Annotated in this window: 83 protein-coding genes (1 of these 83 only partly in view); 65 read left to right on the plus strand and 18 right to left on the minus strand. The window is 48.5% G+C overall.

Going from position 1 to position 115,343, the window contains the following annotated elements:
• From IC230_RS01610 to IC230_RS01625, 4 genes are all read left to right on the plus strand, one after another.
• Positions 1-2,375 carry the 3' portion of an ABC transporter permease gene (locus IC230_RS01610; protein WP_191037212.1) on the plus strand. The gene continues 31 nt to the left of window position 1, outside the view, so the window shows 2,375 of its 2,406 coding nt (coding positions 32-2,406); the start codon falls outside the window, past its left edge; it ends in the stop codon at positions 2,373-2,375.
• A gap of 82 nt (positions 2,376-2,457) precedes the next feature.
• Positions 2,458-4,854 (plus strand): ABC transporter permease, encoded by a 2,397-nt coding sequence (locus IC230_RS01615; protein WP_191037213.1) that lies wholly within the window; start codon positions 2,458-2,460, stop codon positions 4,852-4,854.
• A gap of 86 nt (positions 4,855-4,940) precedes the next feature.
• Positions 4,941-7,406 carry an ABC transporter permease gene (locus IC230_RS01620; RefSeq protein ID WP_191037214.1) on the plus strand — a complete coding sequence of 822 codons (2,466 nt, stop codon included), beginning with the start codon at positions 4,941-4,943 and terminating at the stop codon, positions 7,404-7,406.
• 92 nt (positions 7,407-7,498) lie between these two features.
• Positions 7,499-8,071 (plus strand): hypothetical protein, encoded by a 573-nt coding sequence (locus IC230_RS01625; RefSeq protein ID WP_191037215.1) that lies wholly within the window; start codon positions 7,499-7,501, stop codon positions 8,069-8,071.
• A 40-nt stretch (positions 8,072-8,111) separates the two neighbouring features.
• Here the strand turns inward: IC230_RS01625 and IC230_RS01630 are convergent, their stop codons facing one another.
• Positions 8,112-8,582 (minus strand): Uma2 family endonuclease, encoded by a 471-nt coding sequence (locus tag IC230_RS01630; protein ID WP_191037216.1) that lies wholly within the window; start codon positions 8,580-8,582, stop codon positions 8,112-8,114.
• 59 nt (positions 8,583-8,641) lie between these two features.
• Here IC230_RS01630 and IC230_RS01635 point away from each other — a divergent pair, with 59 nt between their 5' ends.
• The 6 genes from IC230_RS01635 (at position 8,642) to IC230_RS01660 (ending at position 23,718) form a co-directional block, all read left to right on the plus strand.
• Positions 8,642-11,044: an ABC transporter permease gene (locus IC230_RS01635; RefSeq protein ID WP_191037217.1), complete on the plus strand. Its 2,403-nt coding sequence runs from the start codon at positions 8,642-8,644 to the stop codon at positions 11,042-11,044.
• A gap of 82 nt (positions 11,045-11,126) precedes the next feature.
• A complete protein-coding gene (locus tag IC230_RS01640; RefSeq protein WP_191037218.1) occupies positions 11,127-13,523 on the plus strand; it encodes an ABC transporter permease in 2,397 nt (798 codons plus the stop codon).
• 290 nt (positions 13,524-13,813) lie between these two features.
• Positions 13,814-16,237: an ABC transporter permease gene (locus tag IC230_RS01645; RefSeq protein ID WP_191037219.1), complete on the plus strand. Its 2,424-nt coding sequence runs from the start codon at positions 13,814-13,816 to the stop codon at positions 16,235-16,237.
• An 80-nt stretch (positions 16,238-16,317) separates the two neighbouring features.
• A complete protein-coding gene (locus IC230_RS01650) occupies positions 16,318-18,720 on the plus strand; it encodes an ABC transporter permease (RefSeq protein WP_191037220.1) in 2,403 nt (800 codons plus the stop codon).
• Between the two features lie 82 nt (positions 18,721-18,802).
• On the plus strand, positions 18,803-21,226 hold the full coding sequence (locus IC230_RS01655; RefSeq protein WP_191037221.1) for an ABC transporter permease: 2,424 nt from the start codon (positions 18,803-18,805) through the stop codon (positions 21,224-21,226).
• 101 nt (positions 21,227-21,327) lie between these two features.
• A complete protein-coding gene (locus IC230_RS01660; protein WP_191037222.1) occupies positions 21,328-23,718 on the plus strand; it encodes an ABC transporter permease in 2,391 nt (796 codons plus the stop codon).
• Here the strand turns inward: IC230_RS01660 and IC230_RS01665 are convergent, their stop codons facing one another.
• Positions 23,719-24,177 (minus strand): hypothetical protein, encoded by a 459-nt coding sequence (locus IC230_RS01665; RefSeq protein WP_191037223.1) that lies wholly within the window; start codon positions 24,175-24,177, stop codon positions 23,719-23,721.
• Positions 24,178-24,227: 50 nt separating this feature from the next.
• Here IC230_RS01665 and IC230_RS01670 point away from each other — a divergent pair, with 50 nt between their 5' ends.
• From IC230_RS01670 to IC230_RS01705, 8 genes are all read left to right on the plus strand, one after another.
• Positions 24,228-26,687, plus strand: coding sequence for an ABC transporter permease (locus IC230_RS01670; protein ID WP_191037224.1), 2,460 nt, complete (start codon positions 24,228-24,230; stop codon positions 26,685-26,687).
• Between the two features lie 99 nt (positions 26,688-26,786).
• Positions 26,787-29,195: an ABC transporter permease gene (locus IC230_RS01675; protein ID WP_191037225.1), complete on the plus strand. Its 2,409-nt coding sequence runs from the start codon at positions 26,787-26,789 to the stop codon at positions 29,193-29,195.
• 199 nt (positions 29,196-29,394) lie between these two features.
• Positions 29,395-31,776, plus strand: a complete 2,382-nt coding sequence (locus tag IC230_RS01680; protein ID WP_191037226.1) for an ABC transporter permease — start codon at positions 29,395-29,397, stop codon at positions 31,774-31,776.
• A gap of 78 nt (positions 31,777-31,854) precedes the next feature.
• Positions 31,855-34,281 carry an ABC transporter permease gene (locus IC230_RS01685; protein ID WP_191037227.1) on the plus strand — a complete coding sequence of 809 codons (2,427 nt, stop codon included), beginning with the start codon at positions 31,855-31,857 and terminating at the stop codon, positions 34,279-34,281.
• Positions 34,282-34,433: 152 nt separating this feature from the next.
• Positions 34,434-35,375, plus strand: coding sequence for a GIN domain-containing protein (locus IC230_RS01690; RefSeq protein WP_191037228.1), 942 nt, complete (start codon positions 34,434-34,436; stop codon positions 35,373-35,375).
• Between the two features lie 62 nt (positions 35,376-35,437).
• Positions 35,438-35,800, plus strand: a complete 363-nt coding sequence (locus IC230_RS01695; RefSeq protein WP_191037229.1) for a hypothetical protein — start codon at positions 35,438-35,440, stop codon at positions 35,798-35,800.
• A gap of 7 nt (positions 35,801-35,807) precedes the next feature.
• Complete coding sequence (locus IC230_RS01700; protein WP_191037230.1) at positions 35,808-38,267, plus strand: ABC transporter permease; 2,460 nt, start codon at positions 35,808-35,810, stop codon at positions 38,265-38,267.
• A gap of 96 nt (positions 38,268-38,363) precedes the next feature.
• On the plus strand, positions 38,364-40,838 hold the full coding sequence (locus IC230_RS01705) for an ABC transporter permease (protein WP_191037231.1): 2,475 nt from the start codon (positions 38,364-38,366) through the stop codon (positions 40,836-40,838).
• Between the two features lie 262 nt (positions 40,839-41,100).
• Here the strand turns inward: IC230_RS01705 and IC230_RS01710 are convergent, their stop codons facing one another.
• Both IC230_RS01710 and IC230_RS01715 read right to left on the minus strand, forming a co-directional pair.
• Positions 41,101-41,379, minus strand: coding sequence for a hypothetical protein (locus IC230_RS01710; protein WP_191037232.1), 279 nt, complete (start codon positions 41,377-41,379; stop codon positions 41,101-41,103).
• Positions 41,380-41,438: 59 nt separating this feature from the next.
• Positions 41,439-41,864: a hypothetical protein gene (locus tag IC230_RS01715; RefSeq protein WP_191037233.1), complete on the minus strand. Its 426-nt coding sequence runs from the start codon at positions 41,862-41,864 to the stop codon at positions 41,439-41,441.
• A gap of 301 nt (positions 41,865-42,165) precedes the next feature.
• On the opposite strand from IC230_RS01715, the gene IC230_RS01720 reads away from it, so the two are divergent.
• The 15 genes from IC230_RS01720 (at position 42,166) to IC230_RS01790 (ending at position 62,625) form a co-directional block, all read left to right on the plus strand.
• A complete protein-coding gene (locus IC230_RS01720; protein WP_191037234.1) occupies positions 42,166-42,750 on the plus strand; it encodes a hypothetical protein in 585 nt (194 codons plus the stop codon).
• Between the two features lie 284 nt (positions 42,751-43,034).
• Positions 43,035-43,580: an RNA polymerase sigma factor gene (locus IC230_RS01725; protein ID WP_191037838.1), complete on the plus strand. Its 546-nt coding sequence runs from the start codon at positions 43,035-43,037 to the stop codon at positions 43,578-43,580.
• On the plus strand, positions 43,555-44,391 hold the full coding sequence (locus IC230_RS01730; protein ID WP_191037235.1) for a zf-HC2 domain-containing protein: 837 nt from the start codon (positions 43,555-43,557) through the stop codon (positions 44,389-44,391). Before IC230_RS01725 ends, IC230_RS01730 begins: the two co-directional genes overlap by 26 nt.
• Before the next feature lie 132 nt (positions 44,392-44,523).
• Entirely contained in the window at positions 44,524-45,384 is an 861-nt protein-coding gene (locus tag IC230_RS01735) for a DUF4097 family beta strand repeat-containing protein (RefSeq protein ID WP_191037236.1), read from the plus strand.
• Positions 45,384-46,223, plus strand: a complete 840-nt coding sequence (locus IC230_RS01740; RefSeq protein ID WP_191037237.1) for a DUF4097 family beta strand repeat-containing protein — start codon at positions 45,384-45,386, stop codon at positions 46,221-46,223. The genes IC230_RS01735 and IC230_RS01740 overlap by 1 nt, the downstream gene beginning before the upstream one ends.
• 42 nt (positions 46,224-46,265) lie before the next feature.
• The gene (locus IC230_RS01745) at positions 46,266-47,756 is read left to right on the plus strand and encodes a serine hydrolase (protein ID WP_191037238.1); all 1,491 of its coding nucleotides are present in this window, start codon (positions 46,266-46,268) and stop codon (positions 47,754-47,756) included.
• Positions 47,757-47,875: 119 nt separating this feature from the next.
• Entirely contained in the window at positions 47,876-49,054 is a 1,179-nt protein-coding gene (locus IC230_RS01750; protein WP_191037239.1) for a serine hydrolase domain-containing protein, read from the plus strand.
• A 416-nt stretch (positions 49,055-49,470) separates the two neighbouring features.
• Positions 49,471-51,804: a T9SS type A sorting domain-containing protein gene (locus IC230_RS01755; protein WP_191037240.1), complete on the plus strand. Its 2,334-nt coding sequence runs from the start codon at positions 49,471-49,473 to the stop codon at positions 51,802-51,804.
• Positions 51,805-52,065: 261 nt separating this feature from the next.
• Positions 52,066-54,417, plus strand: a complete 2,352-nt coding sequence (locus IC230_RS01760; RefSeq protein ID WP_191037241.1) for an ABC transporter permease — start codon at positions 52,066-52,068, stop codon at positions 54,415-54,417.
• Positions 54,418-54,480: 63 nt separating this feature from the next.
• On the plus strand, positions 54,481-56,856 hold the full coding sequence (locus IC230_RS01765) for an ABC transporter permease (RefSeq protein WP_191037242.1): 2,376 nt from the start codon (positions 54,481-54,483) through the stop codon (positions 56,854-56,856).
• A gap of 48 nt (positions 56,857-56,904) precedes the next feature.
• A complete protein-coding gene (locus tag IC230_RS01770) occupies positions 56,905-57,198 on the plus strand; it encodes a hypothetical protein (protein WP_191037243.1) in 294 nt (97 codons plus the stop codon).
• 172 nt (positions 57,199-57,370) lie between these two features.
• Complete coding sequence (locus IC230_RS01775; RefSeq protein WP_191037244.1) at positions 57,371-59,785, plus strand: ABC transporter permease; 2,415 nt, start codon at positions 57,371-57,373, stop codon at positions 59,783-59,785.
• Positions 59,786-59,798: 13 nt separating this feature from the next.
• Positions 59,799-60,899 carry an OmpA family protein gene (locus tag IC230_RS01780; protein WP_191037245.1) on the plus strand — a complete coding sequence of 367 codons (1,101 nt, stop codon included), beginning with the start codon at positions 59,799-59,801 and terminating at the stop codon, positions 60,897-60,899.
• A gap of 209 nt (positions 60,900-61,108) precedes the next feature.
• On the plus strand, positions 61,109-62,161 hold the full coding sequence (locus tag IC230_RS01785) for a DUF4097 family beta strand repeat-containing protein (RefSeq protein ID WP_191037246.1): 1,053 nt from the start codon (positions 61,109-61,111) through the stop codon (positions 62,159-62,161).
• Positions 62,162-62,277: 116 nt separating this feature from the next.
• A complete protein-coding gene (locus IC230_RS01790) occupies positions 62,278-62,625 on the plus strand; it encodes a hypothetical protein (protein WP_191037247.1) in 348 nt (115 codons plus the stop codon).
• A 7-nt stretch (positions 62,626-62,632) separates the two neighbouring features.
• On the opposite strand, the gene IC230_RS01795 is transcribed toward IC230_RS01790, so the two are convergent.
• The gene (locus tag IC230_RS01795) at positions 62,633-63,172 is read right to left on the minus strand and encodes a biopolymer transporter ExbD (protein WP_191037248.1); all 540 of its coding nucleotides are present in this window, start codon (positions 63,170-63,172) and stop codon (positions 62,633-62,635) included.
• Between the two features lie 198 nt (positions 63,173-63,370).
• Here IC230_RS01795 and IC230_RS01800 point away from each other — a divergent pair, with 198 nt between their 5' ends.
• From IC230_RS01800 to IC230_RS01835, 8 genes are all read left to right on the plus strand, one after another.
• The gene (locus tag IC230_RS01800; protein WP_223860173.1) at positions 63,371-63,763 is read left to right on the plus strand and encodes a DUF1648 domain-containing protein; all 393 of its coding nucleotides are present in this window, start codon (positions 63,371-63,373) and stop codon (positions 63,761-63,763) included.
• Positions 63,764-63,789: 26 nt separating this feature from the next.
• Positions 63,790-66,825, plus strand: a complete 3,036-nt coding sequence (locus IC230_RS01805; protein ID WP_191037250.1) for an FAD-binding and (Fe-S)-binding domain-containing protein — start codon at positions 63,790-63,792, stop codon at positions 66,823-66,825.
• A gap of 128 nt (positions 66,826-66,953) precedes the next feature.
• On the plus strand, positions 66,954-67,988 hold the full coding sequence (locus IC230_RS01810) for a hypothetical protein (RefSeq protein ID WP_191037251.1): 1,035 nt from the start codon (positions 66,954-66,956) through the stop codon (positions 67,986-67,988).
• 102 nt (positions 67,989-68,090) lie between these two features.
• A complete protein-coding gene (locus IC230_RS01815) occupies positions 68,091-68,771 on the plus strand; it encodes a 3-keto-disaccharide hydrolase (protein ID WP_191037252.1) in 681 nt (226 codons plus the stop codon).
• A 426-nt stretch (positions 68,772-69,197) separates the two neighbouring features.
• A complete protein-coding gene (locus tag IC230_RS01820) occupies positions 69,198-72,287 on the plus strand; it encodes a SusC/RagA family TonB-linked outer membrane protein (RefSeq protein WP_191037253.1) in 3,090 nt (1,029 codons plus the stop codon).
• A gap of 75 nt (positions 72,288-72,362) precedes the next feature.
• Positions 72,363-73,823: a SusD/RagB family nutrient-binding outer membrane lipoprotein gene (locus tag IC230_RS01825; protein ID WP_191037254.1), complete on the plus strand. Its 1,461-nt coding sequence runs from the start codon at positions 72,363-72,365 to the stop codon at positions 73,821-73,823.
• 111 nt (positions 73,824-73,934) lie between these two features.
• Entirely contained in the window at positions 73,935-75,209 is a 1,275-nt protein-coding gene (locus IC230_RS01830; RefSeq protein ID WP_191037255.1) for a dipeptidase, read from the plus strand.
• A gap of 106 nt (positions 75,210-75,315) precedes the next feature.
• Positions 75,316-76,176: a DUF2306 domain-containing protein gene (locus IC230_RS01835; RefSeq protein WP_191037256.1), complete on the plus strand. Its 861-nt coding sequence runs from the start codon at positions 75,316-75,318 to the stop codon at positions 76,174-76,176.
• Between the two features lie 481 nt (positions 76,177-76,657).
• On the opposite strand, the gene arfB is transcribed toward IC230_RS01835, so the two are convergent.
• On the minus strand, positions 76,658-77,059 hold the full coding sequence (arfB, locus tag IC230_RS01840) for an alternative ribosome rescue aminoacyl-tRNA hydrolase ArfB (RefSeq protein ID WP_191037839.1): 402 nt from the start codon (positions 77,057-77,059) through the stop codon (positions 76,658-76,660).
• Positions 77,060-77,146: 87 nt separating this feature from the next.
• Between arfB and IC230_RS01845 the strand changes: the two genes are divergently transcribed.
• The 7 genes from IC230_RS01845 (at position 77,147) to IC230_RS01875 (ending at position 80,349) form a co-directional block, all read left to right on the plus strand.
• Complete coding sequence (locus IC230_RS01845) at positions 77,147-77,500, plus strand: hypothetical protein (protein ID WP_191037257.1); 354 nt, start codon at positions 77,147-77,149, stop codon at positions 77,498-77,500.
• Between the two features lie 24 nt (positions 77,501-77,524).
• Positions 77,525-77,899: a hypothetical protein gene (locus tag IC230_RS01850; protein ID WP_191037258.1), complete on the plus strand. Its 375-nt coding sequence runs from the start codon at positions 77,525-77,527 to the stop codon at positions 77,897-77,899.
• 19 nt (positions 77,900-77,918) lie between these two features.
• Positions 77,919-78,620 carry a hypothetical protein gene (locus IC230_RS01855; RefSeq protein ID WP_191037259.1) on the plus strand — a complete coding sequence of 234 codons (702 nt, stop codon included), beginning with the start codon at positions 77,919-77,921 and terminating at the stop codon, positions 78,618-78,620.
• Between the two features lie 219 nt (positions 78,621-78,839).
• A complete protein-coding gene (locus IC230_RS01860; RefSeq protein ID WP_191037260.1) occupies positions 78,840-79,199 on the plus strand; it encodes a hypothetical protein in 360 nt (119 codons plus the stop codon).
• Positions 79,200-79,241: 42 nt separating this feature from the next.
• Positions 79,242-79,589, plus strand: coding sequence for a hypothetical protein (locus IC230_RS01865; protein WP_191037261.1), 348 nt, complete (start codon positions 79,242-79,244; stop codon positions 79,587-79,589).
• A gap of 59 nt (positions 79,590-79,648) precedes the next feature.
• Entirely contained in the window at positions 79,649-80,005 is a 357-nt protein-coding gene (locus IC230_RS01870) for a hypothetical protein (RefSeq protein ID WP_191037262.1), read from the plus strand.
• On the plus strand, positions 80,002-80,349 hold the full coding sequence (locus IC230_RS01875; RefSeq protein WP_191037263.1) for a hypothetical protein: 348 nt from the start codon (positions 80,002-80,004) through the stop codon (positions 80,347-80,349). The genes IC230_RS01870 and IC230_RS01875 overlap by 4 nt, the downstream gene beginning before the upstream one ends.
• Before the next feature lie 45 nt (positions 80,350-80,394).
• Here the strand turns inward: IC230_RS01875 and IC230_RS01880 are convergent, their stop codons facing one another.
• The 3 genes from IC230_RS01880 to IC230_RS01890 form a co-directional block, all read right to left on the minus strand.
• Positions 80,395-81,624 (minus strand): FG-GAP repeat domain-containing protein, encoded by a 1,230-nt coding sequence (locus IC230_RS01880; RefSeq protein WP_191037264.1) that lies wholly within the window; start codon positions 81,622-81,624, stop codon positions 80,395-80,397.
• A gap of 62 nt (positions 81,625-81,686) precedes the next feature.
• The gene (locus IC230_RS01885; protein WP_191037265.1) at positions 81,687-82,538 is read right to left on the minus strand and encodes an MBL fold metallo-hydrolase; all 852 of its coding nucleotides are present in this window, start codon (positions 82,536-82,538) and stop codon (positions 81,687-81,689) included.
• Positions 82,539-82,628: 90 nt separating this feature from the next.
• Positions 82,629-83,489 (minus strand): SDR family NAD(P)-dependent oxidoreductase, encoded by an 861-nt coding sequence (locus IC230_RS01890; protein ID WP_191037266.1) that lies wholly within the window; start codon positions 83,487-83,489, stop codon positions 82,629-82,631.
• 154 nt (positions 83,490-83,643) lie between these two features.
• Here IC230_RS01890 and IC230_RS01895 point away from each other — a divergent pair, with 154 nt between their 5' ends.
• Both IC230_RS01895 and IC230_RS01900 read left to right on the plus strand, forming a co-directional pair.
• Positions 83,644-84,210, plus strand: coding sequence for a hypothetical protein (locus tag IC230_RS01895; RefSeq protein WP_191037267.1), 567 nt, complete (start codon positions 83,644-83,646; stop codon positions 84,208-84,210).
• A gap of 131 nt (positions 84,211-84,341) precedes the next feature.
• On the plus strand, positions 84,342-84,821 hold the full coding sequence (locus IC230_RS01900; protein ID WP_191037268.1) for a hypothetical protein: 480 nt from the start codon (positions 84,342-84,344) through the stop codon (positions 84,819-84,821).
• 66 nt (positions 84,822-84,887) lie between these two features.
• Here IC230_RS01900 and IC230_RS01905 read toward each other — a convergent pair whose 3' ends face one another.
• Complete coding sequence (locus IC230_RS01905) at positions 84,888-85,256, minus strand: hypothetical protein (RefSeq protein WP_191037269.1); 369 nt, start codon at positions 85,254-85,256, stop codon at positions 84,888-84,890.
• A gap of 454 nt (positions 85,257-85,710) precedes the next feature.
• Here IC230_RS01905 and IC230_RS01910 point away from each other — a divergent pair, with 454 nt between their 5' ends.
• From IC230_RS01910 to IC230_RS01930, 5 genes are all read left to right on the plus strand, one after another.
• Complete coding sequence (locus tag IC230_RS01910; RefSeq protein ID WP_191037270.1) at positions 85,711-86,661, plus strand: homoserine kinase; 951 nt, start codon at positions 85,711-85,713, stop codon at positions 86,659-86,661.
• 110 nt (positions 86,662-86,771) lie between these two features.
• Positions 86,772-87,488, plus strand: a complete 717-nt coding sequence (locus IC230_RS01915) for a hypothetical protein (protein WP_191037271.1) — start codon at positions 86,772-86,774, stop codon at positions 87,486-87,488.
• Between the two features lie 72 nt (positions 87,489-87,560).
• Complete coding sequence (locus tag IC230_RS01920) at positions 87,561-89,999, plus strand: glycoside hydrolase family 20 protein (protein ID WP_191037272.1); 2,439 nt, start codon at positions 87,561-87,563, stop codon at positions 89,997-89,999.
• Positions 90,000-90,229: 230 nt separating this feature from the next.
• A complete protein-coding gene (gene lepB / locus IC230_RS01925) occupies positions 90,230-91,399 on the plus strand; it encodes a signal peptidase I (protein WP_191037273.1) in 1,170 nt (389 codons plus the stop codon).
• 250 nt (positions 91,400-91,649) lie between these two features.
• Positions 91,650-93,134 (plus strand): APC family permease, encoded by a 1,485-nt coding sequence (locus IC230_RS01930; protein WP_191037274.1) that lies wholly within the window; start codon positions 91,650-91,652, stop codon positions 93,132-93,134.
• A 115-nt stretch (positions 93,135-93,249) separates the two neighbouring features.
• Here the strand turns inward: IC230_RS01930 and IC230_RS01935 are convergent, their stop codons facing one another.
• Positions 93,250-95,988, minus strand: coding sequence for an ExeM/NucH family extracellular endonuclease (locus IC230_RS01935; protein ID WP_223860183.1), 2,739 nt, complete (start codon positions 95,986-95,988; stop codon positions 93,250-93,252).
• Positions 95,989-97,325: 1,337 nt separating this feature from the next.
• Here IC230_RS01935 and IC230_RS01940 point away from each other — a divergent pair.
• The 4 genes from IC230_RS01940 (at position 97,326) to IC230_RS01955 (ending at position 100,907) form a co-directional block, all read left to right on the plus strand.
• On the plus strand, positions 97,326-98,696 hold the full coding sequence (locus tag IC230_RS01940) for a peptidoglycan DD-metalloendopeptidase family protein (protein ID WP_191037276.1): 1,371 nt from the start codon (positions 97,326-97,328) through the stop codon (positions 98,694-98,696).
• A gap of 78 nt (positions 98,697-98,774) precedes the next feature.
• Positions 98,775-99,131: a hypothetical protein gene (locus IC230_RS01945; RefSeq protein WP_191037277.1), complete on the plus strand. Its 357-nt coding sequence runs from the start codon at positions 98,775-98,777 to the stop codon at positions 99,129-99,131.
• 112 nt (positions 99,132-99,243) lie between these two features.
• Positions 99,244-99,774, plus strand: coding sequence for a ferritin (locus IC230_RS01950; RefSeq protein ID WP_191037278.1), 531 nt, complete (start codon positions 99,244-99,246; stop codon positions 99,772-99,774).
• 203 nt (positions 99,775-99,977) lie between these two features.
• On the plus strand, positions 99,978-100,907 hold the full coding sequence (locus IC230_RS01955; protein WP_191037279.1) for a DUF6607 family protein: 930 nt from the start codon (positions 99,978-99,980) through the stop codon (positions 100,905-100,907).
• A gap of 70 nt (positions 100,908-100,977) precedes the next feature.
• Here the strand turns inward: IC230_RS01955 and IC230_RS01960 are convergent, their stop codons facing one another.
• The 3 genes from IC230_RS01960 to atpA form a co-directional block, all read right to left on the minus strand.
• Entirely contained in the window at positions 100,978-101,547 is a 570-nt protein-coding gene (locus tag IC230_RS01960; RefSeq protein ID WP_191037280.1) for a DUF4136 domain-containing protein, read from the minus strand.
• Positions 101,548-102,003: 456 nt separating this feature from the next.
• The gene (atpG, locus tag IC230_RS01965; protein ID WP_191037281.1) at positions 102,004-102,888 is read right to left on the minus strand and encodes an ATP synthase F1 subunit gamma; all 885 of its coding nucleotides are present in this window, start codon (positions 102,886-102,888) and stop codon (positions 102,004-102,006) included.
• A gap of 95 nt (positions 102,889-102,983) precedes the next feature.
• Positions 102,984-104,558 carry a F0F1 ATP synthase subunit alpha gene (gene atpA, locus IC230_RS01970; protein ID WP_191037282.1) on the minus strand — a complete coding sequence of 525 codons (1,575 nt, stop codon included), beginning with the start codon at positions 104,556-104,558 and terminating at the stop codon, positions 102,984-102,986.
• 351 nt (positions 104,559-104,909) lie between these two features.
• On the opposite strand from atpA, the gene IC230_RS01975 reads away from it, so the two are divergent.
• Both IC230_RS01975 and IC230_RS01980 read left to right on the plus strand, forming a co-directional pair.
• On the plus strand, positions 104,910-105,686 hold the full coding sequence (locus IC230_RS01975) for an FKBP-type peptidyl-prolyl cis-trans isomerase (protein ID WP_223860184.1): 777 nt from the start codon (positions 104,910-104,912) through the stop codon (positions 105,684-105,686).
• A gap of 97 nt (positions 105,687-105,783) precedes the next feature.
• Complete coding sequence (locus tag IC230_RS01980; RefSeq protein WP_191037283.1) at positions 105,784-107,874, plus strand: carboxy terminal-processing peptidase; 2,091 nt, start codon at positions 105,784-105,786, stop codon at positions 107,872-107,874.
• A gap of 216 nt (positions 107,875-108,090) precedes the next feature.
• Here the strand turns inward: IC230_RS01980 and IC230_RS01985 are convergent, their stop codons facing one another.
• The 4 genes from IC230_RS01985 to IC230_RS02000 form a co-directional block, all read right to left on the minus strand.
• A complete protein-coding gene (locus tag IC230_RS01985) occupies positions 108,091-108,657 on the minus strand; it encodes a YceI family protein (protein WP_191037284.1) in 567 nt (188 codons plus the stop codon).
• A gap of 47 nt (positions 108,658-108,704) precedes the next feature.
• A complete protein-coding gene (locus IC230_RS01990) occupies positions 108,705-109,160 on the minus strand; it encodes a MarR family winged helix-turn-helix transcriptional regulator (RefSeq protein WP_191037285.1) in 456 nt (151 codons plus the stop codon).
• Positions 109,161-109,239: 79 nt separating this feature from the next.
• Positions 109,240-111,273 (minus strand): BamA/TamA family outer membrane protein, encoded by a 2,034-nt coding sequence (locus IC230_RS01995; protein ID WP_191037286.1) that lies wholly within the window; start codon positions 111,271-111,273, stop codon positions 109,240-109,242.
• Between the two features lie 71 nt (positions 111,274-111,344).
• Complete coding sequence (locus IC230_RS02000) at positions 111,345-111,881, minus strand: GNAT family N-acetyltransferase (protein WP_191037287.1); 537 nt, start codon at positions 111,879-111,881, stop codon at positions 111,345-111,347.
• Positions 111,882-111,960: 79 nt separating this feature from the next.
• Between IC230_RS02000 and IC230_RS02005 the strand changes: the two genes are divergently transcribed.
• The 4 genes from IC230_RS02005 to IC230_RS02020 all read left to right on the plus strand — a co-directional run bounded on the left by IC230_RS02005 (position 111,961) and on the right by IC230_RS02020 (position 115,304).
• Entirely contained in the window at positions 111,961-112,557 is a 597-nt protein-coding gene (locus tag IC230_RS02005; protein WP_191037288.1) for a Maf family protein, read from the plus strand.
• Positions 112,558-112,629: 72 nt separating this feature from the next.
• A complete protein-coding gene (locus tag IC230_RS02010) occupies positions 112,630-114,162 on the plus strand; it encodes an alpha-amylase family glycosyl hydrolase (protein WP_191037841.1) in 1,533 nt (510 codons plus the stop codon).
• 319 nt (positions 114,163-114,481) lie between these two features.
• On the plus strand, positions 114,482-114,646 hold the full coding sequence (locus IC230_RS02015; RefSeq protein WP_191037289.1) for a hypothetical protein: 165 nt from the start codon (positions 114,482-114,484) through the stop codon (positions 114,644-114,646).
• Between the two features lie 88 nt (positions 114,647-114,734).
• The gene (locus tag IC230_RS02020) at positions 114,735-115,304 is read left to right on the plus strand and encodes a hypothetical protein (protein ID WP_191037290.1); all 570 of its coding nucleotides are present in this window, start codon (positions 114,735-114,737) and stop codon (positions 115,302-115,304) included.
• The last annotated feature ends 39 nt before the right edge of the window (positions 115,305-115,343 follow it).

Genomic DNA, 115,343 nt, shown 5'->3' on the forward strand with positions numbered 1-115,343 from the left:
GCAATCTTCGAAAATATAAGGCGTTCAGTTTCATCAATATTACGGGCGTGGCCGCTGGTCTGGCGTGTTTCCTGCTCATTGCTCTCTACGTGAAAGATGAACTGAGCTACGATCGCTATAATACAAACGCAGACCGCACTTACCGCGTTACCCGAACCTTTCTGTCATCGGAAGGAAGCGCTTCGTTAAAGCTGGCGCAGTTGGCACCGCCGTTTGGACCGTTGATCAAGCAGGATTTCCCGGAAGCTGAACAGGTTGTCCGAACCATTGATAACGGCGGATTGATAAAGTACGGCGAACATTCCTTCAACGAGGACGATATATACTTTGCCGAAGCCAATCTATTCAAGGTATTTGATTTTGACCTCGTCAGCGGCAACCCGGATCAGGCGCTGGCCAATCCGTTTTCCATTATGTTTTCCCGGCCGATGGCGGAGAAATACTTTGGCCACGAAAACCCAGTTGGCAAGACGGTGCGGCTTAATAACCAGTTCGATATGACGGTAACGGGCGTCTATGAGCCGCTGCCCGCTCAGGCGCATTTTCACCCCAAGTTTCTGGCCTCATTCTCGACGTTTAACGACCCCCGCGTATACGGGGCGGAAGCGTTACGAAAAAACTGGAGTAACAACGCCTTCAATACGTATGTGTTACTACCACCCAATGTCGATCCCAAACGTATTGAAGCGGCATTCCCGGCTTTTCAGAACAAGAATATTCCACCGGAAGAAGGGCGGAATCCGTCAAAATGGTCGGTGTTGAATCTGCAACCCCTGACGAGTATTCACTTACGGTCGCACACCGATTCAGAGGTAGAGCCAACGGGCGACATCAGTTATATCTATTTATTCTCGGCCATTGGTTTATTCATTCTATTGATCGCCTGCATCAATTACATGAATCTGGCAACAGCCCGTTCGGCGGGGCGGGCCAAAGAGGTTGGGATGCGCAAGGTTGTAGGGGCTTTGCGCACCCAGCTCATTGGTCAGTTTTTGAGCGAATCCATTTTATTGGTAACTCTGTCTTTGGGCATCGCCATTCTGCTGGTTATGCTCTGTCTACCCGCGCTCAATCAGTTCACGCAGAAACAACTGGTTTTCAGCCAACTTCTCGATCCTGTTTTTCTTATTATTCTGGTTAGCATTACGTTGCTGACGGGCCTGGTAGCGGGCAGTTATCCAGCTTTTTTCCTGACGTCGTTCCGGCCACTTGGCGTACTGAAAGGCCAGATTGCCTCAACCATGCGTACCGGTAAACTTCGACAGGTACTGGTTATCACCCAATTCGCGATAGCGATTGCCCTGATGATCAGCACAGCTGTAGTGTATAACCAGATGAAGTACATTCAGGATTACCGGCTGGGGTATGCGAAAGACCAGGTTTTACTGATGCCCGATTTTAGCGATTCGACCCGGAATTTCGAAACACTCAAAGAACAATTCATTCAAACCGGTGCGGTGCGCGGTCTGGGTCGTTCATCACGAATTCCGTCCATGCGGTTGCTCGACTCCTGGGATGCCTCGGCGGCAAAAGGCGATAGTATGGCTCCGGTCAAAATCAATCTGCGGGGCCTGCGCGTTGACTACGATTTCATTCCGGCCTATCAGATTGGAATGGCTGCCGGACGCAATTTTTCCCGATCCTACTCCACTGATACGTCGATGATCGTCCTGAATGAAACGGCTGTGCGTCAGTTAGGCTGGACACCCGAACAAGCCATTGGCAAAGCTTTCCGATACGGTCAGGTGAAAGGCCAGGTTATTGGTGTTACGAAAGATTTTCACTTCGAATCCTTACACCAGGAGATGGCCGCACTGGCGATGGTTATGTCGACAGAAAACTTCCGATGGCTATCCATTCCGCTGAAAGGCGATGTACCGACGGCAATTCAGCGCGTTGAAACGGTCTGGAAGCGATTCTTCCCGGAGCATCCGTTCGATTATCAGTTTCTGGATAGTCGTTTTGACCGGCTCTACGCTCGTGAACAAACGCAACAAACCCTGTTCAGCATTTTTGCGGGCATCGCCATTCTGATTTCGTGTCTGGGTCTGTTTGGCTTGTCGATGTTTATGGCCGAGCAACGTACCAAGGAAATTGGCATCCGCAAAGTACTTGGCGCGTCGGAGATAAGTTTAGTGACGCTATTCTCCAAAGACTTTATGAAGTTGGTGATTGTGGCGCTGATTATTGCCTCGCCCATTGCCTGGTATGCCATGCACACCTGGCTGAACGATTTCGCCTACCGGACGAGCATCCATTGGTGGGTGTTTCTGCTGGCCGGTGGCCTAACGGTATTGATTGCGCTGTTAACGGTCAGTTTCCAGAGCGTGAAAGCCGCGTTGATGAATCCGGTAAAATCATTAAAAACGGAGTAAAGGGAGGAGAGGGACAAAGGGGAGGATGGTAAATCCCACTTGTCCCTTTCGTCCCGCTCCTCCTTTTACTCCCCCCTGTCCTATGCTGCTAAACTATCTTAAAATCGCCTGGCGGAATTTGATTAAAAATCGGTCGTATGCGCTGATCAACATAACGGGGCTTGCGCTCGGCATCGGCAGCGCCATGCTGATTTTTGCGTTGGTCCGCTACCATTACAACATTGATCGGCACCATCAGAAATACGACCGCATTTACCGAATAACCACAAAATTCCTCTCACCCGCGGGAGAATTCCATACGCCCGGCGTACCCTACGTCTTTGGGAAATCACTACGTAACGATCATCCGGAGATTGAAAACCTGGCGATGATTGATCAGGAAGAGGAGCCGACCGTAGTGGTTCCGATGGCAAAAAGTCCCGACAAAAAATTCAAGGAAACGGACGGAATAGGCGCCTTTGTTGAGCCGACGTATTTCCGCATCTTCGATTACGACTGGCTTGAGGGTGGCCCGGCCGATTTAAAACAACCGAATACGGTTGTCCTCAGTGCCAAAAGCGCCCAAAAATACTTTGGTACGACCGCAAACGTGATCGGCAAAACCGTCAAACTGGATGGCCGTCTGAATCTGCGCATTGTCGGCATTTTTGCTGACTACAAAGACAATACCGATTTCCCGTATTCGATCATGCCGTCGTGGGCCAGTCTGAAGGAATACCGGGGAAGCGATGACGATGGATTCGATAATACGAATAGCAGCACCCAGTGCTACGTAACGCTGAATGACCGGTTTACTCAGGCCGATTGGGACCGGCAGATGACGACTTTCATCAAAAAATATAAGCCCAACGGTGTTAAAGACACTCGGTTTCCAATGCAACCCCTGAGTGCCATTCACTTCTCAACGGATCATGGCGGAGTTAGTGAAGGGCTTATATTATCGCTGCTGATCATCGGTATTTTTCTGATCGTTACGGCCAGCATCAACTTCGTCAATCTGGCAACCGCCCAGGCGCTCACCCGATCACGGGAAGTAGGTGTACGGAAAGTGATGGGCAGCACACGTCCGCAGTTGTTCTGGCAGTTCATGGGCGAAACCGCGCTGATTACCCTTGTGGCAACGGCCATTGCCATTGGGCTTTTTCAGGCCGGACAGACCCTCATTCAGCAGAATTTATCGGGCGCGTTTAAGTTTACCTTCTATTTCTCTCCATCCGTTATTGGCTGGCTGGCTCTATTGATTGTTGGCGTCATTGCTCTGTCCGGGGTTTATCCGGCCCTGGTGCTGGCGGGTTTTCGGCCGGTTATGGCGCTGGCGGGAAAAATAACCTCGCAACAAGTGGGCGGCTTTTCGGTACGTCGGGGCTTAGTGATCATGCAATTCGCGATCTCGCAAATGCTGATCATCGGCATGATCGTCGTCACTAGTCAATTGACGTTTGTGCAGAATAAAGATCTAGGATTCCGAAAAAACGCCATCCTAACCGTTCAATTACCCAATGTACCCGTTCAGGACGTACCAAAGCTGAGTACGTTCCGCAACCTGGCTACCAGCATTCCCGACGTCGAGAAGTTCAGCTATTCCATGAGCGGTGCGCCCCAGTCCGGCTGGACGAGTTCAACCGGACTGAAATATGACAATCGACCGAAAAATGAAGATTTTAGTATTCAGCGAAAATACATCGACGTCAATTACCTCGATGTATACGGTATCAAGGTTGTGGCTGGCCGAAATCTGTACCCGTCCGATACGTCCCGCGAAACGCTGGTCAACGAAACATTCGTCCGCAAAATCGGACTGAGCAATCCGGCTCAGGTGTTAGGCAAGCCTCTATTCGTCGATGGAAAGAACTTGGAGATTATAGGCGTTGTCAAAGACTTCAATCAGGAAGCACTCAAAACAGCGATCAGCCCCCTCTTTATGACAACGAGGGCGAACCGCTATTACGCGGCTAATCTACAGCTTCATTCTGGCAATTTTCAGCGGGCAATCAGCCAGTTAGAGACGTTCTACAACCAGGTTTATCCGGATAGCTATTTCACGCATCAGTTTGTCGACGTCCAGATCGAACGCAACTATCGTCAGGAGCAGACGATGTCGAAACTGGTCAACTTCTTTGCCGGTATTGCTGTGCTGATCGGTTGCCTGGGTCTGTATGGCCTGGTCTTGTTTATGGCCACGCAAAAGACCAAAGAAATTGGCGTTCGCAAAGTGCTGGGCGCCAGTATCGGCAGTATTTTGTGGCTCTTCGGGAAAGAGTTCGCTCAGCTGATTGTGGTCGCTTTTGTCGTGGCAGCTCCCGTAGCCTGGTGGATTATGACCAAATGGTTACAGGGATTCGAATACAAAATCGACTTCGGCCCCGGCATTTTCGCGATTGCGATTCTGGCAACCGTACTCGTAGCGGCTATAACGGTGAGTTTCCAGAGTGTGAAAGCCGCTCTGATGAATCCAGTCAAATCACTTAGATCGGAGTAAGGAGGAGCGGGACGAAAGGGACGAGTGGGATTTTCCATTCTCCCTTTCGTCCCGCTCCTCCCTTTCTTCCTTTACTTCTTATAACCATGCTAACCAACTATCTCAAAATCGCCGTTCGTAATCTGCTACGTAGCAAGTCGTTCTCGGCGATCAACATCTTCGGGCTGTCGGTTGGGATGACCTGCTGCATGTTGCTCTTGCTGTACATACGTAGCGAATTGTCGTTCGACAAACATCAGCAACACGCCAGTGACCTGTATGTGATGGCGCAGGAAACCATTATTGGGAAAGCCAACAAAGATGCGGGGAGCGAGATGCAGGCCAGCGCATCGGCTCCGTATGCGTTTGCGCTGAAATCCGAATTTCCGGAAATTGAACAGGTCGCTCGATTATGGGTCAATCTGATCGACGATAAATCAATGCTACAGATTCGGGAGGGTGGCAAAGCCGTTAAATCGTTCTATGAAACGAAAGGCTACCAGGTCGATTCGACATTTTTTGAGTTGTTATCCTATCAGTTTACGGAGGGCAACCCACGCACTGCACTAGCCGATCAGCATTCAGTGGTTCTGTCGGAGGAAATTGCCCACAAACTGTTTGGTACTGCCTCTGCGCTTAATAAACTGATTCGCATTGGCGGTACAGCGGGTAATGGCGAAGACTTCAAGGTAACGGGTATTTACCGGGATGAAAGTGCCCGTTCACACATCGATGCTAAATTCTTTCTCCCCATCTCGGCGGGCTGGATCGGCGGTTTTCTCCGCACCGCTAAACTGGATTTCTGCTGCAACAATATGTTCGTTACGTACCTGAAGTTACGTCCCGGTACCAATCCGGCTCAGTTGCAACAGAAATTCCCGGCGTTCATGGATAAATACGCCAGTAATGATTTAAAGAATGTGGGCTTCGACAAAAAGCTGTTTCTCGTTTCGGTACCGGATCTGCATCTTTCCGATCAGCTGAAAAACGTCGTTACGCCAACCACCAGCACTACGTACCTGTACATTCTGGCCTCTATCGCCCTATTTACCCTGTTGATTGCCTGCATCAATTTCATGAATCTCTCCACCGCCCGTTCCGTCAAACGAGCGGCTGAAGTGGGGGTCCGGAAAGTAATGGGGGCCGAGCGTAGTTCGTTGATCGGGCAATTTCTGGGCGAGTCGATGGTTTTATCACTGCTGGCGCTTTTTATCGCTCTCGGGTTAGTTATGCTGCTCATGCCGGTGTTCAACCAACTGACAGCAAAATCCTTGCAGGTATCGGAGCTGCTTGAACCGGGCATTATGCTGGCGTTTGTTGGTCTGGCTTTGCTGACGGGTTTGCTGGCAGGCAGCTACCCCGCTTTCTATCTGTCGCTGTTCAATCCGGCGCAGGTGCTGAAGGGAAAATTTGCCAATACGTTATCGGCGGTGGCGCTACGTCGCGGATTGGTCGTGTTTCAGTTTGTGATTTCGGTTGGACTGGTCCTCGCTACGTTCGTGATTCAGGAACAAATGCGTTTTTTACGGAATACGTCGCTTGGCTTTACGCAGGATCAGCAAATTGCCATTCCGTTGAGTAGTAAGGAAGACAATGCTTCATACGCTACCTATCGAACCGAAATTCTGCGAAACAATCAGGTATTAGGAGCTTCGGGAACCCAATATTATCCCGGCATCAACAACGCCAGCGATTTTCTGCTGTATCGTCCGGAGCGGGGTGTCATGACGGCTCAACAGGTTAAAACGAACTGGGTCGATTATGATTTCATGCAAAATATGGGATTTAAACTGCTCACTGGGCGGCTGTTTTCCCGGCAGTTTCCGGGCGATACGACGAACCGGATTGTGGTCAATGAAGCGACGTTACGAGCGTTTCAGATTCCACTGGCAAAAGCCGTTGGCCAAAAGCTGAATTTCGACTGGCAGGGCGAAACCCATCCGTATGAAATTGTGGGTGTACTGAAAGACTTTCACTTCGAAAATCTGCATCAGACCATTGAACCATACAGTTTCCTATTGAGTGGCCGCCCCAATTTCAATTACATCGTTGCGCATGTCAACACGGCCAACATGGAAAACGTACTGGGCTTTCTGGAGCAAAAATGGAAGGTACTCCATCCCGACGAACCATTTTCCTACACGTTCCTGAACGAAGATTTCCAGAAGAATTACGTAGCAGAGGCCCGCACCTCGCGGATTGTGAGCTATTTCACGGCTATTTCTATCCTGATTTCGTGCCTGGGGCTGTTTGGGCTGGCAGCTTTTGCCGCCCAGCAACGGACCAAAGAGATTGGCGTCCGGAAAGTGCTCGGTGCGTCGACCACGAACATCGTCCTGCTGCTTTCCAAGGATTTCCTGACGCTGGTCGTCGTTGCGATTCTGATTGCCTCACCGATTGGCTGGTGGGTCATGAACAAATGGTTGCAGAACTTTGCCTACAAAATTGACATCCCGTGGTGGATCTTCGTCGTAGCCGGAGCGCTGGCACTATCGATTGCCTTCATCACCGTCAGTTTCCAGAGCATCAAAGCTGCCCTGATGAATCCGGTCAAATCACTCAAAACGGAGTAAAGGGAGGGGTGGGAAGAAAGGGACCAAAGGGAAATAGATGACGTAAAATCCCTTTCGTCCTTTTACTCCCCCTCTACTCCATTCTAAAAACCATGAAAATAATCTTAACAACATTCTTAGCCCTAACCGGCTCGCTGGCTCTTGCCCAGCAACACAACTCAATTAGTCAGAGCATTAGTGACGACGAGAAAAACCTGTCAATTCGCGTAAACGGCACGGTTGACGGTAAACCGATTGACTATGACCGTACGTTCGACGTATCGAGCCTGAACAAATCGGAACGAGACGCTCTGCGCGAACGTATCCTGGATTCGCTGAACATTCGGATGCCTGAGCCGCCTATACCGCCCACGGCACCAAAGGCACCTGAGCCACCGACCTTTCACAGCAAATCCGTGACAGTCATCCAGGGTAATGGACCCACAATTTCAGCCAGTGGAAGCGGTTCGCAGGTACTAGCCGTTGGTGGGAAGAATCCGTATACCAAAGAGGTGAATTACGATCCGGAATCAGGTCAGTTATTTTTACGCTACCGGTTTCAGAAAGATGGCGAAGATTTTACCTATGACCGTACCGTTAACGCCCGCGATAAGTCGCAGCAAGAGCGGCAACGTATCATTGATGGTGTTGAGAAAGAAATTGGTTTGCCTGCTAATAGTAAATGACGAACATAGAATCAACCACTTGGGCGATTCTTTTAAGCATCTAACCTTCGAAAATTTCGCTCAATTTGAGTTGAATCCCGGTCACCGGATCGGCGACTACACCTTCGGCAAAATTAACCTGACGACGGTCGGGCAGAAGGATAGAAACGGTTTGGACAGTTGGCACCACCAACCAGACCGATTTAACACCAGCGGGGAAATGTTTTTTATAGATGCGATCGGTCAGACTGTTCAGGCTTTGTTCAGGAGAGAGGATTTCGATAGTAGTCAACGGTATGTCCTGCACGACAATTTCATCGGCTAACCAGTCGGCCTTGCGTTTTGGCAGAATAGCCAGGTCAGGGCGGGTTTTGCCGGATGCAAAATCGAAATCAAGTTCGGTCAGGATACTGTATTGAGTACGATAGGATAATTTGAGCAGAAAAGCCAGATGACTCTGCAATTCAGAATGGTTGTAACTCGACATTTTTTCGTCGTCAAAGTCGGTGAGTTGTTCGATAACGGTCTCCATAGCGTAAGGACGTTTTTAACAGACGAAGTTTTTAATAAAGGTAACAGAAACTGTGCAACATGCTAACGAACTATCTCAAGATTGCCTGGCGAAATCTGGTCAACCAACGGGTCTATAGTCTAATCAATTTATCGGGGTTAAGTCTGGGACTTACTTGTGTGTTGGTTATTGTTTTATATCTCAAAAATGAACTGAGCTTTGATAGCTTTCACGACAAAGCCGACCGCATCTACCGGCTCACGAATACAACGACGAATGCGAGTGGTACCGACATAAAAAATCGAACCGGGAACACGGGAGCTGTTCAGGGCCCTGCCTTTGCAGCCAGTATTCCCGAAATTGAATCGGTGACGCGGATGATGGGCGTTTCGTTTAACGTTCGTAGTGGCAACGAAGGGTTTAACCAGAACGCGCACTACGTTGACACGAATTTCTTCCAGACCTTTTCATTGCCTTTGCTGGAAGGTACGCCCCGCTCCGTATTCAGTACGCTCAGGTCAGTTGTATTGACGGAGAAAACAGCGCAAACGTATTTCGGAACGACGCATGCTTTGGGGCAGACATTAAGCCTGGAAATGGACGGTACGTTTGAACCGTTCGTGGTGACAGGCGTTGCGAAAAATCCACTGCCCAATTCTTCGCTGCAATTCGAGATGTTGCTGTCGTTTGACTTTCTCGAAAGCAAGTACAAGAATGACCAATGGTTTAGTCAATATTTGGCCACCTTCTTCGTGCTACGTCCTGATGCGTCCCCGCTCAACGTTGAGCAAAAACTTGATCGTGTGTTTGCCGTTCTAGGACGTGATCAGGTTGCCAAAGCCGCTAAGGAGCGCGGCTATCAGGAACAGCGGCAATTCGGTCTTCAGCCTCTCACGGATGTTCACCTGACGCTGGAGTACGGGGGTGGCAATGAACTGGCCATGCCCACCAGCCCAATGATTCTTTATTTGCTGGGCGGAATCGCGCTGTTTATTCTGGCCATTGCCTGCATCAATTTTGTTAATCTGACCGTTGCCCGCTCGTTACGTCGGGCGCGGGAAGTTGGCGTTCGCAAAGTGATTGGCGGGAAACGTAGTCAGTTGATCAGGCAATTCCTGGGTGAATCTTTATTACTGAGTGCTATAGCTTTCGGGTTAGCGCTGGGCTTCGCGCAGTTGGTTCTGCCCTTCTTCAATGCCCTTTCGGGCCAAAATCTCAGCTTATCGTATTTGTTCGATACGCGGTTAGTCCTGCTCTACATTGGTTTGCTGATTATCACAGCGCTGCTGGCGGGGTCGTATCCGGCTTTTGTGTTATCAAAATTCAATCCGTCGCGGGTGCTGTATGGACGCGCTGGACTTCAGGGAAAAAATTACCTCAGTCAGGGATTGGTGGTCGTGCAGTTTGCCTTGTCGGTTTTTCTGATCATGGCTACGCTAGCCGTTTTTTCACAATTCAATTTTCTGACGACAAAAGATCTCGGCTATAATCCAGAACATCTGGTTCGGATTGACCTGCCAACGTTACGTACCGGTAATGACAACGTAACGCAACTGTTCCGGCAAAAGCTTGCCAACCAGCCTGATCTTGTCAGCGTAACGGCAAAAAATCGGCTGGATGAGTACACCAGCGTGCGAACCAACGATAAAGATATAGACGTCAATTACCTGCGCATTGATGAAAATTACTTACCAACGCTGGGCATTAAACTCGCTCAGGGCCGTAATTTCTCAACTGCTTACGCTTCTGATACGCTCGATAATGCCTTAGTTAATGAGAGCTTCGTTCGCGAAGCGGGCTGGAAAAACCCAATCGGCCAGCGAGTCATTTTTCCGGAGCGTGATAACAAAGCGTATCGTGTAGTAGGCGTTGTTCGGGACTATCATTATTCATCGCTACACGAATCGATCCAACCGCAGGTTTTTGTCGGCGATGCGGATTTGGCATTTGGCGAAATCTGGGTTCGGATACAGGCTGGCAACGTAACGCGAACGCTGGCCTTGCTTGATCGCACGTATCATCAACTAATACCACAGCATTTCTACAGTTATCAATTTCTGGATACGATTCTTGCTGAGCAATACGATCTGGAAGTTCGTCTACGGCAGATCATTACCTGGGCGGCCGGGCTTTGCCTGTTTATTTCGTGTCTGGGTTTGTTTGGCATTGCTACGTTCTCCGCCGAGCGACGGACCAAAGAAATTGGCGTTCGCAAAGTACTCGGAGCCTCGGTGGCCGAAGTGACTGCTCTACTTTCCCGCGACGTGCTTTGGTTGCTGGTGATAGCCCTACTGATTGCGATACCAATTGCCTGGTTGTCGCTCAACCGCTGGCTCGATACGTACCCGTTTCACGTAACACTAAGTGTATGGCTGTTCGTGGGAGCGGCTTGTTTTACGGTCGTTCTTGCCCTGTTAACGGTGAGTTTCCAGAGTATCAAAGCTGCCCTGATGAATCCGGTGAAATCGCTACGCAGTGACTAGCATAGGGCAAAGGGTTCGGGGCATGGGAAACAGTTGCTTCGCACCCCAAACCCTACGCCATATGCCCAAACCCCTATGCCCTATGCAACTCAACACCTTTAAATTCGCCATTCGTAGTTTACTGAAGACCAGACTTTTTGGTATTCTCAACGTAACGGGCCTCGCCATCGGCATGGCGGCTGCCGTGCTGATTTTACTGTGGGTGCAGAATGAGCTTAGTTTTGATACGTATCATACTAACGCATCGCGGACGAACCTGATCATTTCGCACAATCGAGTGAATAAGGAAGAAGTCTGGCACTGGTCAACAACACCTCTTCCGCTGGCTGAACAAGCCAGAAAACTACCGGAAGTCGAGCAGGTAGCCCGTATCGCCAGGCCTTTCTGGAATGGGGTGCCAATCCGGGTAAGGAATCAACTGGTTAGCGAAGATAAAGCCGCCTGCGTCGACGGAAGCTGGTTTTCTATTTTTGATTATAAACTCGTTGAGGGCAGTCTGACCGATTTTACGAAGAACATACGTAGCGTGGCGTTGACGGAGTCGAGAGCGAATCAGTGGTTTGGCTCAGTAAAAGCGGTGGGGCAAGTCATTCGGATTGATACGCTTGATTACGTAGTTCAGGCAGTTTTTGCAGACAATCCCACCAATTCAAGTTTTCAGTACGACTGCTTTCTGCCGATGGCCGCTTATCTGGCAAATCCCAAAACGTATGAAAACGACAACAACTGGGGAAACTTCAACTACGAAACCTACGTATTGCTCCGGCCAGATGCCGATCTAAAAAAGGTCAGCCAGAAGTTGACCCAAATTACTCAGATCGCGAAAAAAGACACTAAAACCGGCAAGATCGATACCAGTATTACGCTCGAAGCAGAACCGCTGGCCGATATGCACTTTGATACGCTTGACCGCTACGGTAGTGAGCAGGGCGACCGAAAAACCATTTTTATTTTTCTGGGATTAGCGCTGGCTATTCTGCTTACGGCCTGTATCAACTACGTTAACCTGACAACGGCTCGGGCGAGTATCCGGGCAAAAGAAGTAAGCGTCAAAAAAATAATTGGTGCCGGCCATGCCCAACTTTTTGGCCAGTTTATTCTGGAATCAGTAGTTATGTGTGTGGCTGCTTTGGGCCTAGCCTTGCTGCTGGTTTACAACTTCCTGCCGGCTTTCAACAACCTCACCAACAAAACCTTCCACCTTGCCTTTGACGATTGGTCGCTTTGGTCGGTACTGGCCGGCACTACGTTGTTAACCATTGTTCTGACGGGCGTTTATCCCTCAATCCTGCTGTCTTCGTTTCAGCCAATTCGGGCGTTACGTGGCCTCAATGTACCGGGTACAACCAACAGCACGTTCCGCAAAAGTTTAGTGGTTGTTCAGTTTACGGTTTCCATCATTTTTCTGATTGCCACCCTGGTAGTTTATCAGCAGATTCGGTTCATCCGCACCACCAAACTGGGTTACGACCGCGACCATGTGATTACCGTTCAGATGCCGTGGAATCTTCAGCCCAGGGTTGACCCGCAGACCTTAAAGGATAAATTGCTCACCGAATCGAGTATTGTAGACGCCACCATCGCCAGTCAGAACATCGTTGAGATTAAGAGTTCGCACAGCGGTAGCCTGGATTGGGACGGGCGCCCCGCCGATTTCCAACCGACTGTCAACCAGCTATCTGTAGAGCCCAATTTCCAGACGCTCTTCAACCTGAAGATGGCCCAGGGGCGCTGGTTCGCGGCAAACAGCACAGCCGACGAACAGAACGTAGTGTTGAACGAAACGGCGGTCAGGAAGTTCAATTTACGCAAACCGGTCGTTGGGCAACGGTTTCATTTTCAGAGCAGGAAGGGCGTCGTGATCGGCGTCGTAAAGGATTTTCACTTCAAGAGTCTGCGCGAAAAAATTGAGCCGCTGGTGCTATTCAATAACCCAGCCTGGCGAAACGGTCTGTACGTAAAGGTGGCAGCGGGTAAAGAATCGGACGCCCTCAAAGCAATCCAGAAAGCCTGGGCAGAGCTGATTCCCAGCCGTCCGCTGGACTATAAATTCCTGGATGAAACCTTCGACCGACTTTACCGAGCCGAAGAACGTACCGCTACGTTGTTCAACGCCTTTGCTGCCATAGCCGTACTGATTTCGTGCCTGGGTTTATTTGGATTAGCGACGTTCACGGCCGAAATGCGCACGAAGGAAATCGGGATTCGCAAAGTGCTGGGTGCGTCGGTCAGCAGCGTAGTGATTTTGCTCTCCCGAAATTTCCTAAAACTGGTCTTGATTGCCCTACTCATTGCCTCACCCCTGGCCTGGTATGCCATGAATCAGTGGCTGAACAATTTTGCCTATAAAATTTCCATTGAGTGGTGGGTATTTGCGCTGGCCGGCTTACTGGCGGTTGGGATAGCTTTACTGACCGTGAGTTTTCAGAGCATCAAAGCCGCTCTTACAAATCCAGTCAAATCGTTACGTTCCGAATAACAGAGCGGTAAGGGGTAAGGGCATGGGGCAGATGGTAAATGAGTTCGCTTCCTCTGCCCCATGCCCTTACCCCTATGCTACTACACAAACACCTCGTTCAGAGCTAGCTCGATACCCGTTTTTTATCATTCTCTCGCTTTGTCCGCCATTGTCCGCCCGGCGTCCGTTTGCGGACATTACTTTTCTATGGCATAAACATATCTAATTGATAGTTAACCGATTACAATCGTGGTACGTCATTTGGTCATGAAAGTACGTAACGTGTTCCATTCACTACGCGCTACGTACCTATGCTTCAGAACTATATTAAAATTGCCTGGCGGAATCTGGTCCGTAATAAAGCGTTCTCGGCCATCAATATTGTGGGTCTGGCGCTTGGACTCGCTACGTGTCTGCTTATCAGCCTTTACGTCTTCGATGAGTTAAGCTATGATCGTTCCAATAAGAAAGCGAGCCAGATTGTACGGGTCGTTTTTCGGGGCATCATGAACGGTGGTCAGATCAACGAAGCCAACGTCATGCCACCAGTGGCCCAGGCATTGAAAGCTGACTATCCAGAAGTTGAAGACGCTACCCGGATTCGTACAGCCGGCTCACCAAGCATTACCGTTGGCGACAAAACGTTTCGGGATGATCAGGTCGCTTACGTCGATTCCAATTTCTTTCAGGTCTTCACGCTCCCACTGCTTCAGGGTGATGCCAAAACCGCCCTGATTCAGCCCGGCACCGCGGTTATTACGCAGGCGATGGCGCGGAAATTTTTCGGCGACGAAAATCCGATGGGCAAATCCTTAACGATTAAAAGCTGGAATGCGCTCTTTCGGGTTACGGGCGTAATCGACAAAATGCCGGTCAATTCGCATTTTCATTTCGATATGCTGCTGTCGATGGCTGGCGTTTCGGATGCAAAATCACCGTCGTGGATGACGTCGGGTTTCTTCACCTATCTGGTGCTACCCAAAGGCTACGATTATAAACAACTGGAAGCGAAATTGCCGCAGGTAGTCAGTAAATACATGGGCTCGCAAATTCAGCAGGCGTTTGGTATGAGTCTGGCCCAGTTTCGGCGGAAAGGCAACGATCTCAGCTTTCTGCTACAACCCTTAACCGGTATTCATCTGCACTCAAATTTAACGGGCGAAATCGAAGCCAACGGCGATGTTCAGTACGTCTATATCTTCGGAGCCATTGCCGTATTCATGCTGCTGATTGCCTGCATCAATTTTATGAACCTGTCTACGGCCGGAGCCTCGAAACGAGCAAAGGAAGTTGGCATCCGAAAAGTAATGGGATCGGTGCGGCAAAGCCTGACCAGCCAATTTCTGATCGAGTCACTATTGCTAACATCAATTGCGCTCACACTGGCGATTGGGCTAGTGTACCTGACATTGCCGCTTTTCAACGAGCTGGCGGGGAAAAACCTGGTATTGAATTTTGCGGCTAGCCCGTGGCTTTTACCGGGCCTATTATTGCTTGGCGTAGTGGTGGGAATTCTGGCCGGAAGTTACCCTGCCTTTTTCCTGTCGTCGTTCAAACCCGTTCAGGTGCTGAAAGGCACCCGGTTTACGGGCGATCGCAAAAGTATCGGCTTACGTAGCGGTCTGGTCGTGGTTCAGTTTTTCATTTCCATTACGTTGATGATCGGTACGACGGTCGTATATCAGCAACTCGATTACATTCAGAACAAGAAGTTAGGCTATACCAAAGAGCAGGTACTGGTGCTGCCGGAAACGTGGTTGCTCGACAAAAAAGAGGACGTATTCCGCAACCAGATCATGCAGGACCCGCGGGTCGTGAATGTGAGTACGTCCGGTTATTTACCTGCCGGGCCAAGCAACAATAACAACTTCATGGTCTACCCCGAAAGTAATTCGACCCAGTTAGTAAAAACGCTCCGCTACGATGTCGATTATAATTACATTCCGACGCTGGGGATGCAACTGGCCGAAGGTCGGAATTTCTCCAAAGCGTATGGTACCGACTCGGCGGGAGTGATTTTGAATGAAACCGCAGCCCGGACATTAGGCTGGAACGATAAAGCTGTTGGGCACACGATCAGTAATAGCGACAACGACGGCAAAAAAGCAACGCTTCGGGTCATTGGTGTGGTGAAAGACTTCCATTTCCGGTCCATGCGCGAACGCATTTCTCCCCTGGTTATGGTACTGAGCAAAAACGCCGGTACGGTGATTGTTAAAGTGAAAACCAAAGACATCGCTGGACTCGTAGCTTCCCTGAAAAAGCAATGGGAGCAGCTCACTACCGATGCCCCCTTTACGTACTCGTTCCTGGACGAACGCTTCAACAATACGTATCTGGCTGAACAGAAAACCGGTCGTATTCTGGGTCTTTTCGCGGGACTGACCATTTTCGTGGCATGCCTGGGACTATTCGGCCTCGCTACGTTCACCGCTGAGCAACGGACCAAAGAAATTGGCGTGCGTAAAGTGCTGGGAGCCAGCGTCACCAGTATTGTCGGTTTACTCTCGAAAGATTTCCTCAAACTGGTGGCGATTGCCATTGTGCTTGCCTCTCCAGTAGCCTGGTACGTCATGAATCGGTGGTTGCAGGACTTCGCCTACAAAATTGACATAACCTGGTGGATGTTCGCGCTGGCCGGTGTCTTGTCGGTGAGTATTGCCTTACTGACCGTCAGTTTCCAGAGTGTGAAAGCGGCTCTGATGAATCCGGTGAAATCACTTAAAACGGAGTAAAGGCAGGAAGGGGAAGAAAGGGAGGAAGGTTAAACCCTCTCGTCCTTTCTTCCCCATCTTCCCTCTCCTCCTTCCCCCCTATGCTAACAAACTATCTTAAAATCGCTTGGCGGAATCTGGTTAAACACAAAAGTTACTCGATCATCAATATCGGTGGGCTGTCGGTAGGGATGGCCGTAGCCATGTTGATCGGTCTGTGGATTTACGACGAACTGTCGTTTAATACGTACCACCGCAACTACGACCGTATCGCTCAGGTCCTGCAACACCAGACCAGCAACGGAAAAATATACTCGGGTCCTGCTATCCCTTATCCGCTGGGGAAAGAACTCCAGACGCATTATGGCAGCAGCTTTAAATACGTGGTTATGTCATCGTGGGAAGGTGAACATATCCTGTCGTTCGGCGATAAGAAAGTGACAAAAACCGGCAACTTCATGGATGTCGACGCGCCTAAATTACTCTCGCTGACCATGCTGAAAGGGACTGATGCCGGCCTTCAGAACCCTAACTCTATTTTGCTTTCGGAATCCTCGGCCAAAGCCCTGTTTGGGAACGCCGACCCGCTGAATCGACTGCTAAAAATTGACAATAAGCTGGCGGTTAAAGTGACGGGCGTGTATGAAGACATTCCCTATAATGCTGAGTTCAAAGGCCTGACGTTTATTGCCCCCTGGACGTTATATACCGTTTCCGAAAACTGGATTAAACGCGACCGGGATGAGAGCCGGTGGGACGACAATTCGTTTCAGATTTTCGCCCAGATCGCCGACAACACGGACTTTGCAACGGTAGACCGCCGGATTATCAACTCTAAGTTCAACAACGTATCGGAGGAGGATAAGAAGTTCAAAGCCGAAATCTTTCTTCATCCCATGCGCGACTGGCGATTGCGGTCGAATTGGGAGAATGGTCAGAACACCGGCGGGCTGATTGACTATGTCTGGCTGTTTGGCTTTGTGGGTGTTTTTGTGCTGTTCCTGGCCTGTATCAACTTCATGAATCTAAGTACAGCCCGGAGCGAAAAACGCGCGAAAGAAGTAGGCATTCGCAAGGCTGTTGGCTCCGTCAGAACCCAGCTGATTAACCAGTTTTTTATTGAATCCCTGCTGGTGGTTGCGCTGGCGTTTGGACTGGCACTTTTATTGGTTCAGCTTATTCTGCCCTGGTTCAATCAGGTAGCCGACAAGCAGATAGTGGTCCTGTGGACAAGCCCCCTGTTCTGGCTCGTCGGTATCGGCTTCACGCTGTTTACGGGTTTTGTGGCGGGTAGCTATCCGGCTCTGTACTTATCGTCATTCCAGCCTATCAGGGTTCTAAAAGGTACGTTTAAGGCAGGACGATTTGCCTCCATACCGCGTAAGGTGCTGGTAGTCGTTCAGTTTACGGTGTCACTGGCGCTGATCATCGGTACCATCATCGTTTATAACCAGATTCAGTTTTCCAAGAACCGCCCCATCGGCTACGACCGGAACGGGTTAATGATGATTCAGATGAAGTCGCCGGATTTTTACGGCAAGTTCGATCTCCTACGTACGGAGCTTAAAAACGCGGGAGTCATTCAGGAAATGGCCGAGTCCTCAAGTCCACTAACCGATGTCTGGTCGAACAGTGGTGGCTTCGATTGGCCGGGGAAAGATCCGAATCTTGACCCTGATTTTGCGACTATCTGGGTTACCCACGATTTTGGCAAAACGGTCGGCTGGCAATTTAAAGAGGGGCGCGATTTGTCGCGGGCCTTTACGTCCGATTCATCGGCCATTGTTCTCAACGAAGCTGCCGTCCGGTTCATGAACATCAGGAATCCGGTGGGCACTAAGGTCCGTTGGGGAAGCGGGCCTAATGCCCGAGAATTCACCGTCATTGGCGTCGTGAAAGACATGCTGATGCAGTCGCCCTACGAACCCGTCAAGCAAACTGTTTACCTGATGGACTATTCGAATGTCAACTGGATTAATCTGAAACTGGCGCCGAACAAAAGCGTCAGTGAATGCGTGGCGGTTATTGAATCTGTTTTCCGGAAATACATTCCATCAGCTCCGTTCGATTACAAATTTGCGGATGTCGAGTTCGGCAAGAAATTCGCCATCGAAGAACGTATTGGTAAACTAGCCACCTTCTTCGCCGTACTGGCCATTTTCATTAGTTGTCTGGGGCTGTTCGGGCTAGCGTCGTTTATGGCCGAGCAACGGACCAAAGAAATTGGCGTTCGCAAAGTACTGGGGGCCAGCGTAATGAACTTATGGAGTCTGCTATCAAAAGACTTTGTTCTGCTGGTGCTGGTTGCTTTCGGCATTGCTACGCCCGTCGCCTGGTATTTTATGAGTAACTGGTTAGATCAGTACGAGTATCGTACACCTATTTCCTGGTGGATTTTCGCGCTATCCGGCGTAGGTGCCCTGCTGATCACGCTGCTAACGGTGAGTTTCCAGAGTATCAAGGCGGCCCTGATGAATCCGGTAAAATCACTCAAAACGGAGTAAAGGGAGGAGCGGGACGAAAGGGAGGATGGAAAATCTCACTTGTCCCTTTCGTCCCGCTCCTCCCTCTCCTCCTTCCCCCCCTATGCTAACAAACTATCTTAAAATTGCCTGGCGGAACCTGATGAAAAACAAAGTTTTTTCATCAATCAACATTGTTGGACTGGCCGTTGGCATGACCTGCTGCATACTGATTGCCGCTTTCGTGACCGATGAGCTGAGCTATGATCGCTACCCAGCGCAGGCCAATCAGATGTATCGGGTCGAGCTCCGCCTGACGGAGAACGGTGGCGTTACGGATTTTTCCAACGTCGATGCGGCTGTCGGGCCGGGCATCCAGGCTGCGTTTCCGGAGGTGCTGGCGTCAACGCGTGTATTGCCCTGGAGTCAGGTATTCATGCGCTACCAGGACAAGCAATTTAAAGAGCAGTCTATTGCCATGGCCGACTCTAACTTTCTGGAACTCTTCTCCATTCCGTTGCTGGAAGGCAATATAAAAACAGCGCTTAAAGAACCCGGCTCCATCGTGGTCACGAAGGCATTCGCTCAAAAATACTTTGGTACCAGTCCGGCGATGGGAAAAGCGCTTCTGTTTGGCAAACAACAGGAGGTTCGGAAAGTGACGGGCATTATCGACAAAATACCCAGCAATACGCACTTTCACTTCGACGCGTTTCTGAGTACGGCCGATCTGGGTATTAAGTCTCCGAGCTGGAGCAACGTCGGTTTTTATACGTATCTGGTCCTGAATAAAGAAGCGAATCCACAGAAGCTGGAAGCTAAATTTCCTCAACTGGTTGCCAGATACGTAGTGCCGGAAATACAACGGGATATGGGCGTCAGTTTGGCCGAAGCGCAAAAGTCGGTTAATACGTTCCGGTTTACGCTCATGCCACTGACCGATATTCACCTGCACTCGGCCTCCAAGTACGAACTGGCTACTAACGGCGACATTAGTTCGGTGTATATATTTAGTATCCTGGCAGTTTTTATCCTGCTCCTGGCGATTGTCAATTTCACCAATCTATCCACCGCCAGTGCTGCGAGTCGCTCAAAAGAGATTGGCATCCGGAAAGTGATGGGCTCGGTCAAAACGCAGTTGATCCGGCAGTTTCTGACCGAGTCGACGTTGCTTACGTTTCTTGCCCTGATTCTGGCCGTTGGCGCAGTTGGTCTGCTCCTGCCTTATTTCAATAAATTGGCCGGGAAAGACATTTCGCTTGATACGTTGCTATCGCTAAAAAATGGGGTGTTCCTACTGGCATTTGGCTTTTTTGTTGGGATTCTAGCGGGCGCTTATCCAGCCTTTTTATTATCCTTTTCAAAAATTACAGCAGTTTTAAAGGGTGGGTCTGCCGTACAAACTAGCCGTCGCAGTAACCTGAGAAGCGGCCTGGTCGTGTTCCAGTTTGCCGTTTCCGGAGCGTTGATCGTGGCCACGATGGTTACCTACCAGCAGTTACATTTCATGCAAAACAAGAAAATCGGTTTCGATAAAGAGCAGGTACTGGTTATTCAGGACTCGTATATGCTGGGGCAAAATGAGGCCGCTTTCAAAGAGCAACTTCAGAAAGATAGCCGCGTGCTTCAGGCCAGTCTATCGGCTAATATTCCGGTTGGTATGAGCAATATGGACGGTACGCAGATTTACGTCCGAAGCGACAATAGTAAAGAACGCCATGCCGATATCCAGACCAGCATTTACCACGTCGACGAAGAATACCTGAAAACACTGGGGATACAACTGAAAGAAGGCCGATTTTTCTCAAAAGCGTTTTCGACCGACTCCACGGCCACGATTATTAACGAAACGGCGGCTCGCGAATTGGGTCTGGGAAACACCAGCCCAATCGGCAAAACAATTGTCCGTTCTGGACAGCGGGAGTTTACCATTATTGGTGTTGTCAAAGACTTTCATTACGCATCGACCCGGCAAAAAATAGCGCCACTGATGATGCTTTTAGGGCGTAATTCCGGTGCGATTATCGTAAAGGTTAAAGCCGTCGACGCGTCTGATCTGATAGCCTCATTCCGGAAACAATGGGATGCCTTCAACCCACCCGCTCCGTTCACGTATTCGTTTCTTGATGAGCGATTTGCGTTCTTATACGAGGCCGAACAGAAAACAAGTCAGCTCTTTACAGTTTTTGCGGTAATCTCCATTGTGATCGCCTGCCTGGGCTTGTTTGGCCTGGCGGCCTTCACGGCGGAACAACGTACCAAAGAGATTGGGGTTCGCAAAGTACTCGGCGCATCGGTATTCAGCATCATTGGCCTGTTGTCGAAAGACTTTTTAAAACTGGTCCTGATCGCCATCCTCCTGGCAACACCCATCGCTTGGTTTGCCATGAATCGATGGCTGGAAGATTTCGCGTACCGGATCGACCTTGATTGGTCGGTATTTACGCTGGCGGGTTTGCTCTCTGTGGGCATTGCCTTAGTAACGGTGAGTTTCCAAAGTATCAAAGCTGCTTTAATGGATCCGGTAAAATCACTTAAAACGGAATGAAGGGAGGAGCGGGACGAAGGGGACGAAAGGGATAAGTGGGATTTTCCATCCTCCCTTTCGTCCCTTTTGCCCCTCTCTTCCCTTTACTCCCCCCAAAACCTATGCTTCTTAACTACCTCAAAATTGCGTATCGGAACCTGGTTCGTAACAAGGTATATAGCCTTCTTACCTTGCTGGGGTTAGCCAGCGGGATGATTTGCGCTATTCTGCTGGGCCTCTATATCTACGATGAGCTGACGTTTGACCAATACCATGCCAACGCGGCCAATATTTACCGGCTGAACCTGCACATCAAATGGGAAGACAATGAGATGAACATGGGAATTGTCTCGGCTCCGATGGGACCGGCACTCCGGCAGGAATACCCCGAAGTCAGTAATGTGTTACGTGTCAAGCCCGGCCATGAGGTGCTGTTTCGGGCAGGTGAGCAGGCGCTTTATGTGAAGAATGTTCTCTATGCCGATTCGACGCTGTTTTCGTTTTTCGATTATTCGTTCATCGACGGTCAACCACAAACGAGTCTGCTGCAACCCAATAGCGTCGTTCTTACGCAGAAACTAGCGCTTTTGCTGTTCGGAAAAACGGAAGGGTTGCGGGGTAAAGTTATCCGGGTGAAAGATGAGCAGTCGATAACCGTGGCGGGTGTAATTCGGGACGTTCCTACTAATCACCATCTGAAGTTTGACGCTATTCTGCCTTACAGCAATACGCAACTCAACGGTATCAATCTGACCAAGTGGGATAACTTCGGCTCAGTGACGTACGTACTGCTTCACCCAAACAGTGATGTTCGCCGGCTGAACAGCAAGATGCCCGAGTTTTACAAAAAGTACATTGCCCGGGCCATCGGTGATGACAGCGGCAAAGGTGTTACGTTCGACATTACGTTCCAGCCGTTAACGGCCATGCACCTGTACTCCAATCACCTGATGGGTGAAGAAAATGGGAGTAACATGGCCTTTGTGTACACGTTCTCGGTCATCGGACTGTTTATTCTGTTGATTGCCATCATTAATTACGTTAACCTATCGACCGCCCGCTCAACGAGTCGCGCCCGGGAAATCGGCGTCCGAAAAGCCATCGGTTCGTTACGTAGTCAGTTGGTTGGCCAATTCCTGGCCGAGTCGATGCTTCTATCGTTGCTGGCTCTTGTCCTCAGTTTAGTCTTGGTGCCTGCCTTGCTGCCCTTCTTCAATTATGTCACGGCCAAGACGCTGACTATCAACCTGTGGAACGTACAGATACTGGGCTTACTCCTGGGTTTCAGTCTGCTGATTGGCCTGGTCAGTGGCCTCTATCCGGCTTTTGTACTCTCTCGTTTCAATCCCGTAGCGGTTCTGAAAGGAGCATTCACCAGCAGCGGGAAAGGCATTTTACTCCGAAAATCGCTGGTGGTTCTACAGTTTACGGTTTCCATCATCATGATCGTCGGGACATTCGTCGTCTACCGGCAACTTCAGTATATGCGGCATACAGAGCTGGGATTCAATCAGGAACAAGTTCTTATACTTTCGTTAAAAGCGCCATCCGCTCAGCGTTCGGTTAAGGTTCTGAAAGACAAACTGCTCCAGAACCCGATTATCAAAGGAGCTTCCCTAACCGACGGTTTAGTTGGTGGTGAGGTCCATAATAAGACTACGTTTAGTTTCTACGCTGGCGGTAAAGAACAACCCATTAGCACCGAATATTTCTCGGTCGATCACAACTTTCTCGACGTTTTACAGATCGACCTGAAAGAAGGGCGCAACTTCTCGCCCAACCTGGCCAGCGATTCAACCGGAGCGGTACTCGTCAATGAAGCCATGCTTAAACGGTTAGGCTGGAAAAACCGGATGACAGGTCTGGTAGAATTCGACACGAAACGAATACCCATTGCGGGCGTTATCCGTGATTTTCACCTGCGTTCACTACGTAACAAAATCGAACCGCTGGTTCTTGTGCTGCGCGAAGACAGGGGCGACAGATTCATGATTCGGGTAGCGCCCCAGAATGTGCCAGATGCGTTGGCGTACGTCAAAAAAACATACGAGCAGATCAACCCAAATCAACCGTTTGAGTATGCGTTTTTGGATCAAACGTTTGCCGAACAGTACCGCGCCGACGAACGGAAAGGCAACCTGTTTTTGGGCTTTTCGGGTATGGCTATTTTCATCGCCTGTCTGGGTCTGTTTGGCCTCGCTACGTTCACCGCCGAACAACGGACCAAAGAAATTGGCGTCCGGAAAGTACTGGGTGCCAGCGTCACCAGCATTGTAGCCCTACTTTCAAAAGATTTTCTGAAGCTCGTCCTGATTGCGGTCATCATTGCCAGTCCTATCGCCTGGTACGTCATGAACCGGTGGCTAGCGGACTTCGCCTACAAGATTAATATGGCCTGGTGGATGTTCGCGCTGGCGGGTGTGCTGGCCGTCAGCATTGCCTTAGTAACCGTGAGTTTTCAGTCTATCAAAGCCGCCTTGATGAACCCAGTTAAATCATTACGTTCCGAATAACTAATTGAATTCTAAAAACTTACTCAAATCTAAACTAAGCACGTCAGATTGGGCCGATGAATCGACCAGACCACCGTTACCAAGACGATACCGATACCACTCAGCAGTTTTGTAGTTGTATACAAAGCCTTCCTGAATCCCATACAGACCACCCTCGACTAATCGAATGACTTTATCGAGATCGCTTTTGACAGCTCTGGTATGGCATACTTCAATAATGATGCGGGTTTGCTCCGTCTCGTTGTCGTAGAGGATTATGTCGGGAGTTGGGCTACTGACGCCCTCTCCAAGCATAGTCTCAGGAAGTGGTTCGTAAGCAATGCTTTTGTGATGGTAGTATAAAACACCCAATTCGACGTGCAGCTTGGAAATAATACGCTGGTGAGTGATTGGAGCATTTACACCCATCTCGTCCTCCATGACGAGGAATTTTTGAGGAATGAGATTCGGATAGTCCATATCAGTCGGGGTTTTTAATAAAACAACGTTTGTCAAATATAAGTAAACTCATGCTACGCAACTATTTCACTACTGCCCTTCGCGCCCTAAAGCGCAACTGGAGTTATTCGATTATCAACGTACTGGGTTTGACGTTAAGTCTGGCCTGTTGCCTGCTTTTGTTTCTGGCGATACGGTATGAACTGAGTTTCGACAGACACAACACACAGGCTGATCAGACGTACCGAATGATTTCGTTCAACAAAACCTCGAACGATGATCGTCGGAACGCAGGTATTCCCTTACCAGCGCTGGCGGCCATGCGGAATGACTTTCCGAATCTGAAAAACGAGGTTACTATGGTTCACCGGATTGCGAACGTAGTGGTCACGGTGAATGAGAAAGCTAGCCGGGCGACCAAAAAATTTCAGGAGGGCGATGGTATACTGGCCTTTGTTGAACCTGAATATTTCCGGCTGTTTGATTACAACTGGAAAAGCGGTAGCCCCCAGACCGCGCTCAATAATCCGAATACAGTGGTGCTGAGCGAGCCCATGGCGCAAAAATATTTTGGATCAGGTAACCCCATCGGAAAGACACTACGTGTTGAAAACAAGATGGATTTTGTGGTAACCGGCGTTGTGCAGCAGTTGCCTGCCACAAGCAGTGTTCCCTTTGAGGTCTTGTTGTCATTTGCTTCTCTGAAGCAGTACGGAGCATACACAAACTGGGACGACTGGCAGTCGACTTACGGAGGAGCGCAACTGTATCTGAAGTTACCGGGTACGTCGCAGGATCAGGCAACAGAAGCCGCGCAGATGGAGCAGCAGCTGACGGCTTTCGTCAAAAAATACCATAAATCCGACGATGCCAAAGATCTGATTTATGAGCTACAACCCCTGACCAACATCCATTTCGACACCCGCACCGACAATTATGCCAAACGTAGCGTCAGCAAGGAACTGATCTGGGCAATGGGCCTGATTGGACTGTTTATTTTGATAACTGCCTGTGTCAACTTTATTAATCTGGCCACGGCGCAGGCCATCCGACGTGCGAAAGAAGTCGGCGTTCGCAAAGTGCTGGGCAGTTCTCGCGGACAACTGGTCCGTCAGTTTCTGGGCGAAACGGGTGTGCTGGCAGGGCTGGCGATGGTACTGGCACTGATTGTTGCGCAGGTGGCATTGCCGTACGTGAGCGAGTTACTCAATATTAAACCGGGTGCGGCAACTCTGTTCGACCCAACGGTGATTCTCTTTTTAGTTGTGTTAGGCTTACTCACAACTGTACTGGCGGGCTTCTATCCAGCTTTAGTCTTGTCGGGCTACCAACCCATTCTGGCCTTAAAAGGTCGGGCGATGAAAACTGCCGGGAAGGGGGTAGCCAATCAATTAACCCTTCGCCGGGGCCTGATTGTGGGCCAATTTGCCATCTCGCAGTTGCTGATCATCGGCACCATTATTGCCTACAATCAGATGAACTACTTCCGCTCCGCCGATCTGGGCTATAGCCGGGATGCGGTGTTGAACGTATTGATACCGGAAAAAAAACCAGGTCAGTTAGAAAGTCTGAAAGCTAAACTGGTTGGCCTACCCGGCATTCAGTCATTAAGTTTTGGCATGACAACGCCTTCGTCGACCAGCAACTGGACAACGGGCTTCCGCTTCGAAAACGACGACAAAGAACCCGACTATGGCGTATTGATGCGCCCCGCCGATACGGCCTACGTGCACACCTACGGCCTGAAGCTGCTTGCCGGACGCATGTACCAACCCGCCGACACCATGCGGGAGTATGTTATCAATGAGGCTTTTATGAAACGGCTGGGTTTCCAGGCACCACAGCAAGTCATCGGCAAGTTTTTGAGGGTTAATGGCGAAGACCTGAAAAAGCCCATTGTTGGCGTCGTGAAAGATTTTAATGCCTTCTCGCTACACCAGCATATCGAGCCGAGTATATTGACCTCCTATCGCGATCAGTACCGCAGCTTAGGCATCAAACTTTCGGCGAGTTATACAAGCCCGGAACGTATCAGTCAACTGCTGAAAGAGGTAGAAACGGCCTGGAATGCTACGTTCCCGGACTTTGTGTTCAAGTATACCTTCCTGGATGAAACCCTCGCTAATTTCTACAAAACGGAAGAACGGATGTATTCGCTCTTCCGGCTGCTGGCAGGTATCGCCATTTTCATTGGTTGTCTGGGCTTATATGGCGTCGTGGCGTTTATGGCCGAGTCGCGAACCAAAGAAGTGGGTATCCGTAAAGCCCTAGGTGCGTCGACGGCTCATATTTTCGGGCTGTTTTCGATTGATTTCGTCCGGCTGGTCCTTGTCGCCCTAGTGCTGAGTTCGCCCGTAGCGTGGTACGTGATGAATCAGTGGCTACAGAAATTTGCCTACAAGATTGATATCGAATGGTGGATGTTTGCGCTGGCGGGCGTCCTGGCGGTAGGCGTTGCCTTAGTAACGGTCAGCTTCCAGAGCATCAAAGCCGCCCTGACGAATCCGGTGACGTCTTTGCGCAGTGAATAAATTGCAGGGAGCAGGGATGGCGTGGATTGCAGGGTTTGTTTCGAGTTCTACCCTGCAATCCGCGCCATCCCTGCTCCCCAGCCCAAATCCTTATGCCCTATGCTAAAAAACTATTTAACCATCACCTTCCGAACGCTGCTGCGCTACCGGACGTATAGTCTGCTCAATATCCTCGGATTGGCGGTTGGACTGGCGTGCGGAATCCTGATTTTTCTGGTCGTTGAGTTCCAACTCAGCTTTGATACGCACCATTCGAAAGCGGATCGAATCTATCGCATCGTTACGAAATTGACACACGAAAACACCACGTATTCACGCGGAACGCCCAAAGCGCTGGCCGACGTACTACGTCGTGATTATCCGCTTATCGAGACAGCGGCACGTATCAAACGGGTGCGCGGTTGCGTATTGAGTATCCCTGCTGCGAATGGTGGTTTTCTGAAAAAATTCCAGGAAGACCGGACGGTAGGCTTCGCTGATCCGCAGCTATTCAACGTGTTTGATTTTCAGTGGCGTATCGGTAATCCGCAGACGTCGCTCAGCAAGCCCAATTCGGCGGTTTTAACCGATAAATACGCCCGTAAATATTTCGGTGAGGCAAACCCAATCGGCCGGACGTTACGTCTGGATAATCAGCTGAATCTGACGGTGACTGGTATACTAAAGGATCATCCGACAACCACGAACCTTAGCGATGAAGTCTACATTTCCTACAGCACCGTGCCGAGCCTGAGTGAGCAGGTTGCCCAGTCGTTCCAAAACTGGGAAAATCTCGACAGTGAAGAAATGACCTACGTTACGTTGCCGGAAGGAACGCCAGCTCAACGGTTAGAAGCAATTTTCCCAGCAATTATTCGCAAACAATACACCGCAGAAAGCGCAAAAATCTATCAATACCACGCTCAGCCACTGAGTGACGTTCATTTCAACAGTGATTACGGCGGTCGGATACAGTTGAAACTCCTGTACGCGATGGGATTTGTCGGATTATTTCTAGTCCTGGCAGCCTGTATCAACTTCATCAATATGGCAACGGCACACGCTCTCCGGCGGTCGAAAGAAGTGGGCGTCCGGAAGGCAATGGGCAGCACGCGTGGTCAGTTGTTTTGGCAGTTTATGAGCGAAACGGCCCTGATTACGTTGGCGGCTGTGGCGCTGGCGTTAGGTGCGGCTCAGGCTAGTCTTCCGCTGGTCAGTAAAGCGATGGCGGTTTTCAACGCTACGTTCTCGTTAACGGCACTCCTGGAACCGAAATCGCTACTCCTGTTTCTGCTGCTGATTGGGTTTGTGATTGGACTCGCCGGTTTTTATCCGTCGCTGATTCTCTCCGGTTTTAATCCGATAGCCGCGTTACGTCGGAAAATGACGACCGATCAGGTAGGCGGCATTTCCGTACGGCGGGGTTTGGTCGTGGTGCAGTTCTTTATCACCCAGCTCTTTGTCATCAGCGTACTGGTTATAATGGCCCAATTACGGTACGTCCGGACAATGAATTTAGGTTTTACCAGAGAGACCGTCCTAACCATTCCGATGCCAAGCGCCGATCCTGTCAAGCAGGAAACGTTGCGAAACCGATTGCTACAGATTAGTGCCATTCAGAACGTAGCCTTCGGGAGTGCGCCACCGGCATCACAGAGTATCAACGAAACGACGTTCACATACGACAACCGGGCAGAACCGGAGAAATTCGAGACTAAAACGAAAGTTGGGGATATGCGTTACGTTCCCCTGTTCGATCTGAAATTACTGGCCGGACGTAACTTCCTAACCAACGACACCAATACGCACGAACTGATTGTCAACGAGATGATGGTGAAACGTTTGGGTCTGAAATCACCCGGCGACATTCTTGGCAAACGTATCAATGTCTGGGAAGCCAGCCATACAGTGGTGGGCGTGGTTAACGACTTTCATGTCAACTCTTTACGAAAGGGTGTTACGCCACTCGTCCTCTTCAAAAATTTCTCCGAGAACCGCATGGCTGCTTTGAAAATCAGTCCCAAAAACCTGCCCGAGACACTCCGGCAAGTGGAAGCAACCTGGAATGGGTTATTTCCTGAGCAGGTGTTTCATTATCAGTTTATGGACGAGATTCTGGACCGGTTTTATACCGCCGAAACCATCATGCTGGGCTTTGCGCAGGTATTCTCGCTAATTGCCATTCTGATTGGTTGCCTGGGTTTGTACGGACTGATTTCGTTCATGGCCGAATCGAAACTGAAAGAAATCGGCGTCCGAAAAGTACTGGGCGCCAGCGTTTGGCAAATTCTTTGGTTATTTGGTCGTGAGTTTGGTCGATTAATCCTACTAGGCTTTTTAGTCGCTGCACCAGTAGGCTGGTGGCTGATGAGCGCCTGGCTTCAGGACTATACGTATCGGATTCAGATCGAATGGTGGGTATTTGGCGTAACGATCCTGCTGGCGGCCTTCATTACGCTTGCTACGGTCTCGTTCCAATCGATCAAAGCTGCGCTGATGAATCCGGTGAAGAGTTTGCGAAGTGAATAATCCAAATCGGGATTTATTCGTCCGCGAATGTGTCCGACAAACCGTCCGTTTGCGGACATTACTATGAACAGACAAATTATTTTCTATTGACTATCAATACATTATGTGTTTGGTACGGCATTTGGGCGTTGATAGACGAGCAAGTACCGCATTTATTTGCTTCGTTTTCTAACCGACTAACTTAAACGTAATAACGACCATGCTACGCAATCACATAAAGATCACGATACGGACATTCTGGAAAAATAAGTTGTTCAGCGGCCTTAACGTAGTCGGTCTGGGAATCGGCATGGCGGCTGTCTGGCTCATGGTGCTCTACGTAGTAGATGAGTTAAGCTACGACCGGTTTCACACCAACGCGGATCGCATTGTCCGGGTCGTTCAACACATACAATGGCCGGGGGGTAATCTAAACCTTGCGCCGACATCAGCACCGTTTGCGGCAGCACTGAAAAGTGATTATCCAGACATTGAAAAAACCGTACGGTTCAACCACGAGGGCGGTGGACTCATTACGTTCAACGACAAAAAGCTGGACGTAGGCAATATCTTTTTTACCGACCCGACGGTGTTTGACGTATTTACCTTTCCGTTTCTATACGGCGATCCGGGTACATCACTCAGGAAACCCCAAAGCATTGTTCTGACTAAAAGTGTTGCCGAAAATTTGTTTGGCGATGCCCGCAAAGCGGTCGGCAAGGTGGTTGAATTCAGTAATCATTTCCCGAATACTGTAACGGGTGTTATCGAAGACATACCAGCCAATTCGCATATACAATTCAGAGCGCTACGTTCCTTTCCGGATAATTATACCAATGGCTGGCAGAACGGAGATGTCTACACATATCTGCTCCTCACGAAAGGCAGCGATTACAAAACGCTGGAGGCTAAGCTACCCGGCTTCTTCCAGAAATACCTGAAAAAGGAAATGAATGGGGCTGATTATCGGATGGAGCTACAGCCTCTTACGTCCATTCATCTTCATTCCCATCTGGATTATGAAATCAGCCCAAATGGCAATGCACGTACCGTATCTATTTTCGCGGCCGTAGCGGCTCTGATTCTGCTGATTGCCTGTATCAACTACGTGAATTTATACACGGCCCGGTCCCTCAAACGAACCCGCGAAGTAGGCGTTCGGAAAGCCATCGGCTCGCATCGGCAACAACTCATCGGTCAGTTTTTGACGGAATCGATGCTAATGACCTTACTGGCGGGGTTAGTGAGTGCCGGTTTGGTCATTATAGCCTTGCCGTATTTCAACCAAATGGCCGACAAGTCGCTCTCGCTCGGTAGTTTATCGAATACGTTACTGATCGTTATCCTGTTCTCGCTAGCAATCGGTACGTTAAGCGGCCTTTATCCGGCACTACGTATGTCGGGGTTCCGGCCTGTAGCGGCACTACGTGGGCAACTGGGTAATCAGTCGAGTAGTCTCGTGTTTAAGCAGGGACTGGTGGTGTTTCAGTTCGTCGCAACGGTTGCGCTCATTGCCTGTTCGGGTATGGTGTATCGGCAGATGCAGTTTGTGATGCATTCAGATTTAGGTTTCAACAAAGAACAGGTACTCACGTTCCACATCAGCCCTGAAGACGTTCGCCAGCGGATTGATGCCCTTAAAGATGCACTAGTACGTAGTCCGCTGATAGAGAGCGCGTCAGCCGCGAGTAATCCGATTGGCAACAACAACATCGGTGGTACAGGCATGTTCTTCGAAGAAAACGGTGCATTTCCAGCCAGCGCGCAGAGGGTTCAGAAATTCCTTGTCGACCCGGACTACATCAAGACATTAGAAATCAACCTACTGAGCGGACGAAATTTCTCCGAGTCGTTTAAAAGCGACGTAACGAACGCGATATTGGTCAATGAAACACTCGCCAAGCAACTGGGTCCCAAGCCGGTTGGTAAGCGCGTCAAATACTTTATCGATCAGGAAAACCATACCGCCGAAGCGCGAATAGTGGGTGTGGTCAAGGATTTCCATACGTATTCGCTTCAGCACAAAATCGAGCCGCTGGTGTTGCAAATGCCTACGGCTTCTGATAAAGACAATCTATACGTCAGGATTCGGCCCGGCAACGTAACGGAAGCACTGGCGTACATTCAGTCAACGTACCGCACCTTCGATCCGGCCAATACGCTCGATTTTCATTTCTTGGACGAAAACTTTTCAAAGCAGTATCAGGCCGAACAGAAGCAGGGCGAAGTGTTACTGACGTTCACGATTCTGGCCGTATTGATTGCCTGCCTGGGTCTGTTTGGTCTGGCCGCGTTTGCCGCCGAACAACGCACGAAAGAAATTGGTGTTCGCAAAGTATTAGGCGCGTCAGTCACCAGCATCGTTACGTTGCTCTCCAAAGATTTCCTCAAGCTGGTTCTCATCGCTATTATTATCGCGACACCAATTGCCTGGTATGCCATGCATCAGTGGCTGCAGGAATTCGCTTACAAAACGGATCTGTCATGGTGGGTATTCGCCCTGTCGGGTTTGCTGGCGATCGTCATTGCTTTAGTAACCGTGAGCGCACAAAGTATAAAAGCGGCCATCGTGAATCCTGTAAAATCACTGCGTTCTGAATGATGCGTGGGGCAAGGAGCATGGAAGTTCCCTACACCACGCTCCTTGCCCCACACCCCACGTAGTAAAACCCTCTGCCCCATGCTGAAAAGCTATTTCACGACTGCCCTTCGCGCGCTGAAGCGCAACTGGAATTACACCGTCATCAATATTGTCGGGCTGACGTTTGGGCTGGCCTGCTGCCTGATTCTATTCCTGGCCATTCGCTACGAACTCAGTTACGACCGCCACCACGCCAACGCCGACAATACGTATCGGATGATCACGTATTATCGTGATTCAGACGGCGACGACCGCAATACAGGAGTCACCCTCCCCGCTTTAGCAGCCCTTCGCACCGACTTCCCCGAGTTGAAACACCAGTTAACACTGGTATATGAATTGTATGGTGGCTTAGTGAAAGCGGGCGATAACCAATCCAGTAAGTTTCTGGAAGACGGGGGTGTTTTGGCCTTCGTGGAACCTGAATATTTTCGGTTGTTCGATTACCAGTGGAAAGAAGGCAATCCGCAAACGGCGGTCAAAAACCCAAATACGGTGGTGTTGTCAGAGCGGATGGCCCACAAATATTTTGGCAACGCTGATCCGGTTGGTAAATCCATTCGGGTTGAGAATAAACTGGATTTCGTCGTAACGGGCGTAGTGCAGAATCCACCGGCTACGACCAACCTCCCGTTTGAGGTTTTGCTATCTTTTGCATCGCTCAAACAATTCGGAGCCAACGGCGGCTGGGACGAATGGAAAGCTGTCTATAGTGGGGCTCAACTCTACCTGACGCTGCCCCCAACTCTTTCGTCCGCGCAGATGGAAAAAGCGTTAGTGCCGTTTGTCCATAAATACATGAGCCCGGAGGATGCCAAGCACTTGCAATATGAATTACAACCGCTCACCAACATTCATTTCGACGCACGCACGGGCAATTCGGCCAACCGCACCGTCAGCAAACGAATGATCTGGGCGATGGCGCTGCTTGGTCTGTTTATCCTGATTACGGCCTGTGTTAACTTCATCAACTTAGCTACCGCACAGGCAATCCGGCGGGCCAAAGAAGTGGGCGTTCGCAAAGTACTGGGCAGTTCACAAATCCAGCTGGTTCGGCAGTTCCTGGGCGAAACGGGCTTACTAACGGGGTTCGCCGTCGGGCTGGCCTTTTTATTGGCCCACCTGTCGCTGCCCTACGTAGCCGAACTGCTCGACATCAAAGTTGCCGCACTGATTCTGCTAGACCCGTTTGTGATTGGTTTTGTGGTATTGCTGGGCGTGCTGACAACCGTGCTGTCCGGGTTTTATCCGGCTCTGGTCTTGTCAGGCTATCAGCCGGTACTGGCGCTGCGGGGAAAAATGCGAATGGCAGGCAACAGCCAGTTAACCCTGCGCCGAAGCCTCATTGTGTTTCAGTTCGCTATCTCGCAGATGCTTATCATCGGTACGATCATTGCCTACAGTCAGATGAAGTATTTCCGGTCGGCGGATTTGGGTTATGACAAAGATGCCATACTAACGGTGCAAATTCCCGAACGTAAACAAGGACAGTTGGAAGCCCTAAAGGCCAAACTAACGGGTCTACCCAACATCCGGTCGATGAGTTACGGGCTTTCGATACCCTCGTCGGACGGAAACTGGTGGTCAAGTTTCACTTATAACAATGCTGCCAAAGAGGCTGATTTCGGTGTCGTTTTCCGCTTCGCCGATACGTCCTATCTCAATACGTATGGCTTAAAGCTGATTGCCGGACGCATGTACCAGTCCGCCGATACCACGCGGGAGGTAGTTGTGAATGAATCCCTGGTGAAAAAACTAGGCATCCATCAGCCGCAGCAGATTATTGGAAAATACCTGACCCTGGGTGGTGGCGGTAACGTCAATAAGCAAATTGTAGGGGTCGTAAAAGATTTCAATACCTTCTCGCTGCACCAGCAAACAAATCCCAGCATACTGACCACCCGCCGGGATGCGTACCACGTACTCGGCATCAAGCTATCGACTCAGCAGGGTGGCACCGCAGCCATCAATCGACTCATCGGCGAAGTCGAAACGGCCTGGAATGCTACCTTTCCTGACTTTGTGTTCAAGTATGAATTTTTAGATCAGACGCTGGTCAATTTCTACAAAAGTGAAGAGCGCATGTACTCGCTGTTTCGGCTGCTGGCGGGTATTGCCATTTTCATCGGTTGTCTGGGGCTTTACGGCGTGGTGGCGTTTATGGCTGAGTCACGCACGAAAGAGGTTGGCATTCGTAAAGTACTGGGTGCTACAACCAGTCATATTGTTGGCCTGTTCTCGGCTGATTTTGTTAAACTGGTGTTGATCGCGCTGGTGCTGGCCTCCCCCATCGCCGGGTATATTATGGATAAGTGGCTGGCCGATTTCCCGTATAGGATTACCATTTCCTGGTGGATGTTTGCCCTCACGGGAATAGTAGCCGTAAGCATTGCCCTCCTGACAATCAGCTTTCAGAGTATCAAAGCTGCCCTAATGAACCCGGTGAAATCACTACGTTCCGAATAAAGAAAGTAACTAACTAGCCACTATCGGACGAATGTATGTCCACTATCGGACATCACACATTACCGAAAGACTATTTCTTTGCTGAAAATGGCTTTTTTTATTCATGGCATGGCTATTGAGCTATACTCGGTATCTTCTTGACCAATAACTTCATGAAAAAAGCAATTACGCTATGGCTGGTATGCTTACTGGCGATTACAGTACGGGCTCAACGTAACACCTACAACAGCCAGCGCGAACTGCGTGGGAGCGGAAAACTTGTTCTGGAAGATCGCGCGGTTAAACCATTCCAGGCAATCGACATTCACCAATTTCTAGCAAAGGTTATGGTTGAGGTTGGCGGAACTCAGTCAGCTGTAGGCATCCGGATCGATGATAATCTCAAGTCATTTCTGCAAGTCGAAAGTGTCGATGGTGTACTTACACTGGCCTTCAAAGATCCAGAGAATAAAGCGTTCTGGCTGAGCAAAGGCACGATTCAGGTTAGCGTTAAAACGCCTTCGCTGAATCGTTTACGGAACGACTCGAACGGTGATGTGGAAGTCAATAACCTTACCGGCGAGATATTTAGCCTGAATAATCAGGGGAATGGGAGCGTAGCACTGCGCGGAGTCGTTAAGCAGCTTAACATTGTGAGTGAAGGGAATGGCGACATCAGAGCGAAGGAATTGATTGCCCAGAATGCTAATATAATTACGCAGGCCAACGCAACAATCGAGGTCAATGCCCGTCAACTCAGTTCGCAGAATGCCGCACACGCCACCATTCGAAATATGGCTCAGGGCACCGGACAGAATAAAGGGCAAAAATCAACTACCGAGGAGTTCGTAACGGTCATTTTACAAAATAACAGGTCAACCTCCCGTACCATAACCCTTCGCTTTACAGAACCGGGCAATCCAGTCTATGGCGTCATTAACACGACACTGAGCCCTTACGGGAAACGCCGGGAAACGTATCCAATAGGCACAAAAATTGAACAGCTCAACCTAGACCAACAAAAGGTTGCTATGACCGGCAATGCTGTTCAGGGCAAGCTTATCGTAACCCTGAAAGCCAACGATAACGGACGAGCCTACAACTTGCTGGACTGACAAAACGTACAAGGCTACTGGATTTTACGTCTTTTATTTTCACTGGAAAAACACGCTTACCTATGAGAAAATATCCGTTGGCCTTACCGCTTTATCTGATGAGTGTTCTGCTTATGGTCGGTTGCAACAGGTTGGGTTCGCTGACAACTATTCAGCCCGGTAAACAATTCGAACTTGGTGGAAGCCAAAAGGGTGCTTTTACCGCACGATTGCAAAACGTTGGTGAGGTACAGGTAATGATTTTTGAACGACTGATTGACGGAAAACGGGTTAGTTTAGGGGCACTTAAGCCCGGTGCCGAACAGACATTACGATTTTCATCTGGATCGGCGGCTTTGTTTGACAACGTAGCGGCCAAATCCGCGCAGCTCCACTTAGTGGTCACTGGCGACAAGAATTTAAGTATGCGTGAACGTAGTAACTAACCCAACCATGCTAACCAATTACATCAAAATTGCCCTGCGTAATCTGCGCAAAAACCGAGTGTTCTCGCTCATCAATATTACGGGATTAGCCCTGGGCATTGCGGCCTTTGTGCTGATTCTGGAATACGTTGCTTATGAACGTAGCGTCAATACGTTTCACAAAAACCTGCCAACGCTTTACCGGCTACTCAGCCAAAACCGTACGGGCGATGTCTGGGTCGATATGGCGCCAGCCGTAGCCCCGCTCGCCAAACAACAGTTTCCGGAAGTCAAGGATTTCTGCCGCGTGGCCGAACATTCAGCAGGCGGTATTGTCAGCTTTCCAAATGGGAAAGCAACAACCACACAGGAGTCGTTTCGGGAGGCTAACCTGGCCTATGCAGACGCCAGTTTTTTTACTCTTTTTACGTTTCCGCTTGTGCAGGGAACAGCCACTACGGCGCTTACTCAGCCCAACACGGTAGCGTTGTCGCAGTCGCAGGCCCGCAAATATTTCGGTACGGCCAAACCACTGGGCAATGTACTGATGCTTAACAACCAGTTTGGCAAAACGCTGTACACCGTCACAGCGGTGTATGCCGACATGCCCCAAAATTCGGACCTCGCTTTCGACGCGGTTTTTTCACTGCAAACGCTGGCGAATCCGGCTAACCTCAACGGCAACGACTGGGCACGACTGGACAGTTTCTACGGTACGTACCTCACTACGTTCCTGCAACTTCCTGAGCAACCGTTCGATGCGAAAGCGCTCGAAGCAAAATTCAATGCCTTTGTCAAGAAGACGAATCCCGAAAACGACAACCTGTTTCTGCTGCAACCAGCCGCCAATATTCACCTGGCCGCTTCGCTGAGTGATGTGTACCGCACCAGCGGTAGTTTAGGGTTTGTCTACTTACTCAGTGGCATTGCGGGACTGATTCTGCTGATTGCCTGGTTCAACTACATCAATCTGTCGACAGCGGGAGCGCTGAAACGAGCTAAAGAAGTGGGCGTTCGAAAAGTAATCGGAGCCGGGCAGGGGCAATTGATCGGGCAGTTTCTGGGCGAATCGCTGCTGCTTAACGTGCTGGGTTTTGGCCTGGCTCTGATACTGGTCATATCGCTGCAACAGGGATTCAACGAGTTCGTCAAGAAAGACCTGTCGCTAAACGTACTGAACGCCAATAATTTCTGGCTCTCGGGTCTGGGTATGCTGATTTTAGGTGCGTTAGCCTCAGGCGGCTACGTAGCGTTTGCGCTGACGTCGTTCCAGCCCATACAAACGCTAAAAGGAGCCGGATTGTCGACGCGGACCAGCAAAGGCGGCTGGCTGCGAAAAACCCTGGTTGTGGCGCAATTCAGTGCATCGGTGGCGCTGGTGATCGCTACGCTGGTACTCTACCGACAATTGCAGTACATGCAGAATAAAGACCTGGGGGTTCGCCTGACGCAACGTATCATCATTAAACGACCCGAGATTGGTAAAGGCCCTTTTGCTCCACGCACGTCCATGCTGGAAAATCAACTGGCGCAGTTGCCTTATGTAAAAAGCTTCTGTCAGACAACGATTGTGCCGGGTAACTTCTACAATTTTTCGGCCGATGGCATCACCAAACAAAACCCAAAGCCTGGTGACGACAAGAAAAACTATTCGATGGGCATCATCGACGATCGGTTCCTGAAAACCTACGAAATTGGGCTGGTTGCCGGACGAAACTTCACCGTCAATGAAGCGGAGTTGGGCTGGGAGAAAAGTGGTAAACTAATGGTCAATGAAAAAGCCGTGCGTCAGCTAGGCTTTGCTTCGGCCGAAAAAGCCGTCGGGCAACTGATCAATTGGGGAAAGCCGTACGAAATTGTCGGGGTTGTAAAAGATTACCACCATCAGGGCTTGCAACAGGCCATCGATCCTGTCATTTTCATGCCACGCCGTTCCGTGAGCGATCTGACTGTTCAACTTACAACAGACCCGGTTCAAGGCGGTCGGCTTCCGGAAAAGATTGCCGAGCTGGAACGACTTTACAAAGCCAGTTACCCCGGTAATCCATTCGAATTTTATTTCGCCGACGAAAACTATAACAAGCAGTACCAGAGCGAACAACAATACGGCCAGGTATTTACCGTAGCCTCCGCCCTCGCCATTTTCATTGCCTGCCTGGGTCTGTTCGGTCTGGCTACGTTCACAACCGAGCAACGAACGAAAGAAATTGGCGTCCGGAAAGTGCTGGGAGCCTCCGTTACCAGTATCGTTACGTTGCTCTCCAAAGATTTTCTGAAACTGGTTCTCATCGCTATTCTCATTGCTTCGCCGATTGCCTGGTGGGCCATGCACAAATGGTTGCAGAATTTTGAGTATAAAACGGACCTGTCGTGGTGGGTATTTGCCCTATCGGGACTGTTGGCCGTCGGCATTGCCGTACTGACGGTGAGTTTCCAAAGCATCAGAGCCGCGTTAATGAACCCTGTTAAATCGCTTAAAACGGAGTAAAAGGAGGAAGGGGATGAGAGGGACGAAAGGATTACTAAATCAGATCTTCCCCTTTCGTCCCTCTCATCCCCTTCCTCCTTTTACTCCCCTCTTCTTATGCTACGTAACTACCTCAAAATTGCGTTCCGTAATCTTTGGCGAAACAAAGCGTTCTCGGCCATTAATATCGTCGGGTTAGCCCTAGGTCTGGCGGCCTGTTTTTTTGTTTTTCAGTACGTTTACTTCGAAGTAAGCTACGACCGCTTCAACACCAATGCGCCCAACATTTACCGGGTTCCGATTTCGTATTCCGGGAGTATGAGTAACGTACCGACCACGGCTGCCAATCACCCGGCGGTGGGTCCGGCGATGAAAGCGGATTTTCCGGAAGTAGTCGATTTTGTACGGATGGTCGGCATTTCGCTGTTTATGAACGCGTCTACCGTTTCGTACGATAACCACAAAGGTGAACCGAAGACGTTCAACGAAGGCAACATCTACATCGCGGATGCTTCGTTTTTTACCGTATTTTCCTACCCACTGCTGTCGGGCGACAAAAAAAGCTGCTTATCGGAGGGCAACTCCATGGTTATTTCGGCCACCACGGCGGAGAAATACTTTGGTAGTCAAAATCCACTGGGGCAAACCCTTACCCTCAACGGACGGATGCCCATGAAGGTAACCGGCGTTTTCAAAGACATTCCGGAAAACTCACATATCAAGTTCGATATGCTGATTTCCTTCGCAACCGTTGGCCCCAAATGGGGGTATGATGAATGGACCTGGCCGGAGTTTTACAACTACGTCGTGCTGGCACCGGGGACAGATGTCAAGAAGCTGGAAGCAAAATTTCCAGCCTTTATCGAGCGATATCTGGGGGCAAAAATGAAGGAATTGCATTTCCGGTCATCCTTTTATTTACAGCCCGTTACGGATATTCACCTGAATTCCAATTACCTGAAAGAAGCCGAAGCCAACGGAAGCCAGAAGGAGATTTATTTTCTGGCTATTATCGGTGTATTTATCCTGTTGATTGCCTGGTTCAATTACATCAATTTATCCACGGCCAAATCGATGGAGCGGGCTAAAGAAGTTGGTCTGCGGAAAGTGGTCGGTGCTGAAAAAGGTCAATTGATTGGTCAGTTCCTGCTCGAATCATTTATTATCAATGCCTTTGCGCTCGTTGTCGCTACGGTGATTGTGGTGTCCTTTATGCCGCTTTTCAACTCGTTCATTGGTAAAGACATCAGCACAGGATTCTTCGCCACGGGCTTAGGACAAGAACCTTTATTCTGGCTAAGCGTTCTGCTCATTTTTGGGGCGGGGGCGTTGCTGGTTGGTGCTTATCCAGCCTTCGTGCTGTCGTCGTTCCTGCCGGTGAAGGTGCTGAAAGGATTGACCATTAAATCGAATACCGGCATATCGTTACGGCGGGTACTCGTCTCGTTCCAGTTCATCCTGTCCATCATCTTAATTGCCGCTACGGTTATTGTTTTTCAGCAGTTCCACTTCATGCGTAACGGCAATCTGGGGTATAAAAAAGACCAGGTACTAATTGTTAAAGCGCCCGCCATTACGGACTCGACGATCTTCAACAAATACCGTTATTTCAAATCCGAGATTCAGAATACGGCTTCTGTACTGAACGCAACCGCTACGTCGGATATTCCCGGCAATATGATTCGCTACCGGAACAGCGTCCGAAAGGCGAATCAGGGCAAGCAGCATAATTTCAGTACGTACCTGATGGAGATCGATGAAAAATTCGTTCCTACGTATCATATTGACCTGCTGGCTGGCCGAAATTTCGTCGCCACGGATAGTTCTAACATCGGCGCGAAAGGGAATACGAACGACCGGGTTCTGATTAATGAAGAAGTCGCTAAGGCGTTGGGTTACAAATCAGCGAAAGAAGCGGTGAACCAGGACATCAAGTTTACGCTTGGGCAGGACGATATTCATTGCAAGGTGGTGGGCGTCATGAAAAATTTCCATCAGCGCTCGCTAAAAGAAAAATACGATCCGATCCTGTTTTACTACCCAACCCGTACCGAATGGAAATATATATCCGTGACCATGCATGGATCGGAGGCTACCCGTAGCATTGCCGACGTGGAAACTCTCTACCGGAAGGCTTTTCCGGGCAATCCATTCGAGTACTTTTTCCTGGATGATTATTTTAACCGACAATATCAGGCCGACAGCCGACTGGGCAACGTTTTTGGTTTGTTTGCGGTGCTGGCCATTATTGTTGCCTGCCTGGGACTACTGGGCCTTTCCAGTTTTGTGATCAAGTTACGCACTAAGGAGATTGGCATTCGGAAGGTACTTGGCGCATCCGTTAGTGGCTTGCTGGTTCTCATGTCAAAAGACTTCGTGAAACTGGTTTGTGTGGCCTCGGTCATCGCCATTCCCGTCATTTATCTGGTCGCACGTACCTGGCTCGATAACTACGCATTCCATATCAGCCTAGGCTGGGCTGTCTTTCTTGTTCCACCCATCCTGTTGTTAACCATTACGTTACTGACGATCAGCATCCAAAGTTTCAAAGCTGCGTTAACCAATCCAGTGAAATCACTACGTTCGGAATAAAAGGGCATAGGGCATGGGGGTAAGGGCAAAGGGTGAAAATGGTTTCTTAGCTTTTACCCTATGCCCTTACCCCCATGCCCTTTTCACCTGCAAAAACTGATTCAGGATGACAGAGTATGAAGAGGTCGTAGTTCGGCCACCGTCGCCTTTTTGGTTACCAGGTGCTTTAGACCATTATTCCCTGGATTTTTCGCGTAGTGGCTTTTGCTCGTGGTTGGATAACGTTGGGGGTATGTTCATCACATGCCTCGACTTTCGAAGGTCATCGCGGTTGACTGGTCGCTCCATTTGCAAGAATGCCTTTGATTGTTTCGGTAAATTCCTCCACTGCTGTTAATTGTTGAAACGCATCCTTTCGTCCTTCGATGTCCGACGTATCAAAGCGCTTATATGTACTCCAGTTGACGTAGGCCGTATTTGTGGTGATGACCAGATAGCCACCACTGGGAATTGACAGCTTATCTAACTCAGGGACGTAAACCACGGTAAGCGAAACCGAATGCTTTTCTCCTTTCGGATAGAATGTCCAGGTTAGCTTCATTGTTGTGTTTGGTAAGTCAACACGAATATATTGATATAAGCCTTTATACTCTATTGGGCTTACTTGCTCTCATTGGGACGCAGCTCAATTCTTGCGTTTTTATTAACCAATTCGAATCCATTTTCTGTTTTTTTAACAAGGTGCCGGGTTATTTCAGAAAAACTCTTCTCAGCCGTTGTGATGACATCAGACTGTACAGATCTATCAATCGTCAAAGAATCACCCTCTAACTGCCATTTGAAGGGCTGCTCCGCTGACATCCCTCCTAATTGGGTATAGAAAATTCCTTCTTTGTCAGTCTTGAAATCATACCGCATCTTCGCCATTGCCAGAAATCCAGCAGCCGCTGGGTTTGCGCTTGTAAGCGATGGATCGACTTTTAAAGATGCATTAAATGATTTCCCTTCAAAATCGTTCTCGGTAACTTTAGTTGAGCCACAGGAGATAGCGATCGCTAGTGCGAAAAACAGTAGGATGTGTTTCATAGGAGTTGCGATTGAATTACGCGTACCGCTCTACGTTTAGAGCCAAGCGTGTATTTCTGTTAGTATGGGGCATGGGACTAACAAAGTTAACATGTATACCTAATCCTAACTAGCAAGATCAGACCTGCTCATTCCTCTGCCTTCGCCCTATGTCCGCTGTCGTACGCGACTTGTCCGATAGCGGACATTTTCTTTCTTTACTTATAGCTAACAAATTGATTTACAAAAAAATATACGACTGGCACGAAGATAGCGGGAGTAATTCTACTTAATAAAGCCCCTACAAAATTTCTGCCGATTTATGAAAACGCTATGTACCCTGTTATTGATCGCGGTCAGCTTCAGTGCAATAGCACAACGGTCGTCCAACAAGCACGTTACGACCGATGGTCGGCAGCTTCGTATTCGCGTTGATATCGAACAAGCTGATCGATCCATTCACTTCAACCGCTCGTTCGACGTAGAGGACATGGACGAAAGCGCCGTAAAAGCGCTGGAGAATCATGTCATTGACTCGCTGGATCGGGTCATGAATAACCAGACGGCTACCATCAACATTGATCGTAACTACACGGATCGGCCAAAGAGAAAGCATAAAGATGAACGAATCGTTTATACTACATCAACCTCCGATGAGTCAGTTGACGGATCGCTACAGGCGAGTGCTTCGTCGTCACTTTCGCCGAGTGATGTAGCGCCCTCATCGGTATTGGTCAAAGAAGACAAAGAAAACGGTCGGCTCTGGATGCAGTATACCTTCGAGAAAGATGGAGAAGAACTGATCATTGAACGTACGGCGAATGTCGTTGGCAAATCGGATCGCGAAAAACAGGCGATCATTAAAGAAACCGAACGTAGCTTTGGCATTAAGACAGGCAATCAATAGCTCTCTATAACGTCCTATTTCCCGGTCAAAGGCTATTTCCGAAACCCTTACCTCTTTTCAGCAAGCCCACCACTCAGTCTGAAGACTTTCTGAATTACTCAACACAAAAGCTGCCCAGATCAGGCAGCTTTTCTTTTTATGGCAGGGAAGTGCAGGGAGTGCTCGCAACCCGCGCAAAAATTTTTACTTTTCGCTGTAACCTTCTCAAGTTCGCGCAGTTTCCAGTTCAAAATCCACCAAATCCGACGTAACAACGGTTGAACGCCCTGACAGATAACGCACTCATGCTGCAGGTAAAAGCAGGTAATATGGATACGATGGGCTTGCTCTTCGAGCGCTATCATCGGCCCCTGTTCGGCTTCCTGTTCCACATGACCAGCCAGCGTGAAGCCAGTGAGGACATGTTGCAAACCGTGTTCTATCGGATGCTGAAATATCGCCATACATTCACTGGTGACGGTGAATTCCGAAGCTGGATGTACCATCTGGCCCGTAATGTACTGGTTGATTATAGTAAGCAGAACAAGCGTTCGGCCCATCAGTATGATTTGGCCGACGTAGCAGAGAAAATTGGTGGAGGACCAGCCGCCGACGAGCGATTCCAGAAAGAGCAGGAACTCGATACGTTGCATAAGGCGATGGCCAAACTAAGTCCTGAGAATCGTGAAGTACTGGTACTGAGCCGATTTCAGGAATTGAAATACGAGGAAATTGCGCGGGTACTCAACACAACGGAAGGAGCGATTAAAGTGCGGGTGCATCGGGCAATGAACGAGTTAAAGAAAATTTACTTAACGCTGGAAAATGGCAACGCAACCTATAAACTGTGAACAGGCAAACGAACGGATAACCGACTGGCTCAACAACCAGTTGCCCGAGACCGACCGTGTTGCTCTGGAAGCGCACCTGAAGGCGTGCCCAGCCTGCGAGACGGAAGCTAATTCGGTTCGGCAGCTTTGGCAGCTCATGGGCAACGTACCCACGCCTGAGCCAGGCGAAACGGCACGGGTCCGGTTTCAGGCAATGCTCGATACGTATAAGGATACCGTTACCACTGAGCAGGAAAGTGTCGTTGATAATCTGCTAGCAAAACTCCGGCAACTTTGGGCACCGAAATATGCGTTCAGACTCGCCTATAGTTTAGTTCTGTTGATTATTGGCGTAGCAACTGGCTACTGGTTTCAACGTTCCAATACGCCCGCTCTAGCGTATCAGCAGCAAATCGATACGTTATCGACGCAGGTTCAGGAAATGCGTCAGATGATGATGCTCTCGTTACTGGAAAATCCAGCAGCCTCAGAACGACTTCGGGCAGTAAGTTATACCGAAGAAATCAATCAGGTCGATGACAAAGTGGTTGACGCCTTGCTGACAACACTCAACAACGATGCAAATGTGAATGTCCGGCTCGTTACGCTGGAAGCACTGGCGAAACTGGCTGATAATCCGACCGTTCGAGAAGGGCTGGTGCAGTCGATTACCCGACAGGAGTCGCCGTTGGTGCAGTCGGCACTAGCCGATGTGATGGTGAAATTGCAGGAGAAACGATCCATTAAACCCCTTCGGCAATTACTCCGCGACGATAAGCTGAATCACTTGGTCAAAGGCAAAATCGAGCAAAGCATCCGGGAGTTATCCTGACTATTAGAAAGATAAAAGAGACAAGACACAAGAAGAAAGACGTAAAATAATCGCTTACAACAGGCCATCAATTCAATCTTTCGACTTTACTCTTTCATCTCAATACAAACAACCCAAATTCAAACAAATGCTATGAAACCTTTCCTAATCCCCGTACTGGCGGGGCTAGTACTTTCCTGTGCCCATTCGCCAGCCAATGCTCAGGAATTTAATGAGCAGATACGCAAAGAGTTTACCGTATCAAAAGCCCAAAGCGGTATGCTGGCCGTCTACAACATCAACGGCTCTATCAATGTCGAAGGGTATTCAGGGGATAAGGTTATTCTGGAAATCAACAAATCGATTACGGCCAAAACCAATCAGGATCTCGAAACGGGAAAGAAAGAATTCCAGTTGAAGGTCGAGCAGAATGGCGACAGCATTATCGCTTACATCGCTGAACCGTTCGACTCGCGCCCAAACCGGAATAACAACAGAGATCGGAACTGGCACATCGACTATGAGTTCAATCTCGATTATACCATTAAAGTGCCTAACCAGATGAACCTGGCCGTTTCTACAGTCAATCACGGCAACGTAACGGTGAAAAATGTAACGGGATACCTGAAAGCGCGGAACGTAAACGGAGCCATTGCGCTGAACAACATAAAAGGCACAACGGACGCGCATACAATCAACGGAAACGTCGATATTGACTACGTAGCAAATCCGCCCGAAAACTCGTCGTACTATACCCTCAATGGCAACATTCGCGTAACGTATCCCAATAATCTGTCAGCTGACCTGCAATTCAAGACGTTCCAGGGAAGCTTTTACACTGATTTCCCGAACACCGAAGTATTGCCGGTACAACCCATCAAAACGGAGCAGAAAACCGCCGGTGGTACGGTTTATAAATTAAACAAAAACACGGCCATCCGAATCGGAAAGGGTGGCAAAACACTCAAGTTCGAAACTTTCAACGGAAGTATTTACATTAAAAAGCAATCCTGATGAAAACGCATAAATTATCAATTGGAATCCTGTTTATCAGCCTTTTGACTACCGGTTCACTTCTGGCTCAGAATGACGTAAAAGAGCAGTTGGTGGTTCCGTTAAGCGATCCTGGCAAACCCGGTACGTTACGGGCCAGCTTAATAAACGGGTCTATTCACGTAGTGGGTTATACGGGCAAAGACGTTGTTATCGACATCGTTTCGACGGCAAATTCACGGCAGGGCAAACGTAACGAGAGCGACGAGAAAGCTAGTAACGGTATGAAACGGATCAACGCAGGAAACCCACTCGATGTCAGTGCCCGGGAAAAGAACAATACAGTCAATGTAGAAGTGAACTCCATACAACAGTCTGTCGACCTGACGATTAAAGTACCCCAACAGTTTTCACTACGTATTGGCACCATCAATCACGGCGAAATCACCGTCGAGAATGTCAATGGTGAACTGGAAGTGAATAACGTAAACGGCGCCATCGAACTCAATAACATCTCCGGTTCAGCGGTGGCCAATACGGTCAACGGTGCCGTAAAAGCTACGTTCAAGAGCGTCAGTGCCGATGCGCCAATGGCGTTCTCGACCCTCAATGGCAATGTCGACGTAACGTTTCCGGCCTCAGCTAAAATGAACGTCAAACTCAAGTCGGATCGAGGTGACGTTTTCACTGACTTTGATATTGACGTTGACAAAGGCCCGTCCAGGGTTAGCCGCACGAATCAGAACGGAATGTACCGGGTTAGCATCGACGAATGGGTTCAGGGTAAAGTGAACGGTGGCGGTCGTGAGATCATGATGAAAAACATGAACGGCAATATTTACGTCCGCAAAGCGAAGTAAAGCTTATTTAGATAGAGCAACAGTTTATAGGACCATACGATTGTGCGCATTCATTCACTACTTATCGCAGGCTGTTTCGTTACGTTAACCATGGACTTGGTGTCTGGGCAAGTGAGTTCACCGCCAACGAATAGCAGCCAGAATATTATTTCAAAAACCGCCATACAGCAACTAGGAAGGGCGTTTATTCAGGAGAAAGCCCACGTTGGTTTGTCGATCGGTGTTATTCAAAATGGGAAGACCGCTTTCTACAATTTCGGTACAACGCAGAAAGGAAAAGACCAGCCACCTACCGAACACACGATCTACGAGATCGGGTCGATCAGCAAAACATTTGGGAGTCTGCTACTGGCGAAGGCTGTTACCGAAAAGAAAGCTAATCTGGATGACGACATCCGGAAATACCTCGACGGCGACTATTCAAATTTAGCCTACCAGGGCAAGCCAATAAAGCTGGTTCACCTGACGAACTGGACCTCTGAACTTCCCGATAACCCCGGTCGGTTCAAACGGGCCAATTCAGATTCAATTCCGTTTCTGATCGTGAATGAGTTGAGTCATTACACGAAGGCGGATTTTTTCAACGATCTAGACGCCGTTACGCTCAAGGCGGCTCCTGGCCAGAATCCGCGCCATTCCAACGTAGCGGCTCAGTTGGTGGGGTACATTCTGGAGAAAATCTATCAGATGCCTTACCAGGAGTTAATTAGAACAGAGATTGAACAGCCCCTCGGTATGCACAGTACGTTCGGTTCGGAGACCCCGGCAGATTCATTTGCCATTGGCTATGATGGAAAGGGTATTCAGATGCCCGCGTTCACGATAAAAGCGATGCAGGCGGCCGGTGGGCTTCGCTACAGCGCGGCTGACCTGCTGAAATACGCAGCTTATCAACTGGATGAACGGAACAAAGTCGTACAGCTGAGCCATCAGCTAACCTGGGGAAACGTTGAAAGCCTGGCGCTGGCGTTGAACTGGTTTCTCCACAAAACCCTCGACAGCAAACGGCAGGTAGAACACTCCGGTGGTACGTTTGGCTTTGCCAGTCTCTGCGATCTGTATCCCGATCAGAAAGTGGGCCTTGTACTGCTCGCCAATAATTCGGATCAGTCAACGCAGGGCCAGCTTCAGGAACTGTCGGGCAACATCATGAACGTCCTGTACGGGGAACCGATTGCGCTGACACGTCTAAACGACGAATTGAAAAAGCGAGGCTATGCACAGGTTATCGACGTAGTGAAGGCCGTGCGCAAAAAACACCCCGAGCTTCACCTGAGCGAAAATTATGTAAATAGCTGGGGTTATAAGCTAGTTGGGCAGAACAAATTACAGGAAGCACTTGCGCTTTTTAAGCTAAATGTCAGTCTGTATCCCAAAGCCTGGAATACCTACGATAGCCTGGCGGAACACTATGAGCATATGGGTAACCGGAAGCTCGCTGTCGAGAATTATAAGCGTTCGCTGGCCCTGAACGCTCAGAATACCAGCGCCATCGATTTCCTAAAAAAAGTGGGCGCAACGCCCGGCAACTAGCTTGTCGCTGACGAACGGAACGCAGCCTTCATAAGGCGAAGCAAGCAACCTGTTTACGCCGAACGGCATCTACTGGCTGTGCGTAACCACCAAATCCTTTTCCAAACAATTCAATTGCTATGAAAGCCTGGCTTATCTCCGCTCTCTTTATGTTTTCATCGGAGTTTATTTATCCGAAGCGCTCTACGGCTACAATAGCTATACTTCCTCCCGAAAAAGCGTCGACGGATAATCCATTGCAAAAACCGATCGATTTCATCGTTGAGGAGGCTGCTCAGCAATTCATGACCGTACCACAGACTGTAGGGCTCTCGGTAGGCATTTTTAGAGATGGTCAGACGCACATTTACAACTACGGCGAGGTCGAAAAAGGCAGTCAGCAACTCCCAACTGGCCAAACGATCTACCCAATCGCTTCCATCACCAAAACCTTCACAGGGGCTTTGCTGGCACAGGCAGTCGTAGAAAAGAGGGTAAATCTGGGCGATGACATTCGTAAGTACCTGCCCGGCGCATATCCAAATTTAGCCTACCAGGGTCAACCCATCCGGCTCTTTCACCTGATTAATCATCGGTCAGGCTTACCGTTTCTGTTGCCGGATCGCCCGGACGCGTTTGCCAACACAACGATACCGTCGTCGGCGATTGCTACCGAACTTTTGCAGAACTACACCCAGCAGGATTTCTACACGGATCTACGTAATGTCAGGCTCGATAACACGCCCGGTTATACGTTCAGGTACTCCAACACAGGTGCTCAGTTGCTCGGTTATATTTTAGAGCGAGTGTATAAACTACCTTTCGAAGATCTCGTACGTCAGAAAATAACGGAGCTACTGGCCATGAAACGCACAAGCATTACGTTGCCTCCCTCCGACCAGACGAGTTGCGCGCCTGGATACAACTGCGACGGTGTTCAGATGCCGTCTATCCCCGATCAGCTTCAGGGAGCCGCTGCCCTCAAATCGACCGTAACGGATATGCTGAAATACGTTCAATGGAACGTAGCCGAACAGACAGAAGCCGTGAAACTGACCCACCGGTCAACCTGGGGCGATTCAACTCGGTATTCGGCGGGGCTTAACTGGCAAATACTGCACTCATCCGGTTACCGAGCGATCTGGCAGGATGGCAACATTCCCGGTTTCAGCAGTTTATGCGTCAATTATCCCGAACTGAACATGGGCATCGTTATCCTGTCCAATGAATGCGACCGATCGACAGCTTCCCGCATTACAGCACTGGCAAACCAAATCGCGAAAGCAGTCGACGAACGGGCTGTTACGTTACCGAATTAAATACCCCAACCCAACCCCGTAAAGCTAATCTTGCAGGAGTTTTGCAACAGCTCCATGGGGCGACCTGTCAACAGAAAACCGGTCACCCAACCCACTTCAAGCGCCGTAGGTGCAACCCAAATGTTGCAAATTAGGACGCACCTACGGCGCTTGGAGGATATGACTAATCCTCTTAGCTATTAACAGGTCGCCCCCATGGGCTAGTAATGACCTGGATTTACTTTCTAATAAAACTTATACAAGATTAGCCTCTCCTATAGGCTAAATAAATGATTTACTCCCCGCCCCCGTAGAGATGGGTTGGGGGTGAGGTAGCATTCGCTACGTAATAACTGATTTACCGTTTGCTCAATGGATGTTTCCCTCTTCAAACCGCTTGCCGACAAAGGGGGTGAACTCTAAAGCAAATCAATACTATGTCAGTTAGTACGTATCGTTACCCAAATCGGGTGTCTTATTTTTCCACTCAACTCCTCATCAGTCTGTTTTTATTGGTAGCCTTAACAGCCACCGCCCAAAGTAACTGGATCGCGCGAAGGCCGTTTAACCTGAGTGCAATCACCTATAAAACTGGACTTTTCATCGGTGTAGGTACTGACAATACCGTAGCGATTTCTACCAACGGAACCACCTGGATGAAATCGCTGATCGGTACGAATTACCAACTCAACGGCGTAACGGCTGGCTCGCCCGTTACAGGCGTTGTAGCAGTGGGTGTGAACGGAATCATCTTCGGTAGCTCCAACGGGGGTTATTCCTGGTCCTCGAAAGCGTCGCCAACGACCAAAACGCTAAACGATGTCACGTACGGCGGCTCCTTATACGTAGCGGTAGGCGAAAACAGTACCATTCTGACCTCATCCGAAGGCAACACCTGGACTGTCCGTTACGCGAATACGCCCGTTCCTGTTGCGTTGCGGGGGGTTACGTACAGTGGGAGTCAGTTCGTTGCAGTAGGGTATGGCGGAGTTATCTTAACCTCGCCAAACGGCATCAGTTGGACGATGCGTCAGACCAATTCAGGGGCGGCCTTAGAAGATGTTGCCTACGGAGCGGGTAAGTACGTAGCGGTGGGAGGGTATCCATCCAACGCAAAACTGATTTCAACCGATGGGATTACCTGGACCACTCAGTTACCAGCCACAGGCACTGACTATAATCTGTATGATATTACGTATGGCAACGGCCAGTTTGTTGCGGTGGGTTATTACGGGACTGTTCTAACCTCGCCGAATGCCATCACCTGGACCAAACGATACCTTGGTTTAATCGAAACCATGCAGGGCGTTGTTTATGCCAATAATCAATTTATTACGGTCGGGACCAGCATTCGCCGATCAACGGATGGAACTGTCTGGCAGGCAACCAACGCACCCGATGGGCAGAGTAACTTGACCAGTGCAGCTTATGGAAACGGACGGTACGTCGTCATAGGAAACAGCTACAGTAGCACATCAAGTGCACAGGTGCTGATTTCGACCGATGGCGTTACGTTCAACCGAACCGAATTTCCGACCTATCCAACGCCGAGTGATGTGGTGTTCGGACAGAATTTATTCGTTTCAGTGGATTACTACGGCAATATCTTATCATCACCGGATGGGGTCACCTGGACCTTTCGTAAACTGGGCAGTAGTTTCAAAGCCATAACTTACGGCAAAGGGAGGTATGTGGCAGTGGGTACGGGTCAGGCCATGGTGTCGACCGACGGTTTGACCTGGACGCCATCGCCCCCACTACTCTCTGTAAACTTTCAGGACATCGCTTATGGAAATGGTCTATTTGTAGCCGTTGGTGTCAATGGAGCTATTTATACGTCGCCCGACGGGCTAACCTGGACGAGCCGCGTCTCGAACACGACCAACACATTACGTGGAATCGCCTACGGTAATGGCTATTTTGTTGCGGTGGGTAGTGGCGGAGGTAACGTCCGTCGGTCGACCGATGGCTTCACCTGGACGGGTAGCGGCAATTCGTCGGGAGCCAATACGGGTAGCATTACGTTCGGGAACGGTCAGTTCGTGATTGCGGGCAATACGTCCATTATGACGACACTCGATGGATTGAATCCAGTGCCTAAAAGCACTCCAAGCTCTATTGGTAATCTGAATACGGTTCGTTGCCTGAACTGGCAGTTCGTAGCCGTTGGCGAAAACGGCACGATCCTTACATCGATCGCCGATCCAATGCCGTTTACCGTATCGGGCGCAACACTCTCAAGCTGCGATGTAATGAGACCGGGCACCCAATATTCGCCCGAAATACGTGCTGTTCGCTTCATGCCGGAATACTCAGGCACCTTCACTCCGCCAATGAGTTTTTCCGTAACAGGACTACTACAGCCAACCACAAATCCTGATGCTATTATTTACCCAGCCGTTGATAATCCTGTAGTCACCATCGTAGCCTGGGATTCGCAGGGTCGTACGGCAAGCTTTGCCTGGAACTGGTTATCACGTTGCAGTAATGGTCTGCGAAAAGCGGCCGAAGAAGTCAGTAAACTACAGGTGGTGGTATTGGGGAATCCTACACGTAACGAAACTGTCGAGGTGGAAATCAGCGGAGTTGTTGATGAATCAGTCAGTTTGGATGTCGTCAATGAACAGGGCATACTGGTGAGTCAACAACGAATCGAAAAGGAAAGTATTCGTGAGCGGCATCACATACAACTGGGCCGGGCAACGGGTCTGTACGTACTAAAAGTGCAAACCCCTACTCAGGCACAGACCGTGAAGTTGTTGAAACAGTAACGAACAATCGTTCGTGTGCTTAATCGCACCACTGGTTTCGCTACGTCCAGACTATTAAATTGACGTTTTCCTGATGTCCATAAGTGAACGTAATACGTCCGGTTTCGGACGTATTACGTTCAAATTTTACTTACAAATACTTATACATCAGCCGATTATAGTCACTGGTATACTTTTTGAGCGATCGTTTTGCAGAAGGCAGAGGAGTAAGGCTCCTAACGGTTTATTGTCCCCATGCCCTTACTCCTATGCCCTAAGCCTATGCTCAACAATTATCTCAAAATAGCGCTACGGAATCTCTGGCGCAATAGACTATACAGTGTCCTGAACATTGGCGGTTTAGCGATTGGGCTGGCTGCCTGTTTGCTCATGGTGCTGTACGTCGATCATGAGTTTTCATTTGATCGGCATCATCCAAACGCAGATCGAATTGTGCGTGTAACAACCGACTTAAAAACGCCGGAATCGCCTTTGTCGATCGCGTCGAGCCCGATGTTATTAGCCCCTGTATTGAAACACGATTATCCTGAAGTTGAGACCGCCGTTCGGTTTCGACTTACCGGAGCGTTTGTCCGGGTGAAGGATAAACTGGTTAGTGAACTGGATGTGTACTACGCGGATAATGACGTTTTTTCCGTCTTCGCCTACGATTTTTTGGTCGGTAACCCTAAGCGGGCGTTGCTGAATCCCAATAGTGCTGTCGTTACGGAGAAGTTTGCCAACAAGTATTTTGGTCGGACAAATATTCTGGGAAAACCAATCGAGATCAATAAACAGACGTATCAGATTACCGGCGTTATCGCCAACCTACCCAGCAATTCAGATTTACCAATAAATGCGTTGCTGTCGAATAAATTTCCGATTACCACCGCTTGGCTCGAAGAAGATTTCCCGGCTTACACATTCGTTCTCTTCAAACATCAGCCCAATCTGCCCGATTTCAGGAAGAAACTGGACCAGATTGCTACGAAATACGTTACTCCGGAATTGTTGAAGCAGGGCGGCAAAGGTTACTCCGTCAGTTTCCCGGCCGAGTTGTTGAACGATGTGCACTACAGCCAGGGAAAAATAGCCGATACGCCCAAAGGCAATAAGCAATACGGTTATTTGTTCGCCTTTTTGGCCGTCTTTGTGTTGTCGATTGCCCTCTTGAATTACATCAATCTGATAACGGCCAAAGCCACTGAACGTGCTAAAGAAGTAGGAATTCGTAAAGCAACCGGCGCCCAGCGGAGTCAGTTGATACGACAGTTTCTGTTTGAATCATTTCTGCTGAGTGGTTTGGCGCTCATGCTTGCCATCTTCCTGTTACAGATAGCCATTCCCTTTTTCAATGAACTGCTAACGATTCAGTTACGGATTACCTGGCCCGATATGCTTTTGCTGAGTAGCGTCACCTGGGTCGTGATTACGTTGCTCGGCGGGTTTTACCCGGCCTTTGTCCTGTCGGGGTATCAGCCAGTAAGCGTCCTGAAAGGAAGGCTAAGTAGTTATGGGCAGGGGTTGTGGTTGCGGAAAACGGTCATTGTTTTTCAGTTCATGCTGGCCGTTGGCATGATTGCCGGTGTGCTCGTGATTCATCGGCAAATGGATTACCTGCAACACTACGACGTTGGTTTCACCAAAGAGCAAATCCTGAGTGTTTATTTACCCGACGATTCGATCGCGAGAGCAACCGCACCAGCATTGGCGAATACCCTCAAACAACGGAGTGAAATAGGCGACGTAACGCTTGGTTCAGGCTTAACAAATGGCCCAATGGCGATGGCATCGACGAACATTCTGACGAACGGAAAAAAGCGGGAAGTGATGAGCAATTACCTGTTTGTGGATGATAAGTTTCTTCCGTTGCTACGTATCAAATTAGCGGAAGGCCGCAATTTATCAGGCCAGATTAAAGCAGATGAAAAAGGTGGCTTTCTGGTTAACGAAGCTTTTCTGAGGTTAGCGGGCTGGAAAAAAGGACTTAATCAGACGATGGAAGGGTTTGGGCATAAAGGTAACGTAACAGGCGTGGTGAAGAACTTCAATTATCACTCGCTGCACAACCCGGTTGAGCCGCTGGTGATGGTGTATAATACGGTGCCTGCGACTAACATCATGCTGAAGGTGAAGCCGGTAGATATACCCCTTGTAAAAACGATCTGGCAGAGCCATTACCCGGCGTATCCGTTTGATTACGAGTTCCTGGATGTATCGTATGCAACAAAATACCGCAAAGACCAGCTTATGGCAACCGTATTCAACGGGTTTGCGGGATTAACTATCCTGGTATCCTGCCTGGGTTTATTCGGGCTCGCTACGTTAACCACCGAACGGCGGACGAAAGAGATTGGCGTTCGGAAAGTGCTGGGCGCTTCAGTTGCCAATGTCGTTACGTTACTCTCAAAAGATTTTCTGAAGCTAGTCCTGATCGCTATTGGCATTGCCTCCCCTCTGGCGTGGTGGACCATGAGCCGCTGGTTACAGGATTTCGCGTACAAAGCTGACCTATCAGGGTGGGTATTTGCGCTGGCAGGCCTGCTCGCCATTGTCATCGCTCTCCTGACAATTAGTTTCCAAAGTATCAAAGCTGCTTTAACGAATCCGGTGAAGAGTTTACGAAGTGAATAGCATAAAGGCGTAGGGTAACTCTACTCCCCTACTATAACCCTCACACCCTAACCTCATACGTGCATGTTGCGCAACATTTTCAACACCGCCTTTCGTAACCTCTGGAAACACAAACTGTTTTCCTTTATCAACGTATTTGGTCTGGCGTCAGGCATGTTGGTTTGTCTGCTGGCGATGATCGGGATTAAAGGTGCTTTTGAGTACGATTCCTTTCATCCAAACCCCGACCGAACGTATCGCATCCTGACCGATGTCACAACCCAAACGAATGATGAACAAGGGTACGCTACGTCGCCGATGCCGTTGGCAGATGCGTTGAAGAAGCAGTATCCGTTTGTTGAAGAAGCTACGCGGGTTGTCCGGAATTATGGTGATTTTACGGCTAACCGGAAACAATTACCGCTGATTTTTAGCAGCGTTGACCCGGGGTTTTTCCGTATTTTCGGTTTTACGTTAGCCAAAGGACAAGCGGCCATTGCTCCCCAAAGCGTAGTGCTGACGCCGAAAACCGCCGAACGTTTTTTTGGTACAGCCAATCCAGTTGGTAAACGTATCGACCATACACAACTCGGCGCTTTAACCGTTTCCGGAGTTCTGGCAGAGCCGCCCGCCAAAACGCACCTTGATTTCGACATGCTGGTGTCGATAGCTACGCTTACGGGTTCCGACTGGGTACGCTCACAAACCAACTGGGGGCAATACACACAGGGGTACACCTATGTTTTGCTCAAACCGGGAATTTCGGCTCCAACGCTGGATGAGATATTACCGTCGCTGGCGGCCCGCGTCACGAAAGGAATTCGATTCACCAGCGAGAAAGGCTATACGTTCCGCAGTCAATCGCTGAGTCAGCTTACGCCCGCCAGCGAGGAACTGATGCTTGGGACCTATGAACCTACCATCGGCAAACTAATAACCGAGATGGCCGTCGGGTTGCTGACGCTGTTACTGGCCACGTTCAACTACATCAACCTGACACTGGCCCGCTCACTGAGCCGCGCCCGCGAGGTAGGAATCCGGAAAGTATCGGGCGCGCTACGTTGGCAACTGATGGGTCAATTTATGGCCGAATCCGCCTTTCTGTCGATACTGGGGCTTGGGCTGGCTTATGGCATGCTTCAGTTGGTGAAACCTATGCCGTTTGTGCAGCAATGGCTAATTGGTGGGGTTGAGTGGGAACAGGACATTCGGGTATGGCTGGTTTTCATTACGTTCAGCCTGGTAACGGGGCTGCTGGCGGGTATCCTCCCTGCCCGGATTCTATCGGGATTTCAACCGGCGCAGGTGCTACGTAGTCAAACGGGTATTCGTGTTTTTCGGAGCATCACTCTTCGTAAATCGCTGATTGTCGCTCAGTTTGCCATTTCTTTATTTTCCATGATTACGCTGCTTGGCATGGCCCGGCAACAGCATTACATGGGAACGGCCGATTATGGCTTTCAGCGAGACAACATCCTGACAATTCCGCTGAATGGGTTTCCGGCCAATCGGTTAGCAACCAGCCTGAATCAATTGGCGGGCGTTGAACGCGTAACGGCTACGGCAGCCCTGTTCGGCGATCATGGCGGAGACTGGCGGATGATTTATCGGCAGCGAACGGGTGGCGATTCGGTGGTTACGGATGTCTTTGCCACAGATTCTCATTTACTGCCAACTCTTGGCCTGACGTTATTGGCCGGTCAGAACATCCTGGCGTCGGTTTCCGACTCAGCCTCACGCCTGGTTCTGCTGAATGAAGAAGCCGTTCGGACACTGCGGCTGGGCGAACCGGGGGCTGCCGTCGGACAAACGCTCTGGCTAAACGACAGCATCGACGTACAGGTAGCGGGCGTGGTGAAAGATTTTCAGTTCACTACGTTAGTCTGGAAAATACGACCGCTCATGCTACGTTACCAGCCTACCCACTTTCGGTATCTGAACGTAAAAGTAGCCACTGGAAATCCAGAAGCCGCCAAAGCCGACATTGCCCGGATCTGGAAAAAGCTCAATCCGTATGAACCGTTCGCCGGAGTATGGTACAACGATTTCCTCAGCGATCGGCACAGCCATACCGACGACATTTCGTTTATGGGCCTTCTGCTTGGTCTGGCCATTTCTATTGCCTGTCTGGGGTTGCTGGGCATGGTTACCTACACAACCCAGTTACGTACCAAAGAGGTAGGCATCCGCAAGATAATGGGTGCGCGCATCGACCAGATTATCTGGCTGTTATCCTGGGATTTTCTGAAGTTATTACTGCTTGCCGGCGCCATTGCACTGCCGTTGGGCTATCTGGCTACGCGTTTCTTTTTAATGACGTTTGCGTATCATATTTCGGTGGGTATGGGCATGTTAAGCCTTTGTTTCGGAACGATGCTCCTGCTGGGCGGGCTAACCATCGGCTGGCGAACATACCGAACGGCTCTGACCAACCCAACCGATAGTTTACGAAGCGAATAAGGCAATCCCTGCGCTCGGTCCACTGCAAGATTTTAACCCTAAAACACTATGTCATACATCGCCATCCCCATCTCCTCGATGCCTGGTAAGCAGGACATCGAAATCGACGTAACCATCAATGGACAGAAACAGGCGTTGCACTACCGCGTCGAACTGTTTTACTGGGGCGACTGCCACGTTCCAACTTTCGACCGGGTTGAATGCATTCAGCAAATGCTGGCTGGTTACGATCGGGATTGGAGCCTTTACTACATTGGTGCACCAAACGATGAGTTCGTCCCTATTACGTTTGTCAAAAAAGAAGATCTGGCCAAACAGCGGAAGTTGCTGATGGCCAGATAACTACGCCTGATCTTCTTTGCGGTTAAACACGCACTATATTTTCACATACACTTTTCCGGATCAGCCTACTCGCCGATTTAGGGTCATACTATTTTTATATATAAGAAAATTATATATTTGACTTTCAGAATAATCATTCTAATTCCTGGCCCTATATCAAATCACTGCGTTTATGTTCCGGAACTACGTTAAAATCTCCCTGCGCAATCTCTGGCGCAATCGTAAAGTAAGTGCGATCAGTATTATTGGATTATCTATCGGTCTGGCTTGTGGCCTTGTGCTTTTTCTGCTGGTAAGTTACATGTTCAGTTTTGATCGCTACCACGCTAAGGCCGATCGTACGTACTGGATCGTTACCGACATTCGGCAGGATAACGTTATTCCAACTGACGCTACGCCCCGACCATTTGGCGATGTGTTACGTCAGAATTATCCGTTTATTGAAAGTGCCGTTCGGCTCGAAAATATGTTCGGGCGCATCATCAGCGTACCGGATGGCAAAGGGGGCTATGCGCAAAAGTTTGAGGAATCGCGGAATCTATGCTTCACCGAGCCCCAATTTTTCGATGTGTTTGATACAAAATGGATCAGCGGGAATCCGAAAACGGCGCTATTGGCTCCCAATACTGTTGTGTTGTCTGAACGCTACGCTCAGAAGTACTTTGGTTCGGCGAATCCTATCGGCAAAACGTTACGTTTCGATAACAAAACCGATTTGACCGTTACGGGTCTCGTGAACGATCTGCCATCCAATACCAAACTGCGTTACGATGTTTTCATTTCCTATGCCACCGTTCCTGTGCTACTTAGTGATCAGGGGCAGCAGGCTATGCAAAATTGGGAAAGCGTTTCGACAATGTGTTTTGTCACCCTGCGTCAAGGCACATCGGTTGAGCAGTTGGCCAGCGTATTTCCGGGAATTCGGCAAAAATACCTGAACACGCAGGAAGCCAAAAAGCTCGATTTCCACGCCCTCCCGCTCGACGATCTGAACCATAATCCGCAATACGGTGGTCAGGCACCCAGGCCTATTCTTTATGCTCTGATTGCAGTGGGATTATTCCTGGTCATGGCGGCCTGCATCAATTTCATCAATCTCGCTACGGCCTACGCCTTGAAACGGTCGAAAGAAGTGGGCGTACGGAAAGTAGTTGGTAGCTCGCGTGGACAGCTGATTCGTCAATTCATGACCGAAACGGCACTCATTACGTTCGTAGCCGTTGTGTTATCGCTACTGTTGGCGCAAATCGCGCTGCCTTTCCTGAATCAGGCGCTGTCGATGTTGCATGCCGACCTGTCGATCCTCGACGTATTTAAACCCGATGCTTTGTTATGGTTCGGCGGATTAGTGGCAGGAGTCATTTTACTGGCCGGATTTTATCCATCGCTCGTAATGGCCCGGTTCAATCCTGTGGCAGCGTTGCGAGCGGGTTACGGGCAACTTACGGCGAAGCAGGTCGGCAACGTATCAGTACGTCGCGGGCTAGTTGTTGTTCAGTTTTTCATTACGCAGTTGTTCATCATTGGCGTGATTGTAATGATGACCCAGGTCCGGCATATGCAACAGACCAACATGGGTTTCCGGAAAGAAGCGATTCTGATGATTCCCGTACCGACAGGCAATGCACTCAAACAGGACGTAGTGCGTAATCAGCTACGTCAGATAGCGGGTGTTGAACACGTTTCCCTGTGTGTTGAGCCGCCCGCTTCGCACCGCCGTATTCCGGTGCCGTTCACGTACGATACGCATACCGAAACCGAGAAATTTCCAACCACAGTGAAAGTGGGCGACAAGGATTACATACCCCTGTTTGGCATAAAACTGGTGGCTGGCCGGAATTTTCTGAATAACGACACGACCAATAGCGAAGCCCTCGTCAACGTAACGATGGTGAAACAATTGGGTTTACGCGCCCCTACCGACGTACTGGGCAAACAACTCAAGATATGGGGCGGAACAAAAACAATCGTTGGTGTTGTGACTGATTTTCACATCAGCGAACTGCGCGAAGCGATTCCACCAACAACCATTCTGAATTATTACCCTGAAAAACACATGGCTGCGCTGAAGCTGACTCCGGCGAATCTGACGACTACTGTAAAAGCCGTCGAAACGAGTTGGAATGAGCTATTTCCAGAACACGTTTTCAAAGCCGACTTTGTAGACGACCTGATGAATCAGTTCTACCTGACCGAACGGATTTTGCTGGGTTTAGCGGAAGTATTTTCACTGATCGCCATTCTGATCGGTTGTTTGGGGCTTTATGGATTGGTTGCGTTTATTGCCGAAACCAGGACCAAGGAAATCGGTGTCCGAAAAATTCTCGGCGCCAGCCCAAACGAACTTATGTGGCTGTTCGGCCGGGAGTTCAGTCGGCTGCTGATCATTGGCTTTTTATTGGCTTCGCCCGTTGGCTGGTTTCTGATGAATAGCTGGCTACGCGGCTACGTTTACCGCATTGAACTTGGCGGATGGATATTTGCCACTACGTTGCTGACCACCGTATTGATCACCACCCTGACCGTCGGTTACGAATCAATGAAAGCTGCTCTTATGAATCCCGCCAAAGCGCTTAAAACAGAATGATCGTAATACGTTTATGAAACTAGTTGTAATCTGTTGGTTTGGCCTGTTCTGCCTGCTTGCGCAACAGGCACAGGCTCAGTCTGGGCTACGGGGCGATTACTACGTCGGAACGAATTTCGAGAAGAAGGTTTTCACCAGGATTGACCCAGCCATCAGTTTCGACTGGCCAAAGCGCAATTTCAGCTGGTTAGAGCGTACTCCGGGACCGGGTATGCCTAAATCCTATTATTCCGTTCGCTGGACGGGTAAATTACTGGCTCCTATTTCGGGCGTTTATATATTCAATGCGAAAGTAGACGACGGGATTCGGGTTTGGGTTGGCAATAAAAAAGTAATCGATGCCTGGCATTTAAATGATTCGAAGCATTTCAATGGTCGTGTTATTCTGGAAGCAGGAAAGTTTTACGAGTTGAGAGTCGATTATTTTAACGATATGCTCGGAGGTGCCATCGACTTGCTATGGGTACTACCCAATGCGCCCAGACTCATTTTCAACGGTATCAGCAACCCCGGCGAGTCAATAACATCGAAGTATTTCTTTCAAAAAGCGCCACCCGCTCCCGTTCCAACAAAGCCACCAATGCCAGTTGCCACAACGCCCGTTGTAGCGGTTGCCCCTCCGCCCAAAGTGATTCCTAAAAAACCGCTACCTGTCGTAAAATCAATACCAATCCTTACTCCGTTACCGCCGAAACGAACAGCCGTAGTTGATACGGTCATATCATCAGCCCCAATCCCCAAACAAGCACCCGAACCGTCATCTGATCTCAAACCCGGTGTTACGTTGACTTTGGAAACGGTTCAGTTTGAACAGAGCAGTTACGTATTATTACCCGAGTCATCGACTGACTTGAACAAACTGGTTCAGGCGATGAAAGCAAATCCGCAGTGGTACGTTCACGTTGTCGGTCATACAGACAATGTCGGCGATCCCCGACTGAATCTGGCTTTATCAGAAAATCGGGCTAAAGTGGTTGCTCATTATCTGATACGTCAGGGAATAGACGATGAACGTATTACCACCGAAGGTTTCGGCGGTAAACAGCCAATTACCGACAATACGACGGAAAGCGAACGTAGCAAAAACCGGCGCGTAGAAATTACGATTCGCTGAATATTCTGGCAATCTGTTCTGTCCGCCTTTGACTTCTTCGCGTCCACTATCGGACAAACCATTTCACTAGCCATCAAGATACACATTTGACTACCAACGCCTTATCATTATTGGCACAGTGCTTGACTAATTCAACATGAAAAACAATTGCCCCCATGCAACCTTACCAGACGGGGTCGCATCTTTAGAACATAAACTAAACGAACCACATGAAACGGAATCAATTCTTCCTGACTTTAGTAGGCGTAGCAACCTTTTCGCTGACAGCCTTCGCTAATAAGCCTACCGATGACAACAAGCCTTATCTGATCAAAACCTTTTCCGGGAACATCAACGCCGTGCGCGCCGAAACTTCAGGCGGTAGCCTGAGTATTGAAGGGGGTACGGATATGAATGCGAAAGTGGAGATGTACGTGCGGGGCAACAACGGAAACGGCAATCTCGACAAAGAAGAAATCGAAGAGCGGCTGAAAGATTATGACATTACAATTGCCCAGGAAGGCAGCACCATCGTGGCGACCGCTAAACGCCGGACTAATGACCGCGACTGGAAACGCTCATTGAGTATTGCGTTCAAATTCTACACCCCCCGTAAGGTAACCACCGACCTGCGTACTTCAGGTGGCAGTATTCATCTGGCGTCGCTGACAGGCGAACAAAAATTTCGTACGAGTGGCGGTAGTCTACACGTGAGCGACATTCAGGGCAATATTAACGGGCAGACTTCGGGGGGTAGCATTCATCTTGATCGTTGCCAGGCCGGAACTTCCGGTGAACTTGATCTACAAACCTCAGGTGGTTCCATTGAAGCGAAATCGTCGTCGGGTAAGATGCGTTTGCATACGTCAGGCGGTAGCATTCGTCTGAGCGATCTAAAAGGCAATGTCGATGCACAAACCAGCGGAGGTAGCGTACACGGCGAAGATATTGCCGGCGATATCAAGGCTGGTACGTCAGGCGGTTCGATTCGGCTGGCAAACGTAGCGGGTAGCATTGATGCCAGCACCAGCGCCGGTGGTATCGACTTGAGTTTAACCCAACTCGGTCAGTACGTTCGACTGAGTACGAGTGCGGGTAGCATCAATGTAAAAATGCCGCTTGATAAAGGATTGACCCTGAACTTAAGCGGCAATCGCATCAAAATTCCGCTCAACAATTTTAGTGGCAACACAGACAAAGACCATATCAAAGGAACGCTGAACGGCGGTGGTATTCCTGTTACCCTCTCAGCCAGCAGCGGTAGCGTGAATGTGAACCAATAGCTTATTCACGTTAACGAACAGGTTCTGACGTCATCGTATTCATTCTGAATACCTTCACTACTCGATAATAACTTAATTTTGAGGCCCGCCTGAAGTTCAGGCGGGCCTCGCTGTTTATGAAGAATTCATTTATTAATCGCCGACTTCTGCTCAATATTGGCCTGACACTGGTTGGTTGCTCGCTGCTACTCTACTGTATTAAAGTGGCTATCGCTGCTCATTTACCTTTTTTAGTGGCTACTATTCTGGCAACGGGATTAGGCTTTTTAGAGCCCCGTAAAGGGTGGTTTCTGGCAATCGTGCAGGCTGTTACGATCTGGCTGGTGTACACGTTTTTCCTCGAACATCCTACCAATAATGTTGACGCGGAACTGGAGAATTTTAGCCTCTACGGCTCCATGATTCTGACGTTTGTGGGCAGCTTTATTGGCGCCATGCTAAAGCGCGTCTTTGACCGGGCGTGAAGTTCAACTACCGAACAGACTGAGTGTAAAATGCCCTATGTATGAATAGGGCAGTAGTTGGATGAGCGTTTTTGTAACGTTCATAACTTGCAATCAATTTCTGTTCTGCAGGCGTCAGGACGTCATTGAAACAAAACTTAATATGGCCTGTCATTCGTACTTCATCGAGGATATCTACCAGATTTTTGAACGTTGACAGTTTCGTGGGTGTAATCAACACAATAGCACCATAGTTGTGATTCAGAGTTATACTGATTAGTTGGTTTTTAATTCCCGCAGCTGAATAGTCCGTTTCTATAAACTCTGGCCCTACACCATTTAGGTTATAGTTGAGAAAACCAATACGGTTGTTGTCTAACAAAAATAGGTTGGCATCCGCTTTTGGTTTCCAGCCATAATAGCACATGATACCACCTGGAATGTTCATCTGCATAACATTTTCTCGCTGTACCGTTTTGAGCCAGACAAAAAACACAATCAGGAGTAAAGCGACATTCACAAAGGGTGTGAAATCAATACGTATAGGTGTATAGGTCTGGCGTTTCATGATGGCGTTGGCTTTGGTTAACTCATTGATGATTAAATGTCTATATTCCACACAAGCGTACTAAATTTTCTATCTTTACTATTTATACACAAATAAGGAATATGTGTAGAGATGAGTACTTATGAACGTAACGCCAATCGGCTGACAATCTTCTTATTTACTTGCTTAGTTCTCTTATCGATTGCCGGTGCGATCTAGTTGCCAAATCCAGTCGCTGTGCATTATAACCTGGCTGGAAAACCCAATCGCTGGGGTAGCCCCGCTACGTTGCTGATTCTTCCGTTTATCGTCTTTTTTGTTATCAGTATTAGTTGGGCTGCCGAAAAAGCACATCCCGACTTTATGAATTTTCCAGGCCCGCGCACGCCTGAAAATGTATCCCGTCAACTGGGTAATATTCGTCTGATGGGCAGTACGATACGTGTGTTTCTCACGGGAATGTTCCTCATCATACAAAGTCAGTCCATATGGGCTAAATACTACAATCACGATCAGTTGATTGGCTGGACATTACCTGTGTTACTTTTCTTTTTATTTCTGCTCATCGGGTTCTTCGTTCGGCGATCCTATAAACTGATTCCACGCCAGTAAAGGCAGTTTCTTCGTACCTTTGAGTTATGTTTCTGCTGACTCAAAAACCGCCGTTTGCCAATCTGATTTCTTCGTTCGAAGGTGATCTTTATTTTGATGATTCGCCCGAACATACCGCCCAGCGCATACTCTACGCAACGGACGCATCGGTATATCAGGAAATGCCGATTGCCGTAGCATTGCCCAAATCGGTTACCGACATTAAGCGATTGCTCCGTTTCGCGCAACAGTACGGATTGGGCTTGATTCCACGGGCGGCTGGTACGTCACTGGCCGGACAGGTTGTTGGCAGCGGGATTGTCGTGGATATTTCCAAGTATTTCGGGCAGACGCTGGAACTCAACGCCGATGAACGATGGGTACGCGTTCAGCCGGGCGTTATCCGCGATGATTTGAACGCGTTTCTGAAGCCGCACGGTCTACTCTTCGGACCCGAAACCTCAACCGCCAGTCGGGCCATGATTGGCGGAATGATCGGTAACAATTCCTGTGGCTTACATTCCATCATCTGGGGCACCACCCGCGATCATCTGCTCGAAGTTCGGACCGTACTCAGCGATGGAGCCGAAGTCACGTTCGGTCCACTCACGCCCGAACAGTTCGACGCCAAATGCCGGGGCGAGAACGTAGTAAGTCCACTTGAACAACGACTATATGTTCAGTTCCGCGACTGGCTTTCTAAACCAGACATTCAGCAACATATTCGCGAAGGTTACCCCAAACCAACCGTCACCCGACGTAACACGGGATATGCGTTGGATGCACTTTTAAAATTTTGGGAAGAGAGGGAGGAAGGGGAAGAAAGGGAGGAAAGCATTTCCCCCCCTCGTCCCTTTCTTCCTTCCTCCCCCCTTTTCAACTTCGCCCATCTCATCGCCGGTTCGGAAGGGACACTTTGTTTTATTACCGAAGCGAAACTGAATCTATTACCGTTGCCGCCAAAAGAAACGGCACTGGTCTGCGCGCATTTTCCGACCATCCGGCAATCGCTCGAAGCGAATCTGGTCGCGTTGGCGCATCAGTGTTCGGCGTCGGAGCTGGTCGATGATTATATTTTGCAACTGACCAAAACCAACATCGAGCAATTGAAAAACCGGCATTTCGTTGAGGGCGATCCGAAAGCGATTCTAATGGTTGAGTTTTTCGATGAAACTGCGGAGGGCGTTGCGCAAAAGGCGAAGAGTTTCGTGGATGAGTTGAAAGCGAAGGGGTTGGGGTATGCCTATCCGATTCTGTTCGACGAAGACACGAAAAAACCCTGGGCATTACGTAAGGCAGGACTGAGTATCATGTACAACATTCCCGGCGACGAAAAACCGGCGAACGTCATTGAAGATACGGCTGTCGATGTACACGATCTCCCCGACTACATCGATGAACTGGACCAGATGGCCTGGGAGCAACACGGCCTGAAACTGGAATACTCAGCCCATGCGGGCGCGGGTGAGATTCACGTATTGCCGCTGATTAATCTTAAATCATCGCAAGGCCGGGCTAATTTTCGGGCGCTTCTGATGGATACGGCGCAGCTGGTCAAAAAATACGGCGGTTCCCTGTCCGGCGAGCATGGCGATGGACGGTTGCGTGGCGAGTGTATTGCGTTTATGCTCGGTCCCGAAAATTATCAACTCTGTAAGGAAGTCAAGGCACTTTGGGACCCGCACAATACATTCAATCCCGGCAAAGTGGTTGATACGCCCCCGATGAACGAGTCGTTACGTTCGGAAGCGGACGTAGTGATTCCACAACCAAAAACCGTTTTCGATTTTTCCAAAGATGGCGGCTTACTCGAACTGGCGGAAAAATGCTCCGGCTCCGGCGACTGCCGCAAAACCGAAATCTCGGGCGGAACGATGTGTCCGAGCTACATGGCCACCCGACGCGAGCGCGATACAACCCGGGCACGTGCCAATATTCTGCGGCATTTTTACAGTAATCAGTCGGCACCATCTGAACACGATTACGAGGCTGTTAAGGACGTACTGGATTTATGTCTGTCGTGCAAAGCCTGCAAAGCGGAATGCCCGTCGAGCGTCGATATGGCCAAAATGAAAGCTGAGTTTACGCAACAGCGCTATCGCGAAAAAGGGATTCCGCTGCGGGCAAAACTGGTCGGTAACTTTACCAAACTAATGTCGCTGGCGAGTATTGCCCCCTGGGCGTACAACGGTATTTATGGTTCGTCGGCGCTGCGTCAACTGGCAAATCGAACGGTTGGCTTTCATCCCAAACGGAGTATGCCGGAGCTGGCAAGTACGACGTTGAGACAGTGGTTTAAGACGTATCGTTCACAGCTTTCCTCTTCGCCCCCATCCTACCCTTCCGAACATCAGCCCGGCTCCGTGCTTCTTTTTTGCGATGAGTTCACGAATTACAACGACGTAGCGGTGGGTCAGAAAGCGGTTCAACTACTGGATCGGCTGGGCTACGTAGTGACGATGCCGAAACACGTCGAAAGTGGCCGAACGTATTTGTCGAAAGGCTTGGTCGATGAGGCAAAGAAGCTCGCGATACGTAACGTTACGTTACTAAAAAACCTCGTCACCGACGAAACACCGCTGATCGGTCTGGAACCCTCCGCCATTCTAACCTTCCGCGACGAATATCCCGACCTCGTTCCTGACGAGTTAAAAGCTGACGCGCTACGTATCGCCAAAAACGTTTTTCTGTTCGAAGAATGGCTTTCCAATGAAGTCGATGCCGGACGTATTGACCGAAGCTTATTTACGAGCGAAGCGCAACTGGTGAAGGTGCACGGACATTGCCATCAGAAAGCACTATCGTCAATGATTCCGGTCAAGAAAGTGCTTTCTCTGCCAAAAAATTATACGGTTCAACTGATTCCGTCGGGTTGTTGCGGCATGGCCGGCTCGTTCGGCTATGAAGAAGAACACTACGACCTATCCATGCAAATTGGTGAGCTGGTTTTATTTCCGGCAGTACGCAACGCTGAAGACGCCATCATCTCAGCCGCCGGGACAAGTTGCCGCCATCAGATCAAAGACGGAACGGGTCGAAAAGCCCAGCACCCCGCCGAAATTCTGTTCGATGCTCTAATGTAACACGGTTTGTATACCCACAATCTGTTTGTCGTTGTGATGAGTTATGGCTTTCCTGCGCCGTTACTCACTGGAAAAAACCTTTTCGTCTGCCAGTGGTTTTCCATATACCTTAAAACATTCACAGTATCATGGAAAACTCAAATTCATCAGCCCTTAGCGACGGATCACAACAGGCCGATTTGGTCTCGAACGAAAATGCCGAAACCAAATTCGGTGCCGACCAGGGTGAAACAAATATGGTTAAACTCGTTGATGGTAAACTGACTCCGATTGGTGATACAGAAGACGATGTTATGGACGAGCAACTTCGCAATCGATACAGCTCCGATGAAGAGCGTAGCTTACAGGGCGATCAGCAACGGACCAAAACGTATGAAAATTCCGATTCAGCCTTGCAGGTTGGTGCCGAGTTCGACAACAAAAATATTCCAGAAGACCCTATTGCCGTAGCCGACATTACGGGAAATCCGGACGCAGGAGCAACCGTGAACACCGGTTTACCATCGGAAGATGAGACGGACGAGAAAACGCCGACTAATTCGTTTGGTAACTGGCAGTTTATAGGTGGTGGTCAACCTATGGGCGATATGATTCCGCCTACGCCCGGCACGCCTGACCCAATGCAACCGGTACCGGGGATTCCCGAGACGCCACCAACACCCCCAACGCCCGGCCCTGAAATTCCGGATCTACCGGGTACGCCAAGACCAGCGGTACCTGAAATTCCGGACATGCCGGATACGCCTAAGCCAGCGGTGCCTGATATTCAGAATGCTGCCATTACGTACACGGCGTCGGCACAAGGTGTTATTCCAACGAACGGCCCAAAACCCGGTGATGACGTAGCCCCTACACGCCGTGAAAACTTAGAGCAAGGTGCTAAGGCTAAGCCGGGTACGGAAGAAGGCATGGAAGCCCAGCCTGACACGGGTGATTCAGCACGTCCATATGACGTAAATGCGAAAGACCCTGCCGAAAATCAGCCAGGTGAGCGGCCGGAAGAAGCACAGGAGATGGAAACGCAACCTAAGGAAGCACTTGACGAAAGTACGGTTAAAGCCCAGGATATGATCTCGGGGTCTGATCGTTCTGATCAAAAGTCAACGGACGGTCTCGACCGGAAATACAATGATCCCGAAGCTGCCCGCGAACTGGCCAGCTAACTCATATAAATTAAGTTACGTAACGCGGTTGAAACAGAGCAAGAACTCCTGTTTCAACCGCGTTACGTTTTTTTCTACATTTAACCTAAAATTCTAAACTACATGAAAAAGTTAATTCTTCCCTGCTTACTGGTTAGTGCACTCGCATTGGCGGCTCCTCCGAAATGGACTTCGCTTTTTGATGGGAAAACAATAAAAGGCTGGCATAGCTATCATAAAGATGGGGTTGTTGGCTGGTACGTCGAAGATGGTGCCCTAACGCCCGACGGCACCGGGGGCGATCTGGTGACGGACAAAGAATACGAAAACTTTGAGCTGGAATTTGAATTCAAAATCCCCAAAGGCAGCAATAGCGGTGTTGTCTATAAAATAATCGACAGCCCCGACCTCAAATCAACGTATATGTCGGGCCCAGAATATCAGGTAATTGACGACAAAGGTTATTTAGACAGCGAAGGCAAGCCTTATAAGCTGAAAGACACGCAAATGACCGGCGCTAATTATGATATGATACCTCCGTCGGATTTTTCGATTGCAAAAACCCCCGGCGAGTGGAATAAAGGACGTATCGTCGTGAATAAAAATCATATAGAGCACTTCCTGAACGGTAAAAAAGTCGTCGATTATCAATACGGTTCTGACGATTGGAAAGCGATGGTTGCTAAAAGCAAGTTTGCGAACTGGGCCTATGCAACGCCCCATGCCAAAGGCAAAATTGCACTCCAAAATCACAGTCCGAAAGAACGAGTCTGGTACCGAAACATCCAGATTCGGGAATTATAAGTGTAACAATCTTAAAAAAGGCCGCTGGTATCCATTTACCAGCGGCCTTTTTTAGTGCCCAACTTTTACAGTTAATCGCTATCCTCTCAACTACTTACTGAGCCAAAAACGGATTGAACGTCCTACCTACAATTACTAAACAGCGTATTGTTCAACTATATATCACATAGTCAATAGTGACTATTGTTATTCAAAATTTTATATACACTATTTCAATATTTCAATGTATTAAATATCACATTATAGATATTTTGCCAATATTTATTTTGATTATTTATATAATTTTAGAATATAATTTTACCAATAGAGATATGCCTATTAAATTAGCGTTAAAGTGCTTAACAACACCGTAGAATCTATGGCTACTTCGTTGTAATCGCTCCTTTAAAATCTTCGTCTACTTGTTTTCTTAACCACTTATTAGCAATGAGAGAATTTTTTACGCGATGCTGTCTAGTCGCTTTCCTACTGCTTAGTGTAGTTGGCTTTGCGCAGGACAAAACGTTAAAAGGTCGTGTGACTTCCAAGTCGGATGGTTCTGGCCTGCCGGGTGCAAACGTTCTGATTAAAGGTACTGACCGCGGTAGTACTACAAATGCCAATGGAGAGTTTACGCTAAGCGCTCCCAACAATGCCGTTCTGGTTGTTTCCTACATCGGTTACAAGCCAATGGAAATGGCTGTCGGTACAAAGTCGTTCATTGATTTATTGCTGGAAGAAGACGCTTCGAACCTGAACGAAGTTGTCGTTACGGCGCTGGGTATCACACGCGAAAAGAAAGCGCTGGGCTACGCAGTGCAGGAAGTAAGCGGTAAACAATTGACTCAGGCACGCGAGACAAACCTTGTTAATGCACTGGCGGGACGTATCGCTGGAGTGCAGGTTACCGGATCGAATGGTGCACCGGGAGCCTCCTCGCGGATGCTGATTCGGGGAGCCAGTTCAATCGGCAGCAACAACCAGCCGCTGTTTGTAGTCGATGGCGTACCTATTGACAACAGCAACATCGGTTCCGGTACGTCGGTAGACTATGGCAACGGAGCGGCTTCCATCAACCCCGACGACATTGAGAATGTCAGTGTACTGAAAGGACCCAGCGCAGCTGCTTTGTATGGTTCAAGGGGAGCCAACGGAGTTGTTCTGGTTACGCTTAAGAGTGGTAAAGGATCGAAAGGTATTGGTGTAGCTGTCAATTCGAATACGACCTTCGACACGCCTTTCCGGCAACCTTCCTGGCAGAATGAGTATGGCCAGGGTGGCAAAGGCCAGTTCAAATACGTCGATGGTCGGGGCGGTGGTATCAACGATGGCGTGGATGAAAGCTGGGGACCCAGACTGGACGGACGGTTGATCGAACAATTCGACTCGCCCGTTGTCAATGGTGTTCGTCAGGCTACGCCCTGGATCGCTCATCCTGATAATGTTAACCAATTCTACCAGACGGGTCGTACCCTAACCAATAACGTATCCTTAACCGGCGGTAACGAAAAAGGTGATTTTCGGCTGTCGTTCACGGAGTTGAACCAGACGGGTATTCTGCCAAACACCGACTACAAACGGCGGACCATTGCGCTGAATGCTGGCTGGAACCTGACCGACAAACTCAGCATCCGGGCAACCGGAAACTACGTGAAAGACGGCAGCGACAACCGCACGAACTGGGGTCTTTATTTTATCTGGTTCGGTCGGCAGGTGGACATGGAGCAGTTGAAGAACTATCAGGCTCCAGGCAGTATTTATCAGCGTAACTGGAACGATAATTACTGGACGAATCCGTATTATCAGCTTAACGTCAGTGCGCGGGAAAACGCGAAAGACCGGCTATACGGTAATTTATCCGCAACGTACCGCTTCACGCCCTGGCTGAGCTTAACGGCCCGTTCGGGTACGGATTTCTACCAGGATCGGCGTAAGACCAAAAATGCGGCCAGAACCTCGAATCTCTACGACAGTTACAACGAAGACCTGATCTTCGTACAGGAATCCAACAGTGATTTCCTCTTAAACGCCACGCATAAATTTGGCAACTTCGACGTAACGGCTAACGTAGGCGGCAACCTACGGACGAATTACACGCAACGCAACTACACAGGTGCCACCGAGCTAGCCATCCCACGCGTATGGAACATTGGTAACTCGCGCCAGCGCCCCGAGACGACGAACACGGCCTATACAAAGAAGGCGATCAACAGCTTGTACGCTTCATCGAACATCGGTTTTAACAACTATCTGTTCCTGGATCTGACCGTGCGGAATGACTGGTCCAGTACGCTACCCGTTGACAACAACTCGTACTTCTATCCCTCAGCGGCCCTGAGCGCGGTGTTGACCGATATGTTCAACGTGAATTCGCCGACTTTATCGTTTGCGAAAGTACGGGCTGGTGTGGCCCGCGTGGGTAATGACACGGATCCCTACAACCTGCTTCAGACCTACTCGTACGCAGATGCCTGGGGATCGCTGCCTTCGCTGGCCGAGGGTAATGCCATCCTGAACGCTGCCCTGAAGCCTGAACTGACGGATTCGTACGAAGTGGGAGCCGAAGTAAAATTGTGGCACAACCGGGTTGGCCTTGATGTGACGTACTATAGCAAGGAATCCTCCAACCAGATTCTGAGCGTAAACGTTTCCAACGCCACTGGTTTCTCTTCGAAATGGCTGAACGCAGGTCGAATCCAGAACCGGGGCGTCGAAATACAGTTGACAGGCTCGCCGGTGAAAACGAGTAGATTCCAGTGGGATGTCACTCTGAACTGGGCTCGTAACCAGAACAAAGTTGTTGAGCTGGCCGATGGGTTAGATACGTACACATTAGGCACCGTACGAGGCATGACTGTTGAAGCCCGTAAAGGTCAACCCTATGGTACGTTCTTTGGCCAAGGCTTCCTGCGCGACCCATCAGGCAACATCGTCTATGACAACAGTGGCTATCCCCGTATCGACCCTACACGCCGGATACTGGGCAATTTTACGCCCAGATGGATTGGTGGCATCCAGAACACGTTCACCTACAAAAACCTCTCGCTCAGTACGTTAATTGATGCTAAAGCGGGTGGAGACATCTTCTCGCAAACGATCAACATCGGTCGGTATACGGGGGTTCTGGCCGAAACCACGCTTGGCCGTGAAACCGGTATTGTTGGCGCAGGGGTTGTAAACACAGGAACGGCGGAGAATCCGGTCTACACGCCGAACACCAAAAACATCTCGTCGGAAGAGTGGCACCACAAATACTACCTGCTAACCAACAACGAAGAAACAATCTTCGACGGAAGCTATGTAAAACTGCGCGAAGTGCGGATGACGTATCGCCTGCCGGGTAAAGTATTCTCTCGCCTGCCTTTCCGCGACATTACCATTTCGGCAGTTGGTCGGAACCTGGCACTCCTCTACAGCAAGATTCCGCACATCGATCCGGAAACAAGCTACTACAACGATGGCAATCTACAGGGCATCGAAAACGGGCAGATCCCGACAACACGTTCGATTGGTTTCAACGTCAGCTTTAATCTTTAATTATCTCAGGCAAGTATCAGGAGCTTACCAGATGGTATAGGCTTCTGATACGTCTATAGCTAATCAAACCGAACTATGCACTCTATTTTTTATTCGTTCCGACATAAAATTGCCCTGGCCTGTTTACTCTTCGGAATGACGGCCTGTACCGGTGAGTTCGCCGAAATCAATACGAACCCAAATACGCCGACCATGGCATCGGCGGATCTGTTCATGCCGCATGGTATCCAGACGGCGGTCAATGCTTATTGGGGCGGGTCGCTGGGAATGGACGTGGGCGACGGCTTTTCGCAGCACTGGGCGCGGATTCAATACACCGATATCGACCAATATACCGTCACGAACGACGTAGCCAACACTGCCTGGCAAAACCTCTATATTGAATCCATGGCGGACTATCAGCGGATTTACAAGATCGGCAAGGAGACGGGTAATACAAATTATCAGGCAGTCGCTGTCATCATGCGGTCGTTTGCTTTTTCCGTACTGGCGGATGTCTACGGAGATATTCCATACAAGCAGGCTGTTCAGGGGCTGGAAGGCATGTTACAGCCAAAATACGATGCCCAGAAAGACGTTTATGCGGGCTTAGTAGCGGAACTGAAAGCAGCTGGCGAACTGATCGACGTAGCCGACAAGTCAAAGGTTATTGGGGGGGACATTCTGCTAAATGGTGATCTGACGAAATGGCGCAAGTTTGCCAATTCTCTCAGTCTGCGAATTCTGAACCGCATGCTGGGAAAAACGGATGCACCTATCGATGTTAAAACAGAGATCGAGCGAATCCTGAAAGACCCCACAAAATACCCTGTGCTGGCATCCAACACCGATAATGTTCAACTGGTTTATTTGTCGGCCGCACCAAGCAATAACCCCATCAACGAGAACCGCAAAACGCGTGATGATCACCGTATAGGCGCTACGTTGGTGAACAAGCTGAAGACGCTTAGTGATACTCGTCTACCGGTATACGCGAATCTGCCTGCCGATGGTGGTGATTACAAAGGCGTACCCAACGGATTGTCGGCTTCGGACGCCAATTCACTGGGCTTGTCCAAAACGTCGAAAGTAGGTAACTATTTCGTCGCTGCTACAGCACCGGGCGTCCTCATGAGCTATGCAGAGTTGCTATTTATCAAAGCTGAATTTGCTTATAAAGGTATTACGGCGGCTGGCGACGTAGCGACTAACTATACCGACGCCATCAAAGCGTCTCATACCCAATATGGGTTAACGGCGGCAGCGTCTTACCTGACCGCCAATGCACTGAAAACGGGCACCGACGGGTATACCCAAATCATGGAGCAGAAGTGGATTGCCCTTTACGGTCAGGGAGTAGAAGCCTGGACCGAATACCGCCGGACGGGTATTCCAGCCCTGCAGCCCGCGGTCATCAATACGAATGGGGGTATTATTCCAACGCGACTACCCTACCCAGGCTCAGAAGAATCCCTGAATTACAGCAACTTCAACGAAGCTCTGACTCGGCAAGGTGGCAAAAACGATATGAAATTTAAACTCTGGTTCGCCAAGTAATTGTATCACGGACTTCAGTCCGTATAGCCGTAGGCTAAATTGAGAGCAACATTCTTTCAGTCTACGACTATACGGACTGAAGTCCGTGATACCTATTTAAACTGTCCCTCGATGAAAAACTGGTTTTCTACTCCATTACTGACCTGCTTGGCGACCACTACGTTCTTTTCGGTGTCGGCTCAGGATGATAAGGCGCTACTCAAGAAGGCGCACAAGATTCACGAAAAGGCCTTTACGATCGATACCCACGCCGATACGCCGATGCTGCTGTCACGCGGCAATTTCGACGTAACGAAAGATAATGACCCTCGTACCAGCAATAGCAAAGTTGATTACCCACGTATGCGTCGGGGTGGTCTGGATGCTATTTTTTGGGCCGTTTATTTGGGTCAGGGACCGCGTACACCCGAAGGCCACGAAACGGCGAAGAAGAAAGCAATGGGCATTTTTGATGCGATTGACGTAACGCTCAAGAAGACGGCTTCCGAAGCAGCCCTAGCTACAACTCCCGAAGAAGCGTATCAAATCAACAAAACCGGCAAGCGTGTTATCTTCCTTGGGGTTGAAAACGGCTATCCGATGGGCCACGACATCACGCTCCTGAAGCAGTTTTACGACAAAGGCGCCCGCTACATGACGCTCTGTCATTCAAGCAACAACGACATCTGCGATTCATCGACCGATCCGAAAGGGGCCGAGTATCAGGGTTTGAGTCCACTGGGTGAGCAGGTCGTTGGTGAGATGAATCGATTAGGCATGATGATCGACGTATCGCACGTGTCCGATTCGACGTTTTATGACGTAGTACGATTGTCAAAAGTGCCCATTATCGCGTCGCATTCGGGCGCCAAAGCGATCTGTGATCATCCCCGTAATCTGACCGATGATATGCTGAAAGCATTGGCGAAAAACGGGGGCGTCGTTCAACTGAATCTGTTGAGTGATTACGTCAAAACCATTCCAGCTAGTCCAGAGCGCGAAGCGGCTCAGAAAGCTATGATGGAAAAATGGGGGGTTAAAGATCGCCGTTCCATGATGGGGGCCATGAGCAAACTCTCGGAAGATGATCAGAAAAAGCTTCGGGAAGAATTCATGGACATCAACAAAAAGTACCCTGTTCAACTAGCTACCGTGAAAGATGCTGTTGATCACATCGATCATATGGTTAAGCTGATCGGTATTGATCATGTCGGTATGGGCGCTGATTTCGATGGAGGTGGCGCTTTAGCTGACTGCTTCGATGTCAGTCAGTACGAAAACTTCACCGTTGAATTTTTACGTCGGGGTTATTCAAAAAAAGACATCGAGAAAATCTGGGGAGGTAATTTCTTCCGGGTTATGAAAGCTGTCGAAAAAGGCAAGACGACGGAAATAGCTCTTAAATAACGTTAACAGATCTAAAATCCCGGCTGATGCGCATCAGCCGGGATTTTTATTTTTTAGAGTAGATTTTTTGATAAGATAATTTACTGATTAGCAGACAGTAAGACATATGACGAACGATTTAAGCGACACACTTTCTCAGTCAGTAAGCTATAAGCCGCTCGCCAGGCTGAGCAGGCAAACGTTACGTTGGTCGAGTTTTTTGTTGGTCACTACTGTTTGGGTTAGTGCCGGTCTCTTCGGCTTATACATCCTGGCTTTTTACGCGTCCGCTCTCTACGAAGGGAATATGGCTCGCTGGAATCAGGTTCTACCCAAGCTGTATGAACAAAGCACGACGACAGCAACCACCGGAATAGGTCTGCATTTCGCAGCGGGCGGCATTATTCTTGTTCTGGGAAGTCTTCAATTAATAGATTCCATCCGTGTTCGGTTTCCCGCTTTGCACCGCTGGGTCGGACGCGTATACGTTCTTTCCTGTCTGCTCGCTGCCATTGGCGGGCTAGTCTTCATTGCCATCAAAGGAACCATCGGAGGATTGATGATGAACGTTGGGTTCTCCCTGTACGGAATCCTGATGTTTATCGCGGCCATACAAACGTATCGAACCGCCGTTGCCAGAAATACGGCCAGCCATCGGCTCTGGGCACTACGTTTGTACGTCCTGGCGATAGGTTCCTGGCTATACCGAATGGATTATGGCTTCTGGCTGTTGCTAACGGATGGCCTGGGTCACACCCGCTCATTCAGCGGACCATTTGACAGTGTAATGGCCTTCTTTTTCTACCTCCCTAATTTGTTAGTAGTGGAAGTTTTCACAAGAGCCCGCTCTTATAAAGCCTCTCCTCTTCTTCGAATCTTGGCCTCACTCATACTTCTGTTTGCAACGGGATTTCTACTTTTAGGTACGTATTACTTCACGTTGTATTACTGGGGACCAGCCATTGTCAATTGGGTATCTGGTCGTTAACGTAGTATACCCATTCAGCTAAAGGACTTATAGTCAACACAATTTCGCTGAAATGTAGTTAAGATTACATTCGTATAAACAACAGTAAGATCCATGAAACGCACAGATCTATTTTCAGTAATAAGAAACAGGGGAATACAACTAAGGACGTTCCTGATGGACGTAATCAAAGGAAGAATTAAAGTCGATGTCGTTTAAATTAGCTAACGTATCACTGTTACGTTATTTTTCTTTGCTTTATTCTTGAAACCAACAACAAATCAAGTGGCAACCGCATGGATCATAGTGAGTGTTGTATTAGCGTGGTACTGCGCTAAAGCACTTAAAACTAACCCAGGTAAACCCGATTGGAGCAAAGCGATCGCAGCCACTCTTTTATGGCCGTTCTCCCTTTTTATGGAACGATACAAATAGAGATCTACGTACCAGGTAGTATAGCGAAGAGTTCGTAAACTGCCGCTCCTAACGCACAAAACAAAGCTTAATAATCCACCCGCTTTCGGCTGGCCTTTACATCACTTTTTTGCTTTTTGCTGGCAATTCGTTCTTCCACCGCGGCCTTCGAGGGTTTCGTTGCTTTACGGGGTTTAGGTTTTTCGAATGCTTTTTCGATCAGGCGATAAAATTTCTTCGTTACCTTCTCTTTATTAGCCAACTGCGTCCGCTCGGTTTGGTGCCTCAATACCAGTTCACCATCAGTTGTTAGCTTATTGGCTAGTTTTTCTTCCAGAACGATCCGTTCCTCATTGGTCAGCAAAAGAGACTGGCGAACACTGAACCGGAGCTCGGCCTTCGTCGCTACTTTATTCACGTTCTGGCCTCCTGCCCCACCGCTACGGGCAAATTGATACTGTAATTCGGGTTGTAAACGAGTAGCATCCATCGTCGCAATTACGCAATTCATTGAGTGGTCTGAAAAACAAACCTGAGATGAGGTAGTTCTTTTTTCAAAACTAATTGATTCAACGTTATGGCACACAAGGATAAAAAAATCGCTTCCCTGCTCGATAATACGTTTTCATCGCTCGGGGGCGATGTGTCATCAACGACACCCGATGATGGGGTAAATCTCATTCAGGAGTGGATCGAAGTTGTTCAGTCGAACGTGAGTACACAATGGCTGGCCGAACCGCTCGAAAAACTTCAGATCGCCATTAATTCACAAAACACACATGAGATTGAAGAGCTTATGCACAATCTCAGCGGTATAACGGTCGACTTCGCCAATAATGCAGCCGGGGATGAATACAAAGAAGAACTGCAAAACCTATCCACTGTTCTGAAAGATTTCGCCCAGGAGTTGACCCAGGTAAACACGCATTAACTTAATGACTCAACACACTAAATCATGATTGCAAAAGATCAAAATCAAATCACGCTCATTGACGAAACCGTCAATACACTCGATGGTAATATTGATACAACGACAGCCACGGATGGCCTGTCGCTCATTGACAAATGGCTGAATCGCCTGGAAGAAGTGGGAGATGATACCACCGACGATATTGCGGAAACGCTCGAACGATTACGGCCAGAAATCGACACAGCCCAACGCTATAATCGAATTGACAATCAACAAATTGCAAATTTATTACAGGATCTGATCGAACAGACTCGGAACGTAATGAACTCGGTTGAAGCAAGCGCCGAACAAGTGGAATTATCGCAGTTGATTGCCGTGCTTGAAAACTTACATCGTCAGGCTGTTAGCCTTATTGATTAACCCTAAACTTTCGAAACGAATGGCACTCGACCAGCATGCTTCTAATTTAATTACTTTAACTGTTAAGGCGTTTGATGGCAGCGCAACCAGCGTATCGCCAATGGATGGCATGTCGTTGATTGATAGCTGGACCAGCTTTTTAAAAACTGACAATCAGCAAAATAGCTCCGTCATAAGTGGCTTGGACGAGCTAAAAGCGGAACTGCAAAGCGGCAACCTTGATGGTACGTCGATTCAACGCATACTCAATAACCTGGTCGATCAGTCCAGTCAACTTATTAAGGCCGTAGGTACGGAAAATAAATCAGAATTGACCCCCTTAACCGACGCCCTACAAAGCTTCAGTCAGCAAGCTGGCGGTTCAGGTAAGCCCGCGAATACGGGTGGCCAGGCGCCCATGACGAGTACCGTTGGGGGCGAATCAACCAACAGGGGCATCGGTGCTTCGGCCTTCGACACAACAGACGATGATGATCTGTCGGATCGGAACGGTGGAACGGTAGATACAGACCCGGAAATCGACATGGACGATACAACGGGCAGCGATGGAAGGCCTGAAAAAGACCGTTTGTCAGGAGACCCTGATGAAACCGGCGATTCAAGTTATTCGTCACAGCCATCCCAATCCCGATCTGATACGTCGCGGGTGAGTGGTATAGGGATTTCAGGAGGTTCGGGCGATACGTCTACCTCACAATCAGGGGGCCGGTCGCAATATTAAACGTTACGTATCCAGTAAGCAATCTGTGTTGTTGGGAAGAGAAATTTATTCGCTACTCCTGATGCACAGATTGCTTCTTCGTTTACGCCCAATACCAGTACCAAGATTCAAACAAAGCGCCTTTGAGCGGGGTTACCTGATAACGACAAACCATCAATAGAGTAAGAAGACCTTATCAGCAGTAGCTTCTTCCGGCCCTATTGTTAACCTAAAAGAATTATGGCTTCTCACGCATTGGATCAGCGATTGTTCGAAAAAACAGCTTCACTATCCGACTCAACCAATTCGATTTCGGCCTCAACACCCGCTCGGATTGAACTTATTGACGGTTGGTTAAAAGTGATTGAAGGGAACGCGAGTGCCGAAATCATCGAAGGGAAACTAAAAGAGCTTCGTGATGAACTTAAGCTTAACCAGCCAGATCCGGACCGGGTTCGTGAATTGCTTTTCAGCCTGGCTGATCACACCTCGCAGATAGCACAGGGGTCCAATACGCACGAGCAACTCGCGGGTGAGCTGGAAAATTTAGCGACAACACTACGTGGTCTGGCTGGCATGCAGATCGTTGAAAATAGATAAACGCTGTCATCAGGTAATTCATTGACCAATTAATAACGTATTATGTTAGGATCGAATAATCTGGAAGAGGGGATGCTCAACGACACCCTCAGTACGTTCCGGAACAGCACCCAGGAGGCTATTTCGCCAGCTCAAGGAGTTATGCTGATTGATGGCTGGTTGCAGGCACTGGATGGCGACCCGAACCTGGATCAGTTGAAGGGGCAGTTGAATGAGCTTCGCACGGCGTTGCAGGCAGCTAAGCCCGATGAGCAGTACGTCCGCGATTTACTGACCAGCCTGGCCGATAAAGCACAGGCCGTAGCTGAAGATTCAAACTCCGAAGGGACGTGGACCGGTGGCCTGGAAAGCCTCTCAAAAATTCTGCGCAATCTCGGCAGTAAATCATAGGGCGACAGTTCGTTTATTGTTGGTTAATAATCTTTAAAGACTTAATTCACTACACACATATGGAAGGAACCGGAACCACACTTGAACACCGGATGCTCAACGACACCTTAGGTGCGCTGGGCGATGGGCATACCATTACGCTTACACCCGAACAAGGGATTTTATTACTGGAAGGATGGCATAATGCCTTGCCTGGGGACGTAGGTGCTGAACGCGTTCTATCGGAAATCGAAACACTGCGCGACCACTTAAAAACAGGGCAGTACGACGGCGAAAAAATACGACATCTATTGCTCAGCATGGCTAGCCATACACTAACGCTTTCGCACGAGCCATCTGTCGGCGAATCAACAGCACACCAGCTTAGGCAGTTAGCGAATGCATTACGCAATTTCACCAGCCAAATCGACTTATGATTACGCACGAAGAATCTACTACGCTCCTCGACTTAACGATGGATGTTCTTGAGGGCGAACTGGCCGATACCACTCCGCAAAGTGGTCTGGGCGTTATTGACCGATGGTTGGAGCAACTCCATCAAACGGATAATGCTACAGATATTACCAATACGCTCGAGCAGGTAAAAACCCAATTGAAAAGCGACCAGATTACCCCCGGCGAATTGTCTGAGTTGCTGAACACTTTAGCCACTCAGACGAATGAGTTTAGTACGAAAATGGGATCAGAGGGCGATATAGCTCCCCGGCTGGAAGGAGTAGCTTCGGCGCTACGCTCAATGGCCGGCCAATTGAGTCATTAAACGAGTTAGAAACCTATAAGGTCCTGGAGACTTTATAGGTTTCGTTTATTTCCGCTGGTTCCAGTAAATCAATACGTTCAAGGTTGCCCGCCCTGACGCAATCAGATCCAGATCGCCATCTCCGTCTAAATCAGCAGCTTGTAAGTCCTCGCAGGCCATTCGCACACTGTCATCCAATGGGTAGCCTTGTACATTGCCTTCGTCCTTTGGCTTGAATAAGCGAACCCCGACTTTCTTATCGGCATTTGGGTTGCGCCAACCCGCTACGATCTGATCGCTACCTATACCCAGAAAATCGCCACAAACCAGCGCATGTCCCTGGCTCAGCACATCGGTAAGTACGTCTATCTCTTTATCCGTGACTAATTTTCTGGGTTTTTGGAATGAATAATATCCGCTTTCTACCTGGAGCACATTTCCGTGCATAGGCTGAATTGTTGCAATGCTTTTGCCACCATCCAGGCGCCGGATTTCCCCGATTCCTTCGACGTCTTTGGTCAGTAAAGGCAGTGTGTTCCGGGCCTCTTCGTCATCAAAAGCTTTCCACGTCTTTTTGCGCCACTCGAAAATCTGACCGCCTTCTTTGCCCGCCACGATCAAACCGGTGGTGCTGCCATCTTCCCAAATCTCAAAATTATGGGTTAGGTGCATGGTTGAATCCACGAGGTAACGCTTCCAGGTGTCACGCGGATTTTTTGGAAACTCGTAACCCCAAATCCGAACCCCTTTGCCTACGCCGTTCTTGTTTCCCAATCCATGCAAAGGCACCACAATAAGTTGGTAGGTATTCTTTCCTACGTTTGCCCATCGCATTCGGTGGGTCGTAACTTCGTGATGAAGACGGACTGGCTCCCACCGCTGCGTCGGGTCCTGGGGACGTATCAAGTAGAAAACGGCTCCGGATTTGGTGCTGTCAACCGTTTCGGCGGGGTTCCAGCCTGCACCGACGGCTACTTCTACCCGCCCGTCGCCATCCAGATCGCGGGCGGCAATGCAGACGTTGTCCTGCGGGGTCAGGTTCGCGGCCATGACATAGCGTTTCCACGGGCTGTTTCTATCGCCGGGGTTTTTGTACCAGACAATTTCCTTCTGATCGGCCAGCAAAATATCGGGTTGTTTATCGCCATCGACATCGCCAATGGCCAAGCCGTAGCCAATACTGATCTGGTTATCAACAACCTGAACGTTGAAATTGGGGCCATCTTTCCGGGCCGTATCGGTTTGCGCGAACAGGGATGAACTTGCCAGGAGGCACAGGAGAAGGATTCTTTTCATACCAATTTTAGTAAGCTGTTCAAGACGCGTGACCTTATGGCAAAGCTACCCCGATAATAGTTCTACCGGCTTAGGCTAACCCGTTCGCCTAATTGCATAACGCGATATGGTGTACCATACTGTTCGCAGGCCTTCACAAAATCGGCAGGGTCGGCCGTATTGAATTCAAAAAGATCGTAATGATGCGGGATGACAAGCTTCGCGCCAATATCACGACCGAGCCGGGCCGCTTCGTCGGGATTAAGATTTCCCGCAACGTGCCGCTCAGGTTTGTTACCATTGATAGGCAAAAACGCTACGTCGACGCTGAATGGCCGTAGTATATCAACCATGCCATCGTACCACAACGTATCACCGGAATGATATACCCGATACGGTCCCACGTCCACTACGTATCCCATGAACTTGCAGCGTCCCTGATCATCGCGTTCAAGTTCATTGTGTGCCGCCGGAACGCCATGAAACACAAATCCATCAACTGGTATTGTTTCTCCATCAGTTATTCCAATTGGCAGATTTGGGCCCCACTGTCCACGAAGCCGTTCCTCTACAAACGCACGATTCGCTTCAGGAATGACGAGCTTCTTGTTCCAGCCAGTGGCAAATAATGGAATCAAGGTATCATAATCTAAGTGGTCGGTATGGTTGTGGCTTGACGTAACCACATCGACTATATCCAGATAACCAGGGAAAATTACCCGTTCCGATAGTCGAACATGTGGCTTGGCCGTGTACGCATATTTTTCAGATAACGAATCCGATAGATACGGATCGAACAGCATGTGACGACCAGCATATTGCACGAGAAAACCGCTCTGACCCAACCACCATATGTGCAAAGCATCCGGCTCGCGACGAGCGGCTTCTATATCAGCCAGTAACGTATCATCTTTTTGAAAAGCGGGTTTCAGCATTATTGTCTTTTTTGTACTGCGGGTGGGAACCCGCAATTATTGGTAGAAAATCGCGGGTTCTCACCCGCAGTACAGTGAATTCGCTATACCCTATCTGTTAGTCATTCGTAAGCCACTGATCCGGCCCATGATCCAGTCGATCAGCTGAGCAGGCAGCCGGGGTAGTAACCACCCCGTCAACTTATTCGGCACGATTGCATAGCGAATACCGGGGTGTGGCGTTTCGTAAATTTTGACAATTCGTTCTCCAAGGTAGTCTACTGAAAAACCGCGGGCTTCGGAATCATCAACCTGCTTCAAAAACCACTGCATGGCTGGGTAGTAAGCTGTGTTTTTATAAGCGACAATGGCTGTACCTTTCCCCCAAATTGGTGTTTTCACAGCACCCGGACCAATAATAACCACTTTAATTCCGAACAGCGCCAGCTCCCGGCGGAGGCTATGGGAGAGTCCTTCAACAGCATGTTTCGAACCAACGTAAGCGCCCATAAACGGAATAGCGATCTGGCCGTTCACCGAACTGATATTCAGAATTCGTCCGGGTTGAACGGGGTGGTTATCTCGTGCGCCAAGCAGGGGCAGAAACGCCTGTGTGACGTGCAGCAACCCCAATACATTTACGTCAAAATGTTGGCGAATGGTGTCCATAGGCTGGTATTGTAGCGGTCCGCCTATCGCAATTCCAGCATTGTTCACCAAGCCTCCTAAACCATCATCGGCCAGTCTTTCGGTCAGCACTTGAGCCGCAGAAGCCACCGCATCAGCATCCGTTACGTCGAATAGCAATGGTACAAAGCGCTCGCCAAATTCCGTCGTTAACCGATCAGCGTCAGTCTGCGTTCGAACGCTACCGAAAACAGTGTATCCACGTTGAATGAACTGATTAGCGGCACCATAGCCAATACCGGTTGAAACACCAGTAATAAGAATGTTTTTGCTGACGGGTTTCATTCCGTAAACATACCTTAAAATCAACTCAACAATCCCACATTCGTCAACGTTATGTCTAGTAAAAAATAAGCACAGGAGTGAATAAACATGGTGTTAGCCATTCACTCCCTCTGGATGGGCCGATTTCGCTTATTCATTCAATTACTCATTAGTTATGCAGGACATTGAGCCCTTTTATGGCTGGGAAAAATATTATACGGCGTCGGAAGATGAGCAGTCGCCGTTCTATGAGCGGGAGTATAACATGCAGCAGTACGAGAACACGATCTACGGCTACTATATTCACCCCCTCTGGGATGAAATCGGCTCCGAAACGCTGTATTGCAAGATCCTCTTCGCCAATTATGATCGACAGTTCGTCGTAATCGAGCTGTTTGGTGAGTGGAACGATACGTTACACAACGACATCATGTACCTTAAACGACAGGTTATCGACCCGCTTATTCAGGAAGGTATCAAGTATTTTATCCTGATCAGTGAGAATATTCTCAACTTCCACGGGTCGGACGATAGCTACTATGAAGAGTGGTTTGAGGACGTAGAAGATGGGTGGATTGCGGCTATTCATTCGCCGGAGTTTATCGAACGGGAATGGAAAAAGTACCACCTGGATTATTACATCAATTTTGGCGGTACGCTCGACATTGCCAACTGGCGAACACTTAAACCCGCGGGCTTATTTGAGTTAGTGAATAGTCTGATTGTCCGGCGGTTGGGGTGAGATTAACGCAGGTACTGGGCAGTCATTTTTTACCTTTCTCCCCGCCTATTTACCCTACTTCCGTTTCTTTTTGGTTTTCCCGTTGATTCTAGTCAATTTTCGCTCCTTAGCAAAAACCCACAAGTAATCGTATGGAAAGCAACGAAAAAGCAAAAGCCACCGAACAAGTACAGGCATCCAAAGCAACAGCCGCTGAAAAGCTCGAAGCGTTTAAGACGGAAGCGAGCCAGCATTTAGATGCAGCAGCTACGCAACTTGACGAGATGAAAGACAAGTTGGTTGCGCAGGCTCAGGAATTTGGAAAAGATATTGATATCGATGGCTTAAAAGTAAAAGCAACCGAGCATTTTGAGGCTGCTAAAGCTGCCACCGCCGAAAACTTAGCCAGTTTGCAGGCGCAGGCCGAAACAGCTTTTGCAGCAGCCTCAGCTAAAGCTGATGAACTTTCGGACGTAGCTGAAGATAAGTTCGACGAAATGAAGGCCGAAGCAGCGGTTCAACTCGAAGCCGCTCAGGTTAAGTTGGATGAACTAAAGGCCGAAGCCTCGCTCCAGATTGAAGCGGCTAAAGAAAAAGCGAAAGCCGTTTGGAATCAGCTGTTTGGTGATTAGCTCTCTTTAATCAACGTAACGAAAAAGCCAGCCTCTTTTACAGAAAGCTGGCTTTTTCGTTACTTATTACCCACGTTTTGGGCCGTGTGGTTTTCCTGGACCACCCGTGCTGCTGGGTGGGGGTGTTGCCGTACCGCTTCCCGGAGGAGTCGGTGGCGGTGTATGTGTACCGCTGTGTGGACCGGTAGCTGTTCCGCTATGAGGAGGCCCAGGAGGTGGCATTCCAGGACCGCCAGTTCCGCTATGCGGGGGCGTATGCGTTCCGCTGTGAGGGGGCGTAGCGGTGCCACTATGCGGCCCTGTTGCCGAACCTGACACAACCCCACCACGAGCCGCTCCGCTCACTTCGTCGGGCGACAAGTCTGAACTTTTCGAGCAGGCATATGCCCCGAGTAACGCAGTAGCTACGCAACCCATCAGAATAAATTTCTTCATTTAACCTGTTGTTTAGAGGTCTAACTTAAGAATGAAATAAGCTTTAGGAGAGAGTACGAAACTTAGGTATAGATCGTTGCAGTCCTGATCCAGCTTTAATCAAAAGTTAATCCATTGAGACTTAGCCGTTAGCTATCTGATAATGAATCCTTTCCTTTTGATGACACCTAAGTAATTATGCTCAAGAGACTTATAGTAATTTTCCGTGTAAAATGATCGATTTAAATCAATATCAAATCGTTATCTGAGTTTCTTATTCAGAGCTGTCAATCTTTTCGGAAAACCCTGTATCAGTCTTTAGTTTACCATTATATTTTGACCAAGTACTTTTAAAAGTCTCTGCGAACGAAGGTGATATTCCTTCAGTAGATGTAGGCCATTATTGCATCGATGATCGAAATTGATTTCCGCTTCCAAATCACTAGATTTGTGCTTTGTTGCTCCCTCTTCTAACGTGGATTCAATTACTGTATTTGCCCCTGCAACCGTAGCAAACGTAGCCTGCGGATTTGATATTTTTGGTTTCGCCGTTGATAATCCTGGCGACCAGATTACCTTGACTCTCCGCGATGAGCCGGGTGTTCGGATTACGGACATCATTGGTGACGAAGGACGACTGCCCCGTGAGGCTTCCCGAAATACGGCAGGGATTGCGATCCAGACGTATCTTAAGCATATTAACAGAACCGACGTTGGCCTCGACGTTGTGTTGCATAAGCAAATGCCTCTTGGCAGCGGCCTGGGTTCCAGCGCAGCCAGTGCCGTAGCGGGCGTATATGCCGTTAACGAACTTCTGGGTCGACCGTTGCCCACGATAAAGTTGCTACCCTTTGCGATGGAGGGCGAACGAATTGCCTGTGGCTCTGCCCATGCCGATAACGTAGGGCCCTCTCTGCTAGGTGGTTTCGTAGTGGTCCGGAGTTACCATCCGCTGGACGTTATTCGCATCGATACCCCGGCCAATCTGTTCTGTACGCTCGTTCACCCCGATATTGAAGTCAATACAAAAGATGCCCGGTTTATCCTTAAAAATGAGGTTTCGCTGAAAAATACGATTACGCAGATGGGCAACGTAGCGGGACTGATTGCGGGATTGATGACGCCCGATTATGACCTTATCAGCCGTTCGCTGGTCGACGTAATTATTGAACCCGTGCGGGCTATTCTGATTCCAGAGTTCAACGAAGCCAAACAAGCGGCTTTAGAAAATGGCGCGCTGGGTTGCAGCATTTCGGGGTCAGGTCCATCCATGTTTGCCCTCAGTCGCGATGCCCAGACCGCCGAGCAGGTTGGCGCGGCTATGCAACATGCCTTTTTGTCGGTTGGCATTACGAGTGAAGCCTACGTATCAAAAATCAATCGGGAAGGCCCTAAGGTGTTATCAGGCGAACCGGTTGTTCAATAGGTGGGTGCTACGTAATTGCTACAGCAGCGCAAAGAATTCTATATTTTTTAACTAATCTATCGATTTACACAATACGTTTGATTTCGTCCTGACCTTGCAATGGATTCGTTATGAGACAGCTATCGTATTGGGCAAGTACGCATACCAAGCTGGCGATCCTGTTCATCGTACTGATCGAAATATTAAAAAACTGGGCAGGATTTCGTTTTGGTTATCGCTTTTTACCGGCTCTACCACTACCTGTTATTGAACTCGTTGTATTGGGTATCGTTACAGGAGTGCTTCTCATCGAAACCAAGTATAGTGATCAGATAAACGTACCTTTTCTGTCAAAAGCGGATCGATACCAGCTGCGAACACGTAGTACATTTTGCCTGTTTATGGCAAGTTTCCTTCTCTTTATCGTATTAGGGAATCGATTTCACTATTTTTTATCTCCCCAGCCAGGCGATTTTACCGTTCAGGCAAGTGTGAATCGGGTAGAGCGCTTTTCTTATGAATCGAAGGACAGCAGTACAATCGATGATGTCCAGAAAACACGTCCATTAACACGTAAAGTGCTACGCAAAGAACAGCAATTGGCTAAGTATAAACATGCTCAGCGCCCAAAGGAGAAAAGCACGGGTGCTTATATTCTTTTGTTTCTACTCGGGGTTGGCCTGGCGTTGTTAGGTTCTGGGTTAGCCTGCCAATTAGCCTGTGCGGGTCAGGGCGTTGCCGCTGTATTGGTCGGTCTTGTATCCCTGGGCTGCTTGGTTGGTGGTATCTATTTTCTAGTAAAAGCGATAATACGTAAACCATCTTCATCGACGGTTCCGAGAAATTAATGACTATCTGTTCATAGCAATGGGTGCGTTTTTCGTTATAGCGGCAGATTACTACCCGCCGTCAGTCTGTTTATGCGTATTTGCTCAGTTCTTCTAGTTGCTTTCCTTTTCTCAGTTATCCCTGTTTCTGGTCAATCCATTGATGCCGCTGAGCGGTATGCGATCATTCCGTATCCCGCTCAGCTCGAACCCCGCGCGGGCGCATTTATTCTCAGCCCTACAACAACGATTATGGTTCCGTTCGGGCAACCTGACCTTAAAATGCTTGTTGAAGCATTTGCGCACCAGATTAACCAGAGCAGTGGTTTATCTATACCCATAACGAACCTTAACAAAACCACACCATCCGGAAATCTGATTCAATTCCTGCCCTTACGGGATACGACCCTTGGCGATGAAGGTTACCGGCTTGACATAACCGAAAGACTTGTTACGGTAGAAGCAAATCATCCCAAGGGATTTTTCTACGCGATCCAGACACTCTACCAACTTCTTCCGCCTAAGGTGCTGCGCAAGGTACAGATAGTAGAGGGCATAAGTCCTTTAGCAGAAACTAGCGCTCCCCATGTCACTAGCCTCCTGCCCCCTGCTCTAAGCATCCCTGCCTGTCGGATTCAGGATCGGCCCCGTTACGTATATCGTGGTATGGATCTTGACGTTAGCCGCCATTTTTTTTCCGTGGCTTTTGTCAAGAAATATCTTGATCTGATGGCTCTGCATAAGTTTAATACGTTCCACTGGCATCTGACAGATGATCAGGGCTGGCGAATTGAAATCAAAAAGTATCCGAGACTAACCCAAGTGGGATCACACCGGCGCGAGACCATTGTGGGTCACTATGATGATCATGACCCACAGGTGTTTGATGGGAAACCGTATGGTGGTTTTTACACACAGGATGAAATTAGGGAGGTCGTTCAGTATGCCGCCACAAAATACATCACAGTTGTACCCGAAATCGAACTACCGGGTCATGCCATGGCGGCTTTGGCTTCTTACCCTGATTTAGGTTGTTCGCCACGCTCACTTAAAGGTGAAACCTACCAGGTAGCCACCAAATGGGGCGTGTTCGATGATGTTTTCTGTCCAACTGAAAAAACTTTTACGTTTCTTCAGGACGTATTGACGGAAGTTATAGCGCTCTTTCCGGGTAAATACATTCATATTGGCGGTGATGAATGTCCGAAGGCAGTATGGCGCAAAAACGCCTATTGCCAGCAGTTGATCAAACGGTTGCATTTGAAAAACGAACATGGCTTACAGAGTTATTTCATCAAACGCATTGATCAGTTCGTTACGTCGAAAGGGCGTCGGATTATTGGCTGGGATGAAATTCTGGAGGGGGCCGGGCCAACGACTCGGTTGTCACCCAATGCTACCGTAATGAGTTGGCGGGGTATAAAAGGCGGCATTGAAGCGGCTCGTCAGCGTCACGACGTAATCATGACACCCAGTCCGTTCTGCTATTTCGATTACTACCAGGGCGACCCAGCCCAGGAACCCACGGCTTTTGGTGGCTCACTGCCGCTAGAGAAAGTATACTCCTACAACCCGACCCCCACCGAATTGACGCCTGAACAAGCTACGCATATTTTGGGTGCACAGGGTAACATCTGGACTGAGTACATTGATTCGCCCGAGCAGGCGGAATACATGCTCTGGCCACGGGCAGCTGCGCTGGCAGAAGTTGTCTGGACACCGCAGGCCCAACGAAATTACGATGCGTTTGCCCGGCGTATACCCACCCATTTTGAGCGGCTGACGAATCTGAATGTCAATTACGCCCGAACGTTTTACGACGCATTTCCATTAGCTAAACCGACCGCAGATGGAAAGGTCGAAGTAACGCTTTCTACGAAGCAACCGCCATCTATTATTCCGGAAATTCGCTATACGCTGGATGGGAGCATTCCTTCGGGAAAGTCCCCTCTGTATGAAAAACCGATCGTGCTGGAAAAATCAACGACCATTCGAACCGCTACGTTCAAGGATGGTAAACCACTGAGCCAGCTTGCCAAAATAGAAAAAGACTATCTCGTTTCGAAAGCTACCGGTAAGTCTTACACGCTCCTGAATGCGCCGACAGGCAATCGGCCAGACAAGAATTATAGTCTGACCGACGGCACGACCGGTGGTACAGGCGGGTACGAAATAGCCGGAATCGTTACGTTTACGAACGACCTAAATGCGGTAATCGATCTGGGATTATCGCAACCGGTCGAACGTGTTCGGATCGGTTTTCTGAAGTATACGGCCCGGAATGTATGCCTGCCGAAACAAGTCGAGATTTCTGTTTCGGAAGATGGAACGACGTTCACCCCCGTTCTGACGGCAAAAACCAATGCCGCCGAAAACGGTAAGCGAGCCTTTGTCCGTCTTCCATTCGATTTTACATCGACAACGGCCCGCTACGTTCGCATCATCGCCCGGAATGTCGGCAAAGTTCCGGCAGGACTGCGAAACCCTGGCAAAGCGGCCAAACTGGCCATCGATGAAATTGAAGTACGATAAAGGATTATTCGCTTTTAGAACACCTTGTCTTTGCGAATAGCTATGGAGCTGATTAGTTAGATCAGCGGATACACTTCACCCACATATAGAACCACCTGTGTAAAATTGACGAGCGTTGATACGGTTATCGACTACATTTCAGTCACTTGTCCTGTATCCATTAATCTATGGCATCACTGGGTATATAACAAGGCTACTAGTTTGTAATCACCTTTACGTCTCATCAGGTCATGTTCAGAAAAAAAACAGAGGTTAGCAGCAAGCCGCCCAAAGCTAAAAAATCCGCCCTTCGGGAATGGTTCGACTCCGTGCTGTTTGCCGTTATAGCCGCTACGTTAATCCGATTTTTTACGGTCGAAGCGTTTGCCATTCCAACCCCTTCGATGGAAAACAGCCTGATGGTCGGTGATTTTCTGTTCGTCAGCAAACTTCACTACGGTGTTCGCACTCCCAAAACCCCGTTACAAATCCCGCTCACACACCAAAAAATATGGGGCACCGATATTCCGTCCTATAGTACGGCGATTCAGCTTCTGATTTTCAGACTGCCCGGTTTTTCGCGGGTGAAAAACGGCGATGCTGTCGTGTTTAATTATCCTCCGCCTAAAGCCGGAGAACCCGCCTACCCAACCGATTTAAAAACAAACTTTATCAAGCGGTGTATCGGTATTCCAGGCGATGTGCTGGAAATCCGCCAGGAGCAGGTTTATATTAATGGAAAGGTATTGACCACGCCAACCCGATCCGAAACAACGTATTTCGTAAAAACCACCGAAGTTCTTGACGAACGCTTTTTCCGAAAGTATGACATCGTTAACGATTTCAAATCAGCGGAAGGTCCGTTCATCAACTGGCAGCCACTGGAGGTATATAACGATTCGGCCAAAATAGCTACTCTGGTTGGTTACCGGGTCAACATGACTGAAGACGTACTGGCCAAATTCAAGGAATTCGATTGGGTCAAAGGCATTGAACCTATAACGGAGCAGCCAGGACAAACTGGGCCTGGTATTTACGGTAGTTCAGTGTATCCGTGGAATCAAGATAATTTTGGCCCACTTACCGTTCCTAAAGAAGGGGCGACAATTCCGATCAATAAACAAACCATTGCATTGTATGGGCAGCTTATTAAAGCGTATGAAGCAAACGACAACGTAGTGGTTACTCCAGCCAGCATCCAGATTAATGATCAACTCATTACGTCGTACACCTTTAAGCAGAATTATTATTTCATGATGGGCGATAACCGCCATAATTCTGAAGATTCCCGCTATTGGGGTTTTGTCCCCGAAGATCATATCGTTGGGAAAGCCGTGTTTGTATGGATGTCAATTGACCCTGTTCCAGCCGATATATGGCACAAAATTCGCTGGAACCGCGTGTTTCGTCTGGTTGATTAGATATCACCAACAAATTATCCTCTATCTTCAGTTAATTATCCATATAGCAGGGGTTTCCCACTGTCCATTAGTAGTTATCAACACTGGATTGTGGAAAACTCCTGTTTCTTTTTACCGGAAGATCCCTTTACACAACTGCTCTCAAACGCTGAATTTTGATATTCAGCCATAACGAAGAACTACGTTTTTAGACGTAGTTACTTGCTTTTCTGCCCGATTGGCCGCTTCTTGTAGCTATATCTTCTTCTTCATGGCAGAAAACCTACCGAACTCTGTTTCGACGACCGATGGAGTCGCGGAACCAACTGAATTCAACCGCTCGCTCAGTTTAATCGACTCCACGCTCATAGTGTCAGGTTCGATGATTGGATCGGGGGTTTTTATTGTTTCGGCCGATATGGCACGTAACCTTGGCTCGTCGGGCTGGCTACTGATGCTTTGGGTACTGACGGGTTTACTGACCGTTGCAGCCGCACTTAGTTATGGCGAACTGGCAGGCATGATGCCGAAAGCGGGTGGGCAATACATTTATATTCAGCGGGCGTTTGGCAAATTAACAGGCTTCGTATATGGCTGGACCGTGTTCATGGTTATTCAGACCGGTACGATTGCCGCCGTAGCCGTGGCCTTTACAAAATATACGGCCGTTTTTATCCCCGCTCTTGGTCCCGATAACGTACTGATGGCACTCGGTCCGATTAAAATTACGTTGGGATCACTTTTCGCCATCTCCAGTCTGGTGCTGATCACCTGGCTAAACAGTCGGGGTGTACAGAGCGGCAAACTGATTCAGAACGTATTTACGTCAGCTAAATTAATTGCCTTGCTGGGCCTGATTGTGATCGGTATTGCGCTCGGCCTGAGCAGCGGTCTGCTGTCGGCTAATCTCACCAATGCCTGGGAGGCTACTTTTACTTCTACAACGGGCGAAGTGGTCCCACTGGCGGGGATCGCGCTGGTACTGGCCTTTGGTACGTCGATGGTTGGGTCGTTATTCTCGGCAGATTCGTGGAACAACGTAACGTTCATCGCGGGAGAAATCAAGAATCCTCGCCGGAATATACCGTTGGCGTTGTTCTTTGGAACGCTGATTGTTACAACGATTTATTTCCTGGCCAACATTTCTTACCTCTCCTTATTGCCACTGAAAGGTTCACCAGTCGCCACCGACATTGTGGGTCGGGGTATTCAGTTCGCCGAAGCCGATCGTGTGGCAACAGCCGCCGTCTCGACCATTTTTGGCAACGTAGCCGTAGCGTTTATGGCTGCCCTGATCATGGTTTCGACCTTTGGCTGTAATAATGGTTTGATTCTGGCGGGTGCACGGCTTTATTATGCAATGGCGAAAGATGGGTTATTCCTGAAACAAGCTTCGCACCTAAATCAGAACGCTGTGCCAGGACGGGCCTTATGGCTGCAATGCATCTGGGCATCGTTACTCTGTCTATCAGGCAAATACGGCGACTTACTGGATTACTGCACGTTTGCATCGCTATGCTTTTACATCATTACGATCATAGGCTTGTTCAGGCTCCGACGTATCGAGCCCAATACGGAGCGGCCTTATCGAGCGTTTGGCTATCCCCTCGTACCAGCTCTGTATATCATCGCGGGATTAACGATTTGCGCGATCCTGCTTTATACCAAAACCTTCAATACGGGTATGGGTTTACTGATTGCAGGTTTGGGCATCCCCGTCTACTTCCTGACAAAACGCGGTCAGCAGACAACATAGTTTTTCCTGACTTTTAAGTCAGGAAGCTGACTGATTAATTGTGACGCTACTACCTTAAATAAAAAAGTCCGGAACACGATTAACGTGTTCCGGACTTTTTTATTTACCCTGGCTATTACTGTTGGAAATACTCGATTTTATCAACATCAATATTGTTATTGACTTTAGTTTCTCCTCCACTGTTACCCAGAACAACTGAATTGATTGTCAGACTACCTGTCGTTGTGTTAGGGGTCAATGTACCTTCCAGGCCGAACGAGAGTCTATCACCAGCCGCAACAGGTTGTGAAGTGGTTAGTACGTAGTAGCCTAAATCGGACGTACCATCAAAAGTCCATACGCTGTTCTGCACTGTCCGATTGTTCACCGAAGTGGCCGTACCCGACATAGTCAAACTGATTTTGGTATCTTTACTCACCTTAACGGTAATTAAGCCAGAACTTGCTACGTTATTTATCTCCAGTACATCCACTACGACAGTGACATCACCGGGGCCATTCTGAACAGTTGGACGAGCGTATATAATCGGAACTAAATCAGCTGGAGTAACCAGATTGAATCCAATTACGACCGGATCATGGTCTGACGAACGGAACTGATCAGCGGCATATAAACTAGCCGGTTTGGTTGTGTTGGTGCCATATTCGGTGTTGTAGTCCAGTATGGTGGGTTCGTCAGAATTAATATGCCACTTTTCAGCGCCTGTAACTTGTGCTGCTAACGAACTAGTCGCCAGCGCGTGGTCGAGCGAGCCAAATTGTCCATCGAATACGTAAGAATATGACGTAGTAGGCAATAAGTTACCGAAACCAGACCCTTCCAGAAACGTAATCGGATCTTCTTTTGCATACGAATTCAAATCGCCTATGATCAGGTAATCGGGATCGTTTGTACCAGTAGGCTTTCCAGCTAACCAGGTGGTCAAAGCTTGTGCCTGACGCGTGCGTGTTCCATTAGAAGCTCCCTGCCCATCGACAATATCCGTATCTCCTGCACCACCCTGACTAGATCCTTTCGATTTGAAGTGATTGACAACTACTGTCAGAATCTCACCCGTCGCGATTTGCTGAAACGTTTGTGCTAATGGCCGACGTCCTACGCCATTAAAATCAGCATTTGTTGACAGTGACGCCGGTGCCCCAACCGCGCTAGCGACTCCAGGTTTATAAATCATTGCAACCGTAATGGCATCAGTTGCGATCGTTCCCGGATTAACAAACGTATACGTACCAGGCGCAGTCAACGTATTCAATCCATTCACTAAATCCTGAATAGCACTGGCTGAACCATACCCATCATTCTCGACCTCCATCAAACCAATAATATCAGCGCCCGTATTTAAAAGGTTTTGAAGAACCTTAGCTCTCTGACGATTGAATTCTTCAAGCGTAGTAGCGCCACGAGCTGTAGGAAAGCCGCCACCCAAACCATTCCCGTTGAAATAGTTCAGTACGTTCGCACTGGCAACCCGGAGTGTACCGCCAACGGCAGGCGCAGCAACGGGTCGAGCATTCGTCGGCTGGAAATTTACGCCATTCTTCGTTTGCAGGCGATATCCTTCGAAACGCTCATCCAGCACGGTCATGATGCTGGCTACTTCATCACCCCCGCGAAGTGTATTTGATGCGCTCAGTGGATTACCGCCACGACCGAAACTGATTGTAGCAGGATAAGACGCCGAGCTACCATCATCCAGATAAATTCTTCGTTTGGCAAGCTCAGCCATATACGTTGCATAACCCGATACGCTCGGTGAGTTAAATTGCGTGTACTGGTCAAGCCGGGCGTCGGTATTGGTCTGGTTACTTGCTCCGGTAGCCGCTAATACGAGTTGACCGTAAAGGCCCAGCTGAAAATATTCCGTCACGGCTAAATTTCCCGTTGTCGCTCCCATTGTCACAAGCATCCCTTCGTAGGCTTCCAGGTCTGAGACATTTGTAACGGGCAGGTTAACAGGTGTAAAGGCTGGTAACGTACTGGCTCCCAGATTTTCCACATAGAGCAGATTGCTCAATTGGGTTAAGCTACTGCTGGTCCCGCTGGTAAATTCAGCAACTGTCCCCGTTATTCTTACTTTGTCACCTTCATTGCCGACAAAAAGACCCGCTGGATCGTAAACAAAAATACCTTCTGAGGTCGACGCGTTTAGATCAGCATCGGCATCCTCTTCCTGAACATAAAAACCACTTAGGCCAGCCGTTCCCAAAAACGCACGCGTAACGATTCCTTCAATTCTCCGCATGCCGCCAAAAGCAGGATCAAAGCTGAGCCCGCTCCCCTGGATGTCATGGATTTTGGTAACATCCATATAGGGGAGCACCGTAAAGGAGAACGAATAGTCCGAAGCCAGGTTATCGGGCGTTCCATCCTGATCCGTGATTTGAGATGCGAATGCCTTTACCGTTACGGTTTCTCCTTCGGCGAAATCAATATCTGGATTCAGCGTATACGTAGTAGGCCCGCCCGACAGCACAAACGTATGCGTGCCACTTGTAGAACCAGATACACTGAACGAACCAGCAGTTGCCGTTACAGGCTCCGAAAACGTCAGGCCAATATTACTATTAGGTGCTACGTTGGATGCCAAAGTTATTGGCGTTGTGCCGGTAACCGTCGGCGGAATATCAGATGCAGCCACAACTGAACCGTATAAACTGACTTCATCAATCCTGAATGTGCCTGTTGATAAAGCTGTTGAAGACGTTGGTGCAGTAGGATCAACCCGAACAGTGCCGTAAGGATAAAATCGGAATGTTACTGTTCCACCAGCAGCCGTTGTAACGGATGATGGAAAAGTCCAGGTCAATGTTGCGCCTACGGTTGTAGAAGTAGTAGGGGTTATAGACGGTGCCATATCAACTCGCGTAGAGTTAAAATTAGCGGCATCTGTACTATATGACACAATCAGAGAATTAGGAGCGGTGTTGCTACCCTGCCTGATGAAAGAAAGAGAGGTTAGGTTTAGCGTATATCCGGCGTTCGCTGTGATATGATATTCAATATAACTATTGTCGCTTCTGGACGGTGTCGTGCTTAGATTCGTGCTATTAAACACATTTGCAGCACTAGTACAATTTAAGGTTTGTCTAGAAAATTCCGAAACCGTAGCATTTGTAATAACACTTGATGAATTACCAGGCGTAGGGCAAATGCTTGCTCCTGTAAATGAATTTGTAATTAATTGAGCATAAACTTCATGGGGTACTAAACCCATCAGCATCAGTACTAGGAAAGAAAAGTTTGTTCTCTTCCTCAGGTTGAGACAGGGATTAAATAAATTGAAAAATTTCTTCATTTTTTTGTTGATTAATTTGGCAAAACGACTAGTTGGAATTAAAAATTGAATTGATAAAATCTAAATAATAAACTACTTGACTACAAGTTTTTTCTGTTACCGAATTGAGAAATTTTTTGAAGATAATATCACAGCGAGTATAATGATAGATTACTCTATTAAACAAGTCTAGGCATTAATAATCGAAACTCCATTATAGAAGAATATTATATCATTGACGATTTTAACGTCATTCTATACTGTCTAAAACGCCCCAGCAGAAGAAAATAACAAGGTAATGCAGCGACAGCAGCTCTATGACTAGTATCCATTGCTTAAAGAGCGTCTTAATAAGTAGACACTACGTAATATTTTGAAAGATACCAACGCGAACTTGTTTACTTGGTTATTTAATAAATCAATTTTATTATCCATTTGTATTCACTATTAAAAAAGTAAATACAAATGCATACTATTTTACACTCACGAAAATGCAATAAATAGTTAAGTAATAAAGTAAATCAACGTATAGTTTTTACAGTTTTTGTAAAGAAATTATAACTTAATCGAATAAGAAAGTTTTTTCTAGGAAGATTTACATTTTATTATTTTATATAACATTTTTCGTAATTGGTATCTAACTTAGTAGCATTGATACTTACGTAGAGTGATATGGGGGCGGGTCTTTACTAACAAAGGATAGATACGAAGGTTAGTATTATGGTAGTTATTTCCGGCGACTGAAATTTTCCAGCTCAATACAAACTTCAGATTAATATCGTTAAGAACACTCATTCGTCTATAAACTTTATATTATCAATTTGGTCAGGGGAATTGCAGTAGACTACTTTAGTTAGACTGTATGTTCTTCCGACTAAGAATCACAGTAAAAGCGCTTAGTGCACGGCAAACAACCTATGATAGTCAATAGATTATTTTATTCTTTCTGGATTGCTTTACTCATTAGTTGGGTCAGCGCCTGCACAGGTGTGGGTCCTAATACGAGTTTGTTCCGACCAACCTCCCCACGCGAGCAATATGGTCAGTCACTTAAATCCGCTAAACTTGATCGTACGGCCCTGGGCACAGACTGGCTTGAAGCGGGCGAACGGGCGCTACGTGACTCCCTCAAAATCACCGTACCATACCGGGAAAGTGGCTATTTTTCAGCAAACAAAGCGTTCGCCGTTGGCTACCGGCTCGACGCGCAACGGGGTGATCGATTCCTGATACGGGTCGAAACACAGGGCCAAAAAGCGACACAAGTTTTCATTGACGTATTTTCTCTCGAAGAGCGTAATCGCACTACATTAATTACCGCTTCTAAAGCCGATACGAACGTAGTATCGTGGGAACCTCGAAAAACGCAGAGCTTTCTGATTCGAGTCCAACCCGAATTGTTACGTAGCGGTAGTTATACCATTAGCATCACGCGTGAACCTGCCCTGGCGTTTCCGGTACAGGGTCGCGACAGTCGGCAAATCAGCAGTTATTTTGGTGCTCCTCGTGATGGTGGACGTCGTCGACATGAGGGTGTCGACATTTTTGCGCCTAAAGGTACGCCCGCTGTAGCGTCAGTCGATGGTGTCATTACGGGTGTTGGCTCAAACAGTCTAGGTGGCAACGTAGCATTTCTAATCGATAATGAACGTAGCATACGGCTTTATTACGCACACCTTGACCGCTGGAACGTAACGAACGGACAACGTGTGTCGGTTGGTGATACGGTTGGTTATGTTGGCAACACAGGCAATGCTCGCACGACTGGCCCGCACCTACATTTCGGTATTTATGGCACTATGGATGGTGCTACGGACCCACTGCCTTTTATCCGACTTGGTCGCGGTCCGGCTAAGCAGCCGCTGGTCGCTACGTCGCGATTAGGTGATACTGTGCGTGTATCCGTCGCCCGCTCAATCGTTCGGTCGGCTCCTCACAGCGATGCGCCTATCGTACGAGAGTTGCCTAAAGCCTCAGCCTTGACAATCCAAGGGGGTACTGAAACCTGGCTTCGTGTCGAAATGCCAGACGGACGGACGGGATACATAGCTGGCAGTACTATCGAAGCGTCGAAACGGTCGCTCCAGCGTCTGACGTTATCAGCTGGCAATCTGTTAGACGCTGCTGACAATCAGGCTGCTGTTATAAAGAATTTACGTCCTGGATCGTCAGTGGATGTACTGGCCGTGACCAATTCGTTTCAGTTAGTACGTAGTACCGATGGCCTAACCGGTTGGCTGCCCTTAACAATTGATTCGAATAAACCTGCCAAGGCAACCGTTCGTTAAAATCTTAATTAAATTCTTGTTTAGACGCTATCTAAATTAACGTTTACGCGTTATATTTGTCTGTTCATTTCCGTAACCATGACGAGTAACGTACCCGTAACGTACCAAGAAGTATTTCGGACCGATAGAGGTGTTGTTTATCAATGTGATGCCAGTAATCGCCTGATTCTGGAATTTTGGGACACCCATACTCAATTATCTGCCCGCGATTTTGCGCAGTTTCGTCGTATGGTTGAAACTGTCGATATTCGGCAAATGGCTTTGAGTACAGCGGCTGAACACGATGTCGAAATTCTGACTCCTCCACGCTCCGAACGGTGTTACGTATTAACGCTTTGCGAGGTTGTTCATCTGCGTGAATTGCTCACTGGCGCCAAACTCATGCTGGAGTTGAATGCCATGTTGCGCGAATGTGGTTGTACCCTTTCCGAATAAGCATAAATAGACTTTTTCTAAATTTCCTGATAATCAACCGGCTCCGCAACAAGGGTCGGTTTTTTTGTGTTGTTTTGTCATATGGATTTCTCACCGGAAACGGTCACTTATTATGAAAGACTTAGCAAGACTTCGCACCTCAGTTAAAGAAAGCGTTGAGCTGGCTCTGAACCAGCAAATACAAATGGAAATGATTTCGTCATCGAAATATTTAGCGATGGCAGGCTGGTGCGACCGGAACGGGCTAGACTACAGTGCGGGCTTTTTCTATAAGCAATCAGAAGAAGAGCGTAAGCACGGCATGAAACTGTTTCATTACCTATGCGACCAAGGTGGTACAGCTTATTCACCTGAAATTCCCGCAGTGTCTCAGGAGTTTGATTCGCTACGTTCTGTATTTGAAGGCGCTCTGGATCAGGAAATTGCTGTATCAGACTCGATCAATCGTATCATCGGTATCTGCCGTCGGGAAAACGATTACGCTACTGAAGAGCTATTGAAGTGGTACGTAAGAGAGCAGGTAGAAGAAGAGTACATTGCCCGTCGCTGCCTTGAACTGATCGATCAGATTCCAGCCGACCAAGTATACTATCTCGATAAAAAACTTGCCAGCGTTACGTATGATGGCAATCCATTCGAATAACCAACCTATGAGAGAATATAAAGGCATCCACTACGTAGTGGGTGCCTTTTTTGCATTTAAAGAATTCATAACCTGGCCTTTCAACGCCTTATGAACAGTCGAGCAAGTAATGAGTACAGACAAAATTAGAAGACTTGTGAGCGGTACATAATCCCACTATTTTTACGCTACCCATAGTCGTCTTACGTAACAGTCACATTGCCATGCGTTTGTCTTTATTTGTAGGATTTGCTTTACTTATCGTTTCCAATACGTTTGGTCAACCACTCCCCAAGCCTAATGACATCGCAGCTATTAAAGGGCAATGTGGTTGTCATGAGGTCAGTTTTCTGTACGCTGAAACATTTTCACCTAATAAAAACTACGTTTTTAAAGATCGCTACACAGCTAAAGGCACCGAGTGGGTATTCGTTGATGAAACAGTAGGGTCAGTAACTCAGCCAACTAAACTTGTCATCCAGCACCTGTTGGTTATAGGTGACACCATCGTAGTTAAGCACTGGCGTGAAGATTGGGTTTATCAGAATACCAGCTTACTCAAATTCAGCCAAAATGCGTCCTGGAAGCGGGAGAAATTGACACCCGCACAGGTTAAAGGTCAATGGACGCAGCAAGTTTTTGAAGTAGACGATAGTCCTCGCTACGAAGGCTCGGCTACCTGGATTCATGCCGATGGACGCACGTATTGGGAAAGCACTGCCGACTCCCCCCTACCCCGCCGTGAATACACGAAACGATCAGACTATAACGTATTGCGCCGAACCAATCATCATGAAATTCGGACCGACGGTTATGTTCACGAGCAGGATAATGACAAAATCATGCGCACGGAAGCAAGCGATCAGCTTTTGGCTTCTGAAAAAGGACTAAATACCTACAAACGTATTGACGAAGCAAAATGTCAGGCGGCTAAAGTATGGTGGTCCCAAAATCGGGCCTATTGGTCAGATGTACGGGCTGTCTGGAATGAACTACTGGTCAATCGTGATGTAGTTGCTATCAAAGGCCAGGTGAAAGGTCAGGTATTAGGTCGGGAATTGGATGAGTTGTCAATGATGGCCCAAAAATCAACGTACAACTCAGCAGCCAGCCGCCAACTTATTCGTCAGACTATCGAGAAATATTTGAAGTAGTGTTTCATAATTCCAAGTGCATAAAAAAACCTACCATCCTTGGATGGCAGGTTTTCCTTTTCAAAACTTCTTAGCGAGCCGCGCCATAGTCCTGGCCTGCGCTCTCGGGGAAGTTCTTCATAATGCTGGTTACCGTTTCACGGAAAGCCTGATCACGATCACGTTCCTTATTCCGGCTATTTAACTGGCCTGTTGCCCAGCCCTGCCAGACAATGTCATTCGTGCGGGCATCCAGAACATTAATAACAACGCGGTTTTCTTCGTACTGACGAGAGTAAACGTTGTTACCCATGCCGCCGTACCACCATGAGTAAGGCGAATACATGTTGTTAGACTGGATTTGCTGTTTGTCTTTCGAATCCATAAAGAATCGAACGACCAAATCTGCTTCACCCTGCGTCACGGGTTTATAACCACGTCCTTTGAGCGATTGGTCCAGCGCATCGGCAATCCGACGTTGATTCAGGTTACTGCCCACAATAGGGTCGGCGTTACGCTGACGATCGGCTTCAATACGATATGTTGTGAATTGACGAACGTTTACTTTAGGATCATAGTCGTATTTGACCGTAATGGCTGGCGCGCACGATGCAAGCGTGCCGACGACGAAAAGACTGGTGATTATGCCTTTGAGTTTCATGGAATTTGAGTCGTTAATTAGTACCGAACCGACTAATAAACGTTAAAGAAACAGCGGTTCGTATACTGCATCTTTATAACTAAAAACTGGGCTAGTTCGTTCCGATTTCTTCGCCTGATTTACAGCATCTCCTTAATCGTAAAATACTGATAATCAGACACAAGAATTCGATTAAGTATTTTTAACAGGCTTTTAAGTTCTCTGAATCTGCCGGTAGATTTCTTCAGATTTATTTAGCTGATTTAGCCGGATAATACATTCTTAAAAGTGCTTCAATAACGTACCGTTAGCCGTTGTTAAAGAGGGAACCTACTATGCCGTGCATTCATAAATGCATCCAATTACTATTTTCTACTACCCATGACGCTATTTTCAACGAAACCGTTGCAATCATTCTAAAAAAACAAAGCCACTGCCCGTTTGAGCAGTGGCTTTACCAGAATAGTTTAACGTACGTTAGGCGCTAGCCAGCGCTTCAGCGCCACCCACGATTTCAAGAATTTCGGTCGTAATGGCGGCCTGACGGGTTCGGTTATAGACTAACTTCAGTTCTTTCAGCAGTTCACCAGCATTGTCCGTTGCTTTGTCCATCGCGGTCATCCGAGCACCGTGTTCAGATGCGTTAGAATCCAGCACAGCTTTGTACAACTGAGTTTTGATAGTTTTCGGAATCAGTTCGGTAACGATCTCCTCTTCCGACGGCTCAAAAATGTAATTAATCGAAGCCGACGTACTGCCCGGAGCCGCTGTGGCCACAATGGGTAACATCTGCTCAGTCCGTAAAATCTGCACAGCAGCGTTCCGGAATTCATTATAAATAACTTCGACTACGTCGAAACGTCCATTAGCAAAGCCTTCCATCGCTTCTTCAGCAGCAGCCCGGACAGTGGCAAAATTCAGCGAAGTAAAAGCCTCAACGTGATTCTTATTCACCTTAAAGCCCCGGCGCTGGAATGCTTCCGCTCCCTTTTTACCGATCGCCATGATTTCGACATTACCCGAACGAGCCTGCGCCGAGTATTTTTCGTCCATCAGCGCCAGTGCAGCTTTTACCACGTTGGAATTAAAAGCACCGCATAGACCACGATCCGATGTAACGACGATAAGCAATACCCGATCAATAGGACGAGCTTGCTTGTAAGGGCTTTCCGATGCCGTTTCAGCACCTGCCGAAACTGTACCGAGCATTTGCGACAGCTTCTGCGCGTAAGGCCGCAATTGCGTAATGTTATCCTGCGCCCGACGCAACTTAGCAGCTGATACCATCTTCATTGCTTTGGTAATCTGCTGAGTCGAGTTAATCGAAGCAATCCGAGCGCGTACTTCTTTCAGTGAGGCCATTTTTGTAATCAGTCAACAGTCGTCAGTCGTCAGTCGATAGGCTAGGTAACTTTATCTATTACCCGAAACTATCGACTGACGACTATTGACTAATTTTAGTATTGTGCTGAGAGATCGGCGGCTACTTTCTTCAACGTTGCAGTAGCCTCGTCGGTTATTTTACCAGCCCGGAGATCTTCCAGAACCTTCGGATACTGCGCCCTTAGTACCATCGCGAACTCGCTTTCAAACGCCTTCACTTTGTTGACTGGCACTTTATCGAGCAAACCATTCGTCGACGCGTAAATAATAGCCACTTGCTGTTCAACCGGAACCGGCGAATACTGCGGTTGTTTCAACATTTCCTGGTTCCGTCGACCACGCTCAATCGTCAGCTTAGTGGACGCATCAAGGTCAGAGCCAAACTTAGCAAACGCTTCCAACTCGCGGAACTGAGCCTGATCGAGTTTCAGCGTACCAGCCACTTTTTTCATCGACTTGATCTGCGCATTACCACCCACACGCGATACCGAAATACCTACGTTGATGGCTGGCCGGATACCTGAGTTAAACAAGTTCGACTCCAGGAAGATTTGACCATCGGTGATCGAAATTACGTTCGTCGGAATGTAAGCTGATACGTCACCCGCCTGCGTTTCGATAATTGGCAACGCTGTCAGTGAACCACCGCCTTTTACCTTGTCTTTCAGACTTGGTGGCAGGTCGTTCATATTTTTAGCAATTTCGTCGTTACTATTGACTTTAGCAGCCCGCTCCAGTAACCGGCTGTGCAGATAGAATACGTCTCCAGGATAAGCCTCACGGCCTGGTGGCCGACGCAGCAACAGCGATACTTCACGATAAGCTACGGCCTGCTTCGACAGATCGTCATACACAACCAGTGCTGGACGACCTGTGTCACGGAAGAACTCACCGATGGCAGCTCCCGTAAATGGCGCGAAGAACTGCATCGGTGAAGGATCTGATGCATTGGCTGATACGACCACCGTATAGTCCATCGCTCCCGCTTTACGTAGCGTTTGCTCTACCTGCTTTACGGTCGACGCTTTCTGCCCGCAGGCAACGTAGATACAATAAACAGGCTGGCCTTTGTCGTAAAATTCTTTCTGGTTGATGATGGTATCGATAGCCACAGCGGTTTTACCCGTCTGACGGTCACCAATAATCAACTCCCGCTGACCACGACCGATGGGAATCATAGCATCGATAGCCTTGATACCCGTTTGCAGTGGCTCATTTACCGGCTGGCGGAAAATTACGCCCGGCGCTTTCCGTTCCAGCGGCATTTGAAACAGTTCGCCCTGGATTGGGCCCATACCGTCTATTGGCAGACCAAGCGTATTGACAACGCGGCCAAGAATACCATCACCTACATTAACGTAAGCAATCTGATCGGTACGTTTAACTGTGTCACCTTCTTTAATGTCTGAATAATCACCGAGCAATACGGCACCAACATTATCTTCTTCCAGGTTCAGAGCCATGGCCTGAAGCCCATTGTCGAACGACAGCAATTCACCGGCCTGCACCTTCGAGAGGCCGTAGATACGCGCTACGCCGTCGCCGATTTGCAGCACCGTACCGACTTCTTCGAGTTCAGCCTCGGTTTGGGTTCCGGCCAGTTGCTGGCGCAGAATGGCTGATATCTCGTCGGGTCTTACGGATTCCATATGTATAAAAAGAGATTTTTAAGATTGATTTTCGGCCGCAAAGGTACGATTAAAATTTAATAAAAACTTGTTCTCTCGTATAATTAGCGGCTGAATGTTAGACTTTTCCAATAAAGCACGTCTGTAGTATCAAACCGCTAGCAGCCGTAGAAAACCGTTCGTCCACATTCAGGCTATTTTCGATAAATAATCCTAGCGAATACAGGCTAAAAAAGGTATTTTTATCGTTCGATCCTTTACAATCAATGGTAAACGAAATTTTACCAAAACCTTAGGTTGCCAAACTTTTCTGCTACCTATTCACGTTTTATTAACAAATCAGTTATTGCTTTACTCCTTTTGCTTATTCGCATGAAGTTCAACCAATGGATGCTGGCCGGTATTGTTACGGCCATTTTTACCACCGGATCTGCCACCGCTCAAACCAAGAAACCCGTTGCTACGAAACCAACCTCTGGTGCTAAACCGACCGCTTCGACCAGAGTAGGCCCAACTACCACTGCGCTAACCTCTACGCAGGATTCAATCAGTTATAGCATTGGGCTGTTTATGGCGCAGAACCTAAAACAACAAGGGATAAAAGACCTAAATAATGCATTGCTGATGCGGGGTCTGGATGATGCGCTGAAGGGTCAAAAAACGCAATTAACGCAGGACCAGGCTGGGCAGGTCATGCAGAACTTCATGCAGAAACAGATGCTTGTCCGTAATGCTGAAGCCACCCAGGCATCAGCCGAAAACAAAAAAATAGGCTCTGCCTTTCTGACCGAGAACAAAGCTAAAGCTGGTGTAGTTACCACCGCCAGCGGTTTACAGTATTCTATTGAAAAAGAAGGTACTGGCGCTAAACCAACAGCCACCGATCGGGTTAAAGTACATTATACTGGTCGGTTACTCGATGGTAAAGTGTTCGATAGTTCGGTTGAGCGCGGCCAGCCTGCTGAATTTGGAGTTGGAGAAGTGATCAGAGGCTGGACAGAAGCGCTCCAACTCATGCCTGTCGGCTCGAAATGGAAGCTGTACATACCTTCTGATTTGGCTTATGGTGATCGTGGTGCGGGTGCTGATATTAAACCTGGTTCCACACTGGTATTCGATGTAGAGTTGCTTGATATTGTTAAACAATGAGTGAATTGTGAGTGAGCCAATGAGTGAATAACAAAACAGTGTTGATTATTCGCTCATTGGCTCATTTACTCATTCGCAATTAACCTGGGTAGTATAGATGAAGAAGTATCTGGTAACCCTTGTGCCCGTGCTGATGCTAAGCTTTCAGCCGGATTCGCCATCAGGAGCGTCTACGTTAGGTAGCGCAACGCTGAGAGTAGCGCCAACCTCATCTGCGGTAGATGATTTAAAGCCGTCGATCTCGCAGGAGAAAGTAGAAACGCTGGTAGCAAAACTGCTAACGACCTATCACTACCGGAAGGTACGGCTCAATGACTCTTTATCGTCAGTTGTCTGGGATAACTACCTTAAGGAAGTGGATGGTAATAAGACGTATCTGCTAGCGTCAGACGTAGCAGCATTTGAGAAATATCGCTATCAGATTGATGATGCCCTTATCAATGGCGACTTAACAGCGGCCTACGATATATATAACGTGTTTCGTCAGCGCTATAAGGAACGTAGTGAATTCATCAAAGAGCAATTAAAAACGCCCTTTACGTTTACAGCAGACGAGAGCTTTAATACCGACCGGGATAAGGCCCCCTGGCCTAAAACGGTTGAAGAGCAAAATGATCTGTGGCGCAAAATCCTGAAAAATCAGGAGCTTGAACTACGCTTAGGGAATCGCAAGGATAGTGTTGTTGCCGCAACCATGAAGCAACGGTACACGAATCTTGACAAAGCCATCAATCGTATCAAAAGTGCAGACGTATTTCAGATTTATATGAACTCGTTTGCTGAAGCGCTTGATCCACACACCAATTATTTTTCACCGAACAACGCCGATCGTTTCAATCAGGAGATGAGCCAATCGCTGGAAGGAATTGGTGCTATGCTACAGGAAGATGGTGAATACATAAAAATCACCAGCGTTCTGCCGGGAGGCCCAGCCTTTAAAAGTAATTTGCTGAAGGTTAACGATAAGATAGCAGGCGTAGCGCAGGGTGATAATGGAGCAATAGTTAACACCATGAACTGGCAGGTCGATGAGGTTGTCAAACTCATTAAAGGGCCCAAAGGTACAGTTGTGCGATTGCATGTAATCTCACCTGATGCCCTGGCGGGTGCTCCACCAAAAGAGATTCGACTGGTTCGCGAGAAAATAAAGCTGGAGGAACAACGAGCTAAGAAAGAAGTCATTGAAGTCTCGGATAATGGTAAACCGTTCAAAATTGGGGTTATCAATATTCCCATGTTCTATCGTGACTTTGAAGGTGCCCGTAAGCATGAGCAAGGCTTCAGCAGCACGACCAGCGACGTAAAGAAATTTATCGACGAGCTAAAAGGCGAGAAAGTTGATGGTATTGTGATTGACCTGCGCGATAACGGCGGGGGCTCTCTTACGGAAGCTATTGACCTTACAGGATTATTTATCCCAAAAGGCCCAGTCGTACAAGTACGCGAATCAACTGGTGAAACTGAAGTCTACACTGATCCAGATCCATCCGTAACGTATGATGGCCCAATGGCGGTTCTGGTAAACCGCTTCAGCGCATCGGCTTCGGAGATTTTTGCGGCTGCTATCCAGGACTACAAACGCGGTATTATTGTTGGTGGTCAGACTTTCGGCAAAGGCACCGTACAGACATTAATCGACCTGAACAGATGGCTTCCGAAAGAACCAGAGAAAGTCGGTCAGGTTAAAATGACGATCCAGAAATTCTATCGCATCAACGGTAGTAGCACCCAGCACAAAGGTGTAACGCCTGATATCGAACTGCCATCGGCTTTTTCAGCCGAAGAATACGGTGAAAGTTCGCAAAAAAGCGCTCTTCCCTGGGATCAGATCAATTCGACTCGCTACGAACAATCACGGGGTATCGATGATAAAATTCTGGCCCGTCTTCGTGACCGCTTTGATCAGCGGCTCAAATCAGATCCTGAACTAAAGCAATTATCGCAGGATTTGGCTGATTTCAAGAAGGCGAAAGAGAACACAGTTGTTTCGCTGCAGGAGGTGAAACGTCGTAAAGAACGTGAAGAGGCTGAACGCAAACGGGCTGCCGCGAACAAAGTGTCGCAGGTAAGTGCTCCGATCGATGAAACCGGTACACCTTCACCGAATGCACCTAAGAAGAAGAAAGATTTGTATCTCAATGAGGCAGGCTTAGTGCTGGCTGATTATATCTTAGCGGTGAATAAATAAGGACCTGTAAGGAAAATACACAATACAGAAAGGCCCGCTTGGCAAATTGCCGAGCGGGCCTTTCTGTATTGTAGATGCTACGTATCATAACTGTATAAATGGCCTTCCAGTTATACCAAACGTAACAAGCAAAAAATCGGAGCCCGTAAAGACTCCGATTTTAAGTATAAAACTATTTCTAAATGGGCTACGTGTTACTAGCCTATTTGCGGCTAATTAGTTCTTAACCAACTCACCACTGGCGCGGATGCCGATTTCATCACTGACGACAGCTTCTGGAGCTTTACCTAACGTAAAGTCAGCCCGTTTTACTTCGCCCGTAACTTTAAATCCAGCTAACGTTTTCTTGCTTTGTGGGTTTGTTACAGGGCCCGTAATCACGGCATCGAGGGTTACCGGTTTTGTTACACCGTGCATGGTCAGGTCGCCCATGAGCTTGTATTTATTGCCGGATACCTTGCTGATCGACTTGCTTTTAAAAGCCAACGTTGGATATTTAGCAGCGTCGAAGAAATCAGCCGTTTTCAGGTGGCCATCACGCTTTTCCTGATTCGTGTTAACGCTATTTACATCCGCCGTTAATTCGATCTGAGCATCGGTGAAATCAGGTTTTGATGAGGTCATTTTCACATCGAAATCCTGAAATTTACCATCTACTTCCGACAACATCATGTGCGTTACTGTAAAGCCCAGGTTAGAATGTGCTTTATCGAGCGTCCAGGTTTGAGCAAAAGCGCCCGCTGACGAAAATAGCAGGGCCGCAGCCATAATCACTTTTTTCATTGGTTGTATATAGATATATTAAGGTAAAAAAAACTCTACGTAATGAATCAACCCCGGAATTTATCCAGCAGTTTGCTAAGCAACAAAGCCTCCTCCTCGGTCAATTTTTGCCGTTGCAAATCAGACCATTCCGTTAAATAAACATCGATCTTATCTAACAGATCCAGCCCTTTATCAGTAACCAAAACGTCAACCGCCCGACGATCGCTGGGGCATTCAGTACGTTGTACAAGTTGCTTAGCGACCAGTTTATCGACCAGTCTTGATGCATTCGACATCTTATCGAGCATCCGCTCAGTAATATCCGCCACTTTGATCGGGCTAGGATGCTGACCACGCAGAATTCTCAACACATTATACTGTTGTAGCGTAACCTTGAAAGGCTTCAATACCCGCGTTTGACTATCCATCAGCCAGTTGCTGGTATAAATCAGATTCACCATAACCCGATGATAAGGCGTTCTAAACGGTATGGTTTGTTTGATATCGGTTTCGATAGACATAGCACAAAGATAATGCATATGTATTTAATGTAACAACATTATATGAATTTAATTTCCATTATTTTTAATTATCTACTGATTAACGGTAAGGAATAATTTGAGGGGCCGATACGTCGAAGTCGCGGAAACGTAGTGTTGGAACACCTTCAAAAGCCTGACGAAAAGGAATCGTATTATTAGGAATGTTGGGGTAATAGGCCAGACGAATCTGGAAACTTTCGAACGTTAAGTTTTCATTCCGCAAGCGGAAACCAATCCCATATCCCTGATAAAGAGGCCCCTGAAGCAATGGCCTTTCGGGGAAACTCACTAAGCCCAGGTTAATGAATGAGATAAAAGCAACCCGAAAGCCAATCAGATTTAGTCGGGAAAATAGAATATTCTCATAGTTAACAAACCATCGTTTTGTGCCCCGTAATGCATCCGTATTGATTCCGATTCCATCGGTATTGATCCCGCTGCCAGTTCCTCCCAGCGAAATAAACTCATTGTCGAAGCGATCGATGCCGGTGGTGTATCGCATATTGAAGAAGTGACGCATGTTTCCCCATTTGGTTTTTAGTAAGGGGCTGAAATAATTGGATTCAAAGGAAAAAACGCCCTGTTCCAACTGACCGCGACGACTGTAGCCTCCAAGGCCAATTAAACCATAGAGATAGCCCAACCGACGAATGTATTTACCCTGCGAAAAATTTACACCCGTATATAATCGCTTGCCAAGTTCGGCGTTGTCCAGACCTACAACGCCTACGACTGACTCCCCCACAGGTACGTCCTCTGTTCGGCCGAAGCCATAAATCAATACGTCACGCACGTATTTGCGCCGGGAGTACGCTACACTGAAAAGTGTAGTCCGGCTATCCTGATAGATTTGATTCGTATCCGCCGTTACGTCGGGGCGCCGAAGATACTCGTAGTTTGTGTTACGTAACGCAATAATGAGCCGGGAACGACCTGCTTCCTCAGAATTAGTCTTATAAAACAACCGGAACGAGCGACCAATCCATATATCGGTATAATTGTAACTTAGTGGCACCAGTACGGCGCTGTCGTTTTGACTAAAAATCCGGTTATTTATTTCCGTATGATTTATCTCGAACGCCCCCGCGTATTTCATATCCGGGGTTAGAAATGGGCGATAAAGCTTAATGGCCATTTGCTTCAGATCACGCAGGTGCAGAAAATCCGCTTCAGCTGTTAGAAACGTTTTTGCAATGAAAGGCACTTTATACCGAGCCTGGTACTCTAATTTCTGACGCGGGTCGCCCCCAGCATAGTTAACCTGGGCAAAAAGCTGATGCCCCAATCCCCGAAAATTTAGTTGATCAAAACCAACGCTAAAGTTATTCAAGCCGCCAAAGCCGCCATTGGGGAGCAATGACCAGACATCCTGCGTAATAACGTATACATCAACAAACTGCTTGCTACCGCTACGCGGTACGACCAGAATCCGGGCATCATGGAAGATTGATGTACTACGTAGTAAGCGTTCGTTATCACGCAGAACCGTTGGATTCAGTACGTCACCCTGCTGGAAAAGCAGGTATGAATTCCGTATAATGTGTTCACGGGTGTTGGTGTGAAAACGATTCCCCGTTCGCTCAACCCAGTTAGCAGGCTTGCGTAACGTATCGTAGACGGTCTGCCCAAACACGGATAGTCGACGGATATAAATGTCCCCAATGATACGTCCTTCGAATGCTTTAAATGGATTGACCTCGATCTGGTCTACTTCGCCTGTATTAATACGACTATTGTAAACATCCCGGAAAACAGCGTCATAAAGCTGTCGTGTCAGACGATGTTTATACATGCTCGCTTTAAGCTTCGTATAAAAAACGCTGTCGCGCTGAATTGTAATACTATCGGTCACAACTCGCGACAGCGGAGTCGCGAGCGAATCAATGGCACCGTATTCTACCGTTCCGGGCGCATGGACCCGGAGCAGATTTGGCGACAATTTCTGAAGCGTATCAGCTGATTTATGGACCGTTTTGGGTTGAATGATCTCCTGCTGGGCAATAGCGTTGTTACCGCATCCGATACAAAGCATTACCCACACCATTAACTGGCGCCAGGCTGGCAAGTATGCACTCGGATTCGGACGATTCATAGGTTTATAAGAACGTCAGTTAGATGCGATTCAACATAAAGGTTTAATTAATTATTGTCAGCATCAACGGGTTATGTATGTAATTGTTTCTGAAGCCAGAAATCTCGCTGTCGTTCGGAGCCAAATTGAAAATAATGGTAACCAAATCGTTCAAACCCCATTCGTTCATAAAAGGCCAGCGCCCGTTCGTTACGTTCCCAAACGCCGAGCCACACCGCGGCATACCCCTGTTTTTGCGCCCAATCAAGGCAATAGTCCATCAGCTTACGCCCTTGTCCCTGACCTATATGCGCCTGAGAAAGATAGATACGCTGAATCTCGATGGCTTTACCAAACTGTCGATATGCTTTGGGCATCTGACGAGGGGGTGTATGTCGACGTAGTTTGGCATAACCAATTGGGGTTCCGTCGGCTAAACTAACCAGAAAAAAAGTTGATTTAGGATCGGCTAGTTCAGCTTCCAGAATAGGAACAGTGATCGCCGACTGAACATACTCATCAACGAGTTCAGCGGGATTGTGAGGTGGTCCGAAAGCTTCGCGCATGGTGAGTGCAGCCAGATCGGCAAGCTGCTCTGCATCGGAAACAGTAGCGAGTCGAATAGTCATAACTTTGCTCTAATAAACTGACCAATGTACACATAAAGGCTGTATTTGGGCTAATTTTGTCGTTCGTCATTCTGACTATATGCTTTCTTTACGTTATCCTCTCGTACTGGCATCGGGGTCGCCCCGCCGGAAACAACTGATGACCGACGCTGGTTTTTCGTTCACCATCGAAACCCGGCCAACCGACGAAATATTTCCAGATACCATGCCCGCCGATGACGTAGCCGAATATCTTGCCCGTCAGAAAGCAGCACAATTTCAAACCGATCTGGGCGAAAGAATCGTGCTTTGTGCGGATACGGTCGTGATTTTAGACGATCAGATTCTGAACAAACCACACGATGAAGCGGATGCCCACCGAATGCTGCGATCCTTGTCCGGGCGTACACATCGCGTTCGAACGGGGGTGTGTATACTTTCCCCCGACGGCAACGGTGAACCTCAAATGCAATCATTTACCGATGAAACAATTGTGACGTTTGCTACGTTGACCGACGAGGAAATTACGTACTATATCCGGGAGTGTAAACCTTTCGATAAAGCGGGATCGTATGGCGCCCAGGATTTTATCGGGCTGGTTGGTCTTGAGCGCCTGGAAGGATCGTTTTATACCGTAATGGGTTTGCCTACGCATCGAGTTTATCAGGCCTTGAAACCATTTAGCTTACTACGCTGAAATTTTCATCAATCGTTACGTCAATACATTCATATTGTGACCAAAGCACCTCATAACCAATCAACTACAGTAATCAATCACACCTCATTCAGTACGTTCCCGGTTGGTCATACAGGTGTTCATTACGAAATTTTCGTTCGCTCCTTTGCCGATTCTAATGGTGACGGCATCGGCGACTTGAATGGCGTTACTAATAACCTTGATTATTTGAAAGAACTAGGCGTATCGGCTATCTGGCTCATGCCGATTAGTCCATCCCCAACGTATCATAAATACGACGTAACGGATTACTATGGCATTGATCCAGAATACGGTACACTGGCTGATTTTCGACGGCTTATTCACGAAGCGCACCAGCGCGGTATTGCGATCATCATCGATTTAATACTGCATCACACCAGCATCCAGCATCCGTGGTTTCGCGAAGCAGCAAAAGGATCCGATAATCCGTACTGGAACTACTATAAATGGCTTCATCCAGGGGAAATTAAGGCTCGGAAGCTGGCTACCCGCGACATTACAGCCGATTCGGGCGAACGCAATCCCTGGCATTCGCCACGCGGTGCTACGTATCCGGAGCAGTACTACGGTATGTTCTGGAGCGGTATGCCCGATCTAAATTTTGACCACCCACCCTTGCGAGAGGAAATATTCAAGATTACCCGGTACTGGCTTACGGATATTGGCGTCGATGGCTTTCGACTGGATGCCGCTCGTCATCTCTACCGCGAGTTTGAAGAACCCAAAAACCACGAATTCTGGCAGCAATTCGGGCAGGTAGTTGAAGAAGCCAAACCCGGTGCTTATACGGTTGGTGAAGTCTGGACACGACCCGAGCATATCGCACCTTATTTCCGAGGCTTGAAAGCCAACTTCAATTTCGACTTACGGTTGATGATCGAAGAAATTGTTCGCCGAGAAGACGATACGGAAGATCTGGTTGAATTTCTGGACTGTGTCCACGGAACGTTTGGCAACGTTAATCCGCAGTTCATCGATGCGCTCATCCTATCCAATCACGACCAGAATCGTATTGGCAGCTTACTGAAAGGGAATCTTAACCACCAGACGCTGGCCCGGCTAAAAGTAGCCGCCAATCTGTTGCTGACGTTGCCGGGCCTCCCTTATCTGTATTACGGTGAAGAAATCGGCATGTTGGGTCTGAAACCCGACGAAAACCTGCGTGAGCCTTTCTTGTGGGACATTCGCGCCCGCGACAAGCAACGTACCCGATGGCGCCGGGGCAAGTACAGCACCAGCCAGACAGTTCGTCCGTTAGCTGAACAGCAGACTGACCCAAATTCATTATTTAGTCATTACAAACGACTAATCCATTACCGAAACAGCCATCCGGTTCTGAACGATAACCTGAGCCGACTACAACAAACAGGCATCCGCCGGAAAGGTACGGTATCGTTTATACGTCAGACTACAAATGGACAACGTATTCTGGTACTCCACAACCTGACGGGAAAGCCCATCGACGTAGTGTTTTCTCCGGATGAAGACTGGTGTCGCGGCATCGTATTCGAGACGGTACCGGGCAGTTCGCTGATAGACGATCGCATCACTGTTCCTGCTTACGGTTGTGTAGTGATTGAGTAACACTGAAGTTATGCTTCATCATCAGATCGATTAAGCGGCTCTATACATTGATCTTTCAGTAGCCTTTACAGCTAGTTAGGACCAGTTCGCCCAAGTGAACTGATCCTAATTAGCATCAAAAATCCGCAATTCGTCTATTTAAGCTTTCAATTCGTCGGTTTCCGCTTCAGCGCTCATACAAACAGCGTCTGTTGCGGTGTTATTTCTATGTCTGCTTAGTCAAAAAACGTATTCCTGTTAGGTAACCAGCGCAACGTTTCTGACCAGATTAAAGTAAAGGTGTTTGGTACCGAATACAACCTATAAATCAACGTAAACGATGAAAAAGATCATGATTGTGCTGATCGCCGTGTCACTGACAGTTGGCGGATGTATGCGCCCGATGAATGCGATGCGCCCCCCTCACGAACAACGTGCCAACCGTAAACATGTTCCGCCCCCTACGGCTCAGCCTGGCCCCGACCGCCGACCAAATCCGTACTAGCATTTGCTGATCACTGTTTTTCATTTTAACAAACCATCGTCTGCCTGAGCGATGAACGAACGCTCATCACTCAGCTAACTCACTCATTATGAAAACGCTCCTGATTTTAGCCGGCCTGTTGGTCGGTACTAGCCTGCATCAAACCAGTCAGGCACAAGTAAATGTAAACATCAATATTGGAAGCCAGCCACTCTGGGGCCCAACGGGCTACGATTACGTGAACTACTACTATCTGCCCGACCTGGACATTTATTACTACGTTCCCCTGCAACAGTGGATTTATTTTGATGGCGGCCGCTGGATTACAACTACGGCGTTGCCATCCCGCTACAACAGCTACGATTTGTATCGTATGCACAAAGTGGTCATCAACGATCAGCAACCGTACCTGCACAACGCTACGTATCGCAAAAAATATGCTTCGTTCAAAGGGCGTTACGATCAGTCTCCTATCCGCGACAGCCGCGATTCGAAGTATTACGTGATCAATAACCACCCGATGCATAATCAAGCCGTCAATGGACGACCAGGTGGCAACCCAGAGATACAGGTCGGACGTAACGGAAGTCCTCAGGCTCAAAATGGTCGGCCACAAGCGAATGGCGGTCATCAGGAACGTAACGACAGAGCGCAGAACGAACATCGGGGACCGCGCTAGTGCGCATCGAGGTCAATAAGCAAGCCTTCTGATTTTGTG

Origin of the sequence: Spirosoma validum, assembly GCF_014699035.1 — a bacterium.
Taxonomy (GTDB): domain Bacteria; phylum Bacteroidota; class Bacteroidia; order Cytophagales; family Spirosomataceae; genus Spirosoma; species Spirosoma validum.

Coding starts and splice junctions, on each gene's coding strand:
- IC230_RS02020 (WP_191037290.1), top strand. CDS start 114,735: ATGAAAACGCTCCTGATTTTAGCCGGCCTGTTGGTCGGTACTAGCCTG.
- IC230_RS02000 (WP_191037287.1), bottom strand. CDS start 111,881: ATGACTATTCGACTCGCTACTGTTTCCGATGCAGAGCAGCTTGCCGAT.
- IC230_RS01985 (WP_191037284.1), bottom strand. CDS start 108,657: ATGAAAAAAGTGATTATGGCTGCGGCCCTGCTATTTTCGTCAGCGGGC.
- IC230_RS01730 (WP_191037235.1), top strand. CDS start 43,555: ATGGCAACGCAACCTATAAACTGTGAACAGGCAAACGAACGGATAACC.
- IC230_RS01655 (WP_191037221.1), top strand. CDS start 18,803: ATGCTAACAAACTATCTTAAAATTGCCTGGCGGAACCTGATGAAAAAC.
- IC230_RS01665 (WP_191037223.1), bottom strand. CDS start 24,177: ATGGACTATCCGAATCTCATTCCTCAAAAATTCCTCGTCATGGAGGAC.
- IC230_RS01880 (WP_191037264.1), bottom strand. CDS start 81,624: ATGAAAAGAATCCTTCTCCTGTGCCTCCTGGCAAGTTCATCCCTGTTC.
- IC230_RS01715 (WP_191037233.1), bottom strand. CDS start 41,864: ATGAAACACATCCTACTGTTTTTCGCACTAGCGATCGCTATCTCCTGT.
- IC230_RS01760 (WP_191037241.1), top strand. CDS start 52,066: ATGCTCAACAATTATCTCAAAATAGCGCTACGGAATCTCTGGCGCAAT.
- IC230_RS01740 (WP_191037237.1), top strand. CDS start 45,384: ATGAAAACGCATAAATTATCAATTGGAATCCTGTTTATCAGCCTTTTG.
- IC230_RS01955 (WP_191037279.1), top strand. CDS start 99,978: ATGCGTTTGTCTTTATTTGTAGGATTTGCTTTACTTATCGTTTCCAAT.
- atpG (WP_191037281.1), bottom strand. CDS start 102,888: ATGGCCTCACTGAAAGAAGTACGCGCTCGGATTGCTTCGATTAACTCG.
- IC230_RS01895 (WP_191037267.1), top strand. CDS start 83,644: ATGCAGGACATTGAGCCCTTTTATGGCTGGGAAAAATATTATACGGCG.
- IC230_RS01720 (WP_191037234.1), top strand. CDS start 42,166: ATGAAAACGCTATGTACCCTGTTATTGATCGCGGTCAGCTTCAGTGCA.
- IC230_RS01900 (WP_191037268.1), top strand. CDS start 84,342: ATGGAAAGCAACGAAAAAGCAAAAGCCACCGAACAAGTACAGGCATCC.
- IC230_RS01930 (WP_191037274.1), top strand. CDS start 91,650: ATGGCAGAAAACCTACCGAACTCTGTTTCGACGACCGATGGAGTCGCG.
- IC230_RS01645 (WP_191037219.1), top strand. CDS start 13,814: ATGCTTCAGAACTATATTAAAATTGCCTGGCGGAATCTGGTCCGTAAT.
- IC230_RS01830 (WP_191037255.1), top strand. CDS start 73,935: ATGAAAAACTGGTTTTCTACTCCATTACTGACCTGCTTGGCGACCACT.
- IC230_RS01825 (WP_191037254.1), top strand. CDS start 72,363: ATGCACTCTATTTTTTATTCGTTCCGACATAAAATTGCCCTGGCCTGT.
- IC230_RS01680 (WP_191037226.1), top strand. CDS start 29,395: ATGCTACGCAATCACATAAAGATCACGATACGGACATTCTGGAAAAAT.
- IC230_RS01960 (WP_191037280.1), bottom strand. CDS start 101,547: ATGAAACTCAAAGGCATAATCACCAGTCTTTTCGTCGTCGGCACGCTT.
- IC230_RS01710 (WP_191037232.1), bottom strand. CDS start 41,379: ATGAAGCTAACCTGGACATTCTATCCGAAAGGAGAAAAGCATTCGGTT.
- IC230_RS01875 (WP_191037263.1), top strand. CDS start 80,002: ATGATTACGCACGAAGAATCTACTACGCTCCTCGACTTAACGATGGAT.
- IC230_RS01780 (WP_191037245.1), top strand. CDS start 59,799: ATGAAACTAGTTGTAATCTGTTGGTTTGGCCTGTTCTGCCTGCTTGCG.
- IC230_RS01950 (WP_191037278.1), top strand. CDS start 99,244: ATGAAAGACTTAGCAAGACTTCGCACCTCAGTTAAAGAAAGCGTTGAG.
- IC230_RS01940 (WP_191037276.1), top strand. CDS start 97,326: ATGATAGTCAATAGATTATTTTATTCTTTCTGGATTGCTTTACTCATT.
- IC230_RS01670 (WP_191037224.1), top strand. CDS start 24,228: ATGCTACGCAACTATTTCACTACTGCCCTTCGCGCCCTAAAGCGCAAC.
- IC230_RS01625 (WP_191037215.1), top strand. CDS start 7,499: ATGAAAATAATCTTAACAACATTCTTAGCCCTAACCGGCTCGCTGGCT.
- IC230_RS01860 (WP_191037260.1), top strand. CDS start 78,840: ATGGCTTCTCACGCATTGGATCAGCGATTGTTCGAAAAAACAGCTTCA.
- IC230_RS01795 (WP_191037248.1), bottom strand. CDS start 63,172: ATGAAACGCCAGACCTATACACCTATACGTATTGATTTCACACCCTTT.
- lepB (WP_191037273.1), top strand. CDS start 90,230: ATGTTCAGAAAAAAAACAGAGGTTAGCAGCAAGCCGCCCAAAGCTAAA.
- IC230_RS01615 (WP_191037213.1), top strand. CDS start 2,458: ATGCTGCTAAACTATCTTAAAATCGCCTGGCGGAATTTGATTAAAAAT.
- IC230_RS01995 (WP_191037286.1), bottom strand. CDS start 111,273: ATGAATCGTCCGAATCCGAGTGCATACTTGCCAGCCTGGCGCCAGTTA.
- IC230_RS01980 (WP_191037283.1), top strand. CDS start 105,784: ATGAAGAAGTATCTGGTAACCCTTGTGCCCGTGCTGATGCTAAGCTTT.
- atpA (WP_191037282.1), bottom strand. CDS start 104,558: ATGGAATCCGTAAGACCCGACGAGATATCAGCCATTCTGCGCCAGCAA.
- IC230_RS01920 (WP_191037272.1), top strand. CDS start 87,561: ATGCGTATTTGCTCAGTTCTTCTAGTTGCTTTCCTTTTCTCAGTTATC.
- IC230_RS01990 (WP_191037285.1), bottom strand. CDS start 109,160: ATGTCTATCGAAACCGATATCAAACAAACCATACCGTTTAGAACGCCT.
- IC230_RS01890 (WP_191037266.1), bottom strand. CDS start 83,489: ATGAAACCCGTCAGCAAAAACATTCTTATTACTGGTGTTTCAACCGGT.
- IC230_RS01790 (WP_191037247.1), top strand. CDS start 62,278: ATGAAGAATTCATTTATTAATCGCCGACTTCTGCTCAATATTGGCCTG.
- IC230_RS01915 (WP_191037271.1), top strand. CDS start 86,772: ATGAGACAGCTATCGTATTGGGCAAGTACGCATACCAAGCTGGCGATC.
- IC230_RS01885 (WP_191037265.1), bottom strand. CDS start 82,538: ATGCTGAAACCCGCTTTTCAAAAAGATGATACGTTACTGGCTGATATA.
- IC230_RS01640 (WP_191037218.1), top strand. CDS start 11,127: ATGCAACTCAACACCTTTAAATTCGCCATTCGTAGTTTACTGAAGACC.
- IC230_RS01785 (WP_191037246.1), top strand. CDS start 61,109: ATGAAACGGAATCAATTCTTCCTGACTTTAGTAGGCGTAGCAACCTTT.
- IC230_RS01815 (WP_191037252.1), top strand. CDS start 68,091: ATGAAAAAGTTAATTCTTCCCTGCTTACTGGTTAGTGCACTCGCATTG.
- IC230_RS01820 (WP_191037253.1), top strand. CDS start 69,198: ATGAGAGAATTTTTTACGCGATGCTGTCTAGTCGCTTTCCTACTGCTT.
- IC230_RS01630 (WP_191037216.1), bottom strand. CDS start 8,582: ATGGAGACCGTTATCGAACAACTCACCGACTTTGACGACGAAAAAATG.
- IC230_RS01775 (WP_191037244.1), top strand. CDS start 57,371: ATGTTCCGGAACTACGTTAAAATCTCCCTGCGCAATCTCTGGCGCAAT.
- IC230_RS01810 (WP_191037251.1), top strand. CDS start 66,954: ATGGAAAACTCAAATTCATCAGCCCTTAGCGACGGATCACAACAGGCC.
- IC230_RS01865 (WP_191037261.1), top strand. CDS start 79,242: ATGTTAGGATCGAATAATCTGGAAGAGGGGATGCTCAACGACACCCTC.
- IC230_RS01750 (WP_191037239.1), top strand. CDS start 47,876: ATGAAAGCCTGGCTTATCTCCGCTCTCTTTATGTTTTCATCGGAGTTT.
- IC230_RS01855 (WP_191037259.1), top strand. CDS start 77,919: ATGGCACTCGACCAGCATGCTTCTAATTTAATTACTTTAACTGTTAAG.
- IC230_RS01620 (WP_191037214.1), top strand. CDS start 4,941: ATGCTAACCAACTATCTCAAAATCGCCGTTCGTAATCTGCTACGTAGC.
- IC230_RS01685 (WP_191037227.1), top strand. CDS start 31,855: ATGCTGAAAAGCTATTTCACGACTGCCCTTCGCGCGCTGAAGCGCAAC.
- IC230_RS01700 (WP_191037230.1), top strand. CDS start 35,808: ATGCTAACCAATTACATCAAAATTGCCCTGCGTAATCTGCGCAAAAAC.
- IC230_RS01835 (WP_191037256.1), top strand. CDS start 75,316: ATGACGAACGATTTAAGCGACACACTTTCTCAGTCAGTAAGCTATAAG.
- IC230_RS01845 (WP_191037257.1), top strand. CDS start 77,147: ATGGCACACAAGGATAAAAAAATCGCTTCCCTGCTCGATAATACGTTT.
- IC230_RS01660 (WP_191037222.1), top strand. CDS start 21,328: ATGCTTCTTAACTACCTCAAAATTGCGTATCGGAACCTGGTTCGTAAC.
- IC230_RS01905 (WP_191037269.1), bottom strand. CDS start 85,256: ATGAAGAAATTTATTCTGATGGGTTGCGTAGCTACTGCGTTACTCGGG.
- IC230_RS01695 (WP_191037229.1), top strand. CDS start 35,438: ATGAGAAAATATCCGTTGGCCTTACCGCTTTATCTGATGAGTGTTCTG.
- IC230_RS01755 (WP_191037240.1), top strand. CDS start 49,471: ATGTCAGTTAGTACGTATCGTTACCCAAATCGGGTGTCTTATTTTTCC.
- IC230_RS01690 (WP_191037228.1), top strand. CDS start 34,434: ATGAAAAAAGCAATTACGCTATGGCTGGTATGCTTACTGGCGATTACA.
- IC230_RS01850 (WP_191037258.1), top strand. CDS start 77,525: ATGATTGCAAAAGATCAAAATCAAATCACGCTCATTGACGAAACCGTC.
- IC230_RS01805 (WP_191037250.1), top strand. CDS start 63,790: ATGTTTCTGCTGACTCAAAAACCGCCGTTTGCCAATCTGATTTCTTCG.
- IC230_RS01975 (WP_223860184.1), top strand. CDS start 104,910: ATGAAGTTCAACCAATGGATGCTGGCCGGTATTGTTACGGCCATTTTT.
- IC230_RS01650 (WP_191037220.1), top strand. CDS start 16,318: ATGCTAACAAACTATCTTAAAATCGCTTGGCGGAATCTGGTTAAACAC.
- IC230_RS01945 (WP_191037277.1), top strand. CDS start 98,775: ATGACGAGTAACGTACCCGTAACGTACCAAGAAGTATTTCGGACCGAT.
- IC230_RS02005 (WP_191037288.1), top strand. CDS start 111,961: ATGCTTTCTTTACGTTATCCTCTCGTACTGGCATCGGGGTCGCCCCGC.
- IC230_RS01770 (WP_191037243.1), top strand. CDS start 56,905: ATGTCATACATCGCCATCCCCATCTCCTCGATGCCTGGTAAGCAGGAC.
- IC230_RS02015 (WP_191037289.1), top strand. CDS start 114,482: ATGAAAAAGATCATGATTGTGCTGATCGCCGTGTCACTGACAGTTGGC.
- IC230_RS01735 (WP_191037236.1), top strand. CDS start 44,524: ATGAAACCTTTCCTAATCCCCGTACTGGCGGGGCTAGTACTTTCCTGT.
- IC230_RS01635 (WP_191037217.1), top strand. CDS start 8,642: ATGCTAACGAACTATCTCAAGATTGCCTGGCGAAATCTGGTCAACCAA.
- IC230_RS01725 (WP_191037838.1), top strand. CDS start 43,035: ATGCTGCAGGTAAAAGCAGGTAATATGGATACGATGGGCTTGCTCTTC.
- IC230_RS01870 (WP_191037262.1), top strand. CDS start 79,649: ATGGAAGGAACCGGAACCACACTTGAACACCGGATGCTCAACGACACC.
- arfB (WP_191037839.1), bottom strand. CDS start 77,059: ATGGATGCTACTCGTTTACAACCCGAATTACAGTATCAATTTGCCCGT.
- IC230_RS01765 (WP_191037242.1), top strand. CDS start 54,481: ATGTTGCGCAACATTTTCAACACCGCCTTTCGTAACCTCTGGAAACAC.
- IC230_RS01935 (WP_223860183.1), bottom strand. CDS start 95,988: ATGGCACCGTCTATAACCCCTACTACTTCTACAACCGTAGGCGCAACA.
- IC230_RS01675 (WP_191037225.1), top strand. CDS start 26,787: ATGCTAAAAAACTATTTAACCATCACCTTCCGAACGCTGCTGCGCTAC.
- IC230_RS01705 (WP_191037231.1), top strand. CDS start 38,364: ATGCTACGTAACTACCTCAAAATTGCGTTCCGTAATCTTTGGCGAAAC.